At 70.2% G+C, this 110,226-nt stretch carries 114 protein-coding genes and 1 riboswitch (2 of these 115 running past the window's edge); of the genes, 58 read left to right on the top strand and 56 right to left on the bottom strand.

Translation table 11 applies throughout. The features are described 5' to 3' along the window. Positions 1 to 100, top strand: partial view of a hypothetical protein gene (locus ACQPWU_RS41510; RefSeq protein ID WP_433431155.1) — the 3' portion only. It extends 923 nt beyond the left edge of the window; 100 of the gene's 1,023 nt are visible here — the last part of the coding sequence; its start codon lies off the left edge, out of view; the stop codon is at positions 98 to 100. A gap of 93 nt (positions 101 to 193) precedes the next feature. On the opposite strand, the gene ACQPWU_RS41505 is transcribed toward ACQPWU_RS41510, so the two are convergent. Next, positions 194 to 1,069, bottom strand: coding sequence for a tetratricopeptide repeat protein (locus ACQPWU_RS41505; protein WP_433431154.1), 876 nt, complete (start codon positions 1,067 to 1,069; stop codon positions 194 to 196). 19 nt (positions 1,070 to 1,088) lie between these two features. Continuing rightward, positions 1,089 to 2,528, bottom strand: coding sequence for an aldehyde dehydrogenase family protein (locus ACQPWU_RS41500; RefSeq protein ID WP_433431153.1), 1,440 nt, complete (start codon positions 2,526 to 2,528; stop codon positions 1,089 to 1,091). Positions 2,529 to 2,631: 103 nt separating this feature from the next. Between ACQPWU_RS41500 and ACQPWU_RS41495 the strand changes: the two genes are divergently transcribed. Beyond that, positions 2,632 to 3,702, top strand: a complete 1,071-nt coding sequence (locus ACQPWU_RS41495; protein WP_433431152.1) for a class I SAM-dependent methyltransferase — start codon at positions 2,632 to 2,634, stop codon at positions 3,700 to 3,702. On the opposite strand, the gene ACQPWU_RS41490 is transcribed toward ACQPWU_RS41495, so the two are convergent. The 4 genes from ACQPWU_RS41490 to ACQPWU_RS41475 are packed head-to-tail and all read right to left on the bottom strand — an operon-like array spanning position 3,699 to position 6,155. Next, the gene (locus ACQPWU_RS41490; protein WP_433431151.1) at positions 3,699 to 4,631 is read right to left on the bottom strand and encodes a hypothetical protein; all 933 of its coding nucleotides are present in this window, start codon (positions 4,629 to 4,631) and stop codon (positions 3,699 to 3,701) included. The two genes, ACQPWU_RS41495 and ACQPWU_RS41490, sit on opposite strands and share 4 nt — an antisense overlap. Then, positions 4,628 to 5,032 carry a MaoC/PaaZ C-terminal domain-containing protein gene (locus ACQPWU_RS41485; RefSeq protein ID WP_433431150.1) on the bottom strand — a complete coding sequence of 135 codons (405 nt, stop codon included), beginning with the start codon at positions 5,030 to 5,032 and terminating at the stop codon, positions 4,628 to 4,630. The genes ACQPWU_RS41490 and ACQPWU_RS41485 overlap by 4 nt, the downstream gene beginning before the upstream one ends. Further along, positions 5,029 to 5,418: an FAS1-like dehydratase domain-containing protein gene (locus ACQPWU_RS41480; RefSeq protein WP_433431149.1), complete on the bottom strand. Its 390-nt coding sequence runs from the start codon at positions 5,416 to 5,418 to the stop codon at positions 5,029 to 5,031. Before ACQPWU_RS41480 ends, ACQPWU_RS41485 begins: the two co-directional genes overlap by 4 nt. After that, positions 5,415 to 6,155, bottom strand: a complete 741-nt coding sequence (locus ACQPWU_RS41475) for a GntR family transcriptional regulator (protein WP_433431148.1) — start codon at positions 6,153 to 6,155, stop codon at positions 5,415 to 5,417. The genes ACQPWU_RS41480 and ACQPWU_RS41475 overlap by 4 nt, the downstream gene beginning before the upstream one ends. A 107-nt stretch (positions 6,156 to 6,262) precedes the next feature. Here ACQPWU_RS41475 and ACQPWU_RS41470 point away from each other — a divergent pair, with 107 nt between their 5' ends. The 6 genes from ACQPWU_RS41470 to ACQPWU_RS41445 are packed head-to-tail and all read left to right on the top strand — an operon-like array spanning position 6,263 to position 11,531. Further along, entirely contained in the window at positions 6,263 to 7,477 is a 1,215-nt protein-coding gene (locus ACQPWU_RS41470) for a CaiB/BaiF CoA transferase family protein (RefSeq protein WP_433431147.1), read from the top strand. Further along, entirely contained in the window at positions 7,474 to 7,860 is a 387-nt protein-coding gene (locus ACQPWU_RS41465; protein ID WP_433431146.1) for a thioesterase family protein, read from the top strand. The genes ACQPWU_RS41470 and ACQPWU_RS41465 overlap by 4 nt, the downstream gene beginning before the upstream one ends. After that, the gene (locus ACQPWU_RS41460; RefSeq protein WP_433431145.1) at positions 7,857 to 8,807 is read left to right on the top strand and encodes a tripartite tricarboxylate transporter substrate binding protein; all 951 of its coding nucleotides are present in this window, start codon (positions 7,857 to 7,859) and stop codon (positions 8,805 to 8,807) included. The genes ACQPWU_RS41465 and ACQPWU_RS41460 overlap by 4 nt, the downstream gene beginning before the upstream one ends. Continuing rightward, positions 8,804 to 9,277 carry a tripartite tricarboxylate transporter TctB family protein gene (locus ACQPWU_RS41455; RefSeq protein ID WP_433431144.1) on the top strand — a complete coding sequence of 158 codons (474 nt, stop codon included), beginning with the start codon at positions 8,804 to 8,806 and terminating at the stop codon, positions 9,275 to 9,277. The genes ACQPWU_RS41460 and ACQPWU_RS41455 overlap by 4 nt, the downstream gene beginning before the upstream one ends. Beyond that, entirely contained in the window at positions 9,277 to 10,764 is a 1,488-nt protein-coding gene (locus tag ACQPWU_RS41450; RefSeq protein WP_433431143.1) for a tripartite tricarboxylate transporter permease, read from the top strand. The genes ACQPWU_RS41455 and ACQPWU_RS41450 overlap by 1 nt, the downstream gene beginning before the upstream one ends. Then, positions 10,761 to 11,531, top strand: a complete 771-nt coding sequence (locus tag ACQPWU_RS41445) for an enoyl-CoA hydratase/isomerase family protein (RefSeq protein ID WP_433431142.1) — start codon at positions 10,761 to 10,763, stop codon at positions 11,529 to 11,531. Before ACQPWU_RS41450 ends, ACQPWU_RS41445 begins: the two co-directional genes overlap by 4 nt. 75 nt (positions 11,532 to 11,606) lie before the next feature. Here the strand turns inward: ACQPWU_RS41445 and ACQPWU_RS41440 are convergent, their stop codons facing one another. The 7 genes from ACQPWU_RS41440 to ACQPWU_RS41410 form a co-directional block, all read right to left on the bottom strand. Next, a complete protein-coding gene (locus ACQPWU_RS41440; RefSeq protein WP_433431141.1) occupies positions 11,607 to 12,215 on the bottom strand; it encodes a response regulator in 609 nt (202 codons plus the stop codon). Continuing rightward, a complete protein-coding gene (locus ACQPWU_RS41435) occupies positions 12,208 to 13,359 on the bottom strand; it encodes a sensor histidine kinase (RefSeq protein ID WP_433431140.1) in 1,152 nt (383 codons plus the stop codon). The genes ACQPWU_RS41440 and ACQPWU_RS41435 overlap by 8 nt, the downstream gene beginning before the upstream one ends. 158 nt (positions 13,360 to 13,517) lie before the next feature. Next, positions 13,518 to 13,841: a hypothetical protein gene (locus tag ACQPWU_RS41430; protein ID WP_433431139.1), complete on the bottom strand. Its 324-nt coding sequence runs from the start codon at positions 13,839 to 13,841 to the stop codon at positions 13,518 to 13,520. A 101-nt stretch (positions 13,842 to 13,942) separates the two neighbouring features. Continuing rightward, positions 13,943 to 15,331 carry a SagB/ThcOx family dehydrogenase gene (locus ACQPWU_RS41425; protein WP_433431138.1) on the bottom strand — a complete coding sequence of 463 codons (1,389 nt, stop codon included), beginning with the start codon at positions 15,329 to 15,331 and terminating at the stop codon, positions 13,943 to 13,945. After that, entirely contained in the window at positions 15,328 to 17,622 is a 2,295-nt protein-coding gene (locus ACQPWU_RS41420) for a TOMM precursor leader peptide-binding protein (RefSeq protein ID WP_433431137.1), read from the bottom strand. The genes ACQPWU_RS41425 and ACQPWU_RS41420 overlap by 4 nt, the downstream gene beginning before the upstream one ends. Before the next feature lie 127 nt (positions 17,623 to 17,749). After that, positions 17,750 to 18,088, bottom strand: coding sequence for a hypothetical protein (locus ACQPWU_RS41415; protein ID WP_433431136.1), 339 nt, complete (start codon positions 18,086 to 18,088; stop codon positions 17,750 to 17,752). Between the two features lie 356 nt (positions 18,089 to 18,444). After that, a complete protein-coding gene (locus ACQPWU_RS41410; RefSeq protein ID WP_433431135.1) occupies positions 18,445 to 19,236 on the bottom strand; it encodes a hypothetical protein in 792 nt (263 codons plus the stop codon). Between the two features lie 139 nt (positions 19,237 to 19,375). On the opposite strand from ACQPWU_RS41410, the gene ACQPWU_RS41405 reads away from it, so the two are divergent. The 13 genes from ACQPWU_RS41405 (at position 19,376) to ACQPWU_RS41345 (ending at position 33,312) form a co-directional block, all read left to right on the top strand. Then, positions 19,376 to 20,332, top strand: a complete 957-nt coding sequence (locus ACQPWU_RS41405; RefSeq protein ID WP_433431134.1) for a hypothetical protein — start codon at positions 19,376 to 19,378, stop codon at positions 20,330 to 20,332. After that, entirely contained in the window at positions 20,329 to 21,045 is a 717-nt protein-coding gene (locus tag ACQPWU_RS41400; protein WP_433431133.1) for an iron-containing redox enzyme family protein, read from the top strand. The genes ACQPWU_RS41405 and ACQPWU_RS41400 overlap by 4 nt, the downstream gene beginning before the upstream one ends. A 22-nt stretch (positions 21,046 to 21,067) precedes the next feature. Continuing rightward, a complete protein-coding gene (locus ACQPWU_RS41395; RefSeq protein WP_433431132.1) occupies positions 21,068 to 21,340 on the top strand; it encodes a response regulator transcription factor in 273 nt (90 codons plus the stop codon). Between the two features lie 21 nt (positions 21,341 to 21,361). Next, complete coding sequence (locus ACQPWU_RS41390; protein ID WP_433431131.1) at positions 21,362 to 22,870, top strand: MFS transporter; 1,509 nt, start codon at positions 21,362 to 21,364, stop codon at positions 22,868 to 22,870. Positions 22,871 to 22,961: 91 nt separating this feature from the next. Beyond that, positions 22,962 to 23,216, top strand: a complete 255-nt coding sequence (locus ACQPWU_RS41385) for an aroma-sacti cluster domain-containing protein (protein ID WP_433431130.1) — start codon at positions 22,962 to 22,964, stop codon at positions 23,214 to 23,216. A 136-nt stretch (positions 23,217 to 23,352) separates the two neighbouring features. Then, positions 23,353 to 24,546 carry a radical SAM protein gene (locus ACQPWU_RS41380; protein ID WP_433431129.1) on the top strand — a complete coding sequence of 398 codons (1,194 nt, stop codon included), beginning with the start codon at positions 23,353 to 23,355 and terminating at the stop codon, positions 24,544 to 24,546. A gap of 3 nt (positions 24,547 to 24,549) precedes the next feature. Next, entirely contained in the window at positions 24,550 to 26,673 is a 2,124-nt protein-coding gene (locus ACQPWU_RS41375) for a prolyl oligopeptidase family serine peptidase (protein WP_433431128.1), read from the top strand. Beyond that, positions 26,649 to 27,827 carry a glycosyltransferase gene (locus ACQPWU_RS41370; protein ID WP_433431127.1) on the top strand — a complete coding sequence of 393 codons (1,179 nt, stop codon included), beginning with the start codon at positions 26,649 to 26,651 and terminating at the stop codon, positions 27,825 to 27,827. The genes ACQPWU_RS41375 and ACQPWU_RS41370 overlap by 25 nt, the downstream gene beginning before the upstream one ends. A 15-nt stretch (positions 27,828 to 27,842) precedes the next feature. After that, positions 27,843 to 28,847: a radical SAM/SPASM domain-containing protein gene (locus tag ACQPWU_RS41365; protein ID WP_433431126.1), complete on the top strand. Its 1,005-nt coding sequence runs from the start codon at positions 27,843 to 27,845 to the stop codon at positions 28,845 to 28,847. Between the two features lie 4 nt (positions 28,848 to 28,851). Further along, entirely contained in the window at positions 28,852 to 29,040 is a 189-nt protein-coding gene (locus tag ACQPWU_RS41360; RefSeq protein ID WP_433431125.1) for an aroma-sacti cluster domain-containing protein, read from the top strand. An 83-nt stretch (positions 29,041 to 29,123) separates the two neighbouring features. Then, positions 29,124 to 31,937, top strand: coding sequence for an adenylate/guanylate cyclase domain-containing protein (locus ACQPWU_RS41355; protein WP_433431124.1), 2,814 nt, complete (start codon positions 29,124 to 29,126; stop codon positions 31,935 to 31,937). Beyond that, complete coding sequence (locus ACQPWU_RS41350; RefSeq protein ID WP_433431123.1) at positions 31,937 to 32,746, top strand: S8 family peptidase; 810 nt, start codon at positions 31,937 to 31,939, stop codon at positions 32,744 to 32,746. The genes ACQPWU_RS41355 and ACQPWU_RS41350 overlap by 1 nt, the downstream gene beginning before the upstream one ends. After that, a complete protein-coding gene (locus tag ACQPWU_RS41345; RefSeq protein WP_433431122.1) occupies positions 32,743 to 33,312 on the top strand; it encodes a GAF domain-containing protein in 570 nt (189 codons plus the stop codon). The genes ACQPWU_RS41350 and ACQPWU_RS41345 overlap by 4 nt, the downstream gene beginning before the upstream one ends. Here the strand turns inward: ACQPWU_RS41345 and ACQPWU_RS41340 are convergent. Then, on the bottom strand, positions 33,289 to 35,049 hold the full coding sequence (locus tag ACQPWU_RS41340; protein WP_433431121.1) for a BTAD domain-containing putative transcriptional regulator: 1,761 nt from the start codon (positions 35,047 to 35,049) through the stop codon (positions 33,289 to 33,291). The two genes, ACQPWU_RS41345 and ACQPWU_RS41340, sit on opposite strands and share 24 nt — an antisense overlap. 223 nt (positions 35,050 to 35,272) lie before the next feature. Here ACQPWU_RS41340 and pgeF point away from each other — a divergent pair, with 223 nt between their 5' ends. Next, the gene (gene pgeF / locus ACQPWU_RS41335) at positions 35,273 to 35,980 is read left to right on the top strand and encodes a peptidoglycan editing factor PgeF (RefSeq protein ID WP_433431120.1); all 708 of its coding nucleotides are present in this window, start codon (positions 35,273 to 35,275) and stop codon (positions 35,978 to 35,980) included. Here the strand turns inward: pgeF and ACQPWU_RS41330 are convergent. From ACQPWU_RS41330 to ACQPWU_RS41320, 3 genes are read right to left on the bottom strand one after another with little or no spacing between them, the layout of a single operon-like run. Further along, a complete protein-coding gene (locus tag ACQPWU_RS41330; RefSeq protein ID WP_360700592.1) occupies positions 35,977 to 36,324 on the bottom strand; it encodes a hypothetical protein in 348 nt (115 codons plus the stop codon). The genes pgeF and ACQPWU_RS41330 overlap by 4 nt on opposite strands. 26 nt (positions 36,325 to 36,350) lie before the next feature. Further along, entirely contained in the window at positions 36,351 to 37,514 is a 1,164-nt protein-coding gene (locus tag ACQPWU_RS41325) for an ATP-dependent DNA ligase (RefSeq protein ID WP_433431119.1), read from the bottom strand. Beyond that, on the bottom strand, positions 37,498 to 38,232 hold the full coding sequence (locus ACQPWU_RS41320; protein WP_433431118.1) for a pyrimidine reductase family protein: 735 nt from the start codon (positions 38,230 to 38,232) through the stop codon (positions 37,498 to 37,500). Before ACQPWU_RS41320 ends, ACQPWU_RS41325 begins: the two co-directional genes overlap by 17 nt. Positions 38,233 to 38,673: 441 nt before the next feature. Here ACQPWU_RS41320 and ACQPWU_RS41315 point away from each other — a divergent pair, with 441 nt between their 5' ends. Next, positions 38,674 to 39,069, top strand: a complete 396-nt coding sequence (locus ACQPWU_RS41315) for a hypothetical protein (RefSeq protein WP_433431117.1) — start codon at positions 38,674 to 38,676, stop codon at positions 39,067 to 39,069. Positions 39,070 to 39,196: 127 nt separating this feature from the next. Here the strand turns inward: ACQPWU_RS41315 and glgX are convergent, their stop codons facing one another. Then, the gene (gene glgX, locus ACQPWU_RS41310; RefSeq protein ID WP_433431116.1) at positions 39,197 to 41,332 is read right to left on the bottom strand and encodes a glycogen debranching protein GlgX; all 2,136 of its coding nucleotides are present in this window, start codon (positions 41,330 to 41,332) and stop codon (positions 39,197 to 39,199) included. A 157-nt stretch (positions 41,333 to 41,489) separates the two neighbouring features. Further along, the gene (locus ACQPWU_RS41305) at positions 41,490 to 41,915 is read right to left on the bottom strand and encodes an OsmC family protein (RefSeq protein WP_360700576.1); all 426 of its coding nucleotides are present in this window, start codon (positions 41,913 to 41,915) and stop codon (positions 41,490 to 41,492) included. Positions 41,916 to 42,066: 151 nt separating this feature from the next. On the opposite strand from ACQPWU_RS41305, the gene ACQPWU_RS41300 reads away from it, so the two are divergent. From ACQPWU_RS41300 to ACQPWU_RS41285, 4 genes are all read left to right on the top strand, one after another. Next, positions 42,067 to 42,624 (top strand): sigma-70 family RNA polymerase sigma factor, encoded by a 558-nt coding sequence (locus ACQPWU_RS41300; RefSeq protein WP_360700573.1) that lies wholly within the window; start codon positions 42,067 to 42,069, stop codon positions 42,622 to 42,624. Next, positions 42,624 to 43,514: a maleylpyruvate isomerase family mycothiol-dependent enzyme gene (locus ACQPWU_RS41295; protein WP_433431115.1), complete on the top strand. Its 891-nt coding sequence runs from the start codon at positions 42,624 to 42,626 to the stop codon at positions 43,512 to 43,514. Before ACQPWU_RS41300 ends, ACQPWU_RS41295 begins: the two co-directional genes overlap by 1 nt. 58 nt (positions 43,515 to 43,572) lie before the next feature. Beyond that, entirely contained in the window at positions 43,573 to 43,758 is a 186-nt protein-coding gene (locus ACQPWU_RS41290) for a hypothetical protein (protein WP_433431114.1), read from the top strand. Between the two features lie 521 nt (positions 43,759 to 44,279). Further along, a complete protein-coding gene (locus ACQPWU_RS41285; protein ID WP_433431113.1) occupies positions 44,280 to 44,876 on the top strand; it encodes an HD domain-containing protein in 597 nt (198 codons plus the stop codon). A gap of 76 nt (positions 44,877 to 44,952) precedes the next feature. Here the strand turns inward: ACQPWU_RS41285 and ACQPWU_RS41280 are convergent, their stop codons facing one another. After that, entirely contained in the window at positions 44,953 to 46,290 is a 1,338-nt protein-coding gene (locus tag ACQPWU_RS41280) for an ankyrin repeat domain-containing protein (RefSeq protein WP_433431112.1), read from the bottom strand. 169 nt (positions 46,291 to 46,459) lie between these two features. On the opposite strand from ACQPWU_RS41280, the gene ACQPWU_RS41275 reads away from it, so the two are divergent. Continuing rightward, positions 46,460 to 47,185, top strand: coding sequence for a DUF1707 SHOCT-like domain-containing protein (locus ACQPWU_RS41275; RefSeq protein WP_433431111.1), 726 nt, complete (start codon positions 46,460 to 46,462; stop codon positions 47,183 to 47,185). A gap of 6 nt (positions 47,186 to 47,191) precedes the next feature. Here ACQPWU_RS41275 and ACQPWU_RS41270 read toward each other — a convergent pair whose 3' ends face one another. From ACQPWU_RS41270 to ACQPWU_RS41250, 5 genes are all read right to left on the bottom strand, one after another. Then, entirely contained in the window at positions 47,192 to 47,983 is a 792-nt protein-coding gene (locus tag ACQPWU_RS41270) for a sirohydrochlorin chelatase (RefSeq protein WP_433431110.1), read from the bottom strand. Beyond that, positions 47,965 to 48,693, bottom strand: a complete 729-nt coding sequence (locus tag ACQPWU_RS41265; protein WP_360708060.1) for a phosphoadenylyl-sulfate reductase — start codon at positions 48,691 to 48,693, stop codon at positions 47,965 to 47,967. The genes ACQPWU_RS41270 and ACQPWU_RS41265 overlap by 19 nt, the downstream gene beginning before the upstream one ends. Further along, on the bottom strand, positions 48,690 to 48,833 hold the full coding sequence (locus tag ACQPWU_RS41260; RefSeq protein ID WP_360708058.1) for an Insertion element protein: 144 nt from the start codon (positions 48,831 to 48,833) through the stop codon (positions 48,690 to 48,692). The genes ACQPWU_RS41265 and ACQPWU_RS41260 overlap by 4 nt, the downstream gene beginning before the upstream one ends. After that, complete coding sequence (locus ACQPWU_RS41255; RefSeq protein ID WP_433431109.1) at positions 48,830 to 50,518, bottom strand: nitrite/sulfite reductase; 1,689 nt, start codon at positions 50,516 to 50,518, stop codon at positions 48,830 to 48,832. The genes ACQPWU_RS41260 and ACQPWU_RS41255 overlap by 4 nt, the downstream gene beginning before the upstream one ends. A gap of 110 nt (positions 50,519 to 50,628) precedes the next feature. Further along, on the bottom strand, positions 50,629 to 50,715 hold the full coding sequence (locus ACQPWU_RS41250) for a putative leader peptide (RefSeq protein WP_357600959.1): 87 nt from the start codon (positions 50,713 to 50,715) through the stop codon (positions 50,629 to 50,631). Positions 50,716 to 50,830: 115 nt separating this feature from the next. On the opposite strand from ACQPWU_RS41250, the gene ACQPWU_RS41245 reads away from it, so the two are divergent. Next, the gene (locus tag ACQPWU_RS41245) at positions 50,831 to 51,472 is read left to right on the top strand and encodes a hypothetical protein (RefSeq protein WP_433431108.1); all 642 of its coding nucleotides are present in this window, start codon (positions 50,831 to 50,833) and stop codon (positions 51,470 to 51,472) included. A 31-nt stretch (positions 51,473 to 51,503) separates the two neighbouring features. Here ACQPWU_RS41245 and ACQPWU_RS41240 read toward each other — a convergent pair whose 3' ends face one another. Beyond that, complete coding sequence (locus ACQPWU_RS41240; protein WP_127935054.1) at positions 51,504 to 51,737, bottom strand: DUF397 domain-containing protein; 234 nt, start codon at positions 51,735 to 51,737, stop codon at positions 51,504 to 51,506. Between the two features lie 135 nt (positions 51,738 to 51,872). Then, the gene (locus ACQPWU_RS41235; protein ID WP_433431107.1) at positions 51,873 to 52,754 is read right to left on the bottom strand and encodes a helix-turn-helix domain-containing protein; all 882 of its coding nucleotides are present in this window, start codon (positions 52,752 to 52,754) and stop codon (positions 51,873 to 51,875) included. A 129-nt stretch (positions 52,755 to 52,883) separates the two neighbouring features. Here ACQPWU_RS41235 and ACQPWU_RS41230 point away from each other — a divergent pair, with 129 nt between their 5' ends. After that, positions 52,884 to 53,357 carry an ATP-binding protein gene (locus tag ACQPWU_RS41230; RefSeq protein ID WP_433431106.1) on the top strand — a complete coding sequence of 158 codons (474 nt, stop codon included), beginning with the start codon at positions 52,884 to 52,886 and terminating at the stop codon, positions 53,355 to 53,357. Between the two features lie 14 nt (positions 53,358 to 53,371). On the opposite strand, the gene ACQPWU_RS41225 is transcribed toward ACQPWU_RS41230, so the two are convergent. Further along, complete coding sequence (locus ACQPWU_RS41225) at positions 53,372 to 54,004, bottom strand: phosphoribosyltransferase (protein WP_433431105.1); 633 nt, start codon at positions 54,002 to 54,004, stop codon at positions 53,372 to 53,374. A 155-nt stretch (positions 54,005 to 54,159) separates the two neighbouring features. Then, positions 54,160 to 55,257 carry a ribosome small subunit-dependent GTPase A gene (gene rsgA, locus ACQPWU_RS41220; protein ID WP_433431104.1) on the bottom strand — a complete coding sequence of 366 codons (1,098 nt, stop codon included), beginning with the start codon at positions 55,255 to 55,257 and terminating at the stop codon, positions 54,160 to 54,162. A 284-nt stretch (positions 55,258 to 55,541) separates the two neighbouring features. Between rsgA and ACQPWU_RS41215 the strand changes: the two genes are divergently transcribed. From ACQPWU_RS41215 to ACQPWU_RS41205, 3 genes are all read left to right on the top strand, one after another. Continuing rightward, on the top strand, positions 55,542 to 56,105 hold the full coding sequence (locus tag ACQPWU_RS41215) for a sigma-70 family RNA polymerase sigma factor (RefSeq protein ID WP_433431103.1): 564 nt from the start codon (positions 55,542 to 55,544) through the stop codon (positions 56,103 to 56,105). Further along, complete coding sequence (locus tag ACQPWU_RS41210; protein ID WP_433431102.1) at positions 56,102 to 56,812, top strand: anti-sigma factor family protein; 711 nt, start codon at positions 56,102 to 56,104, stop codon at positions 56,810 to 56,812. The genes ACQPWU_RS41215 and ACQPWU_RS41210 overlap by 4 nt, the downstream gene beginning before the upstream one ends. 162 nt (positions 56,813 to 56,974) lie before the next feature. Next, positions 56,975 to 58,258 carry a CHRD domain-containing protein gene (locus ACQPWU_RS41205; RefSeq protein ID WP_433431101.1) on the top strand — a complete coding sequence of 428 codons (1,284 nt, stop codon included), beginning with the start codon at positions 56,975 to 56,977 and terminating at the stop codon, positions 58,256 to 58,258. Between the two features lie 517 nt (positions 58,259 to 58,775). On the opposite strand, the gene glyA is transcribed toward ACQPWU_RS41205, so the two are convergent. From glyA to ACQPWU_RS41185, 4 genes are all read right to left on the bottom strand, one after another. Then, positions 58,776 to 60,050: a serine hydroxymethyltransferase gene (gene glyA / locus ACQPWU_RS41200; RefSeq protein ID WP_433445414.1), complete on the bottom strand. Its 1,275-nt coding sequence runs from the start codon at positions 60,048 to 60,050 to the stop codon at positions 58,776 to 58,778. A gap of 1 nt (position 60,051) precedes the next feature. After that, positions 60,052 to 60,134, bottom strand: a riboswitch (ZMP/ZTP riboswitch). 90 nt (positions 60,135 to 60,224) lie between these two features. Then, entirely contained in the window at positions 60,225 to 61,157 is a 933-nt protein-coding gene (locus ACQPWU_RS41195) for a YihY/virulence factor BrkB family protein (protein WP_433431100.1), read from the bottom strand. 79 nt (positions 61,158 to 61,236) lie between these two features. Then, positions 61,237 to 61,611 carry a YccF domain-containing protein gene (locus ACQPWU_RS41190; protein ID WP_433431099.1) on the bottom strand — a complete coding sequence of 125 codons (375 nt, stop codon included), beginning with the start codon at positions 61,609 to 61,611 and terminating at the stop codon, positions 61,237 to 61,239. 54 nt (positions 61,612 to 61,665) lie between these two features. Continuing rightward, positions 61,666 to 62,430, bottom strand: a complete 765-nt coding sequence (locus ACQPWU_RS41185) for a TIGR03084 family metal-binding protein (RefSeq protein WP_433445412.1) — start codon at positions 62,428 to 62,430, stop codon at positions 61,666 to 61,668. Between the two features lie 55 nt (positions 62,431 to 62,485). On the opposite strand from ACQPWU_RS41185, the gene ACQPWU_RS41180 reads away from it, so the two are divergent. Continuing rightward, a complete protein-coding gene (locus ACQPWU_RS41180; protein ID WP_433431098.1) occupies positions 62,486 to 62,638 on the top strand; it encodes a hypothetical protein in 153 nt (50 codons plus the stop codon). Positions 62,639 to 62,644: 6 nt separating this feature from the next. Here ACQPWU_RS41180 and ACQPWU_RS41175 read toward each other — a convergent pair whose 3' ends face one another. From ACQPWU_RS41175 to ACQPWU_RS41165, 3 genes are read right to left on the bottom strand one after another with little or no spacing between them, the layout of a single operon-like run. After that, positions 62,645 to 63,109 (bottom strand): hypothetical protein, encoded by a 465-nt coding sequence (locus ACQPWU_RS41175; protein WP_433431097.1) that lies wholly within the window; start codon positions 63,107 to 63,109, stop codon positions 62,645 to 62,647. Between the two features lie 51 nt (positions 63,110 to 63,160). Continuing rightward, a complete protein-coding gene (locus ACQPWU_RS41170) occupies positions 63,161 to 64,018 on the bottom strand; it encodes a hypothetical protein (protein ID WP_433431096.1) in 858 nt (285 codons plus the stop codon). A gap of 11 nt (positions 64,019 to 64,029) precedes the next feature. After that, positions 64,030 to 64,359, bottom strand: a complete 330-nt coding sequence (locus ACQPWU_RS41165; protein ID WP_433431095.1) for a hypothetical protein — start codon at positions 64,357 to 64,359, stop codon at positions 64,030 to 64,032. Positions 64,360 to 64,488: 129 nt separating this feature from the next. Between ACQPWU_RS41165 and ACQPWU_RS41160 the strand changes: the two genes are divergently transcribed. Together ACQPWU_RS41160 and ACQPWU_RS41155 are read left to right on the top strand one after the other, a co-directional pair. After that, positions 64,489 to 64,884, top strand: a complete 396-nt coding sequence (locus ACQPWU_RS41160; protein WP_433431094.1) for a YbaB/EbfC family nucleoid-associated protein — start codon at positions 64,489 to 64,491, stop codon at positions 64,882 to 64,884. Positions 64,885 to 64,896: 12 nt separating this feature from the next. Beyond that, positions 64,897 to 65,277: a YbaB/EbfC family nucleoid-associated protein gene (locus ACQPWU_RS41155; RefSeq protein WP_433431093.1), complete on the top strand. Its 381-nt coding sequence runs from the start codon at positions 64,897 to 64,899 to the stop codon at positions 65,275 to 65,277. Positions 65,278 to 65,442: 165 nt separating this feature from the next. Here ACQPWU_RS41155 and ACQPWU_RS41150 read toward each other — a convergent pair whose 3' ends face one another. The 4 genes from ACQPWU_RS41150 to ACQPWU_RS41135 form a co-directional block, all read right to left on the bottom strand. Beyond that, positions 65,443 to 65,754: a WhiB family transcriptional regulator gene (locus ACQPWU_RS41150; RefSeq protein ID WP_080036407.1), complete on the bottom strand. Its 312-nt coding sequence runs from the start codon at positions 65,752 to 65,754 to the stop codon at positions 65,443 to 65,445. 101 nt (positions 65,755 to 65,855) lie between these two features. Beyond that, positions 65,856 to 66,716, bottom strand: a complete 861-nt coding sequence (locus ACQPWU_RS41145) for a sucrase ferredoxin (protein WP_433431092.1) — start codon at positions 66,714 to 66,716, stop codon at positions 65,856 to 65,858. Between the two features lie 111 nt (positions 66,717 to 66,827). Further along, the gene (locus ACQPWU_RS41140; RefSeq protein WP_433431091.1) at positions 66,828 to 68,324 is read right to left on the bottom strand and encodes a glycerol-3-phosphate dehydrogenase/oxidase; all 1,497 of its coding nucleotides are present in this window, start codon (positions 68,322 to 68,324) and stop codon (positions 66,828 to 66,830) included. A gap of 16 nt (positions 68,325 to 68,340) precedes the next feature. Then, a complete protein-coding gene (locus ACQPWU_RS41135) occupies positions 68,341 to 68,850 on the bottom strand; it encodes a TetR/AcrR family transcriptional regulator (protein ID WP_433431090.1) in 510 nt (169 codons plus the stop codon). 31 nt (positions 68,851 to 68,881) lie between these two features. Here ACQPWU_RS41135 and ACQPWU_RS41130 point away from each other — a divergent pair, with 31 nt between their 5' ends. After that, positions 68,882 to 70,462 (top strand): FAD-binding oxidoreductase, encoded by a 1,581-nt coding sequence (locus tag ACQPWU_RS41130; RefSeq protein WP_433445411.1) that lies wholly within the window; start codon positions 68,882 to 68,884, stop codon positions 70,460 to 70,462. 65 nt (positions 70,463 to 70,527) lie between these two features. Here ACQPWU_RS41130 and ACQPWU_RS41125 read toward each other — a convergent pair whose 3' ends face one another. Then, a complete protein-coding gene (locus ACQPWU_RS41125; protein WP_433431089.1) occupies positions 70,528 to 70,941 on the bottom strand; it encodes a hypothetical protein in 414 nt (137 codons plus the stop codon). 346 nt (positions 70,942 to 71,287) lie between these two features. Between ACQPWU_RS41125 and ACQPWU_RS41120 the strand changes: the two genes are divergently transcribed. Together ACQPWU_RS41120 and ACQPWU_RS41115 are read left to right on the top strand one after the other, a co-directional pair. Beyond that, entirely contained in the window at positions 71,288 to 72,559 is a 1,272-nt protein-coding gene (locus ACQPWU_RS41120; RefSeq protein ID WP_433445410.1) for a metallophosphoesterase family protein, read from the top strand. A gap of 21 nt (positions 72,560 to 72,580) precedes the next feature. Beyond that, a complete protein-coding gene (locus ACQPWU_RS41115; protein WP_433431088.1) occupies positions 72,581 to 74,170 on the top strand; it encodes a bifunctional 3'-5' exonuclease/DNA polymerase in 1,590 nt (529 codons plus the stop codon). 169 nt (positions 74,171 to 74,339) lie between these two features. Here the strand turns inward: ACQPWU_RS41115 and ACQPWU_RS41110 are convergent, their stop codons facing one another. The 9 genes from ACQPWU_RS41110 to ACQPWU_RS41070 form a co-directional block, all read right to left on the bottom strand. Beyond that, the gene (locus ACQPWU_RS41110) at positions 74,340 to 74,486 is read right to left on the bottom strand and encodes a hypothetical protein (RefSeq protein ID WP_433431087.1); all 147 of its coding nucleotides are present in this window, start codon (positions 74,484 to 74,486) and stop codon (positions 74,340 to 74,342) included. A 107-nt stretch (positions 74,487 to 74,593) separates the two neighbouring features. Beyond that, positions 74,594 to 75,862, bottom strand: coding sequence for an MFS transporter (locus ACQPWU_RS41105; protein WP_433431086.1), 1,269 nt, complete (start codon positions 75,860 to 75,862; stop codon positions 74,594 to 74,596). A gap of 46 nt (positions 75,863 to 75,908) precedes the next feature. After that, entirely contained in the window at positions 75,909 to 76,724 is an 816-nt protein-coding gene (locus ACQPWU_RS41100) for an MOSC domain-containing protein (RefSeq protein ID WP_433431085.1), read from the bottom strand. After that, complete coding sequence (locus tag ACQPWU_RS41095; RefSeq protein WP_433431084.1) at positions 76,721 to 77,902, bottom strand: Cmx/CmrA family chloramphenicol efflux MFS transporter; 1,182 nt, start codon at positions 77,900 to 77,902, stop codon at positions 76,721 to 76,723. Before ACQPWU_RS41095 ends, ACQPWU_RS41100 begins: the two co-directional genes overlap by 4 nt. A gap of 49 nt (positions 77,903 to 77,951) precedes the next feature. After that, positions 77,952 to 78,524: a TetR/AcrR family transcriptional regulator gene (locus tag ACQPWU_RS41090; protein ID WP_433431083.1), complete on the bottom strand. Its 573-nt coding sequence runs from the start codon at positions 78,522 to 78,524 to the stop codon at positions 77,952 to 77,954. A 42-nt stretch (positions 78,525 to 78,566) separates the two neighbouring features. Beyond that, complete coding sequence (locus ACQPWU_RS41085) at positions 78,567 to 80,588, bottom strand: protein kinase domain-containing protein (RefSeq protein ID WP_433431082.1); 2,022 nt, start codon at positions 80,586 to 80,588, stop codon at positions 78,567 to 78,569. A 121-nt stretch (positions 80,589 to 80,709) separates the two neighbouring features. Next, a complete protein-coding gene (locus ACQPWU_RS41080) occupies positions 80,710 to 82,110 on the bottom strand; it encodes a DUF1116 domain-containing protein (RefSeq protein WP_433431081.1) in 1,401 nt (466 codons plus the stop codon). After that, positions 82,107 to 83,462, bottom strand: a complete 1,356-nt coding sequence (locus ACQPWU_RS41075; RefSeq protein ID WP_433431080.1) for an FdrA family protein — start codon at positions 83,460 to 83,462, stop codon at positions 82,107 to 82,109. The genes ACQPWU_RS41080 and ACQPWU_RS41075 overlap by 4 nt, the downstream gene beginning before the upstream one ends. Continuing rightward, the gene (locus tag ACQPWU_RS41070) at positions 83,459 to 84,322 is read right to left on the bottom strand and encodes a DUF2877 domain-containing protein (RefSeq protein ID WP_433431079.1); all 864 of its coding nucleotides are present in this window, start codon (positions 84,320 to 84,322) and stop codon (positions 83,459 to 83,461) included. Before ACQPWU_RS41070 ends, ACQPWU_RS41075 begins: the two co-directional genes overlap by 4 nt. A gap of 131 nt (positions 84,323 to 84,453) precedes the next feature. Here ACQPWU_RS41070 and ACQPWU_RS41065 point away from each other — a divergent pair, with 131 nt between their 5' ends. From ACQPWU_RS41065 to ACQPWU_RS41005, 13 genes are all read left to right on the top strand, one after another. After that, entirely contained in the window at positions 84,454 to 86,082 is a 1,629-nt protein-coding gene (locus ACQPWU_RS41065) for a PucR family transcriptional regulator ligand-binding domain-containing protein (protein WP_433431078.1), read from the top strand. A 10-nt stretch (positions 86,083 to 86,092) separates the two neighbouring features. Further along, entirely contained in the window at positions 86,093 to 86,296 is a 204-nt protein-coding gene (locus tag ACQPWU_RS41060; protein ID WP_433431077.1) for an RNA-binding S4 domain-containing protein, read from the top strand. 163 nt (positions 86,297 to 86,459) lie between these two features. After that, positions 86,460 to 87,872: a uracil-xanthine permease family protein gene (locus tag ACQPWU_RS41055; RefSeq protein ID WP_433431076.1), complete on the top strand. Its 1,413-nt coding sequence runs from the start codon at positions 86,460 to 86,462 to the stop codon at positions 87,870 to 87,872. Then, positions 87,869 to 88,711: an FAD binding domain-containing protein gene (locus ACQPWU_RS41050; RefSeq protein ID WP_433431075.1), complete on the top strand. Its 843-nt coding sequence runs from the start codon at positions 87,869 to 87,871 to the stop codon at positions 88,709 to 88,711. The genes ACQPWU_RS41055 and ACQPWU_RS41050 overlap by 4 nt, the downstream gene beginning before the upstream one ends. Then, the gene (locus ACQPWU_RS41045) at positions 88,701 to 89,177 is read left to right on the top strand and encodes a (2Fe-2S)-binding protein (protein ID WP_433431074.1); all 477 of its coding nucleotides are present in this window, start codon (positions 88,701 to 88,703) and stop codon (positions 89,175 to 89,177) included. The genes ACQPWU_RS41050 and ACQPWU_RS41045 overlap by 11 nt, the downstream gene beginning before the upstream one ends. Continuing rightward, on the top strand, positions 89,174 to 91,531 hold the full coding sequence (cutA, locus tag ACQPWU_RS41040) for an aerobic carbon-monoxide dehydrogenase large subunit (RefSeq protein ID WP_433431073.1): 2,358 nt from the start codon (positions 89,174 to 89,176) through the stop codon (positions 91,529 to 91,531). The genes ACQPWU_RS41045 and cutA overlap by 4 nt, the downstream gene beginning before the upstream one ends. A gap of 8 nt (positions 91,532 to 91,539) precedes the next feature. Then, complete coding sequence (locus ACQPWU_RS41035; RefSeq protein ID WP_433431072.1) at positions 91,540 to 92,547, top strand: leucine-rich repeat domain-containing protein; 1,008 nt, start codon at positions 91,540 to 91,542, stop codon at positions 92,545 to 92,547. Between the two features lie 32 nt (positions 92,548 to 92,579). Continuing rightward, positions 92,580 to 92,999 (top strand): hypothetical protein, encoded by a 420-nt coding sequence (locus tag ACQPWU_RS41030; RefSeq protein WP_433431071.1) that lies wholly within the window; start codon positions 92,580 to 92,582, stop codon positions 92,997 to 92,999. 50 nt (positions 93,000 to 93,049) lie between these two features. Then, the gene (locus ACQPWU_RS41025; RefSeq protein ID WP_433431070.1) at positions 93,050 to 93,469 is read left to right on the top strand and encodes a hypothetical protein; all 420 of its coding nucleotides are present in this window, start codon (positions 93,050 to 93,052) and stop codon (positions 93,467 to 93,469) included. Positions 93,470 to 93,636: 167 nt separating this feature from the next. Continuing rightward, on the top strand, positions 93,637 to 94,551 hold the full coding sequence (locus ACQPWU_RS41020) for an ABC transporter ATP-binding protein (protein ID WP_433431069.1): 915 nt from the start codon (positions 93,637 to 93,639) through the stop codon (positions 94,549 to 94,551). Further along, the gene (locus tag ACQPWU_RS41015; RefSeq protein ID WP_433431068.1) at positions 94,548 to 95,237 is read left to right on the top strand and encodes an ABC transporter permease; all 690 of its coding nucleotides are present in this window, start codon (positions 94,548 to 94,550) and stop codon (positions 95,235 to 95,237) included. Before ACQPWU_RS41020 ends, ACQPWU_RS41015 begins: the two co-directional genes overlap by 4 nt. A 9-nt stretch (positions 95,238 to 95,246) precedes the next feature. Next, positions 95,247 to 96,320, top strand: a complete 1,074-nt coding sequence (locus ACQPWU_RS41010) for a sensor histidine kinase (protein ID WP_433431067.1) — start codon at positions 95,247 to 95,249, stop codon at positions 96,318 to 96,320. Then, a complete protein-coding gene (locus ACQPWU_RS41005; protein WP_433431066.1) occupies positions 96,317 to 96,922 on the top strand; it encodes a response regulator transcription factor in 606 nt (201 codons plus the stop codon). The genes ACQPWU_RS41010 and ACQPWU_RS41005 overlap by 4 nt, the downstream gene beginning before the upstream one ends. Before the next feature lie 127 nt (positions 96,923 to 97,049). Here ACQPWU_RS41005 and ACQPWU_RS41000 read toward each other — a convergent pair whose 3' ends face one another. The 3 genes from ACQPWU_RS41000 to ACQPWU_RS40990 form a co-directional block, all read right to left on the bottom strand. Further along, the gene (locus tag ACQPWU_RS41000) at positions 97,050 to 99,359 is read right to left on the bottom strand and encodes a PQQ-dependent sugar dehydrogenase (protein WP_433431065.1); all 2,310 of its coding nucleotides are present in this window, start codon (positions 99,357 to 99,359) and stop codon (positions 97,050 to 97,052) included. Positions 99,360 to 99,400: 41 nt separating this feature from the next. Beyond that, complete coding sequence (locus tag ACQPWU_RS40995) at positions 99,401 to 100,111, bottom strand: hypothetical protein (protein WP_433431064.1); 711 nt, start codon at positions 100,109 to 100,111, stop codon at positions 99,401 to 99,403. A gap of 128 nt (positions 100,112 to 100,239) precedes the next feature. Further along, positions 100,240 to 101,271 carry a LacI family DNA-binding transcriptional regulator gene (locus ACQPWU_RS40990; protein WP_433431063.1) on the bottom strand — a complete coding sequence of 344 codons (1,032 nt, stop codon included), beginning with the start codon at positions 101,269 to 101,271 and terminating at the stop codon, positions 100,240 to 100,242. 103 nt (positions 101,272 to 101,374) lie between these two features. Here ACQPWU_RS40990 and ACQPWU_RS40985 point away from each other — a divergent pair, with 103 nt between their 5' ends. The 5 genes from ACQPWU_RS40985 to ACQPWU_RS40965 are packed head-to-tail and all read left to right on the top strand — an operon-like array spanning position 101,375 to position 105,916. Next, positions 101,375 to 102,604 (top strand): amino acid ABC transporter substrate-binding protein, encoded by a 1,230-nt coding sequence (locus tag ACQPWU_RS40985; RefSeq protein WP_433431062.1) that lies wholly within the window; start codon positions 101,375 to 101,377, stop codon positions 102,602 to 102,604. Beyond that, a complete protein-coding gene (locus ACQPWU_RS40980) occupies positions 102,598 to 103,479 on the top strand; it encodes a branched-chain amino acid ABC transporter permease (protein ID WP_433431061.1) in 882 nt (293 codons plus the stop codon). Before ACQPWU_RS40985 ends, ACQPWU_RS40980 begins: the two co-directional genes overlap by 7 nt. Next, positions 103,463 to 104,452, top strand: a complete 990-nt coding sequence (locus tag ACQPWU_RS40975; protein ID WP_433431060.1) for a branched-chain amino acid ABC transporter permease — start codon at positions 103,463 to 103,465, stop codon at positions 104,450 to 104,452. The genes ACQPWU_RS40980 and ACQPWU_RS40975 overlap by 17 nt, the downstream gene beginning before the upstream one ends. Next, complete coding sequence (locus tag ACQPWU_RS40970) at positions 104,449 to 105,192, top strand: ABC transporter ATP-binding protein (RefSeq protein ID WP_433431059.1); 744 nt, start codon at positions 104,449 to 104,451, stop codon at positions 105,190 to 105,192. Before ACQPWU_RS40975 ends, ACQPWU_RS40970 begins: the two co-directional genes overlap by 4 nt. After that, a complete protein-coding gene (locus ACQPWU_RS40965) occupies positions 105,182 to 105,916 on the top strand; it encodes an ABC transporter ATP-binding protein (protein WP_433431058.1) in 735 nt (244 codons plus the stop codon). Before ACQPWU_RS40970 ends, ACQPWU_RS40965 begins: the two co-directional genes overlap by 11 nt. Before the next feature lie 161 nt (positions 105,917 to 106,077). Here ACQPWU_RS40965 and ACQPWU_RS40960 read toward each other — a convergent pair whose 3' ends face one another. The 3 genes from ACQPWU_RS40960 to ACQPWU_RS40950 form a co-directional block, all read right to left on the bottom strand. Beyond that, entirely contained in the window at positions 106,078 to 107,484 is a 1,407-nt protein-coding gene (locus tag ACQPWU_RS40960; RefSeq protein WP_433431057.1) for a 5'-nucleotidase C-terminal domain-containing protein, read from the bottom strand. Between the two features lie 99 nt (positions 107,485 to 107,583). Beyond that, positions 107,584 to 108,498 (bottom strand): cytochrome d ubiquinol oxidase subunit II, encoded by a 915-nt coding sequence (gene cydB, locus ACQPWU_RS40955; RefSeq protein ID WP_433431056.1) that lies wholly within the window; start codon positions 108,496 to 108,498, stop codon positions 107,584 to 107,586. Between the two features lie 11 nt (positions 108,499 to 108,509). Beyond that, positions 108,510 to 109,853, bottom strand: a complete 1,344-nt coding sequence (locus tag ACQPWU_RS40950) for a cytochrome ubiquinol oxidase subunit I (RefSeq protein WP_433445409.1) — start codon at positions 109,851 to 109,853, stop codon at positions 108,510 to 108,512. 364 nt (positions 109,854 to 110,217) lie between these two features. On the opposite strand from ACQPWU_RS40950, the gene ACQPWU_RS40945 reads away from it, so the two are divergent. Continuing rightward, positions 110,218 to 110,226: the 5' end (the start) of an SRPBCC family protein gene (locus ACQPWU_RS40945; RefSeq protein ID WP_433431055.1), read on the top strand. The gene runs 705 nt beyond the window's last position; only the first 9 of its 714 coding nucleotides appear in the window; the start codon lies at positions 110,218 to 110,220; its stop codon lies off the right edge, out of view.

Here is a 110,226-nt window from a genome sequence, read left to right as displayed (position 1 = left end):
AGCCTTCCGTGGCTGGGTCGGCGCGGAAGCCTCCTTCTCGACCGGCGGCTCCCGGGCGCAGGACATGATGGCGGTGCTCCGCATCACCGACTTCCACTGAGGATCGGCGCACTTTCGAGATCAGTTCAGACCGGTGAGGTCGTAGGCGCCCGTTCCGGGGCAGTTCGCCCGGGGCGAGCTGCCAAGAACGCGGTCAGTCGCCGAATTCCAGGTGGAGGGCCCGGGTGAAGTCGGAGACCGCCTCCTCGTGGCGGTCCAGCTCCTGAAGGATCTCCCCGCGCACCCGGAACGCCCAGATGTATTCGGGGTCCAGCTCGATCGCCCGGTTGAGGTCGTCCAGTGCCGCCTCGTTCTCGCCCAGCTCGCTCAGCACCGCGCCGCGGCTGCCGTAGGCGCGGTCGTTCTCCGGGTCCAGCTCGACAGCGCGGCTGAGGTCGGCCAGCGCCTCCTCGTAGCGGTCCGTCATGCGCAGGGCCTCGCCTCTGCGGCTCAGCGCGCGCACGTAATCGGGATTGACCTCCAGGGCCTTCGTGTAGTCGTCGATGGCCTCGGCGTAGAGGTGTCTGCGCTGGTAGAGGTCGCCGCGAGCCACCCAGGAGTAGGGCAGGTCCTCGTTCAGTGCGATGATCTTGCCGTGCACCTCCAGGGCCTCGTCCAGGCGGTCGAGGTCCACCAGGGCGTCGGCCTTGGCCTCCAGGATCCACAGCGAGTCGGGGGCGAGGGTGAGGGCGTGCTCGAAGTCGGCCATGGCCTCGTCCAGGCGGTCCATCGCGGCGTACGTCTGGCCGCGCGAGCCCAGCGCGTACGCGCTGTCCGGCTCCAGCCGGAGCGCCTCGTCGAAGTCCTCCAGCGCGGCCTCGTAACGTTCGATGACGCGGTGGCTCTCGCCGCGCAGCCGCCAGGCGCGGGCGCTGTCAGGCACCAGCGCGATCGACTCCGTCAGGTCCGCGATCGCGGCGTCGTGTCTCGACAGGGCGATGTACGACTCGGCGCGGCTGCGCAGCACCGACGCACGGGACTGGGCGGCTACCTCCGAAAGGCCCGGCTGGTCCTTGATCCCCTCGCTCATGAGGGGTAAATCTATCCGACTAAATCTGGATTATGGCTGCCTTTTCGCGGGTGTACTCGAGGACCGAATCGTGCCCGTACCCGCTGTCCTTGACGCCGCCGAACGGCAGCCCGGGCGGCATCTGGCGGAACGTGTTCACCCACACCGTACCGCTCTGGAGATCGCGCACGAAGCGGTGCGCACGGCCCAGGTCACGCGTCCAGACGCCCGCCGCCAGGCCGTAGCGGGAGTCGTTCGAGATCTCCAGGGCCTCCTCGTCGGAGGAGAACGGCACGGCCACGGCCACCGGGCCGAAGATCTCCTCCTGGCAGATCCGGAGCGAGTTGTCCGTGGTCGTGTAGAGGGTGGGGGAGACCCAGTAGCCACCAGGGAGGCCGGGCACGACGTCGGCCCCCGCCCGGCCGCCGAAGACCAGGCTCGCTCCTTCCTTCTCCGCCAGCTCGAGGTACGACTTGACGTGCTCGTACTGCGCCGACGACACGATCGGGCCCATGGTCGTCCGCAGGTCCAGGGGGTCGTCCAGGACCAGATCCGCGCAGATCCGCTCGATGCGGCCCAGCATCTCGTCCCAGATCGAGCGGTGGATGAGGATGCGGGAGCCCGCCACGCACACCTGCCCGGCGTTGCCGGTGTAGACGGAGTTCACGGTGACGCCCTGGGCGGCCGCGTCCAGGTCGGCGTCCGGGAAGACGATATTGGGGGACTTGCCACCGAGCTCGAACGTCAGCGGCTTGAGCGCGTCCGCGGACGCCCGGGTGATCGCCTGGCCGGTGGCCGTCGAGCCGGTGAGGCTGATCTTGGCTACGTCGCGGTGCCGTACGAGCGCGTCCCCGACCTCCTCGCCCAGGCCGCTGACGATGTTGAGCACCCCGGGCGGGAACACCTCCGCCAGCAGCTCGCCCAGCCGCAGCACCGACGCGCTCGCCTGCTCGGCCGGTTTGACGATCACCGTGTTCCCGGCCGCCAGCGCGTACGCCGCCTTGGCCGAGAAGGTCGAGATGGGGGAGTTCCACGGGATGATGCAGACCGCCACCCCGTACGGCTCCCGCCGCGTCAGCCCGAGCGTGTCGGGGCCTAGGATGACCGTGTCGCCCTTGACCGCGTCCAGGCACTGCCCGGCGGCCAGCTGCCACAGGTACGCCATCCCCGGCAGGTCCTTCTTCAGCGTGTCGCGCAGGATCCTGCCGTTGTCGCGCGTCTCCAGCCTGGCCAGCTCCTCGGCGTTCCTGGCGAACACCTCCGACACCTTGCGCAGGTAGCCCGCCCTGGCCAGCGCGGGCAGCGCCGACCAGGCGGGGAACGCGCGGTGGGCCGCCTCCACGGCTTCCTCGGCATCGCGGGGCCCGCCGGCCGGGATCCGCGCCCACACCTCCCCGGTGGCCGGATTGACCGAATCGAGGGTTCTGCCGTCGCTTGCGGGGACCGTCTCGCCGCCGATGAGATTGAGATAGTCAGGCACGTGCCCAAGCATACGCTTGCTTGACGACTTGAACACCTAAGGTCGCGTAAAGTAGGCGAACCTGTACGCATGGCTATGAAGGTGGCCGGGCAGGACGCTTCGCATGGCACATCGTCTGCTGGGCCGGTTGGCCTATGGCTCCAGATATGACCGCATTCCGTGGGGTCAGCGCGTCTACGTCCGTCCAGGGGAGCGGCTCGTACGCGAGGCTCAGTGGCGGCGGCTGACCAGGCGCGCCCCGGTCATGGAGCTGGCCGACTACCGGCAGCTCAGGCCGCTGAAGGAGAACGAGGAGTTCCTGAGCTGCATGATGTGCGGGGACCCCCGCCAGCAGCCGCTCTTCTCACCCGGCGGCAACGGATGGCGCTATCACGTCGTCCGCTGTCCGGGCTGCGGCTTTCTCTACCGCAACCCCAACATCCGTCCAGAACGCCTCGGCGACCTGTACGCCACCGGCTACCACACCTTCCTGACCGGTAACTATGCCGCCAACCGGCAGCGCCGCTACGAGCTGACCATGAAGGCGTTCTCGCCGGTGTTCGACGAGGGCAAGGAGCGGCGGCTGCTCGACTTCGGCTCGGGGGCCGGGCTGTTTCTCGAGCTGGCCGAGCGGCGGGGGTTCGACGCCTGCGGGGTGGACCTGTCGCCCGAGTCCGTGGCTCAGGCCAACGAGCGGCTGAGCACGGCGCGGACGTACTGCGGCGCGCCCGATGAGGTGCCGGAGATCGCGGGCGGCGGGTTCGACGTGATCACCCTCTGGTCGGTGCTGGCGCACCTGCCCCGGCCGCTGGACGACTTCAGGAGGTTCAGGCGCCTGCTGGCGCCCGGCGGGGTGCTGCTCATCCTTACCGTGAACGCGCGGTCGACGCTGCTCAAGGCGTACGGGCCGGCGTGGAACGGCTTCACCAAGAACCACCTGATGTTCTACTCGCCGGAGACCGTTCGCACGCTGCTGGGCCTTACCGGCTTCGCGGGCGTCGCCTTCGCCCACCACTACGGCGACACGATCGAGGCCGGCACGGCCCGCCTGTCCGTCCCGTTGGTGCGCAGGCTGCGCCGTAACGTGGAGCTCAGCGACGGCGGGAACATGATGCGGGTCCTGGCCTTCGCCGACGAGGAGGCCATCGGCCGCTGGGGCGGTGGCCCGCTGACCGTTCACCGCCTGAACGCCTAGACCTCCGGGACGCCGAGGTCGGAAGCGGGTCCGGCGCCGGCCTGCTTGCCGAGCGCGGGGTCGAGCTGCTCGATCAGCCGCTGCACCAGCGCCGCCCGCCGCACCCGCTCACGCCCCAGTTCCCGCGGCACCGCCCCGAGGTGCGAGCCGGAGGGGTAGATGTTGGGCGCGTTCCGCAGCCCCATCTTCAGGTAGACGGGCGCGGCGGCCCGTACGATCTCCACCGCCTCGTAGAACCGCACGAATCCGCCCTGGTCGTCGGGCACCTCCAGGTAGAGGTCGATCGGCAGCCGGGTCGCGGCCCGGATCTCGGCCAGGTGCGGCACGGTCAGGTCGGTGCCCACGTTCACGGTGGTGGCCCCAAGGCGCTCCAGGATCGCCGCGGTCGGCCCGTTGGTGAGCGGCATCAGCACGGACGTCTTCAGGACCAGATTGGCGGGCAGCGTGCCGTCCTCCTTCAGCGCGCGCAGCACCTCCAGCGTGCCGAGGTCGCCCACGAGGAGGCTGCGGATGCCCAGCGAGCAGGCCCGCAGCGCGTCCGCCACGCACGCCGCCACCATCGCGTTCCCCCGCGCGGCCGCGCCGACGGCCTGCGTCAGCTTGGCCTGGCCGCCGGTGTCCCAGGCGGCCCGCGGCCCGAGGAACAGGTTGATCTCGATGCCCCGCTCCGCCCCGATCCCCGCCATGTCGGAGATCTCGGCGTCCGTCAACATCATCACGCCGCTGCCCTGGGACGTCCTGGCGATCGGCACGCCGAGCCGGTCGGACTCGGCGACCACGGCCTCCAGCACGGCCGGCCCCTCGACGCTGGGGATCTCGAACCGGTACGGCGCCCCGTCCGCGAACCGCGACTCCGCGGCGGAGGCGGCCTCGACCACGGGATGCCCGAGCCGGGCCATCAGAGCGTGCAGGTCGGCAAGGTTCGTCATCGCGAAGGCTCCCCGTCATCAATCACTTCGTCATAAATCACTTCTGCACGCCCGAGCGTAGTGCGGCGGCCCGTGTCGTCCTCGCCCCAAAGCTCCAGCTCTGCCCGGTTTCCCGCGGAGGACACCACCCGGCCGCGGCACGTGTGGGCGCGGTCGCGGAAGTCCATGCCGCGGTAGCTGACCTCCAGCACGGCCAGGCGGCCCCGCCCGCCCAGCCAATCCGTGACGAGCCTGCCCAGGTAGGCGGCCTTGAGCAGCCCGTGCACGGCCAGCTCGGGATGGCCGAGCGAGCGGGCGAAGCCGAGGTCGTAGTGCATCTCGTAGAAGTCGCCCGAGGCCCCGGCGTACTCGACGAGCCTGCGCGACGTGGTCGTCTCCGTCAGTGGGGGAATGTCGGTCATCGCCTGATCCTGCTCCCGATGTGCCTGACCACCAGCTCGCCGTCCGGCCGGCGGAACTCCGTCTCGAACGTCAGCAGCGCGAACGGCCCCGCCGACCCGCTCTTCTCGACGACCCCGGTGAACCGCGGCCGCGACACGATGACGTCTCCCACCCGTAGCGGCGCGTGGTACTCGAACCGGTCGCCGCCGTTCAGCCACCCCGACCCGTACGACGTGGCGGCGGGCAGCGAGGGCGGCTCGTCGAGGAAGCACGCCGTGAACGTTGGCGGGACGTCTTCCCCGGTGGCTCCGATGGCGTGCAGGTAGAAAGCCAGGTGGCGGCGCTCGACCACGTCCTCGCGCAGTGGCCCGGTCCAGCCCACCGCCTCCTGGAGAGCCTCGATCATGTGTCTCCTTCCCTGACCCTCTTCAGCCAGGCCAGCGACTCGGGGGTGTGGCCGCCGACCCGTTCCTCGATGCCGTCGAGGAACGTCATGTCCCCATGCCCGGCCAGCTCCCGGTGGACGGCCTCGGGCGAGCCCGCCTCGATCACCTCCAGCAGCCGCCGATGCCGGTCCCAGTCGTCGACGAGCGACTCGCCGGACGCCCTGGCCTGCCGGTTCATGCCCATGCAGAGCAGCATCTGGAGCTGGATCGACCGGTACGCCTCCTCCAGCCGCCGGTGACCCGACAGCCCGATCACCGAGCTGTGAAACTCGACCGCCTGCTCCAGCACCCCCAGCCAGTCGCCGGATCGCGCGGCGGCCTCGTGCCGGTCGAGCGCGGCGTGGCAGCGTTGGAGCCGGGCGGGCTCGCGTACCGGAACGCCCAGGTCCACGGCCATGCGCTCCAGTTCGCGCCGCAACGTGACGATCTCGTAGATGTCGTGCAGCGTGAGCCGCGTGACGAACGCGCCCCGCCGCGGCTGCTGAGTGATCAGTCCCTGCTGCTCCAGCACGCGCATGGCCTCGCGAAGCGGGGGCCTGCTGACGCCCAGCTCCTGGGTGAGCTGGTTCTCCACGACCCGGTCGCCCGGCTGCAGCTTGCCGCTGAGCAGCATGCGCATCAGCGCCTCGGTGGCGAGCTGAACCATGCTGGGGGGTGCCTCGATGCGCATCGTGGTCCTCTTGTCGTAGGCGATCACCGTCTGCCGCCATAGTGCCGAAGAACTTCCGGCAGGACCCTTGTCTATCTGACTTGTCTTCTGTAGACAATAGACCAATCCGGCCTGAAGTGAGGTTTTCGAAACATATGACCACTCCGCTGTCCGGCATCCGGGTCGTCGAGGTCGGCGCGTTCATGGCGGCGCCCTTCGCGACCATGCAGCTCGCCGACCTGGGCGCCACCGTCATCAAGGTCGAGAACCCCGACGGAGGCGACGGGGTCCGCGCCATCGGCCCGTTCACGGCCGGGCACAGCTCCCCGTTCGCCAGGCTCAACAGGAACAAGCGGTCGGTCGCGCTGGACCTGAAGTCCGAGCTCGGCGCGGCGGCCTTCCGCCGCCTCGTCGCGGACGCCGACGTGCTGGTGGAGAACCTCCGCCCCGGCGCGATGCGCCGGCTCGGCCTGGGCTTCGACGACCTCCACGAGCTCAACCCCGGGCTCGTGTACGTCTCGGCCTCCGGCTGGGGCCAGGACGGGCCGCTCGCGGACAAACCGGGCCTCGACATCATGGCCCAGGCCCGAGGCGGACTGATGAGCGTCACCGGCATGCCGGACGGCGACCCGGTCAAGGTCGGTGTGCCCATCGCCGACCTGGTGTGCGGGCTCTACGGCGCGCTCGGGGCGGTCTCCGCGCTGCAGGCCCGCACGCTGACCGGCCAGGGCCAGCACGTGGACGTGTCGCTGCTGGAGTCGGCCGTGTCGTTCGCCATCTGGGAGGCCGGCAAGTATTTCGCGACCGGCGAGGCAGGCAGGCCGCTGGGCTCCGCGCATCAGAGCACGGCGCCGTACCAGGCGGTCCGCACCTCGGACGGCTGGTGCACGGTCGGCGCCGTCACCCCCAAGACCTGGCAGGGCTTCTGCGCCGCGCTCGGCCTGACGGCCCTGCTCGAGGAGGAGCGGTACGCCGACGCGCACGACCGGCACGGCCTGCGCCACGAGCTGATCCCGGCCATCGAGGCGGCCACTACCCTGCGCACCACGGCCGAGGTCGTGGCCGCGCTCGACGAGCACGGCGTGCCGTGCGCCCCCATTTCCGACTACTCCCAGGTGTTCAACGACGAGCACCTGAACCAGCGGCGGTTCTTCTGGGATGCCGAACATCCCGAGATGGGCCCCGTACGCCAGCTCGGCTCGGCCATGCGCTTCTCGGAGACGCCGACGAGACGCGGGCCGGCCGGGCCGCTGCTCGGCGCGGACACCGTCGAGGTGCTGCGCGAGTGCGGCCTGACCGAGCAGGAGATCGACCGGCTGCTCGCCGAAGGCGCGGCGGCTCAATCCCCCACCCCCTTGGAGAGTTCATGAGCGACCAGCTGACCCCGGGCGTGAGCGCCGGCCTCACCTGGGTCGTGGCAGAGCGGCACTGCACCCGCCGCGGCGACCACGACATCTTCTCCACCCCCAACCTGGTCCACCTGATCGAGGACGCCGCGATCGAGGCGCTGGCCCCGTACCTGGCCGACGGCGAGGGCAGCGTCGGCAGCAAGGTCGAGATCGCGCACGTGGCGCCCACGCTCAAGGGCGGGAAGGTGACCGCGACCGCCACGGTGACCGAGGTGGACCGGCGGCGCGTCGCGTTCGCCGTGGTCGCCGAGGACGCCAACGGGAAGGTCGGCGAGGGCACTCACGAACGCTTCATCATCAACCTGGACAAGTTCGCCGCCAAGCTGAAGGAGCTGGAGTCATGAGGGCCATCGCGGCGCTCGCCCTGCTCCTGGCGACCGCTTGCGGCACCGCGGACGCCGGCGGCGGCGCCTGGAAGCCGCGCGGCGACGTACGCATGATCGTGCCGTTCTCCGCGGGCGGCGGCAGCGACCTGGCGGGCCGCGCCATCGCCGCCGCGCTGGAGAAGGCCCAGCCCGGGCTGAAGGTCACCGTGGAGAACCGCGAGGGCGGCTCCGGCGCGGTCGGCTACTCCTCCTTGCTCGGCAAGAAGGGCAACGGCAACTACCTGCTCGCCACCGAGAACGCCATCCTGTCGCTGCCGCTCAGCGGCCAGGTCTCCTTCTCCCGCAAGGACTTCACGCCGGTCGCCAAGCTGGCCGAGGACGGCGGCATCCTCGTGGTCAAGAAGGACTCGCCGTTCAAGACCTGCTCCGACGTGGTCACCGCGGCCAAGAGCGGACGCGTCAGCGTGGGCATGTCGGGCGCGTACGGCGTGGACAACGTGATCTTCACGATGATCGAGCAGAAGACCGGCGTGAAGTTCCAGCGGGTGCCGTTCGAGTCGGGCGGCGAGCTGGTGCCTGCCGTGCTCGGCGGCCAGATCCAGGTCGCCCTGCTGAACCCGGGCGAGGTGATCGGCCAGTTCAAATCCGGCGATCTGCGGGGCCTCTGCGTCACCACGGACAAGCGCTACACCTACCCCGAGTTCGCCTCTCTGGGCACGGCCAAGGAGCAGGGCATCGACGTGTCGTATGTCCAGTTCAGGGGATTCCTGGCGCCCGGGGGGCTGGACGCGCGCGAGCAGGCGTACTGGGAGCAGGCGGCCAGGGGCGTGACCAAGACCGCCGAGTTCCAGAAGTGGCTCAAGGACAACTACCTGCAGCAGGCCGAGCTGTACGGCGACGACTTCGGCAAATACCTCGAACAGCTCGACACGGCGCTCGCGCCGGTGCTGAAGAAGCCGTCATGAGGCAGCTGCTCCGCGGCGAGGCCGTCGTCTGGGCAGTGCTGGTCTGCCTGTCGGTGGCCATGGCCGCCGCCTCGTTCGGCTACGGCATCACCAAGGATGGCGGGCAGGTGGGGCCCGGGTTCCTGCCGCTGGTGAGCGGCGTGGCGCTGGCCGTGCTCTCGGCCGCCTGCCTCCTGCAGTCCGTACGCCGTGCCGCGCCCGCTCCGGAGGAGGACGACCCTCAGCGCGTCAGGACGTTGTGGACCGTGTTCGCCATGCTGCTGGTCGCGCTGCTGCTGGTGCCGCTGACCGGGTTCCTGGTGGCGTTCGGGCTGCTGGTGTTCGCCGTGTCGGCGTTCGTGGAGAAGCAGCGGTTGGTGCCGGCCGCCGGCGTGGCCGTCGCCGCCACGCTCGTGATCTACGCGGTGTTCGTGCTGTTCCTGGGCGTGCCGCTGCCCGGCGGGCTGCTGGGCGTCGGAGGTGACGGCTGATGCTGGACAACCTGATCATGGGCTTCGGCGCGGCGCTCACGCCCGCGAACCTGCTCTGGTGCTTCGTCGGCGTGCTCGCCGGGACCGTCATCGGCCTGCTGCCAGGTCTGGGCTCGACGACCGGCGTGGCGGTGCTGCTGCCGCTGACGCTGTCGTTCGAGCCGCTGACCGCGCTCATCATGCTCGCCGGTATCTACTACGGCGCCCAGTACGGCGGCACGATCACTTCCGTGCTGATCTCCACGCCCGGCGAGGCGGCCAGCGTGGTGACCGCGATCGACGGCTACCAGATGGCCCGCAAGGGCCGGGCCGGCGCGGCGCTGTCGATCGCGGCCATCGGGTCGTTCGTGGCCGCCATCGTCTCGCTGGTGCTGCTGGTGGCGATGGCGCCGCCGTTCGCCAAACTGGCGCTCGACTTCGGGCCGCCCGAGAACCTCGCTGTCATGATCCTCGGTCTCACCACCATCGTGAGCTTCTCCAGCGGGGCTCGTGTGCGCGGCCTGGCCATGGCCGTGCTGGGCATCCTGCTCGCGACCGTCGGCGTGGACGCGGCCACCGGGCTGCCGCGTTACACGTTCGGGGACGTGGACCTGCTGTCGGGGCTGCCGTTCGTCCAGGTGATGATCGGGCTGTTCGCGGTGGGGGAGGTGCTCTACCAGATCAGGCAGGGCGCGGCCGAGCCCATCCGGGCCCGCTTCAGGGACCTGGTGATCACCCGGGAGGAGCTGTCCCGCTCCAAGGGCGCCATCGCCCGCGGGAGCCTCATCGGCTACCTGCTCGGCTGCCTGCCCGGCGCCGGGTCCACGCTGGCGTCCTTCCTCGCGTACGGGGTGGAGAAGCGGGTCTCACGGCACAAGGACGAGTTCGGGCAGGGCGCGATCGAGGGCGTAGCCGCGCCGGAGAGCGCCAACAACGCCGCCGCGAACGCCAACTTCGTGCCCACCCTCGCGCTGGGCATCCCGGGCGGCGCGACCACGGCCGTGCTGCTGGGGGCCTTCACGATGTACGGGATCCAGCCGGGGCCGCTGCTCTTCGACGAGCAGCCGGAGCTGGTGTGGGGGCTGCTGGCCTCGTTCTTCATCGGGAACGTGCTGCTGCTGGTGCTGAACCTGCCGCTGGCGCCGCTGTTCGCGCAGATGTTGCGGATCCCGTACGGGTACATGTATCCGCTGATCCTGGTCACCAGCTTTGTCGGGGCCTATTCGATCGACAACAACATGTTCAGCGTATGGATCGTGTTCGCATCCGGCGTGGTCGGATATTTCATGAAAAAGTTTGATCTGCCGATGGCGCCTCTCGTGCTCGGGCTGGTGATCGGGTCGCTGTTCGAGAAGGCGCTCGCGCAGACGTCCGCGATGGGGGACGGCGATCTGACGATCGTCCTCACCCGGCCGATCGCGCTGGTGGTGCTCGTGCTGGCCGCCCTGCTGCTGGCCGGGCCCTCGCTGCTGAGGCTCATCCCACGGAAAGTGAAGGAGACGGTGTGAGCGAGCTACTCGTCGCCGCCGACGGGCCCGTGCTGCGGGTGACGTTCAACCGGCCGGACCAGCACAACGCGCTGACCTGGGCGATGTGGGACGGCCTGTACGACGCCTGCGAGCGCGCCGACGCCGACCCCGCCGTCAAACTCCTCGTCCTGTCGGGGGCCGGAGGGCGGGCGTTCGTGGCCGGCACCGACATCTCGCAGTTCTCCGGCTTCGCCGACGGCGACGACGGCATCGCCTACGAGCACAAGGTCCAGCGGATCATCGACCGGCTCGAACGCGTCAAGGTGCCCACCGTGGCCGTCGTCCAGGGGTACTGCGTGGGCGGAGGCCTGGTCGTGGCCGCCGCCTGCGACCTGCGGCTGGCCGTACCGGGTGCCCGGTTCGGGGCTCCCATCGCCAGGACGCTGGGCAACTGCCTGTCCATGAACACGTACTCGCTGCTCGTGCACCATCTCGGCCCGGCCCGCACCCTGGACATGCTGCTGCGGGCCCGCATGTACACGGCCGAGGAGGCGCACGCCGCCGGGTTCGTGGCCGAGCTGTGCCCGCTCGACGACCTGCCCGCGCGGCAGGCGGAGGTGGAGGAGCGGCTGCTCTCCCACGCGCCGCTGTCGATGTGGGCGGCCAAGGAGGCGGTCAGGCGGCTGCGCGTGGCCGGCCTGCCGGACGGGGACGACATCGTCGCCACGGTCTTCGGCAGCGCCGACTTCCACGCCGCCGTCCCGGCCTTCCTCGCCAAGGAAAAGGTCACCTGGCAGGGCCGCTGAGCCGCGACCCACCGGGCTGGTCGACGACCTTCGTCCAGGCCGGGGGATCGGCGGGAGAAGAGCGCACGCTGCCGCTCACCTGGTGCGTGCCACCTCGATCCACCCGGCCTCCACGGCGATGCGCACGGCGTCCGTCCTGTTCCGGGCGCCGGTCTTGGTGATGACGCTGGAGATGTAGTTGCGGACCGTCGCGGCTGACAGGTGCAACGCGGCGGCGATCTCCCCCGTGCTCGCCCCCGTGCCGATCAGGCGCAGCACAGCCGACTCCCGCTCGGTGAGCGGTGTGGCCGTTCTGTTCATCGCCGCCAGGGCGAGGGACGCGTCGATCACCCGTTCCCCTTGGGCGATCCTGCGGATGCTCTCAGCCAGCCGCTCGGTAGGGGAGTCTTTCAGCAGGAATCCCTCCGCACCCGCGTCCATCGCCCGTTTGAGCAACCGGGTATGGGCAAGTGCCGTGAGGATCAGCACGTGGCAGGCCGGCATGATCTCTCGAAGACGTCGGGTCGCCTCGATGCCGTCCATGCCCGGCATCTCGATATCGATGACGGCGACGTCGGGCGCGGTGGCGAGGGCCTGGTCGACGACCTCGGCGCCGCTGCCGGTCTCGGCCACCACCTCGATGTCGCCCGTGAGGTTGAGCAGGGCGACCAGGGCGCCCCGGACGATGCCGTGGTCCTCAGCCACCAGGACACGAATCAACGGTGACCACTCTCTCCTGATCGTGTACGGCGGGCAGCCACACCCGCACCTCGAACCCGTCGTCGCCGGCAGGCCCGGCATGCAGGGATCCGCCGAGCCTGTCCACTCTCCGCCGGAGCCCGGCGAGCCCTGAGCCGCGGCGCCTGCCCGCTTCGCGCCTGGCTCCGTCGTTGCGTACCAGCAGATGGATCCGTCCTTCCCCGGTGTCCAGCTCGATGAGACAGTGACGGGCGTCGCTGTGCCTGACGATGTTCGTCGCCGCCTCGCGCACGATCCAGCCGAGCGTGTCGCCGGTCTCCTCGTCGATCTCACTGATGCCCACGCGCAGGTCGCAGCGGGCTCCGGTCAGTTCGATCAGCGCGATGGCCGCGGACAGCTCCGCACCCACATCGAGCGAGCGTCTTGCCGCCACGACGTCGCCGATCTGCTCGCGCGCCTCGCCGGCGATGGCGACCGCCGACTCGACCTCGCCGACGGCCCGCCTTCTGTCCAGGTCCATCAGCGCGAGGGCCAGTTCCGTCTTGAGCGTGATCGAGGCCAGCGTCTGGCCGAGCAGGTCGTGCAGCTCGGCCGCCATGCGTGTCCGGTCCTGGTCCACGGCCGCCTCCGCCAGCGCCGCCCGGACATCGCGCAGTTCCCGTACCGACGTGGCATAGCGGACGAGCCAGAAGGCGACCAGCGCGGCGACGAACACACCGGCGCTGTTCTGCAGCGCGGCCTCGGGCGAGGGGTCCTGCAGCGCCCGGCTCAGCGGGAACTCGGCGACGGCGACCGCGAGGAGCACGCCTGCGGCGGGCCGGAACCGCAGCAGGAGCAGCCCTGCCGTGGCGACGATGAACGGCGTGTAGATCCAGACCGAGCCCAGGAAGGGGAGCGCCCCGTAGACGATCAGCACGAAACAGGCGAAGATCCGCATCCGGTTGTGCCCTGGGCCGGCTCCCTTGATCCGCCTGACGACAATGCGCGCGTAGACCACCAGCAGCCCGCCGAGCAGGATCCCCGACACCAGAGCCCTGCCGACGTCACCGGCGACGAGGAAGGCGAGGGGCGTGAGCGCCCAGAGCGTCCCGGTGACCGCGACGACGCCCCTGGACAGCCACCTGACCTGTCCTTCACCCTCGTGAGCCACGGGCGGCCTCTCCGTGTGTCCCGGTGCATCATGGCTTCACACTGATCGTGCCGCCTTCCCGGGCCTCGATCAACCACCGGCGGAGATCGGCTTGTCCTCCCTCCAGCCACCCGTCAGCCAGGCGAGTCCGGGCCGCTCCTGCCTTCGTCCGTGCGTCCTCACCGCGGGCCCTGTAGCGGCCTTCCAGGATCTCGATCGTGCTCGGTCGGCGCCAAGTGCGACATGGAGCCCGTCCCGTAGGCCGTGCCGCCTTCACCGCCGGCGATGGACTCCAGGCCGGTGATCTCGAACTCGCCATCGGGTCTGGAAGGCAGCGGGGGGGTCGGCACGTTATCGGGATAGGCGATGCCGAACTGGCTCAGCACCGCCCTGGGCTCGGTCTCGTAGCGGCCGCGGAGATCGCCGTCGCTCCACGCCGCCGCGATCAGTCTGGCGAACTTCCTGCGGTCCTCCTCTCCGAGGACGTAGATGCTCTCGGCCATCAGGCACTCCTCTCCCGGCTACGAGCCTGTCGGCTCTCACGATCTCGGATTCGTCCGGGGTACGGGCAGATGCAGACGACATCCTCGGCCCATGACGGACGTCACGAACCGGCCGTGCCGGGCGCGGCCCCGCCGATGAGGAACTCGCCGACCGACGACTCTCTCGCCCAGTCGAGACCGAAGGTACGGGCGGCCAGATCCGCGTCGCCGCCGCCGAGGCCGCAGGGAGCCATGCCCATCGCGGTGGCCACCAGGTAGAGGGTCTGGTAGAGCACTCCGACGTTCTTCAGCATGGCGGCGTAGGCCATGCCGGAGTACTTCCACGACATCCGCTGGAAGCGCGCTGTGATCGTGATGAGCACGTCGGGCTGGAGGAGACCGCCCGTCGCGGCACTCGCGAGGGCCAGCATCGCGTGCGCGTCCTCGGTCCTGGCCGGCAGCGTGATGAGCCTGTGGCCGGACGGGTCGTAGTAGTAGACGCCGCGCTCCAGGCCCGCGCACCTGTTGACGACGAGGTACAGCTCCAGCTCGTGGACCGCGCCGCCCCCCGGGTACGGCCGGCTGCTGACCTCGTACGGCACGCTGGGTGTCGGCCCGGAGACCTCCCTCACCCTGGCGGCCCGATAGAGCAGTTCGCCGAGCCGGCGGGCCGTCGGCGGCGCGCCGGCGTGCTCGCGCACCGACCTGCGCGACTCCAGCACCGTGGTGAAGGGCGGGTCAGCCGCGGCGGCCTCCTCCAGTGAGGGCCGGAACAGCTCCACCGCCGGGCCGGCGGGCAGGGGTTTGAGAGCCGGCTCCGGCGGCAGCTCCTCCAGGAAGCGGAAGGTCGCGCCGAACGGCTCGTCGTGCCTGCCCGACCTGCTCCTGCTGTGGAAGAGCAGGTCGTGAAAGTCCCACGTACGCAGCGCGGGCTCCTCTTCGTCGGCGTCGCCGGCATACGCCAGCCCTGCCGCGACGAGGTGGCTCAGCGCTTCCGGCGCCTCCTTGACCATGACGTCGCGGCTGAGCGCCCCGAGCAGCGGCATCGCCTCCTCGTTCAGCGTGACCCGGTGCCTCGACAGCGGCGACTCCAGGACGAGCCCCTCTCCCGATCTGCGGACGAGCGCGAACCTCGACAGACGTACGGTGTCGCCCGGGTCCAGGACGGCCGGCCGGAGCACCGCGTCGCGGGCGATGGGGACGATCCGCAGCAGTGGATCGACCGTGTGGACGAGGATCGGGTTGAGCCGGTCGAGGGTCAGGAGCAGCAGAGCGACCTCCTGGCTCGTTCCGCCCGAGGCCACGAGCCTGCCGATCAGCTCGTCCTGCCCGGCGATCGTGCCCGGCAGCTCGCGCAGGAGCGATGCGACGCGGGCAGGCAGGCCGCGCACCGTGACCGCGCCGAAGGGGTTCGTGATGATCAGCGCGCCGTCTCCCGGTGCCACGACGGCGTCCTCGCGCAGGCCGACCCGCACGCTGGGGCTCGTCGGGGCGTGCCGGGGAACGTTCACAGGAACATCGTGATGGGGTTCATCTGCTCCTCCGGGGTGGGTCCGGCCTGCCAGCCGAGTTGCACGGGCACGTCGTAGAGCCGGCCGGGCGCGAGCCGCCGCCAGAAGTGGCGCAGGCCCGGCACTATGACCTTGACGACCGGCAGGCCGATGTCGGGCCGGGTCTGGTCGAGCACGAGCATCTCCATTCCGCGCCCCTCGACCAGCGCGCGGGCCGCGGCGATGTCGTCGAGGAGATCGGCGGTGGAAGGCCGGCCGTACGCCGGCGCGGGCACCGGCGGCCCGGTGGGCACGAGGTAGGGGTGTTCCGCCAGACGCGCGTGCCTCCACCAGGTGAGCTGCTCGCCGTCGGGGTAGCGGTAGCGGGTGGCGCCGTTCTCCCCGACGTCGATGACCGCGGGTATGAACTGGTTCATCTCGGCCAGGGCCCGCTGCACGGCGATGCGGGCGTCGAAGTGGGCGCCGAAGGCCATGAGGATGTCCTCGGCCGGACCGCCGACACGGCGGCTGATCGCGGCGGCCACGGGTATGCCCAGGTCATTGGTGAGGTCGAGCACGTGCAGCTCGCGGTCCAGCCCGGCGTAGACCTCCTGGAACTCGGTCATCCACTGGTCGGCGAAGCCGGCCAGGTCGAAGGCGGGACGGCGGACGCGGTTGTACCACCACAGGGCCACCGCGTCTCTCTCGACGAGTTCCAGGAACCCCTGCACGATGGCGTCCTCCAGCGAGGCGCCCGCCGCGTTGCCGTTGGAGTCGGCCGAGGCGTAGACCGGCCCTTTGGGGCGGGGATCGTAGGAGTAGTACAGGTAGCCGGTGGGCAGGTATTTGTGCCGCTGCTCGCTCAGCGACCAGACGGGCGTCCAGTCGATCACGGCGTCCTCGTCGAGGGGATCACTGACGTAGTCGTGGCCGCCGGTCACATGCCTGTCCTGCCTGGTCCGATACTGCGCCTCGCTGTAGAGGGTGCACGCGTTCGGGTGGACGGCGTCCTCGCCCAGCTCTCTGAAGCTCGCCGCGCGCCGGGCCTCATCGCCTTGGAAGACACCCGAGTAGCGCTCTATCGCCTCGCACATGGCGCTGACCTTCGCCTGCAGGTCGGTCGTGCCCTTGCCGGCGCTCTGGCTGCGCAGTCCCCTGCGGAGGGCGCCGAGGTCGCGCACCTGCCGGGCGACGTTGTGCCCGGCCACGTACGTCTTGACGAAGGGCGTTCCGGTCTCCACTTTGACGAGATCCCTGATGACTCCGGTGATGGGGCTGACCAGGTGGCCGTACTGCTCGGCGATGTCCTCAGGATGCCGTGAGCGGTGCCCCCCGTCGGCGGTGAAGGCCTTGGGCCGCGAGCGCGGCTCGACCGGGCGCCCGGCGGCCTGGGCCATCAGCCCCGCGTCGCCGCAGTCAGGGCACTGGGGTCTGCGGCGCAGTTCGTGGTGGGTGGCGCCGAGCCACTGGGTGTCGAGGGTGCTCACGTGGCGCTGCTGCTGATTGCGCACCCCCGCCAGCCACTTGACCGCCTCGGCCGCGACCAGACGCACGCCTGCCTCGCGGGTCAGCGGCAGGTCGGCGATGGGCATGGCGAGCGGACCCGTGCTGCGCAGCCGGGCTTCCAAGTACGTGAGCGACTGCCTGTGCCCCTCCAGCCGCTGCGCGAGACAGCGCCAGCAGCCACCTTGCTCTCCCGGCCGGAAGACGGGCCCCAGCCACAGGACGGGGCCGACCGGGCGGGCGAGCAGCCACGGACGTCCCTCCGCCAGGTGCCGGCGGTTGATCTCGGCGAGCTCTCCGCGGAGGTAGTCGTCGGTCAGGACCACGGTGAGCGTGTCCACCTCCGGTGCCGCGACCTCTGGGCCCGCGATCAGCGGCCCGGTGGGCTCCGGACCGGTGACCTCGACCCCTTCGGCGGCGAGCAGCCGGCACAGCTCCATGCCGGGTACTCGGCCGATGGTGAGCACGTGGGCCCGCCCGCTGCGCACTCCCACGACCGCCGCCTCCGCCTGCCGTCCCGCCATCTCCCAGTAGGCGGCCGTCCCCCGCTCCAGATCCTCGGTGACGTCCACCAGCAGACCGCGCTCCCTGAGCTGGTGGATGACGTAATAGACGTGCTCGGGCGGGATATCGGGCTCCACCGCGGCGACGATGTCGGAAACGGTGTGCTTGCCGTCGAGCAGGCCTGCCACCGCCTCGATCGACCGGCCGGTGAGGATGTGCAGGTCGCGCTCAGAGATCAGGAAAACCCCCTCTCCCTCAACGGCCTCCACCCGGAAGTGGCGGCGAAATCCTGGCCGGACGTCCATGGCGTTCCTTTCTGGCGTGGCGATGCGTGAGCCGGACGCGCCGGCCGTCGGCGCGCCGCCGATGACGTCCTCGAGGAGCGGGTCCCGCGGCGGCGAAGGAGGCTACGTGCCACCACCGCGGACAAGGTCAGCTGGGGTCTGCCCCGGAGGCGTGCTCCGCGAGACAGAAGCAGAAGCTGATCAAGCACGGGGGTGGAGGCGGAAGCACCGCCGGATTCCGACCCTCGAAGCTCTCGATCACCAACTCGGTACGGGGCTTCGGCGGCAGTGCGGGAGCGCTCACTCCGTCGGCGAGCAGGATGCCGAACTCCGTCAGGACCGAGACGGGCTCGCGCTCGTAGCGGAGCCTGAGGCCGTCGTCGAACCATGCCCGGGCGGTCAGCTCGCCGAACCGTCTGCGCTGGGCGAGGTCCCAGCCGATCGTGTCCTCGTCAAGCGTGTTCTCGGTGAACGCTTCCACCGTCATCGCAGTCCTCCAGCCAAGATGGTGTTCCGGGCGAAGTGGCGGGCATCTGTGCCCGCCGGGGTGTGGAACGGAACGTCTCGAGCGACCGGGTCGGCCGCCGGAGAGGCAACTGGTCGGGTGTCTCGCGGCGGGGTTCCGGCGAGGCCGCCGCCTGTCGAGGGCTCGGGGGCCCTCCGGGTTGACGGCAGGGGAGGTGGCTCGGAGGAGAGCACCGGATGTCGGACATGGTGTCACCTCGATGGCAGGACTGCGAGGTAACGGACCTGCTGGTCCGCTCTCCTTGGAGATCACGGCTGAACCGCCTGTGTGATCCAGATTCACCATCTTCGGTAAGGCCTGCCAGAAACAACTATCACCTACATTCCATGACGTTTATCATTTAGTGCGATTTGTCGCTTTTGGTCGCTCTGCTGCTCCCGATGCGCGAACCCTCGCATCTCTCTCTGCGCCTCCCGCGCCATGTCGAGCATGCGGCGCAGTTCTTCCTTGACGCTCTCGTCGTCCGCATCGGTGAAGACCCGGTGGCCCTGCGTGGCGATGGCGTCGAGGCGGCTTCCGAGGATGCCTTCCAACTCCCGCATTGCCCTGGCCCGCTCCGCCGCGACCGTCACCGAGACCAGTTCGGCGCGGGTCGCGTAGAGAACCCTGGCCGTCTCCGTGAAATGCGTCAGGCCTGCCAGCAGGACCGCCGCCGCCGCGACGGTCAGCGTCCACGACATGACTTCCGTGAGATCGTCCCCGAGGAGCATCGACTTGAGCGCCTCCGCGAGAACCACCGAAACGAACGCCGGCAGGGCGTGCGGTCTGGAAAGGAGCCCCAGCGCCGCCGCGGCGAGAAAGACCCCCGAGGCCGCCCACCACTCTCCCAAGAGCGGCAGAGGCGCGTAGACCAGGAGCACTATCGCCCCGATCAGCCAGCGCCGCCGACGCCGATCCGGCGTCGCGCACGCTGCCAGCACGTAGATCGCGACGACCGCCGTGGCCAGGATGAGGGCGGGGAGCCGGTGGGAGACGCCGTCCTGGAGGTAGTGCGCGAACGTGCGGCCCATCAGGAAGACGGCGAAAGCCGCGATCGCCGCGCGGCTGAGCCGCACCTCCAGCGGCGCGCGAGCGACCGCCCGCGGTCTTGCAACCCGGTTCTGGGGCACACAGGGAGCATCGCAACCGCTTGTGATCAACGCAACGACTTGACAGGAACCACCGTGTGACGGTGACCGTCAATGATCCGCAAACCGATCCCATACCGAGAGCGAACTCCTACTCAAGCGGCGCAGCACAGGATGCCGCATGCTCACTTACGAGTACATCGAGGCCACCAGACGGCGACGATGGGCTTCGGCGCTGCTCTACCTCACGGATCGGTGCCCGGTCGGCTGTGCCCATTGCTCGGTGGACGCGCGCCCGGACGGACCACGGATCTCGGACTGGCCGCTGTTCGAGCAGATCGTCTCCGTGCTGTGCGGTGTGGAGAGCTTCGAGATCGTCGGCATCTCGGGTGGCGAGCCGTTCACCGAGCGCCGCGGGCTCACCTTCGCCACCGAAAAGCTCGTCGAAGCGGGAAAGTCCGTGGTGCTGTACACCAGCGGCTACTGGGGAGACCCCGCGCCATGGATCCGCCGCGTGCTCGGCCGCTCGAGCTGTGTCGTGCTCGGGACCGACGCCTTTCACGCCGCACGGCTGGCCGACGACCGGGTTCTGTCCGCGATCAAGGCGATCAGGGACGCGGGCTGCTGGCTGGTGCTGCAGACAATAGGGACAGACCGCGAGGCGGCGGAGCTGCTCACCCGTGCCTTGGGAGCCTCCTGGCGGGACCACGCCGAGATCCACGTAACCGGCCTCCTCCCCGTGGGCCGGGCACGGGCCCTGCGCACCGCCACGCCCCCACGTGCCGGCCGGGCATTCGGACCCTGCACAGTGGCCGACGCGCCCGTGGTCCGCTACGACGGGCGAGTGTCCGCGTGCTGCAACGAGACCGTCATCACCGGAGGCGGACCAGCCTCGCTGCGACGGCACGCCCGGGACGCGGCCGAACTCCGGGCAACCCTTGACTCCTTCAAGGTGGACCCGCTCCTCAGGTTCATCAGCACACATGGCCCAGGTCCCCTCGCCCATCTCGCGAACCTCGAGGACCGGGAATTCCGGCATATCTGCCAGCTCTGCTGGCGCTTGACGGGAATGCTGGGGGCGGACCGCGCAGGATCGATCGCCGCGCTGACCGTGCTCACCGGGGAGAGCACGCGATGACGCCGAGCCGGATGATGCGGGCGACGATTTCCCTCGCCGCGCCCGCGCTGCTGGCCGAGAGCGCCCGCCTCTGGCGCGCGGACGATCTGCGGCGGCGTTATCCGGAATACCTGAAGGTCATGCACGCCGTCATCCGGGCCACCGTCCCGCTGCTCACCACCGCTCGCGATCGCTGCCACGACGTCGGCCATGCCCGGCTCGCCGACTATTTCGACGAACACGCGCGCGAAGAGGAGGGCCACGACGAGTGGCTGAGGGAGGACCTCGCCGCCATCGGGCAATCGACCATGGTCACACCACCGCCCCTCGTCGCCGAGCTGGTCGGGCCTCAGTACTACTGGGTGCTTCATCACCACCCGGTGAGCCTTCTCGGCTACATCGCGGTCATGGAAGGTCATCCGCCGAACGCGACGCTCATCGCCCATCTCGAACGGCTGACCGGCTACCCCCGGGCCGCCTTCCGCACCATGCGCTGCCATGCCGAGGCCGACATCGAGCACCGACAAGCCGTGGACCATCTGCTGGATGAGCTCACTCTGGACTCCGCGGCCGGCCTGGCTCTGCGCATCAGCGCATTTCACAGCATGCGGATGTGCGCCGAAATCTTCGCCCGCCTCGCCGGAGAAGCCGAAACCATACCAGTGCGATACCGCTTCGCTGGCCGGCCACTTCAGAATCAGCGGCACAACGAAGAGAAAACAAGTAATCGTTAGCTTCTCCAGGTGGACGGGGCGGATGACTTCCAGCATTTCTCTTTCGGACCGGGACCTCAACATACTCACCCTGCTGGCCACCGGATTCTCCACCGAGCGGATCGCGCAGCGCCTCTACGTCAGCAAACCGACCGCGGCAGAGCACTGCTGCAGGCTGTTCGCCCGATTCGGCTGCAAGAACAGGACCGAGCTGGTCGCCTATGCCTATGCGCACGGACTTCTGGAAACAGGCGTCTGGCCGCCGCGCGCGGCCCTGCAAGCCCACCAGAAATCATGGGCGGAAACGCATCCCTAGACAAATCTGGCGGAGGTGATCATGAATCAGGTGAGCGGTGGCGACCGGCCTTTGCGGCGGAACCGGAGATTTCAGTTTCTCTGGGCCGGCGCCGGGGTCTCGTCTCTGGGAGATTCGGCGGTCGGCCTGGCCTTGCCGCTTTTGATCCTCGCTTCCACCGGATCGCCCGTGCTGACCGGCACCGCCACCACGGTCGGCATGGTGTCGGGACTTCTCATCAGCGCTCCGGCCGGCGTATGGGTGGACCGGATGGATCGGCGAAGGATCCTCATCGGGGCCGAGGCCGTGCTGGCACTGGTGTGGGGCTCATTCGCGGCACTCGTGCAGTTGGACGCCGTCTCCGCGTGGAATGTGATCCTGCTGTCGGCGATCAGCGGCTGTGCGGGCACGTTCAAGGCCCCGGCGCACGCGGCGGCGCTGCAGGCTCTGGTGCCGAAAACACAACTGGCGGCGGCCTACGCGCAGAACCAGGCGCGGGCATATGGCATTCAACTCGGCGGGCCGCCGTTGGGTGGCCTGCTCTACTCGCTCAGTCGTGCGGCGCCGTTCGTCTTTCAGATGCTCACCTCGGTGGTCTCCATGTTCTGCTACGTCGTGGCGAAGGTGCCGCGCCGGCCGGCCGAGTCCGGGCGAAAACAGGCCGCCGGATCCACGAGCATGAAGGACGCGTTCATCGAGGCGTTCAGCTGGCTCTTCGCCCAGCGCGGTCTGCGGGCCGTCATCGGTGTGGCGCTCTTCATGAATCCGCTCGTCAACGCCATCTGGATCCCGGTCATGGTGCTCGTCGGCGAACGCGGAGGAGCGTCGCTCGACACGGGGATCATCATGGCCGGCGCCGGGGTGGGTGGACTCGTGGGCTCCCTCCTGTCCACCCGGCTGAGCAAAGTGTTGCCTCCGGGAAAACTCCTCCTGCTGGTCTGCTTCCTGATGGGCGGCTCGTACTGCCTCATTCCGCTCCCGCTCGGCACGCAGTGGCCGATTGTTCCCATCATCGCCTCGTGTCTTGCCTCCCCGGCCTTGAACGTGGCGCTCATGGCCCTCATGGGGCAGCTCGTCCCGAGCACCATGATGGGGCGGATGATGTCGATGGTGGCCCTGACCTTCCAAGGGTTCTCTCCGCTCGGGCCTGTTATCGGCGGCTTCCTGGCGGGCACCTTGGGAGGCGGTGGCGCCTTAATAGTGTGCGGCGTATCGCTCCTGGCGATTACCGCTGTCGCGTCGACGAGTACGGCCCTGCGGAATCTACGCGGCCCGGAAGACCAAGCCGACGAATCCCCGCCGGGCGACGAGAAGGATCGAAAACGTCTGGACCTCGACGCCATACATCGCCTACACGAACTCGGGATCATCGTGACGGATACCACCCCGGAGGCGGTCTCCGCGTTCCGCACGCTGAGCGCGGAGGAAATAGGTTTCCTCACGTCGCTGAACTCCCGGATCAAAACCGCACTGGCTTCTGACGTGATGGCCCACAATGCGTCCCAAGTGCGTGCGGAAGGCGAAAGAAAAGCGCGCGAGAAGGGCGACTGAATTAGGCATACGATCGTAGGGTTGTCCGCCTGGCCGGCCCCCCGCATTATGAAATCACCTAGCCCCCCAGGATCGAAAGGAAAGGCGCATCATGACTTTCAACGCACTCGAGGCGCTCCGCGCGGCCGGCGTCGTCACCGCGAAAACCTCCCCGGCGGCGATCGGTGTTCTGAGCGAGCTGAGTGAGAGCGAGGTACAGTTCCTCGGCTCGCTCGACGCGCGAATCAAGGCGGCCATGAGGCCGGAAGTCCTGGCCCACTCGGAAGAGGGCAACGAGGACACTCCGTGCCTGGCCGGCTTCAGCTGCGGCCATTTCGGCTCGACGGACGGCCCGATCGAGGCCTAGCCGCCGCGTTTTCGTGGTGGGGTCCGCGCAGGAGACCGGACCCCGAGGCGGTCACTCCCGTTCCACGGCGGCTTCCGCGGTCCATGCGGCCGCGGAAGCCGCCCCTTGCTCATCGAAAGGCCCAGGAGGTGCTCAGATGTTCGAAGGACGCCACCGTGACGAGGAAACGCGACCTCGTGTGCTTCGCGGCGAGCGCAACTGGTGGTTCCTCGGCCCCGGCAACGGGGTCGCCAAACTGTATCCCTGGCACGTCGACCACGATGGCGCGCCGACGGCGGAGACGATCCAATGGCTCGGCTCGCAGGGACTGCTCAAGCCGCCCACCCGGAAGAACTACAGCCTGACGGTGTTGACCACCACTCACTGCAACCTGGGTTGTTCCTATTGTTTTCAGAATCTGGGACAGGATGAGTCGGGCGGCACCGCCCCGCCGCGCATCGCCTACACCCGGCTGAGCTCGGCCACCATCAAGAAGATCATCGGGTTCACGCGCGACCGGATGGCCGAGGCAGGGCTGAGCGGCCTCTGTGTCACGCTGTTCGGCGGAGAGCCCTTGCTGAATCCCCGCGGGTGCGCGGAGCTCCTGGAAGCGGCCGCGCCTCTCGGACTGCGCTATGCCGACATGATCTCGAACGGAACGCTGCTGAACAGCGTTCCGCTGAAGCGGCTGTCCGAGCTCGGGCTGCGCGGCATCCAGATCACCCTCGACGGCGACCAGCCGGACCATGACGCGACCCGGGTGAAGCGGACCGGAGGAGGCACCTTCGACGACATCGTGCGGAACATCCGCGAGGTCCAGGACGAGACGGAGATTGTTTTCTCGCTCCGGGTCAACGTGACCGCGGAGAATCTCCCCGGAATCGACCGGCTGATAGAACGCCTGGCAGAGCGCCTCACCACCGCTCGGTGTGGAATATATTTCAAGATCGTGGGAGACGTCGGAATCGGATATCACAACGACGTTTCCGCCTCAGAACGGCTGCTGCGGCAGTTCATCGACTGGAACCGCAGCGCGCTGGCCCGCGGTTTCCGGGTGGGCCGCCCGCGCGAAGTCGTGCCATGCCCGGCCTGCTCCTTCACGGGCGGCAGGTACGGCGCCGTGGTCAGTGCCGACGGCAGCCTGTCCAGTTGCTGGGAGACCGCGGGCAAGCCAGAGTGGCAGGTCGGCACGGTCTTCGACGGTTACCAGCCGGATGACATCGCGGCACCGCGCTGGACGACCTGCGAGGAAGATTTCCTCAACTTCGCCGACACGGATTCATGGAATCGCTTTCACGACGCCGTCGACGCCGCTCTTCTGGACGATCTGGCCGCCCTGGGACGCCTCTAGGAGATGCCGGTGCGGTATCCAAGCGCCCCCCGGTCCAACCAGCGGGACCTATTACATGGAATGGCCGTGGCCGACCCCTATCGATGGCTCGAGGACGCGCTCGACAATCGCACCCGGAATTGGCAGACCGGACAGCGAGAACTCTATCTCCGGTGCCGTGAACAGTGGTCCCACCGTACGGAGTGGTCCAGCCTGCTGGCCGAGCTGGCAGGCAACGACTCCACCTCCGCGCCGGCACTTCGCGGGCCCCGGACCTTCTCCACCCGAATGACGAAGAATTCCGAACACGCCACTCTTTACGTCTCCGAGGGCGGGGCCGACCGAGTGCTCGTCGATCCGCTGGAGATCGACCCGACCGGTGACACCGTCCTGGAGGCCTGGAATCCCTCCCTGGAAGGAGAGTTGATGGCGTATCAACTCTCCTCCCAAGGTACCGAGAACTGTGTCCTGCTCGTACGGGACGTGGCCACGGGAACCGTCGTGGACGGGCCGATCGACCGGGTACGCCGCACGTCCGTCGCCTGGTTGCCCGGGGGCGCGTCCTTCTACTACGTGCGGCGGATGCCTCCCGAGCTGCATCCGGGCGAGGAGTTGTACCACCGACGGATCTACCTGCACAGGCTCGGCACCGACGCGACGGAGGATGTCCTGATCTTCGGTGCCGGCCGGGCGGCCGCGCAGTTCTACACCGCGGCCGTTACCCCGGACGGCCGATGGCTCACCGTCTCGGCCGCCGCGGGCACGTCGCCACACAATGACCTATGGCTGGCCGACCTGTGGCTGAGCGACCCCGCCCGCCCGGCGCTGAGGCCCGTTCAGGTCGGCGACGCCGCGCGGACCCACACCAGGATCGTCCCCGGAACGTCGGGCGGCGACACGATGTGGTTGCGCACGACACTGGCGGCGCCCCGGGGAAGGGTGGTCTCGACCACCCCGGGCGATCCTGGGCAGGCAACGTGGAGAACGATCATTCCAGAACGCCGCGACGCGGTGCTGCAGGATTTCGTCCCGCTCACGGATGACAGGCTTCCCCATCCTGTCGCGCTCGTCTCGTGGTCCCGTCACGCCGTCTCCGAGATCACGCTCCATGACCTACGCGACGGTCGTGAGCTGGGGCAGGTGAAGTTACCGGGAAACGGCAGCGCCGGACCCTTTCACACGCCTCCCGCTCCCGGTCATGAGGCCTGGTTCTCGTACTCCGACCACACCACCCCCCGGACGGTTCTGCATTTCGACGCCCTGGACGAGCGGCTGCGGACCTGGTTCCCCGGCACCTCTCCCCGGGATGATGACCACGGCGAGGTCCGGGTCACCGTGGAGACCGCCACTTCACATGACGGCACGCCGATCCGCGTCTTCATCATCTCGCCGACGGGGACACCGGATCGGCCACGTCCGGCCATCCTCACCGGGTACGGCGGGTTCGGCGCGTCGATGAGCCCGGTCTACAGCCCCGACGTCCTCGCCTGGGTCCGCGCGGGGGGCGTCTTCGCGATCTCCTGCCTGCGTGGCGGTGGCGAGGAGGGCGCCTGGTGGCATCGCGCCGGCATGGGGCGGAACAAGCAGCGAGTCTTCGACGATTTCGACGCGGTCACCGATCATTTGATCCGGCAGGGGTGGACCACCCATCGCCGGCTGGGCATCGTCGGCAACTCCAACGGCGGACTCCTGGTCGCCGCCGCCGTGACGCAACATCCGGAGAAATACGCGGCAGCCGTATGCCTGGCCCCGCTCACCGACATGGTGCGATACGAACGAAGCGGCATGGGGCCCAGCTGGCGCTCGGAGTTCGGCACGGCGGACGACCCTGACGACTTCTCCGCCCTGCTCGCCTATTCCCCCTACCACAACGTGCGGGAGAGAGCTGCCTATCCGCCGGTCCTGGTGGGTGCGTTCGAGGGCGACAGCCGGGTCGACCCGGCCCATGCCCGCAAATTCACCGCGGCACTGCAGTACGCCTCCACAGGCACGGGCCCCGTGGTGCTGCGCGTCGAGCACCACGTCGGGCACGGCGGCCGGGCGACCTCCCGGCTCGTCGGGCTGCACACCGACGTTCTCGCGTTCTGTGGCCACTATCTCGGCCTGTGCCCGGAGGGGGATCGATGCGCGTGCTCCTCTGCCCCTTGAGCAACCCCGGCTACCTGTACTCCACGTTGGCGATCGGACGAGAACTGCGTGCACGAGGTCACCTGGTCGCGGTCCTCTGCAGCCCCGGAGCGGTGGCCACGGTCACGCTCGCCGGCCTGCTCGCGCTGAACGTCGAGGAGTACGGCCCCCCCTTGGTCCTCTCGGTCGGCTCCTGGCACTGGGTCGCCGAAGGCCCGGCCCAGTACACCGCTGTCATGGACGCGGCTCGTGATCTCGGCGCGGACGTGCTGCTCACGTCCATCCTGTGCCATGGTGCCCTGCTCGCGGCCGAAAGGCTGGACATCCCCGCCGTCGTGCTGGGCCTCAGCGCATGGCTGTGGCCGTATCGCGGCGGCGGACCAGGCGAGGGCGACACCGCCGAACGCGACTGGCGAATCCGTGAAGTGCGCGCGCTCTACGACGAGATCCGCTCCCGGACGGGCCTGGCTCCGCGCCGAGATCGACATCCCGAGCAGCCCTTACTGGGGTCGGCATTCCTGCTTCGGGGACATCCCGCGCTGGAACCGCCCGGCGCGGAACTGCCCAAGGAGGCCGTCCACGTGGGGCCGTGCGCGTGGGAGCCCCCGCCCGATCCCGGCAGCGTGGCACTGATCGAACAAGAGACGAGGCGCATCGGAAAGCCGGTCGTCTATGTGCACCTCGGCCGGACGTTCGGGGGGGACAGCATGTGGCCGCGGCTGAACGCCGCTTTCACCCGCAGCCCTTTCCAGGCCGTCGTCGAGCGGGGCAGATCGGGCGATCCCGATCCGGCGCCCGCCGGTGACCTGCTCGTCGTGCGCAAGCCCTGGATGGATCCCCTGATCGCGCTGGCGAGTCTGGTGCTCACCAACGCCACCTCTGCCCCGGTTCTGGCCGCACTCCGGCACGGCCGCCCACTTGTGGTCGCGCCGAACGGGTCCGAACAACCCGTTCTCGCCGCGGCGTGCCGCCGGGCCGGCGTGGCGGTCCGATTCCCTGATCATCCTGGTCAGGCCGTCGAGGTGCTGTCGGACGCTCTCGCCGACCCGGAGCTCGCCCGTCACGCACGCGGGCTCGGCTCACGACTGCGGGCGTTGGCCGGCGCACGAGCGGCCGCGCAGATCGTGCTCGCGCAGTGCTCATCTCCTTCACCCGTCCCGGCCGACCAGCGGTAGTCATGGAGGATTGGCATGCATCTGGCGGACATTCTCGCGCTACGACCGGTGCCGGCCGCCGCTCTGCTGATGGCGATCACCCGCAGGTGCCCCCTGACCTGTGCTCATTGCTCGACGAGTTCGCTGTTGTCCAGTGAAGAGCACCCTGCGGAGTGGTTCTCCGGCTTCGTCGAGACGATCGAGCCCGAAGATCGCCCCGAACTGATCATGCTCACCGGTGGCGAACCCATGCTGCGCCCCCGGCTGGTCAGTTCCATCGCCTCGGCCGCACGCAGCCTGGGCACGCGGACGATGGTGCTCACGGGCGGGTTCTTCGCGCCGCGCGTTCCTCCCGCTCTCGATGACGTCGCCCACGTCTCGGTGAGCCTGGACGTCTTCCATCAGCGGGAGGTTCCCCGGGAGAACGTGTTCCGGCTCGTCCACGTGCTCGCTGAGCGGGGGGTGGCGGTCAGCTTCCACGTCGTGGGCTCCGGCCCCGACGATCCGTACCTCACGGAGGTCATCGAGACGATCAGGAGGGAGTTCCGCGACGGGGTCCCCATCCTGGTGGGACGCGTCCGCGCGGCCGGCCGCGCACGTGCGTGGGCGACCGCGGACGAACGGGTCTCCTCTGACCGGCCCCGCCCCTGCACGATGGCCGCGTGGCCGACGGTATCCGCGGACGGGACCATCGCCGCCTGCTGCAACCAGGATGTCCTCGATCATCGACCGATTCCCGGTCACCTGCGTCTCGGCCACGTCTCCAGCGACAGCTGGCGGTCGATCCGTACGCGCTGCCGGACGTCACCCCTGCTCCGCGCCATCCGCACCGGGGGACCTCAGTGGGCTTCCGGCCGCTCCGACGGCGGGTACTGCGGGACCTGCCGCCTGCTCGGCACCGAGCAGGAAGCACCCGCTTCGCCCGCGATCGCCTACCTGGAACAGCAGGTCATCCACGCGCAGCTGAGCGCGGGCCCCGCGGGCTTCATGCGCCGGTACGGCGAAGCCCGTTTCGCAGATCTTGTCATGCTCGGGAGGTAGACCCATGGCGTTTGATCCAGTGCGTGAGCTGGCCGAGGCGGGTCTGGACCTGCAGGCCATCAGCGAGGAGCAGCGAGCGATCGTCGCCGGGCTGAGCCCGGCGGAGGTGGCGATGCTGATCTCGATCAACGAGCGGCTCCTCGACACCGAGCCGGAAGTCGAGGCCCACATCATCGGCGGGTTGCTCTTCTGATGCGCTGTCCGGGTTGCGCGGCGACGGCGCCGGAGAGAGCACGGTTCTGTCCCGAGTGCGGATACCGCCTGGAGAAGCGGGGCGTGTCCGGCGCGCGCAAGCAGGTCACGATGGTGTTCTGTGATCTTACCGAGTCCACCGCGCTCAGCGAGCGGCTGGATCCGGAGTCCCTTCGCGCGGTCATGCTCAGCTACTACGAGGCCATGCGGGCGTGCCTCGAATCTCACGGCGGAGTGGTGGAGAAGTTCATCGGCGACGCCGTGATGGGCGTCTTCGGGCTGCCCACCGTGCACGAAGACGACGCGCTGCGCGCCGCCCGGGCCGCGCTGGCCATGCGCGCCGCCCTCGACCGGCTCAACGACGACCTGGCCGAGCGGCTGGACGTACGGCTGAACGTACGCATGGGGATCGAGTCGGGAGAGGTGGCCACGGCGGACGACGCCGCAGCCGGCCAGGCGCTGGTGACGGGCGAAGTGGTGAACGTCGCCGCACGGTTACAGCAGCAGGCGCCCCCCGGAGGAATCCTGATCGGAGAGGGCGCCCACGCGCTCACCGGGCTCGCACTGGCGACGACCCCCCTCGGCGAGGTCTCCGTGCGGGGCAAGGCGGAGCCGGTACGCGTGTGGAGATTGCGAGGGGTGCGCGAGGACGACCCGGCGCTCAACCGCAGATTCGACGCACCCTTCGTCGACAGGGAGCAGGCGCTGCGCGAGCTGGATTCCGTCTTCGCCAAGGTGATCGAGCTGAACGCCTGCCACAGGGTCACGCTGGTCGGGGAGGCGGGCCTCGGTAAGACACGGCTGGTGCGATTCTGGGCCGAAAAGGCCACACGTCGCGGTGCGCTCTTCGGCGCGGGACGTTGCGCGCCGTACGGGGAAGGTGGGGCACTGCGCGCTCTCGCCGACGCGTTGCGCCAGGCCCTTGGAGAGCGGGAAGGGCCCGCTCATGATGTGCTCCACCGGGGCCTGTTCAGGAACGGCACGCTCGGGCCCGTTCCGGAAGAGACGCTGTGGGCGATCACCACATGTCTCAAGGCCGCGGGCGTACCGGTGCTGCTGGCGATCGACGATCTGCACTGGGCGAGTCCCGAGTTGCTCGGCCCGCTGCGGCAGCTTGAAGAACGCCTCGATGACGTTCCGGTGATGCTCCTTTGCGCGGCCCGCCCTGATGCTCCGGCCCGGCCGCCGTCCCTCGTCCTCCGGCCGCTGCCGGCCACGGACTGCCAGCGACTTTCCTCGGCGCTTCTGGACACCACCGCGCACGACGCTGACGTGCTCGAACGTGTGGTGCGCCGATGCGAAGGCAACCCGTTCTATCTCGAACAGCTGGTCGCACTGATCTGCGACGGGGTGGATCCCGAACGGGTGCCCCCCGCGCTGCGTGCGCTCCTTTCCGCGCGGATCGACGCTCTCCGCTCCGCGGAGCGGCATGTCCTCACCTGCGCGAGCGTCATCGGGCGCGAGTTCGGCCAGGGCGAACTGGAGGCTCTGTACGAGAGCGATGCGAACGAACTCCTGATCAGGCTCACGCACAAGCAACTCGTCGAGGCCGCCGGCGAGCGCTACAGGTTCACCAGCACACTCATCCAGCAGGTGGTCTATGCGGAGACCGCCAAAAGCACTCGTGCCGATCTTCATCGGCGCCTGGCGGACCATCTCGACCGTTCCGGCGAGCAGCCGGCCGCCGTCGGTACCCACCTGGCCACGGCCTACCGGCTGCGATGCGAGCTCGCACGTCCGGACACCGACACGCTGGGGCTGCGCGACAGGGCGGCCACGCGCCTGGCGAGCGGAGGCGAACAGGCACTGCGCCATGGCGATCTCTCCAGAGCGGTCCACCTCCTGGAGGATGCGTATTCACTCATGGGTGACGAGAACGCCCTGGTGGTCGAGCGGCTGGGAGAGGCCAGGATCGCCCTCGGCGATGCCGCTCAAGGCGTGCCGCTGCTCCATCGTGCGCTGCGGCTGGGAGACGAACGGGTGGCCTGCCACGCCAGGATCTACATGAGCTATCTCGGCGGGGGCTTGCCCGAGGTGAGCGCGCTGGAGGCGGCAGCCGTCTTCGAGGCGGCGGGCGATGATCTCGGACTCGCCCGGGCCATGGTCCGGCTCGGCCAGCTGGCTCAATCCGACGGCCGGTTCGCACAGGCGAGGACCGCGCTGGAACGCGGGCTCGCCCATGCGATCGAGGCCGATGCGGAGCTGGAAAGGGCGACGGCGCTCGGCGCGCTCGCGGTCTCGCTGTGGCTGGGGCCCGAACCCGCTTCGATCGGGGTGGCGCGATGCGAGGAACTACTGTCTCGGCATGGGCGCGGCCGGAGAACCGTTCAGGCCGTCGTAGGGTGCCCACTGGCGGTCCTGCTCGCCCTGAACGGCGACTTCGGCCAGGCGGAGAGAGCGCTCGCCCGCGCCGAGGCGATCTTGTCCGAACTCGGGCACGCCTACGCGGCCGCCTTTGTGCCGATGTTCTCTGCGTCGGTCGCCCACTTGGCCGGACGCGCCGCGGATGCCGAAGAGCTGCTGCGCCGGGCTCTCGACGCCGCGACCGCGCTCGCCGACGCCCAGCTGCGCGTCACCGCCGTACGGGATCTCGCCCGGGTGCTGTACGAACAAGGTCAGGTGGATCAGGCGTACGCCTTGGCGCGAGAGGGGCTGGCGGATCCCGAGGGCGCTCAGCCCATGCTCCGGGCGGAGTTCATGAGCCTCACGGCTCGGATCCTTGTCGAGCGCCCGCTCGCGGACGAGGCCTGGAACCTGGCGGTCACCACCGACTCACCGCTCATGCAAGCGCGTGTCCTGGCGGATCGGGCACACGTGCGTGCCGCTCAAGGCGATGCCCACGGCGCACGCGAGGACCTGGCCATCGTCGACGGCCTGCGCGCGAGCAAGGAGCGGTGATGCCGGCACTCGACCCAGCCCTGACGTGGAGCCTGACGGACCGGCCGGACGCCCTCGACGTCACCACGAGCTGGTGGCCCCGCGCGCCGGACCTCGCCGAAGCGACAGGCCGCGGGGTTCGGGTCTGCGTGCTCGACAGCGGGATCGAGCCTGACCATCCGGAGGTCGGCCCGATTCAGGGGTCGTACGCGGTGCTGGCCGAGGATGACGGGGTGGTCGTGCGGGAGACGGAGGCCGGAGACGTCTGCGGGCACGGTACGGCATGCGCGGGCATCATCAGGAAGATCGCGCCGGAATGCGAGCTGTACAGCGTCCGTGTGCTCGGGCCGGGCTTCGCCGGCCGCGGCAACGTGTTCGTCGCGGGTCTGCGCTGGGCCGTGGAGCAGGGATTCGACGTCATCAACCTGAGCCTGTCCACCACGCGCAGGCAGCTGGCCGAAGACCTCAGGGAGGTGAGCGACGACGCCTACTTCCGCCGGACTGTGATCGTGGCGTCGGCGCACAACCTCCCGGTCGAGAGCTATCCGTGGCGGTTCTCCTCGGTGATCTCGGTGGGAAGCCATGCCGAGGATGATCCCGATCTGATCATCTACAATCCGCGCCCTCCCGTGGAGTTCTTCGCACATGGTTCGAACGTGGAGGTGGCCTGGCCGGGGGGCAGGCGCAGGCGGTGCACCGGCAACAGTTTCGCCACACCGCACGTCACCGGGCTGTGCGCACTCGTGCTGAGCGGGTGTCCGCGCCTGACCCCCTTCCAGGTGAAGAACGCTCTGTACATGAACGCGAGAAATGTGAGGCGAGAACCATGAACATCGAGTTCGATGCGGACCACGATGCTCTGCTTCAGTCGATCGTCGACGTAGCCCTCGCGATCTACTGTGCGGCGGCCAGTTCGATCTTCCTCTACGACACCGAACGTGACGAACTGATCTTCCGGGCGGTTTCCGGTCAAGGCCAGGGGCTCCTCATCGGACGTGGCTTCCCCTCGACGCAAGGGATCGCGGGCTGGGTGCTCTCCTCGAGACAGGCGATGATCGTCGATGACCTGACCGGGAACGACATCTTCGCCAGGGACATCGCGGAGTCGACCGCCTACATGCCCAGGTCTCTCATGGCCGTCCCGCTGGTCCACGACGACGAGGCCCTCGGCGTGCTCGAAGTGCTGGACCCGCATCCCCAGGCTCGGGCGGCGATCGCCGAGCTGGAGCTCCTGGTGATGTTCGCGCACCAGGCATCGGTCGCCCTGCGGGTGATCGGGAACTATTCGCGGGCCATCCGAGAGGACACGAACGTGCAGCGGAAACAGGAGGCACGTCGCCTGCTCTCCGCCCTGACCGATCTGGTGGGGGAGTCAGGCACCCTCCCTCATCGCTGACTCCCTGGCGAACAACCTGACCCAGCGTGGGATGCGATAGACCGCGTCCGCACGCGACTCGATCTCGATCACCTGGGCCTCTTCCAGGGTGTCCAGCACCGCTTGCGCCACGTCCGGCCCCAGCAGCGGTGCGGCGTCGCCGAGCGTGAACTGCTCGTCCGGCAACGCCCCCAGTCTTCTCAGCGCCTGATGGGTGGACGGATCCAGGTCTCGTTCGAGACTCGCCGCGCACGCGCGTAACGAACGATCACCCACTGTCAGCTCGTCGAGCAGAAGCCGGTCGTCGGCCAATCGGGCGGTGAAGTCCGAGAGGCTGAGATCGGGCCGTGCGGCCAGGCGCGCGCCCGCCAGCCGGATCGTCATCGGCGAGCATCCGGCGGCGGCCAGCAGCCGGCGCGCCGCGACCGGATCGGCCGTGATTCTCCGATCCCCGATCAGCTTGCGGAGCAGCTCAAGCGCTTCGGACTGATCGAACGCGCCTACCGGCACGTGGTGTACCGACTCCACCGCGTCCAGACGTCTCCTGCTCGTGACGATGACGCCGCTGTCGCCCGTCCCAGGGATCAGGCAGCGAACCTGTGCGGGTGCGGCCGCATCGTCCAGGACGAGGAGGAACCGTCGCTCCGCCAGCCACGCGCGATATGTTGCCAGCCGTTCCTCGGGCGACTCCGGAAGATCCACGCCGAAGCCCGTCAGCCGCAGGACCTCGGCGACGATCTCGGCAGTGCCGCGTTCCGCGCCCGAGGCATCCCTGAGCCCGACGAACAACTGGCCGTCCGGGAACCTGGCGCGCAGGCGGTGTGCGACATGGACGGCCAGCGACGTCTTGCCGCTGCCCGCGGGCCCGAACAGTACGACGGGGGGATTCAGCTTCTCCTCCTCGAAGGCGTCGAGGATGTCCAGGATCTGCTGGTCGCGTCCGGCGAAATCGGCCAGGTCCCTCGGCAGCATGCTCATGTGAGCGACCGTGTCGTTCTCCAGGTGCGGAGGGTAGAGATCCTCGTCGCCCCGGAGGATCGCCTGATAGAGGCGTTCCAGCACAGGGCTCGGCCGCAGGCCCAACTCCCTGGTGAGTGCCTGCCGGAGACTTTCGAACTCGGCTAATGCCTCGGTCTGCCGGCCGCAGCGATACAGGGCGAGCATCTGGCAACGCCGGAGACGTTCCCTGAAGGGGTTCTCCCTCACCCATTCGGTCAGGACATCCACGACCCGCGCATGGTGGCCGAGATCGAGTTCGGCCTCGACCCAGTCCTCGAAGGCCGTCAGCCTCAGGTCGGTCAGCCGGGCCACCTCCGCGGCGATCAGCGGGACTTGCGCCAGATCGGGCAACGGATCGCCACGCCACAGGTTCAGCGCGTCGCCCAGCAGCCGCCGAGCCGTGCGCGTGTCGCCACCGCGCAGTGCTCGCTTGCCCGACTTGACCAACTCCGTGAAGCTGACCATGTCGAGCTGACGAGCGGGCAACCGCAGCCGATATCCGGGCGGGACGTAGAGCAGGTCGTCGCGAAGGCCAAGATCCTTGCGCAATGCCGCGACATACACCTGAAGATTCTTCTGTGCGGTCCTCGGCGGCGCATCACCCCAGGCCGCCTCGATGAGCGAGGGAACCGAAACTACATTGTTGATCCGGACGAGCAGTGCCGCCAGGAGCGCGCGCCGCTTGAACGGGCCGAGATCCAGCTGCACCGCGCCCCGGCGGGCCTCAAGGGGCCCGAGGATGGCGAACTCCACGTCCACGACGGTCTCCCCGCAGGTTGCATCACATTGCGCCGTTCCTTCCATAGAGTTGCCATATGCGGGATTAGTGCCGGTAGGAGCATCTGACACCTGTTAGTGGTGATATTCATCATGGCTCTGATCCGCCGGGCCGGCCTCGCGGCGCGCGCGTACGCGGATACCCCGTGCACCTCAACGTGGCCCGGCGCATCCTTGCCGCCCGGTAGCGTCCTAAGATCGAGCCATGCAGCTGGCCCCTGGAGTGCGTGTCGCCATCACCGATCGCCACGGAGGGGTCAGCGCCCCGCCGTACGGGTCGCGCAACCTCGGGGGGATGGTCGGCGACGATCCGGAAACCGTGCGGGCCAACCGGGCGGGCGTGGCGGCCGAGCTGGGGGTGCGCGGCATCGTGTTCATGCGCCAGGTCCACGGCGCCGAGGTCGCCTACGTGAGCGAGCCGTTCGGGGACGACCCGCCGGCGCTCGACGGGGTGTTCACCACCGAGCCAGGGCTTGCGCTGGCCTCGCTCGGGGCCGACTGCCCGGCGGTGCTCGTGGCCGATCCGGCGGCGCGCATGGTGGGCGCCGCACACTCCGGCCGCCCGGGCACCGAGGCCGGCATCGCGAGCGCCCTGGTGGCGGCCATGGCGGCCAAGGGCGCGGAGCCCGAGCGCATGGTAGCGCTGGTCGGGCCCGGCGCGTGCGGCCGCTGCTACGAGGTGCCCGCCGAGCTACGCGAGCAGGTGGCCTCGCGCGTCCCCGAGACGTGGTCCACGACGTCGTGGGAGACACCCGCGCTCGACCTGCGGGCCGGGATCGAGGCCCAGCTCCGGGCGGCGGGGCTGCGGGACGTACGCCATGACGCGCGGTGCACGATCGAGTCGGCGGAGCTCTACTCCCACCGCCGCGAGCAGCCGGGCGGCCGGTTCGCAGGCCTCATCTGGCTGATCTAACCCTTGTTCCGAGGGCCGTTGAACACGCCGTTCACGATGATGATCCCGATCCAGATCGGGATCGCCGCCAATGACCTGCCATCCCCGGCCATGACGAGGAGGACGGTGGCGATCGTACCGAGGGCCAGCGAGACGATCGCCAGGGCGAGCCGATGCGAGTCCGGCGGGCCCTGGCCGGCTACCTGACCGGCCTTCGGGCCCGCCTGCGTCAGGCGCTCGTCCACCCGCCGATCGATCTCCTGGCCCATCTTGTCGAGGAACGACTCCACGACGGCGTCCTCGAATTCGGGACCGAGGTCGCGGCGTGCGGACACGGCCGCCTTTAATTCATCCCCTGTGCTCATAAGTCGAGATGTAACGGGATTTTCGGCTAGCGGGCAAGGATGTCGTCAAGGTTGTAACTGACGGGCCGTTCGAGCTGCTCGTACGTGCATGACTCAGGGGTGCGGTCGGGCCGCCACCGCCGCCACTGCGCGGTGTGCCGGAACCGGTCGCCTTCCATCTGGTCGTAGGCCACCTCGATCACCAGCTCCGGCCTGAGCGGGATGAACGACAGGTCCTTCTTGGCGTTCCACCGCGACACCGCGCCCGGCACCCGCTGCCCGCCCCTCGAGGGCCCGGCGGCGGGCTGGCCGATGTTGGCCGCCGCCTGCTCGGCCCAGTGGCCCCAGGGGTGCTCGCTCAGCTCCGCGATGTACGGCCTGATCTCCTCCACCAGCTCGGCCCTGCGCGCCATCGGGAACGAGGCGGCCACCCCCACATGGTGGAGCCTGCCGTCGTCGCCGTAGAGGCCGAGCAGCAGCGACCCCACGACCGGGCCCGACTTGTGCTCGCGGTAGCCGCAGATCACCACGTCGGCCGTGCGCTCATGCTTGACCTTGAACATGGTGCGCTTGTCGGGGACGTACGGCTGGTCGCCCGGCTTGACGATGATGCCGTCGAGCCCCGCGCCCTCGAACGTCTCGAACCACTCGGCGGCCTGCTCGTCGCTGGTGGTGACCGGGGTCAGCCGGATGGACTCGCCCTTTTCCGGAAATATCCCCTCAAGACGCGCCCGGCGCTCCGAGAACGGCGCCTCCATCAGCGACTCATCGCCCAGCGCCAGCAGGTCGAACGCGATGAACTGGGCCGGAGTCTGCTCCGACAACATCTTCACCCGCGAGGCGGCCGGATGGATGCGCTGCTGCAGCGCGTCGAAGTCGAGCTGCGACCCCCTGGGCAGCACGATCTCGCCGTCCACCACGCACCTGTCCGGCAACTCGGCCCTGACCGCCTCGACCACCTCAGGGAAGTAGCGCGTGAACGGCCGCTCGTTACGGCTGCCCAGGTAGACCTCGTCGCCGTCGCGGAACACGATGCAGCGGAAGCCGTCCCACTTCGGCTCGTAGAACAGCGTGCCGTTCTGCTTGGGCATGGCCTTGACCGGCTTGGCCAGCATGGGCGGCACGGGCGGGCGCACCGGCAGGTTGGGCACCGGCTCCGGCTCTTCGGCGGGCCCAGCGGCGGTCGCGGTCAGGTCAGTCGGCTCGGTCATGGCTCGTCTCCCTCGTGTATTTGCAGAAGAGGACCCCCTCCTCCTCCAGCACCTGGCTGAGGCCCAGTGTGACCTGCGCGGGCTCGCCGTTGACGATGCGCGCCGCGCCGCCGCCCACCAGCATCGGGCTGATCGACAGGCACAGCTCGTCGACCAGGTCGTGCGCCGAGAGCTGGGCGTTGACCCTGGGGCCGCCCTCGCACAGGATCCTGGTCAGGCCGCGCTCGTGCAGCGCGGCCACGGCCTGTCGCATGTCGACGCCCTCCTCTCCGGCCACGACGACGTCGGAGCCCTTGGCCGCCGCCTTGCGCCGCTCGTGCGGGGCGGCCTCGCAGGTGATCACGATCGTCCTGCTGGGGGCGTCGGAGAACAGCTCGCCGTCGAGGTCGAAGTCCAGGCTGCGGCTGATGACCGCGATGGGCGGCACCTCGGGCCTGCCCGCGCGGATCCCGGCCCACGCATCACGCGGCTCGACCGGGCCGTACCCCTCCTTGCGCACGGTCGAGGCGCCCGCGACGATGACGTCGGCCAGGCCGCGCAGGGTCTGGAAGATCCGCTTGTCGCCCCTGCTCGACAGCCCGCCCGATCGGCCCTTCAGCCACGCCGCGCCGTCGGCGCTGGCGACCATGTTGAGCCGCAGCCACGGCCGGTCCTCGGGGTAGGCGTACGCCTCCGTGATGTCCGGATTGTCCTGTATGTCGGGATAGATGCGCCGCACTCCTCTACCTTGGCACACCTCACCGACAACCCACGCCCACGCCCGCGACCCTCTCCGCCACTGAGGTTGTGAACGATGGAATCGGTACATAGCGCCGCTTGAGGTGCGAGATCGCGCAGAAGTGCGAGCACCTTGTTGACGGCTGTGGTTCGCCGAGTGAGTGAGTTCGGCCTGGTGCCGGCTGCTCCTCCGGCGCCCGCATCGCCACCACTCCGGTCGACTCGCTGTGCCCGGCGGATCCGCGCCACACGGGGCGACCCGCGCCGACTGTCGACGGGCCTCAGACTGAGGTGCCCAAGAGGTTCCGGACAGTGCGTCGGATGTGACGGTTTCATCGCAGTGGGAGGGGTGGTTTCAGGACATATAGCGCTTTTGTGTATTCCAAGGACGTACGGGCGTTCATGTGCTTACCGTGACGGCAGGGATGGGGAGGGAGGCCCAGTGGGTCTGGTCACCGCTGCCGCGTGGACGATCGCCGCACTCGCTGGGGTGTACCTGCTCTACTTCTGGCTGTCCGGAGGCGGCCTGCGCCGGGCCAAGGTCACCCGGTTCCCGGCCGCGCTGGTGTTCTCCCACCCGATGCTGGCCGTGTCGGCGCTGGTGTGCTGGGTGGCCGGGATGGTCACGGGGAGCCGGGTATTGGTGTGGGTGGCATTCGGCGGGTTGGCGGCGGCGGCGCTGCTGGGGTTCGCGATGTTCACGCGGTGGCTCGGGGGCGGCCGGCATGAAGTGGCCGGGCGGGGGTTTCCCGTACTGGCGGTGACGTTGCACGGGCTGGCGGGGGTGGCGACGTTCGCGCTGGTGCTGCTCTCCGCCAGCGCGGCTCGCGTCTTCTGAGTCCCAACGACTGCCGCTCGCGTCTTCCCGGCCGCGACGACTGTGGCTCGCGCCTTCCGCGCTGCGACGACTGCGGCTCACGACTTCCATGCCGCGACTGCGGCCTGTGCCTTCCGACCCCCGACCGCTATCGGGCGTTTCCCGGCGTTCGGCGGGGCTGGCGGAGGACCTGGAGGGAGCGGGCCGTGACGGCCACCACGTCGCCCGCCTGCCAGCCCTCGTCCACGAACGCGTCCTCCATCGTGTCGTGGCTGGTGTCGAGCACGGGCAGCCACCCCGTGCCGCACTCCTCGCTCGGCAGCGTGAACGGCATGTTCTCGTGGTGGGCGTTGATGAGCAGCAGGAACGAGTCGTCCACGATGCGCTCGCCCCTCGGCCCCGGCTCGGTGATGGCCTCGCCGTTCAGGTAGACCATGAGCGACTTGGCGTAGCCGATGTGCCAGTCGCTCGCCGTCATCTCCTTGCCGCCCGGGGTGAGCCAGACCAGGTCGCGCTTGCCGTCCTCGGGATGGCGGCCGTGGAAGAAGCGGCGGCGCTGGAAGACCGGGTGCTCGCTGCGCAGCTTCGACAGCGCCTTGACGAACTCGAGCAGCTCCGTCTCCGTGTGCACCATCGACCAGTCGACCCAGGCCAGCTCGTTGTCCTGGCAGTAGGCGTTGTTGTTGCCGCGCTGGGTGCGCCCGAGCTCGTCGCCGTGGGAGAGCATGGGCACGCCCTGCGACAGGAACAGGGTGGCCAGGAAGTTGCGCCGCTGCCGGCGGCGGAGCTGGACGATGCCGGGGTCCTCGACGGGGCCCTCCGCGCCGCAGTTCCAGGAGCGGTTGTCGTTGGTGCCGTCCCGGTTGTCCTCGCCGTTGTCCTCGTTGTGCTTGTGGTCGTACGAGACCAGGTCGCTGAGGGTGAACCCGTCGTGGCAGGTCACGAAGTTGATCGAGGCGACCGGGCGGCGGCCGGAGGACTCGTACAGGTCGGCGGAGCCGGTCAGGCGGGAGGCGAACTCGGGGAGGGCGGAATGCGTACCCCTCCAGAAATCTCGCACGATATCCCGGTATTTCCCGTTCCACTCCGTCCACAATGGCGGGAAATTTCCGACCTGGTAGCCGCCGGGACCCACATCCCACGGCTCGGCGATCAGCTTGACCTGTGAGATCACCGGGTCCTGCTGGATCAGGTCGAAGAACGCGCTCAGCCGGTCGACATCGTGCAACTCCCTGGCCAGCGCCGAGGCCAGATCGAACCGGAACCCGTCGACGTGCATGTCGAGCACCCAGTAACGCAGCGAGTCCATGATCAGCTGCAGCGCGTGCGGCGAGCGTACGTTGAGGGAGTTGCCGCACCCGGTGTAGTCGAGGTAGTAGCGCCGGTCACCGTCGTGTAGCCGGTAGTAGGCGGCGTTGTCGATCCCCCTGAACCCCAGCGTGGGCCCCATGTGGTCGCCCTCGGCCGTGTGGTTGTAGACCACGTCGAGGATGACCTCGATGCCCGCCTCGTGCAGCGCCCGCACCATCGCCTTGAACTCCAGCACCTGCTGCCCACGCGTCCCCGCGCTGGAGTAGCCGCCGTGGGGCGCCAGGTAGGCCATGGTGTTGTAGCCCCAGTAGTTGGTCAGGCCACGGGCCACCAGGAAGTGCTCGGGGATGTAGTGGTGCACCGGCATCAGCTCGACCGCCGTCACCCCGAGCGACAGCAGGTGTTCGATGATCGCCGGGTGCCCCATGGCCGCGTACGTGCCGCGCAGGTCGGGCGGCACGTCGGGGTGGCGCATGGTGAGCCCGCGCACGTGGGCCTCGTAGATCACGGTCTGGTGGTACGGGGTGCGCGGCGGCCGGTCGTTGCCCCACTCGAAGAACGGGTTGATGACCACGTTCTTCGGCATGTAAGGGCCGCTGTCCTCGGTGTTCCGCCTGGAGGGGTCGGTGAAGTAGTAGGGGAACAGCGCCTGGTTCCAGGTCAGCTCGCCGTCGATGGCCTTGGCGTAGGGATCGAGGAGCAGTTTGGCGGGGTTGCACCGGTCGCCGTGGGGCGGCTCGTACCGGCCGTGCACGCGGTAGCCGTACCGCTGCCCCGGCTGGATGCCCGGCAGATAGCCATGCCAGACGAACCCGTCGACCTCGGGCAGATCGATCCGCTCTTCGGTGCCGTCATCGTCAAACAGGCACAGCTCGATCCGCTCGGCGACCTCCGAGAACACCGAAAAACTGGTGCCCACGCCATCCCAGGTAGCGCCGAGAGGATAGGGCTCGCCCGGCCAGACCTCACGCATGTGACCGTATTGTCGCATGCGAACGTGCTCTTGGTCTCTCAATAACCCGATCGCCCTTCGTACAGGGGCTTGCGGGATCCGGGCGCCCCGTCACGCCCGGTCGGCCCCCAACGTGCGGTGGAAGGCGCCGCCGGGCGCGTCGGCAAGCGTCGAGCAGTCAGAGCAGCTCGGCCTTGAGCGTGATCGTGGTGCCCGCCAGGGCCTTGCTGACCGGGCAGTTGGCCTTGGCCGTCTCGGCGGCCTCCTGGAACTGCTCGGCCGAGATGCCGGGCACGTGCCCCTTCACCGTGAGCACGATGCCGGTGATGCCCTCACCCGGCTGGAAGGTCACGTCGGCGCTGGTCTGCAGCGACTCCGGCGGAGTGCCGGCACCGGCCAGCCCGTGCGAGAGAGCCATGGAGAAGCAGGACGAATGGGCGGCCGCGATGAGCTCCTCAGGGGAGGTCTTGCCGTTGGCCGCCTCGGCCCTGGACGGCCAGGAGACCTCGAACGTGCCGACGCCCGAGGTGTCGAGCGAGACGGTGCCCGAGCCGTCGAGCAGGGCGCCCTTCCACTGCGTGGTGGCGGTGCGGGTGGTGGCCATGGCCTTTGCTCCCTCCGTGGTGGTCCTCCGACCTTATCGCGGGCGCACAAAGTGCGGTTCGCCGGTCATCCGGCTCAACATTTCCAGCGAATAGTGACATGCTCGGGTCGCGGCGCACCCGCCGCCTTGGTCCGGATTACACGGGAGTGTGGTGCCAGTGGAGGCACCGTACGACGACCGCCTGGCGCACCAGCGGGTGGTCGGCGGCGACGAGTCCGCGCTGGGCGAGGTCTACGATCGGCTCTCCCCGCTGATCTTCGGTCTCGCCCTGCGGGTCACCAGGGACCGGGTGATCGCCGAGGACATCACTCAGGAGGTGTTTCTGGTCTTCTGGGAGCGCCCGCTGGCCTACGACCCCGAGCGCGGCACCTTACGCGCGTGGCTGGCGACGATCGCGCACCGGCGCGCGGTCGACCACGTGCGCGCCGAGGAGCGCCGGCGGGTGTCGGCGCTGGGGCCCCGGCTGTTCGAGCGCGAGCCTGTGAGACTTGAGGACACCGTGCTCGCCGCCGACGAGGCCGAGCGGGTGCGGCAGGCGGTGACGTCGCTGCCCGACGGCCTCCGGGAGGCGGTGGAGCTGGCCTACTTCGGCGGCAGGACCTACCGGCAGGTGGGAGAGGAACTGGGCGTGCCCGAGGGCACGGCCAAATCGCGCATCCGGCTGGCGCTGAGACGCCTGGCGGACGCGCTTGCGGAGGAAGAGGTGTAATGGACCCCGTCGAGCGCCTCTACCTGGACGCGATGATGGAGGACCCGGAGGTGCCGGTCCGCTCGTCGCGGCCGCAGCTCCTGGCCGGGGCCAGGGCGCGGCGCAGGCCCGCGGCTCCCACCGCGCCCTGGGCGGAGCCGTACGCGGGCCGGGTGGCCGCCATGGACGCGTTGCTCACCTCGGCCGAGGACGACGACTGGTCGCGCGTGATCGTCGAGGGCTGGACCCTCCAGGAGCTCGTCGCCCACCTGGCCGCCAAGGACGGCCTGCTGGCCGCCGCCGTGGGGGCTCCCGTGCTGGGCCCGCCCATCGGCGCGACAGACTCGCTGGGACGTACGAGCGACGTGCAGGCGTACGAGCGCACCCGCAGCCCCGAGCAGACGAGAAGAGACTGGCGGGCTCAGGCGGACGCCCTCTGCCGCCACCTGGCGGACCTGCCGCCCACGACCCCCGCGGCGCTGGACGGCATGGAGGTGCCGGTGAGAGACCAGATCCTGGCGAGGTGCCTGGAGACCTGGATCCACACCGCCGACGCCGCCCAGACCGCCCGGATCCGCCTGCCCGACCCCGTCGCCGGCCACATCCGCCCGACCGCCGACCTGTGCGCCCGCCTGCTGCCCTGGACGATGCTCATCTCGGGCCTGGACGGCTCCGGCCGCACCCTCCACCTCACCCTGACCGGCGCCGGCGGGGGCGAGTGGCAGGTCCCGCTGGGCGTGGAGGACGCCGGGCCCGGCACGCCGGACGCGCACATAACGGCGGACGTGGTCACGTTCTGCTTCCTGCTGGGCGGCAGGGGAGACCCGGCCGAGTTCCCCGCCCACGTGGAGGGCGACCTGTCGCTGGCCAGGGACGTCCTGACCACGGCGCCTTCCCTTTCCGGCCCCTGACACCGATGAGTCCCTGGCGTCTGTCCTTGTGAGAGCCGGATCGACACAAGAAGCCGCAATGAGCGGCGGACTGTCCCAGGTCGGACTCGGGCGCATGCGGAAGGTGCTCCTCATCGCGTCGATGGGAAAGCCGATCACCGCCGTGGCCGCGACGATCCTCATCGAGGAGTGCCGGCTGCGGCTGGACGACCCGGTGGCCACGCCACGAGTGCTGCGGCGGATCGACGTGCCGCTCGACGATTGAGGGCCGTGTGTAATTTGACCGGAAATGCCGGAAGGCAGGGGATCCCGGTTTAAGGCACGCCCCACAGGACTTGACGCGTTGTTTGGGTTCAGGAAGGTAAGTGGGAATAGGCGCGCGGGTACGCCTGATTATGTCTGAGCGCCTGCCCGGACAGCGGGCGCTCAGATTTCTGGCCGATCTACCGACTGGACAGAAACGAATGCGCGTGAATCCCGAAAGTCGGCAACCGCCAGCACCACCGCATGGACCGAGGGGTGGCCGGTACGAGCGAAGTCTGCCCCGCCGGCCCGGGCGGCGCCGGTTACGTCTCGCACGCGAAGCCGGTCCAGCGCTGCCGCCGGGCGATGATGACAGGTGGGCCGCCGGTTAATTCCGCGGCCTGGCGGGAAATCGCTTGAGCATTTTCGACGGCGGTACATGGCAAATGCCGTGACCAGTTCATTGGTCACGGCATTTGCCGCTGGTCCGATACCTTGGGCCGGCGCCGCGAATTTCGCCCGGCCTTCGTCTAGGCTCGGCACATGGAGGAAAGGGGGGTCCCCGTGGAGGACGAGGTGACGGGGCTGGCGGGGCTGTTGTACGAGTTCGGGCTGCTCAAGCGCTACAAGCGGACCGGGTGGCTGGTCGCGGGCGTGCGCGATCCGGAGAGCATCGCCGATCACTCCTTCCGCGCGGCCGTCATCGCCGGCATGATCGCCAGGCTCGAGGGCGGCAATCCGGAGCGGGCCGCGTTCATGAGCCTCTTCCACGACACGCAGGAGACCCGCATCACCGACATCCCGTACATCGGCAAGCGTTACCTCAAAGCGGCCTCCAACGAGGACGTCACCGCCGACCAGGTGCGGGGCGTGCCCGCCGAGGTGGCGGACATGGTGGCCGACGCGGTGGGGGAGTACGAGGAGAAGGCCAGCCTCGAAGCCGTCTGCGCCCGGGACGCCGACAAGCTGGAATGCCTCATCCAGGCGGTCGAGTACCGGGAGCAGGGGCATCAGAACGTCCAGGGGTGGATCGACAGCTCGCTGGCCGCGATCACGACCCCGACGGGGAAGCGCCTCGCCGAGGAGGCTCTGCGCACCGGGACCCTGGAGTGGGTGACACGCGTGCTCAACGGCGACTGAGCCCGCCCGCCACTCCGCCCGCCGGGCCGTTCGGGGGAGCGGCCGCCGGGCGGCGCGAGCGGGGGCGTCGAGGTGGTCAGTCGGTGGGCGCTTGGGTGACGAGATCTCTGGCGTACTCGTCGTCGCTCTCCGCCAGCACCCGCTCCACCCCCCGCGACGCCCTGTCGTCTCCCCGGACCAGGAGTCCGCGCGTGGCCTCGGCCACCGTGCGGAGGTCGGAGTCGGCCAGACGGGCGGCCAGGGCCTCCCGGATCCGGGGCGTGTCGGCCGAGAGCCCGGCGAGACCGGCGGTGGCCCAGTCGCGGACCTCGGCGTCCTCCTCCTCCGTCATCGCGATCAGCAGCGCCAGCCCCTCCTCGTGGTCCGGCGGCAGCACGTCGGCCAGCGCGATCGCGTCCGTCATCGTGCGCTTGTGCCCGGGACGCTCGATGATGTCCAGCACCTGCGGCAGCGCCCTCGGGTCGCCCTGGTGACCGAGCGCGGCCAGCACCGACCGGAGCACCTGCGGATTGCCTTCCGTGGTGACCATCTTCTGCAGCAGCGGCAGAGTCCTCTCGAGGTACGGCTTCTCGCCCTCCGCGAACCCGAACTGGGCGATCGCGTCCACCCCGAACTCCCGCTCCCTGGCGTCCTCGCTCGCGCACAGCCGGCTCAGCGCCTCGTACGTCTCCTCGTCCGCCCGCTTGCCCAGCGAGTCGGCCACGATCCACCAGGTCTCGGCGTCCTCGTCGACGTCGCGGTGCGCCACGGCCCGCGCCACCAGCTGGTCCACCGGCGTGTACGCGCCCTCGGCGTCCTCCAGCAGGGTCGCGATGGCGGCGTGGCCACGCTGGGCCTGCACCTGCTCGGTCTCGGAGCCGTCGGCCGAGCGCCCGGCCACAGTGACCAGCTCGGTGCCGTCCTTGGCGTACTGGCGGGCCACGACGTACTCCCAGCCCTCCTGCTCGATCTGGTCGAGCAGCGCGCTCTCCAGGTGCACGCCCACCCAGGAGGTGGCGATGTCGAGCGGGCTGTCGCCGTCGCCGTCGTACTTCCCGGCATCGGCGCCGGCCTCCAGCAGGACCTGGACCACGCCCAGCGCGCCGCGCCTGGCGGCCAGCGAGAGCGGGGTGTCGCCGTCGTCGTTGGCCCCGTCGACCTCGGCACCCGCCTCGATCAGCGCACCGGCGGTGGCGGCGTGGCCGTTGGCGGAGGCCCAGAGCAGCGCCGTCCAGCCGCCGGACTCCCGGCCGTTCACGTCCGCGCCGGCCGTCAGCAGCGCCCCGGCCACCTCGACGCGGTCCCACGCGGCGGCCGCGCACAGCGGCAGCCCTTCTTCGCTCGCACTATTGGGATCGGCGCCGCCGGCGAGCAGCTTGCCCACTGTCTCCAACTCGCCGTTCAACGCCGCGCGGTAGAGCTGTTCCTCATGCATGACAGGGACCCTAACCTGGTCCGGCCGCGCCCCGGGCCATGTCAGGGCCCCGTGTCATCGCTTGGTACGCGCCAAAGCCCCGTCCAGGTTCAAACACCTACAAGGGATGACACGTTTTTCCTACCGGGGGAGGAGCTTCAATCCCGGCCAAACGCGATATGTTGCGAGTATGACTGATCCAGGTGAGCTCCGCGCGTCGGACGCCGAGCGCGAGGCCGTCGTCGAGCAGCTCCGTGTCGCCTCGGTGGAAGGCAGGCTCACGCTCGCCGAGCTGACCGACCGCACGGAGGCCGCCTATTCCGCGACCACGCACGCGGAGCTGTCCCTGCTCACCCAGGACCTGCCCTCCGGAGCCATGCCCGCCCCCGTTCCCGTTCCCGCACAGCACGAGGGCAGGAAGCGGCGGTGGTTCGTGGGGGTCATGGGCGACACCAAGCGGCGCGGCACCTGGCGGATCGACCAGGAGCTGGGCGCGGTCGCCGTGATGGGCGACGTGCTGCTCGACCTGCGCGAGGCCGAGGTGCGCACCGACACGGTGGACATCACAGCCGTCTCCGTGATGGGCGACGTGAAGATCATCGTGCCCGACGGCGTGAACGTGGACCTCGACGGCATGGCCGTCATGGGCGACAAGAAGGTGGACGTCCTGGAGGCGGCCCCCGGCATGAACGTCCCCGTGGTGCGCGTGCACGCGTACGCGGTGATGGGCGACGTCAAGGTGATCGGTGACTCGCGGGCGCAGCCGCTGCAGCGCGGGTTCGCGGCCTGGCGCGAGCACTGGCGGCGCCTGCACGGCGAGGACTGGCGGGCCCTGGGCAGGCAGATGCGCCGGGAGGGCCGCGAGCTCGGCAGGCAGCTCCGCGACGAGCGTCGCGACCTGAGAAGGGGCTACTGAGAAGGCTCAGCCGACCAGGGTCACAGGCTGCCGATGGGCGGACTCGTAACGTTCCAGGAGCACGTCCACCAGCTCGGGCGCCGGGCCGAGCACGTCCGACACCACCGTGGCGCCCGCTTCCAGGGTGCTCCGCCGTACCTTGTCCGCGAAATGGCCGGGCGCCAGCAGATACGGCGCGACGGCCACCCTCGGGGCGCCCGCCCGCCTGAGCGCGGCGACCGCCTCGGCGGGGGAGGGGGCGGCGGCCGAGGCGTAGGCGGCGGACACCGTCCACCAGCCGGAACGCCGCCACGCGCGTGCCAGCTCCGCGATCACCGCGTTGGCCCTGGCGTCGCTCGAACCCGCCGACACCAGCACCACGGCCGTGTCCGGATCGCCGGCCCGCACGCCCGCCTCGGCCAGCCGCCGCTCCAGCGCCGTCAGCAGCAGCGGGTGGGGCCCCAGCGTGGCGCCGTAGTGCACGCGCAGGCGCGGCTCGCGCGCCCTGACCTCGTTCAGCGCCGCCGGCAGGTCCACCCGGCTGTGGTAGGCCTCCGTGAGCAGCAGAGGCAGCACGACCGCCTCCTGCAGGCCGTTCAGGGCCTGCCCCAGTGCCGGGGTGCAGTGGTCGAGGTACGCCACCCGTACGGGCACCTCAGGGCGTGCCTGGCGCACCCGGTCGAGCAGCGCGGCCACGGTGGCGGCGGCACGCGGATCTCGCGACCCGTGCGCCACCGCCACCAGTGGCACGCGGCCGGGGGCCGTCCCGCCTGCCAACGGGACAGGTCCCCTGCTGGGGATCACAGGTGAATGCCGCATTCGACCTTCCCCAGGCCCGCCCAGCGTCCGCTGCGCGGATCCTCACCCTCCGCGACCTGCCGCGTGCACGGCGCGCAGCCGATCGAGGGGTAGTTGTCGTAGTGCAACGGGTTGATCAGCACCCCGTTGTCGGCGATGTAGTTGTCGACGTCCTCCTGGGTCCAGGCCGCGATCGGGTTGACCTTGACCATCTGCCGCTTGGCGTCCCACTCGACGACCTTGGAGTCCGCGCGGCTGGGCGACTCGTCGCGGCGGATGCCGGAGATCCACGCCAGGTACGGCTCCAGCGCCCGGTTGAGCGGCTCCACCTTGCGCAGGTAGCAGCACAGATCGGGATTGCGGCCGAACAGGCGCGGTCCGAGGTCGCGATCCTGCTCCTCGACCGTCCGCGACGGCTTGATGTCGATCACGTTGACGTCATAGACCTGGCGCACCGCGTCACGCGTGCCGATCGTCTCGGCGAAGTGGTAGCCGGTGTCGATGAACAGCACGTCCACGCCGGGCTTGACCCTGCTCACCAGGTCGATCAGAAGGGCGTCGCTCATCGAGGATGTCAGGCACAGCCGGTCGCCGAACGTCGCCGCCGCCCAGCGGATGATCTCGCGGGCGGGGGCGCCCTCCAGGAAGGTCGCGGCGGACTCGACGATGTCCTGCAGGTCGAGCGTGCCGCGCTGTTGTTTGAGACCGACCTCGATGTCCACCAGCGTCATATCTTCACTCCGATTCCAAGAAACTTGAGCTTGAAGGCACGAGCGCAGGCGCGGCAGTACCAGCTGCCGTCCCCCTCATAGGGCTCGAGGTCCTCGTCGCCGCAGTAGGGGCAGTGGAACGGGACCGCTCGCTCGCTCATTTGAGGTCCGCCTCGTCGGCTCGCTGCACCCAGTCGGCGAAGGACTCGCCTTCCTTCTTCTGGGTGTCGTAGTGGCGCACGACGCGCTCCACGTAGTCGGGCAGCGCCTTGGCGGTGGTCTTGAGGCCGCGGACCTTGCGTCCGAAGCCGGGGTTGACGCCGAGGGAGCCGCCCAGGTGAACCTGGAAGCCCTCGACCTGGTCGCCGTTCTCGTCCACCACGAGCTGGCCCTTCAGGCCGATGTCGGCGACCTGGATGCGGGCGCAGGAGTTGGGGCAGCCGTTGACGTTGATGGTCAGCGGCTCGTCGAACGCCGGGAGCCGCCGCTCCAGCTCGTCGATCAGGTCGGCGGCCGTGGCCTTGGTCTCGACGATGGCCAGCTTGCAGTACTCGATGCCGGTGCAGGCCATCGTCTGGCGGCGGAACGTGGACGGCTTGACCTGCAGGTCGTTGGCCTCCAGCTCGGCCACGATCGAGTCGACCTGGCCGGGCGCGACGTCGAGGACGACCATCTTCTGCTCGACCGTCGTGCGGACCCGGCCGGAGCCGTGCCGCTCGGCGATGTCGGCGATCACGTGCAGCTTGTCGCCGTCGAGCCGGCCCACCTTGGGCGCGAAGCCGACGTAGAAGTTGCCGTCCTTCTGCGGGAAGACGCCGACGTGGTCGCGGCGGCTGCCGCGCGGCTGCTCGGGCGCGGGCCCGTCGGGCAGCGGCTCCTTGAGGTACTCCTGTTCGAGAACTTCGCGGAACTTTTCGACTCCCCAGTCGTTGACCAGGAACTTGATGCGGGCCCGGTGCCGCAGCCGCCGGTAGCCGTAGTCACGGAAGATCCCGACGACGCCCTCGTAGACGTCGGTCGCCTGGTCGGGCCGGACGAACACGCCGAGCCGCTTGCCCAGCATCGGGTTGGTCGACAGGCCGCCGCCGACCCACAGGTCGTAGCCGGCCTCGCCCTGCTCGTTCACCACGCCGACGAACGCCACGTCGTTGATCTCGTGCACCGTGCAGTGCGCCGGGCAACCGCTCAGCGCCGACTTGAACTTCCTCGGCAGGTTGGAGTACGCCGGGTTGCCCACGATCCGGTCCATGACCTCGCGGATCTGCGGGGTCGCGTCGAGCACCTCGTCGGCGTCGATCCCGGCCAGCGGGCAGCCCAGGATGACGCGCGGGGTGTCGCCGCACGCCTCGGTCGTGGACAGGCCTACGGCCTCCAGACGCTCCCAGATGTCCGGCACCGACTCGATCTCGATCCAGTGCAGCTGGATGTTCTGGCGGTCGGTCAGGTCGGCGGTGCCGCGGCCGTACTCGTTGGAGATGTCCGCGATCGCGCGCAGCTGGGCGAGGTCGAGCTGGCCGCCGTCGATGCGCACGCGCAGCATGAAGTAGCGGTCGTCGAGCTCCTCCGGCTCGAGGATGGCGGTCTTGCCGCCGTCGATGCCGGGCTTGCGCTGGGTGTAGAGGCCGTACCAGCGCATGCGGCCACGCAGGTCGGCCGGGTCGATCGAGTCGAAGCCCCGCTTGGAGTAGATGTCGATGATCCGCTGGCGGACGTTGAGGCCGTCGTCGTTCTTCTTGTTCTCTTCGTTCTTGTTGAGCGGCTCACGGTAACCGAGAGCCCACTGGCCTTCGCCGCGCGGGCGCTTGTGGTGCCGGCTGGCAGGAGTGCGGCTGGCAGGCGTGCTCATTGCGCGTCCTTCGGTTCATGGGCGCGCGCATGTTTTCCTCCTGCCTCATCATCGAGGGCAGGGGTGGAGAGGAGGATTGCGACGCGCTCAGCGGTAGAAAAAAGCTGGGGTTACATGCGGGCGTCGCAACAGATGGCACTGCGGACACGCTGGAGGTCGACGTGGCGTCGACCGACGAGCATGGGGTCCGCTGGCATACCTAGAAGATACTCGGGCCGTCCCGTATGTCCAAGACGGGGTCCAGAGTGTGGGACTGTCCAGTACCGTGGCGCGGGTGTTTCATGGCACTCGGCCGCCGGTAGAGTGCCGGGCATGCCCGAAGCCGCGCCGTCGCCCGTGACCGCCGACGACCTCGACGAGGCCGTACGGCTGGCCGTCGCCACCCTGCGGGAGGCCCCCGAGGGCGCCTGGGACGGCAAGGCGGGTTCGCTGGAGTGGACCTGCTGGGAGACGGTCGAGCACCTCGCGGATGACCTGTTCGCCTACGCCGCCCAGCTCGGTCTCAGGACGCCACCGCTGGACACCTACGTCCCGTTCATCCTGGAGCGCCGCAGGCCGGAAGGCCCCGCCAACACCATCCACGCCGACCGCGAGGCCGGGCCGGCCGGGCTGCTGCAGGTGCTGGAGGCGTGCGGCGCGCTGCTGGTCGCGATGGTCCGCACGGCGCCGCCGCAGGTCCGCGCGCACCACGGCTTCGGCGCGGCCGACGCGGAGGGCTCGGCCGCGATGGGCATCGTGGAGACGCTCGTGCACACCCATGACCTGGCCGAGGGGCTCGGTCTCGCCTGGGCTCCGCCGGCGGACATGTGCGCGCGGGTGCTGACCCGGCTGTTCCCCGACGCGCCGCGCGACACGGATCCGTGGACGGCCCTGCTGTGGGCCACCGGGCGCGCCGAGCTTCCCGGTCGCCCCCGCCTCACTCGCTGGCGCTGGTACAGCGCGCCGCGGCCGTAGCGGTCAGGGCCGCGCGCGCCCGAGGCGGGCCTCAGACGATGAGGTCGTCGAACTCGCCGTCCTTGGCCCCGAGGACGAACGCGGTGATCTCCGCCTGCGTGTAGACCAGCGCGGGCCCTTCGGGAAAGCGTGAGTTACGCATGGCTATCTCCCCCGTGGGCAGGTTCGCGACTTCGACGCAGTTGCCGTTGGGGTTGCTCCGCTTGCTCTTGCGCCAGACGACGGGAAGGCGGCCGGCGGGCGTTCCGTTCCGGAACTCGTGCATGGGGGCAGCTCCTCGCGATCTTACGGATGCACGTGCATCCGCGTTTGCGAGGAGACAATACGGTAACGCGTGGGTCTCCATATAGCGGACGACCAAAATTCCCTATATGGAGTGGCTCACAGGGAAATCAGCAGCTCATCGGGAAATCAGGCGTTCCAGGAGGCGCCTGGTCTCCTTCGGCTCCTCGGCCTGGATGCTGAGCCGGTCCATGACCTCCATGTAGTGGTCGGAGTCGGCGGGCTTGTCCAGGTAGAGGGCGCTGGTGAGCTGCTCCATGTAGACGACGTCGGGCAGCTCGGGCTCGGGGAAGCGCAGGATGCTGAACGGCCCGCCCGCCGCCGCGTGACCGCCGCGGTCGAACGGCATGATCTGGACGGTGACGTTGCGCTCCGCCGTGAGGTCGAGGAGATGGGCGATCTGCGCGCGCATGATCTCGGGGCTGCCGAGCGTGCGGCGCACGACGGCCTCGTCGATCACGGCCCAGACCGTGAGCCCGTCCTCCAGCCGCTTCTGCCGCGTGGTGCGCACCGCCACGCGCCGGTCGAGCTCGGCCTTCGGGGCCTTCTCGTGGGCCAGCTCGATCACGGCCCTCGCGTAGCCGGGCGTCTGGAGCAGGCCGGGCATGAACTGGTTCTCGTACGTGCGCATGCTGGAGGCCGCGCCCTCGAGGCCGATGTAGACCTCGAACCAGGACGGCAGCACGTCGCTGTACTTGTGCCACCAGCCTGGGGCGTTGGCCTGCTTGGCCAGGGCGAGCAGCTGCTCCCGCTCGGCGGGGTCGGTGACGCCGTACAGGGTCAGCAGGTCGGCCACGTCCCGCTGCTTGAAGCTGACCTGGCCGAGCTCCAGGCGGCTGATCTTCGCGTGAGATGCGCGAATCGAGTATCCCGCGTCCTCGCGCGAGATACCCTTCTCCGTGCGGAGCCTGCGGAGCTGGGTTCCGAGCAGGATTCGCAGCACCGTCGGGCTTCCCGGCGAATAGCTGAGAAGTTCGCCCTCCGCGCGCTCTGCGCTCACCGCACCGCTCCTAGATCATCTGCACGTGCAGATGCGATTCGCATCCGTAAACGACGAAAAGTCTTGCATCGGTAAGCGCTCCCCGTAAAGATGGGCATTGGATCACCAGACCGCGCTTCGGGGGCCAGAATGACGACTTTCGACGCTCGGCCGCAAGCCGTCATCGGTTCCCGGCCACCAGTATGGCTCTCCTCCATCCTGGTGGAGGGACGCGCATGGGAGTGCGACGCGGTGTTCCCTTTTCATCAGCGTGTCGCGCTGGAGCCGGCGTGCGTGGCGACGGCCCGGCGGTTCGTCGACCAGACGCTGGCCGCGTGGGGAGTGCTGGGGCCGGCCTATGACGCGCAGCTCGTGGTGTCGGAGCTGGTGACCAACGCGATGCGGCACGGCGGCGGGGCCGCGCAGCTCCGGCTCCTGTCGCATGAGGCCGAGCTGGCGTGCGTGGTGACCGACCACAGCCGTACGGCGCCGGTGGCGGCGGCGCCTGACGTGTTCTCGGAGTTCGGGCGGGGGCTGCGGCTGGTGGACGCCCTCTGCACCGCCTGGGGCTGGCTGTCTCCCGGCGGCGCCCGCAAGCTGGTCTGGGCCATACTCGCCGGCTGACGTCGCCGCCTCTCTCATCCCCTCGCCTTGCTCATGAGTTCGAGCACGTCGGCGTCGCTGAGCTGGTCGAAGTGTTCGTACCACTGGCCGACCGCCCTGAAGTCGACCGGCGTGAGCAGCACGACCACCTCGTCCGCCTCCTGACGCAGGGAGCTCACGGTCTCGGCGGCCCCGACCGGCACGGCCAGCGTCACCTTGGCGGGCCTGGCCGCGCGTACCGCCCTGAGCGCGGCCCGCGCGGTGCCGCCGGTGGCCAGGCCGTCGTCGACCACGATCACCTCCCGCCCCTCGAGCGGGGGCAGCGGGCGGTCGCCACGGTAGGCGTGTACCCTGCGGGCCAGCTCATGCCGCTCCCTCTCGACCACGTCGGCGACGGACTCGGGCGTCATGCCCAGGCGGCGCAGCAGCGTGTGGTCGAACACCGGTTCACCGCCCTCGGCTATCGCTCCCACGCCCAGCTCCGGGGTGGGCGGATAGCCGATCTTCCTGGTTACGAGGACCTCGAGCGGGGTGTCGAGCCTGCGGGCGATGGGCTCGGCCACCGCCACGCCACCGCGGGGCAGGGCGAGCACGACGGGGTCGTGCGCGTCCTTCAGCCGCTCGGCGAGCAACTCCCCTGCCTCGGTCCGGTCTCGGAAGCGCTCCATGACCTGTGCCTACCCGCTGACACGCGCTCCTCGCCTCTTCACCCGCCACCCACCGCCGGACGACCTTCGACCCGGCGACGGATGCGGCCGGCCGCGTAGCACGTGCACCACCGGCCACACCCGCCGCCGAAACAGCCGTCCTCACGCGGAGGGCGTCAGGGGCGGTTGCGGCCCGAGCGGCGCATTTCCTTGGTGATGAACTTCCACCGGCTCTGCTGCTCCTTGCGCAGCCGCGCGTCCGAGCGGGAGGCCATCCACGCCGCCTCCCGCTGCAGCTTGCGCCAGCTCTCCAGCCGCCGCTCCGGCAGCTCCCCGCTCTCCAGGACGGCCAGCACCGCGCACCCGGGCTCGCTGGAATGCCCGCAGTCGCCGAAGCGGCACTGCGAGGCCAGCGCCTCGATGTCGGAGAAGACCAGGTCGACCCCGTCACCGATGTCGTAGAGGCCGATGCGCCGGATCCCGGGCGTGTCGATGATCAGCCCGCCCGCGGGCAGTGTGATGAGCTCCCGGTGCACCGTGGTGTGCCGGCCGCGCCCGTCGGCGGCGCGTACCTGCTGGGTCTCCATGACGTGGTCGCCGGCGAGCGCGTTGACCAGGGTGGACTTGCCGGCGCCGGACGGGCCGAGGATGACGGCCGTACGGGAGCCGCCGAGGTAGTCGGCCACCAGCGACACCCCGCCCCCGTGGAGGGACGAGACCGCGTGCACGTCGACGCCGGGCGCGGCCACCCGGACGTCGTCGAGGAGCTGGTCGAGGCCGTTTTCGAACAGGTCGGACTTGGTGACGAGCACGACGGGCGTGCCGCCGGACTCCCATGCCAGCGCGACGAGGCGCTCGATGCGGCCGAGGTCGGCGAAGTCCGTGGAGTGCATGGACGGCTCGGCCACGAAGACGAGGTCGACGTTCGCGGCGAGCACCTGGCCCTGGCCGTCGCCGGACAGGCCGCCCACCGAGTCGCGGCTCACGCCGCCCCTGACGAACGCGGTCGTCCGCGGCAGGACCTCGTCGAGCTCGTACCGCCCCTCGGGCAGCCATCGGAGCGCGACCCAGTCGCCGACGCAGGGCAGCGCGATGGGGTCGGCGGCCGACGCCCTGCGGATGCGGGCGCCGTACTTGACGTGATGCTGGCCGTCCGCCGCGATCACCTCGGCGGCGCCGCGGTCGACGCGGGCCACGCGGGCGGGGACGGTGTCAGCGGGCAACTCGGCGGCGCGCAGGGCGGTCCAGCCGAGCAGAGAAAGATCGTTGGACAACGGAGTGAAACCCCTTGGTCGAGAAGGAGCCGGGCGGCTCAGGGGAGCCCCCGGAGGTGAGTGGACGGCACGGTGAACGGGACGACCCGCATAGCCCTCACCTCCTCGATCGGTTGCGGCAGCGACTCTACGCACCCTGTCCGCGAGGACGCAATCGGATTAAGTATCGCGATCTGTTGAACCGTGCCAGGGCGACCGGCCGTACCACCTGCCGACGGACACGAGAAAGGGGAATGATGCACACCAGCACTTATCCCCCGCCCTCGGCCGAGGGAGCCGCCCCCATGGGCAAACCGCGCTTCCGACACTGGATCCGCCGTGTGCGGCCGGATGACGGGGTGCCAGATGACGAGGCGGCGGTGTCCGCGCTCTACCGGGAATATCACAGGCCGCTCCTGGCCTTCGTGATCAGGTTGACGGCGGGCGATCGGCAGTGGGCGGAAGACGTGGTGCAGGAGACCATGATTCGGGCCTGGCGCAGTGCGGAGCAACTCGATCCCGAGTCGGTCTCGCTGATGCCCTGGCTAGCCACGGTCGCCAGACGTATCGTGATCGATGACCGGCGGCGCCGGGACGCCCGCCCTCAGGAGTCGGGCGACGGGCCGCTGGAGAGCGTGCCCGTGCCTGACGAGATGGAGGGTCTGCTGCACCAGGTGGTCGTGTCAGAGGCGCTGAAGGCGTTGTCACCGGCACATCGCGAGATCCTCAACGAGACGATCTTGCGGGACCGGTCCGTCAACGACGCGGCCGAGGCGCTCGGCATCCCGGTCGGCACCGTGAAGTCCCGGGTCTACTACGCCGTTCGCGCGCTGCGGATCGCACTCGAGGAGAGGGGGGTGACGGCGTGACTTCGAGAGTCGAGCACACGGATGTGGGCGCGTACGCGCTCGGCCTGCTGGAGGAGGACGACAGGCTGGCCTTCGAGGCCCACCTCCTCGGCTGCTCGCCCTGCCGCTTCGAGCTGTCCGACTTGTCCGGCATGGCGAGCGTGCTGAGCGGGATCGGCCCGGTGGAGGAGTACGACGTACCGTCCCCCGAGCCGGTGATCGACCTGCTCCAGCGCAAGAAGGCGGCCGACCGGCGGACGCGCAGGGGGACGTTCGTGATCGGGCTGGCGGCGGCGGTCACGCTGGTGGCCGGCGGGCTGACGATCGGCACACAGCTCGGCGCGGACTCCGCGCCGCCGATCGCGCAGGGCCACGCCGGCCATCTGGGGCCCGCCGAGCAGTTCTACGCCGACGGCGTCCCCATCGAGGGGAAGGGCGTCGACGGGGTGACCGGCGGGCTGGTGGTCGAGTCCAAGGCCTGGGGCACGCACGCGGCGCTCAGGCTGGCCGGGGTGAAGGGGCCGCTCGAGTGCGAGCTGGTCTCGGTCGGCAAGTCGGGCGAGCGGCGGGTCATGACCGGGTGGTCCGTACCTCCAGCCGGGTACGGAGTGCCGGGTTCGCCTGATCCGCTCTACATGCACGGCGGCAGCGCGACGCCGCTGAAGGACATCGACCACTTCGAGGTCGTCACCTCGACCGGTAAGAAGTTGCTCACCATCAACGCCTGACCGCCAGGCGTCCCGAGCCCTCCCGCCGCTGGTGGGAGGGCTTTTTCGTGCTTTCTCCCTTGTGTGTAAATTTACGGATTCCTGGGTTGAACCTCCACCGGTGCCGGCCGCGTACTGCCTGCCGTACCAACCGGAATATCAAACCGTTTAAGAGGTTTCGCCATGTTCATCCGAAAGTTCGCGATTCCCGGCACACTGCTCGCCGCCGCCCTGCTCGCCTCGCCCGCGCCTGCCCACGCCTCCGGTGACGACGTCTATCTCGCCGCCGGACTGCGTGGCGCGAACGAGGTGGGGGTCAAGGGTGACGCCGACGGCCGCTCGACGGTGGTGCTCAAGATAAGCGGGAACGAGGTGACGTTCGCGGTCCGCTGGAACAAGATCGACGCGCCCACCGCCGGCCACGTCCACCTGGGTGCCAAGGGCGCCAACGGCGACGTCAAGCTCGAGTTCTTCACCAAGTCGCTGCCCGCGACCGTGCTCGGCGTCACCGGCACCGTCAAGGCCGGCAACGAGCTCGTCAAGTCGCTCATCGACAACCCCGGCGGCTTCTACGCCAACCTGCACGACGCCACGCACCCCAAGGGCGCCGTACGCGGCCAGTTCCACCGGCTGAACAGGCCGATCGACCTCAACGGCGTGCTGCAGGGCAGCAACCAGGCCACGCTCTCCGCGCGCGCCGACGGGGCGCAGGAGGTGCAGGAGAACGACGGCAGGAAGCGCGCCGACCAGGACGGCCAGGCCGTCTGGTGGCTGCGCCCGAACGGCTCGTCCATCGCCTACACCGCCTTCTGGTCGGGCCTCGGCCAGGTGACCAACGGCCACCTGCACAAGGGCGCGACCGGCAGGAACGGCCCGGTGGTCGCGGACCTGTTCGCGGGCTCCCTGCCCGAGAACCTCACCGGCGTCGCCGGTGAGACGCCGGTCGCCGCCGCGGTGGTCAAGCGCATCGCGGCGAACCCCGGCCGCTACTACTCCAACCTGCACACGCTCGACTTCGGCGGCGGTGCCGTACGCGGCCAGCTGTCCGGCCGGCCGTTCACCCACCCGCGCGCGCTCACGGCCGACGTGCTGCGCGGCCGGCAGATCTACTCCTGCACGGCGCAACCGTCGGGCGGGTACGCCTTCACCCAGCTCGGCGTGTCGGCCAAGCTGCGGCGCGGCATCGACCACTCCTTCGTGACGCCCGCCGCCGGCCCGCCGCAGTGGATCGCTCCAGACGGCAGCGCGGTGCGCGGCTCGGTCGTCACCAAGACGCCCAACGGCGACGGCAACATCCCGGAGCTGGTGCTCGACGCCACCCAGGCAGGCAAGGAGGGCGGGCTGCTGGCCCACGCCACCCAGATCCTGCGCCTCAACACCACGGGCGGCGTCGCCCCGTCCGGCGCCTGCTCTCCCGGCTCGGAGGCCAAGGTCCCGTACGGGGCCGACTACCTCTTCCTCGGCTGAGGCCTCCGGATTCCGGATTCCGGATTCCGGCTTCCCGGGGGGACGCTTCGGTCCCGTCCCCTCGGCAGGCCTTCCCCGGTCGGCCCCCGGTCCACGTCCCCGGGCCGCCGGCCGACCACACCGCGAGCGAGGCACTCCGGCCCGCCCCGCTCGCGTCGAACGCCCCGCCGCACCCGGAGCCCGTGCGGCGGGGCGTTCCCGTGCGCCGGAACCCGTCCTGCACGGCGGAGCCAAGCAGGCGCCACCCCTGCCCTCTTAGGTTCCGAAAACGCCCATCCTGTACGGCGGAGCCAAGCAGGCGCCACCCGCCGCACGGGGCTCATGGCCTCCAGGGTGACGCCCGCTGACCCGCACGGGGCCGGCCGCCGTTACGGCGCACCCTGGGCCGTGATCGTGGTGAGCCGGCCGTCCTTGATCGTCTCCACCGGGACTACATGGCGCGCCATTGATCGCGCGTCGCCATGCGCGTTGCGGCTGTCCCTGCGCCACCTGGGGCGTGGAGAGGCGACGAGAACCTTTAGAGGCCGGGAGCCGGGAACTGGGCGGTGAGCTCGCTGACCTCGCGGTGGACACGCGAAATGACGTCCTCGGCGTCGCCCTTGGCGAGGGCGGTGACGACCTCGTCCATCCAGGCGCCGATCTGCCGCATCTCCGTCTCGCCCATCCCGCGGGAGGTGACGGAGGGCGTGCCGATGCGGATGCCGGACGGGTCGAAGGGCTTGCGCGGGTCGAAGGGGACCGTGTTGTAGTTGGTCTCCAGCCCGGCCCGGTCGAGCGCCTTGGCGGCGGGCTTGCCCGCGACGCCCTTGGAGGTCAGGTCGATGAGGATCAGGTGGTTGTCGGTGCCGCCGGAGACCAGGTCGAAGCCGCGGCTCGCAAGCTCCTCGGCCAGCGCCTTGGCGTTGGCCACCACCTGGTGGGCGTAGGCCTTGAACTCCGGCTGAGCGGCCTCGTGCAGCGCGACCGCGATGGCGGCGGTGGTGTGGTTGTGCGGGCCGCCCTGCAGGCCGGGGAAGACGGCCTTGTTGAGCGCGGTGGCCTTGTCGTCGTCGTCGGCCATCAGCATCGCGCCGCGCGGGCCGCGCAGCGTCTTGTGCGTGGTGGTGGAGATGACGTCGGCGTGGCCGGCAGGCGAGGGGTGGGCGCCGCCCGCCACCAGGCCGGCGATGTGGGCGATGTCGGCGGCCAGGACCGCGCCGACCTCGCGGGCGATCTCGGCGAAGGCCGGGAAGTCGATGGTGCGCGGGATGGCGGTGCCGCCACAGAAGATCACCTTGGGCCGGTGCTCCAGGGCGAGCTCGCGGACCTGGTCCATGTCGACGCGGCCGGTCTCCTTGCGCACGTTGTAGGAGACGGGCTTGAACCACTTGCCGGTGATCGACACCGGCGAGCCGTGGGTGAGGTGGCCGCCGGAGGGCAGGTTCATGCCCATGAAGGTGTCGCCCGGCTGCATGAAGGCCAGGTAGATGGCCAGGTTGGCGGGCGAGCCGGAGTAGGGCTGGACGTTGGCGTGGTTGACGCCGAACAGCGACTTGGCCCGCTCGATGGCCACGGTCTCGATCTGGTCGATGACCTGCTGGCCCTCGTAGTAACGCTTGCCCGCGTAGCCTTCCGAGTACTTGTTCGTCAGGACGGTGCCGGTGGCCTCCAGCACGGCCTTGGACACGTAGTTCTCTGACGGGATGAGCTTGACGGTGTCGGCCTGGCGCCGCTCCTCCGCTTTGACGAGCTCGGCGATCTGCGGGTCGACGCTAGCGAGAGAACTCATGACTCTCCTGTCATCGTTGACAATCTGCGAAGACCCAGGCGCACGGCCTCCGCTCCTTTCGCTCCCCGGTGGTCGATCCCACCCAATGCGCCAGTCGCGTCACTTCCTAGACGATAGCGGATGTGCCAGCGGCTTATTCCTCCGCTGATCAGCCGTGTCACGACGATGTGGGAACGGAGGAGTCACATCGCGAGGACTCTATTTGGTACGGCTCACACCCGGCCAGAGCCGATCGACTTCGGCGTTCAGGATCGCGCCGATGAGCACGGCCAGCGCGGTGATGTAGAGCCAGAGCAGCAGGGCGATGGGCGCCGCCAGCGAGCCGTAGACGGAGACGGGGGAGAACCACGCGGCCAGCACGGCCCGCAGCACCGCCGCGCACACGATCCACAGGATCAGCGCCAGGATCGCGCCGGGCAGCTCCCGGTACCACTTGGTCCGCACCGGCACGCTGACGTGGTAGAGCACGGTCAGGAACAGCACCGAGCCGATGATCACGACCGGCCAGTAGAGGATGTCGATGAGGATGCCGTACTGGCCCGGCAGGGCGTCCTTGAGCAGGGTCGGGCCGATGACCAGTATCGGCATGACGATGATGCCGATGATCAGGCCGACGATGTAGAGGCCGAAGGACATCAGCCTGGTGCGGATGATGCCGCGCTCCTCGCCCAGCCCGTAGGCCACGGAGATGAGGTCCACGTACACGTAGAGCGCTCTGGAGCCGGACCACAGCGACAGCAGGAAGCCCAGCGAGATGATCGACACTTTGCCCGCGTCGTCGCTGAGCACGTCGGTGATGAGCGGGTTGATCACCTTGTTGACGGCCTCTTTGGTGAACAGCAGCCCCGCCTGATCGATCACCCACGCCTTGACCTGCGCGACCACGGTGGAGCCCAGCCACGTGCTGAGCTTGGCCAGCACGCCGATCAGGCCCAGCACGAAAGGCGGCAGCGACAGCAGCGCGAAGAAGGCCGCCTCACCGGCAAGGCCGGTCACCCGGTAGGTGACCCCGGCGTTGGTGGACGCGCGGACGATCGCCCACGACTTCGTGTCGAGCACCCAGCTCAGCCTGGCCCGGGCGTTGGAGACGAGTCCCCTCTTCGTCCGGGAAGGCGCATCGGTGGACGTCATGGCACCCAACGGTATTCGCAGTGACTCTTCCGAACAGCTTACGTCCGGGAACGGCCCTAGTCGTTACCGAGGAACTGCCCTAGTCGTTATCGACTATGCGCGCACCCAGGGGGAGCAAGGAGACGGGGACGAGCTTGAGGTTCGCGATGCCCATCGGTATGCCGATGATGGACAGGAACAGCGGGATCGACGTCACGACGTGGCCGATGGCGAGCCAGACGCCGGCCACCACGCACCAGATGATGTTGCCGATCAGGGAGAACGCGCCCGCCTGCGGGTCGCGCACCACGGTCCTGCCGAAGGGCCACAGCGCGTACGCGGCGATCCTGAACGAGGCTATGCCGAACGGGATGGTGACGATCAGGATGCAGCAGATGATCCCGGCCAACGCGTATCCGATGGCCAGCCAGAGGCCCGCGAAGATCAGCCAGATGACGTTCAAGATTGTGCGCATGTTCACAGCATGTCATCGGACGCACCGTACGCGTCATCCGGCAAGTCCCTGACTTCACCCTGACCTGGGCGCCCGTCCCTTCCCCGGGGGTCCGGCGAACGCCTGGGCGATCTCCATCCAGGTCCGCGCGGGCTCGCCCGTAAGCTCCAGCGCGGTGTCGGACAGGTGGATGCGCTGGGTGACGACCAGGCAGAAGTCGAGTATCGGGCCGCGTACGGCGCCGGCAGCGTCGCCGGGGCCCGCCGTCCACAGGGTCCCGTCGGGCATGGTCAGCTCGGCGCGTACGGGGTCGGCGGGCACGGGCAGGCCGCGCACGGCGAAGCTGTAGGGGCGGGCGCGGAACCCCATCGTGGCCACGTGCCGAAGCCGGGCCGTGGGCTCCCTGGTGACGCCGAGCGCGTCGGCCACGTCCTGGCCGTGCGCCCACGTCTCCATCAGCCGCGCGGTCACGAACGAGGCGGCCGACATCGCGGGCCCGAACCACGGCACCCGTTCACGCGCGTCGAGCGTGGCGAACGCCTCCAGGCTGCGGGCGCGTGCCGCCCGGAACCATTCGCGCAGCTCGCCAGGCGACTTCCCGCGGGACTCCAGGGCGAGGTCGTCCACGGACCGGAAGTCCTTCAGCGACGCCCTGTAGGCGTCGGCGTCGGTGGCCGCCAGGCCGGCGGCTCCGTCGAACCAGGCCAGATGGCTCACCTGGTCGCGGATCGCCCACCCCTCGGCGGGCGTGGGCCGCTCCCAGTCCTCGTCCCGCAGGGGGTGGAGCAGCGCTTCGAAGGACGCCGTCTCGGCACGCAGGTCGTCGAGTAACTCCGCCATGAGGTCCACGCGCGCCAGCGTAACCCGAACAACGTTCTAGGAGAATAATGCAGGCGTGATCTGCGAGAGCTGCAAGGAGAAACGTCACGAGGACTGCCGTGGCGGCTCCTGGTGCGACTGCCAGCATCAGACGGACACGCGCAGGGAGCCCGACGACACCGGCGGGCAGAAGCCCGAGCCGCCGATGAACTGGCTCAGGCAGGGCTAGGGCCGCTCAGGATTCCTTCTCCGCCGGGCCGCACGACCACGACTGGCTCACCACCGTGACCAGGTCGTCGCCGTACGCGTCAGGGTCCCATCCGTCTCTCACGAACAGCTGCGTCACCAGATCGGCGGCCGTCGCCCCCTCGACGTCCTCCTGTGCCTGCTCGCCGAGGAGGCGGGCCACGGCGTCGGGGTCGTTGACGCGGACGCGGTAGTGCGCCTCCACGTCCACGGACGCGGTGTCCGGCTCGCCCTCCTGGGCCTCCTCCTCGAGGTCCTCCTCCAGGGCGCTGAGCGGGTTGCCCCAGCCGGTCCGGTCGAGGCACAGCGCCCCGTACTCGAGCGCGGCCGTGCGCAGGGCGTTCACCGCCTGGATCACGCGGGGGGCGTCGTCAGGGGACGCCTCCAGGACCCGGGCGTGCTCCGCGATCGCCGCGCCCAGCTCGGCGGCCTTCTCCGATAGTTCGTTCGCCACGGTCGTCGCGTCTTCCTCGCCTCGGTAGTGTGCGCTGCCAGTCTTCCAGCTCTATGGCTTCTTGTTCTTTTTCGCGCCCTTCCACGAATAGTGCCGCGTGTGGCTGACCTCCCCGTTCTTGTTGTAGTAGTCGACGTGCACATGGTCGCCGCTCGAGCACTCCCCGCGAAACCTGGCGCGCCCGCCGTCTTTCGCGTCCTGCTTGGCCTCGTCGACCGCCTGGTCCTTGTCGTCCCACCGCCTGGTCCCCGAGTTCGTCTTGCTGGAGGCGTTCCGTTTCCGGGGAAAGCCCATCTCGGCGATGAGCCCGCCCTTGGGGCCGTCGGGGCCGCCCAGATTCGGGCCGCGGGGGGTGTTGAGCCGGGGGAGGTCGTCGAGGACGCCGCGGAATTTGCCGGTGGAGCCGTGGGCGAGGGCGGGCCGCAGGACGCGTCCGACGCCTTCGGCCGCCTGGTGCTGGGCCTTGGTGACGAGGATGCGGCCGCGGATGAGTTCCCACAGGGCGGCGGGGCCGGCGGTGGGCCCGCCCATGAGCATGGCGCGGGCGATGCGGGCGGAGGTGTAGACGGCGCCGGTGGCGACGGCGACCTTGAGGCCGGTGGTGAGCCACGCGGCGTTGTCGAGCACTTGGGGGACGTATTGGACGGCCGCGGTGGCGCGTCCCATGACTTCGCCGACGCCGGCGGGGGCGTTCCAGAGCCCTTGGAGTTCGGTGGCGGACTCGCCTTTGTAGACCTCGCCGGTGGCCTGGACGGAGGTCTGCGCGGCCTGCCCCGCCGCGTGGGAGCCGGCCAGGACGGTGATCCAGGCGTCGCGGTCGGCCACGATCTCATCCACCCGGACATTGGGCCAGTGGACGCCCATCATCTCCAGGACGGCGTCGACTTCGGGGGGAATTGTCACATCCATGAGGCGAAGGCTCAGACCGGGTAGGCGCCGTACAGCTTCGCCGACTCTTCGATGTTCACGGCCTCGGCATCGGCTATGTGGCGGTTGGCGGCGTCGAGGCCGTCGCCGGTGTCGTTGATGGCCTGGGAGACGCCGGCCAGCGCTTCCAGCCCGTAGACGCCGCACTGGCCGTATTCGGCGTGAAACGCGGCGAACAGGCCGGTGTCGTCGCCCCACGAGAAGCAGCCGTAGCCACGCTCTCTGAGCCGCTGGAGGGCGGCGGTGTAGTCCTCGCTGTGGGTGCGCATCATCGCCGCGTGCTGGGCGACCTGCGCCTTGGAGATCTCAATCCCCGGACTCATGGCGCGTCACCTTAGCGTAACGATCAGCGAAATTCACTAGGAACGGCGTATTAGTGATCTACATCCGGCAGTGAATCGTTCGTGACTAAACTGACGCACTCATCAGCCCCCAACAGGTGGAGTCCGGACATGCCGATGAGACCTTCGCCACAAGACGATGTCGAGCAGGGGGAGCGGATCCTGAGGCAGGGCCGCGAGACGATGCGGCGCCTCCACGAGGCCCGCACCGCGATCGGCGCGGTCACCGGCGTGGCACAGAGCCCTGACGGCCTGGTCGGGGCCTCGGCGGACGGGCGGGGCGGAATCACGGCGCTGCGCCTCGACCCCCGCGTGATGCGGCTGGATCACGAGGCGCTCAGCAAGCAGGTGACGGTGGTGCTACGGGCGGCCCAGCTGGACGCCGAGTCGCAGGCCAAGGAGATCGTGGACTGCGCGCTCGCCGACACCGAGCACACCATGCCGGCGCCGCTGGACGAGAACTTCATCAGCGAGCGGGTCGAGCAGATCGCCCGCAACCTTCTCTAGCCGGAGGTGAGTGTGTTCGGCCCTCGCAGGGACCCTGCAGACATCAGTCACGAGGATCTCGCCCGAGACGAGCGGCAGGCGGACGGGATTCTGGCGTGGATCGAGCGGGCGCGGGCCGGCGTGGAAGCCGTCACCGGGACGGGGGAGGCCGCGTCCGGACAGGTCATCGCGATCGTGGCGGCGGATGGGAAGGTGCTCGACGTCACCATCCGGCAACGCGCGATGAGGCTGGACAGCCGGACGCTCGCCGAGGAGGTGCTGGCGGCGCTCCAGCAGGCGGGGCTGGACGCGGCGCGGAAGACGGAGGAGTTGATTCGTGAGGCCCTGCCGGGCTTCGACCCGGCCGCGGCCACCGCCCAGCTCGAACGGCTGGCGGGCACTCCGTGGGACTGACCTGACGGGTCCGTACGGAACTTTCGGGTGCCGGGACAGGGAGGTGACGCCTGATCAGGCAGTTGTCCCGACCGGGTTCGCCAGAGCCTGGACATGGAGGGCCAGGCTCCGGTTCATCGGGACAACTGCGTGATCACGCGATGGATGGTGATGCTGCCGGGTTTGTCAGGCGGCGGAGATGCCGGCGCTGGCCGCGCGGCGCATGCGACGACGACGCTCGGAGGCGCGCTCGTCTTCGTTGAGACCGCCCCACGTGCCGTACTTCTCGGGCCGGGACAGCGCGTAGTCAAGGCACTCGTTGCGAACGGGGCACTGGGCGCAGATCGCCTTGGCCTTCCGCTCGCGTACGTCACGCTCGGGCTGCCGCTCCCCGTCGGGGCCGAAGAAGAGCACGAGGTCCTCACCCCGGCACGCGGCATCATCCTGCCAACCCCAGCTGGGGCGCGGGCGGGCGAGCTGCCGACGTACCTGAGACATGAGAAAACCACCTTCGTGAGAGGTATTTCGGTAATTGAGCCGCATTGGACGCTTTTGGCGTCACTGTTCCAACGCAACGTTGGGCCGCGATGTTCCCCTGCTCAGGTAAGAGCGGGCGTGGCGTACCGCACAGGCATAAGCCTGTCCAGCGAAACCAGCCGGTAGGTGGTGATCTTCTCGGCGCAAGCCGTGCCACACGGCGCTGTGAACGCCGATGGCTCAACCACAACCTGGAACCGGACGTCGCCGCAGCGCACAATGGCTTCGGTGACGTCACCGTCCGACCTGGAGGATTCCACGGCCACCGCGCCGACGGCGCACTCTCCCGTATGGGCTCGGGCGAAGTGCTCCACGGCTTGCAATGGCTCAGGGATGCCTGCGCGTCCCCGGTAGCGGTCGAGAATGACCTCGCCCGACCGGTACGCGTTAGCCGCTGCCAGTGCAGCAGCCTGAGACATGCTGCCGTAGAAAATTCCGTGTGGCAAGCACACCAGGTTGGCGGCGTAACGATCGCCGCCAACGTGTGACGTTTCCCATACTCTGTCCGGCAGCGAATCGGCCAGCGACCGAGCGAGGGGTAGTCCAATGCGGGCGCAGCACGCATTGCGCTTGGCGTGCGTGCAGACCAGAAATACCGGCTCGTCTTCAAGTATGCAGGACTCCGGGACCACTCCCGCCACGAGCGCGTCCAGGTCAAGATCGTCAGGACCTGCGACGACACCGCTCGCCAGCCACGGCCGCTCTCCTACCGCGTACGCCAATAGCACACGGATGCCCTGCTCCCGTGGGCGGGTTCGTTTTCCCGGCCGGCGGATCAACTGGGGCCTGATACCGCGTTCGAGCGCCCGGCGGACGAGTTCGGAGATTTTTTCAGGAAGTTCGAAGTTTTCCAGGTGTGACGGCCAGGCGCCGGTGTATTCGATGAGCAGCCAGAGCCTGGCTCCCACGGTGGCGCTGGCCAAGGTGGGAACCCTTCCGGTGTGGCACCCGGTCGGATGCTCGCAGCCCCTCGCCAACGCCTGGTCTCCCTCCCGATCCGAATTAGGTAAGACTAACCTAACGGAATGGAGGGGTCAGATGCGGCCCGTTCGGTCCAGAACATCCCGTGTCGCGGCCAGTGCCCGGTCCCTGTCCTGCTTGATCAGGCCGATCCTGGTCCTCCTGTCCAGCAGGTCGCCCTCGTCGAGCGCGCCCTCGTGCCTGATCGACCAGATCAGCTCGCCCTCGGTGACGCCGAGCCCGACCTCCTCCGGGTGCGCCTTGACGAGCTCGTGCACGGCCTCCGCCTCGCTGCCGTACCGCTCGGCCAGCCGGTGCGGCACCCCTGAGGGCCGTGGTCCCGCCCCGGCGAGCGGGATCCTCCTGGTACGGCACCGCCCCGCCAGCAGTTTCGCGGACGAGACCGCTCGATCCACCGCGTCCTCGGCCATGCGCCGATATGTCGTCAGCTTGCCCCCGACGACCGTGACGAGCCCGTCATGCCACAGGACGGCGTGCCTGCGGGAGATGTCCGCCGTGCGGCCGTCTCCCGCCAGAAGGGGCCTGAGGCCCGCGTACACGCCCGCGACCGCCTCTCGGGTCACCTGGGTCTCAAGAACCCCGTTCAGCACCTCCAGGAGCGTTCTGACGTCCTCCTCGGGCACTTCAGGAACGTCGGGCACCGGCTCGTCCACGGGTTCGTCCGTGAGGCCGACGTGGACGCGGCCGTCGCGCTGGGGGAGTACGAGCGCGAATCGGTTGCTCTCTCCGGGAATGGGCACGTGCATGCCGGCGGTCAGCCCGGGCAGCGTGCCCGGCGCCAGCACGAGGTGGGTGCCGCGGGACGGCCGCAGCTCCACCTCGGGGTCCAGCGTTCCCGCCCACACCCCGGTTGCGTTGATCACCACCTTGGCGCGGACGTCGAACTCCTCGCCGGTCAGCTCGTCGCGCACCAGCGCGCCCCGGTCCGTCAGCCGCAGTGCGCGGCAGCGGGTCAGCACGCGGGCCCCGTGCGCGGCGGCCGTGCGCGCGACGGCCACCACCAGGCGGGCGTCGTCGAGCAGCCGGCCGTCCCACGACAGCAGCGCGCCGCGCAGGCCGTCGCCGTCCAGCACGGGCGCCAGCGTGCGGGTGCGGGCCGCGTTCAGCCGGGTGGGCCCGGGCAGCAGCCTGCGCGGCGTGCGCGCGGCGGCCCGCAGGCTGTCGCCGAGCCGGTAGCCGCTCATCACCAGGGCCGCCTGCCGCCGCGAGACCTCCTTGGTGAGCGGCAGCAGGTACGGGTGCGCCGCGACCAGGTGCGGAGCGGTCGTGCGGAGCAGGATGCCGCGCTCGACCGCGCTCTCGTAGGCCACGTCCACCTGCCCCTTGGCCAGGTAGCGCAGGCCGCCGTGAATCATCTTGGAGCTCCACCTGGACGTCCCGAACGCCAGGTCGTGCGCGTCGATCGCCGCTACGCTCAACCCTCGGGACGCGGCGTCGAGCGCGGCGCCCGCGCCCGTCGCGCCGAGCCCCACCACGAGCACGTCCAGCCGTTCCTCCGCGACCTGGCGGAGCTCACGGGACCGTCTGCGGGCGTTCAGCGAGCTGTCCAAGGTGCCTCCACGCGAGCTATCCAAGGTAGGCCTCCAGCATGGCGGCGAGCTCGTCGTCGAGCTCGTCCAGGGTCACGGGGCCGAGCATCGTGGGCGCCGACACCAGGAACGACTGCGCCACCAGCAGCACCGCGCGCGCCTTTCGCGGGTCGCCGACCGCGCGCTCGAGGACGCCGAGCACGGCCTCCTGGCTCGCGCCCCTCCGGTCGAGCAGGTACGGCATGAGCAGCTCGGGATCGGCCTCCACGATCTTCCGCCACAACGGGTGCGCGCGCAGCTCCCGTACCCCCGCGACGACCGCGCGCACCGGGTCGGACAGGTCGAGCCCCTCGACCACCCGCACCCACTCCCTGGTCATCAGGTCCGCGACCAGCGTGCGTACGTCGGGCCAGCGGCGGTAGATCGTCATCCGCGACACCCCGGCCCTGCGTGCCACGTCCGTGAGCGTCGTCCTGCGCACCCCGTACGCGAGCACGCAGTCGCGGGCCGCGTCCAGCACGCCGCCATTGTGACGATTCAACGTCATGTGTCACAGTGTAAGCGTGCCTAGAGAACCGATGTTGTGGTCCGGGTGGGGCGATCCCGCCAAGGCCCGCGAGCTGCCCGAGCAGGTTCGCCGGCTGCTGCACGACTTCCTCGGCGTGCGCGCGCCCGGCACCGCGGCCGTCGCCCTGGAGTCGGTGCGCCTGCCGCCGGTCGCCCTGCCCGGGCCGCTGCTCGAGGCGCTGGCGAAGATCGTCGGCTCCGCCCACGTGCTGACCTCGCACGAGGCGCGCGTACGCCACACCCGCGGCAAGTCCACTCCTGACCTGCTGCGGATGCGCACGGGGGACGGCTCCGACGCTCCCGACGCGGTGGTGCTGCCCGGCTCGCACGAGGAGGTGGCCGAGCTGCTGCGGGTGTGCTCCGCGGAGCGCGTCGCCGTGGTGCCCTTCGGCGGCGGCACCTCCGTGGTGGGCGGGCTCGCGGCCGCCCGCTCCGGCTTCGCCGGGGTGATCGCGCTCGATCTGGGGCGGCTCGACCGGCTGCTCTCAGTGGACCTGGAGTCTCTCGTGGCCTCGTTCGAGCCGGGGGTGCGCGCTCCCGAGGCCGAACGGCTGCTCGCCGGGCGCGGGCTGACGCTGGGGCACTTCCCCCAGTCCTTCGAGTACGCCACGCTCGGCGGCTTCGCGGCGGCCCGCTCCAGCGGGCAGGCCTCAGCCGGGTACGGGCGTTTCGACGACATGGTCATGGGCCTCACGGTGGCCACGCCGTCGGGCACCCTGGACCTCGGACGAGCCCCCAAGTCGGCGGCCGGGCCCGATCTGCGCCAGCTCGTGCTCGGCTCCGAGGGCGCTTTCGGCGTGATCACGTCGCTCAGGCTGCGCGTGCGGCGGGCTCCCGCCGAGCGCCGGTACGAAGGCTGGCGGTTCGGGACGTTCGCGGAGGGATCGGCGGCCGTGCGCGCGCTCGCCCAGGAAGGGCCGCTGCCCACCGTGCTGCGGCTGTCGGACGAGACCGAGACCATGATCGGCCTGGCCAAGCCGGACGCGATCGGCTCCGGCGGCTCCGGCGGCTCCGGCTGCCTCCTGATCGCGGGCTACGAAGGCGCGTTCGCGGCGGAGCGGCAGGCGGCGGCCTCGGCCGTGCTGGAGCGGACGGGCGGCGAGCCCCTGGGCGCGGAGCCGGGCGAGGCGTGGGAGCACGGCCGCTTCTCCGCCCCGTACCTGCGTGACTCACTCCTCGCCGCCGGGGCCACGGTCGAGACGCTGGAGACCGCCGGGTTCTGGGCGAACCTGCCGCGGCTCTACGACGCGGTCCGCCTGGCGCTGGCGGGAGCGCTCGGCTCCCCGCTGGTCATGTGTCACATCTCCCACGTGTACGAGACCGGCGCCTCGCTCTACTTCACCGTCGTCACCGCGCAGGAGGGCGACCCCGTGGAGCAGTGGGAGCGGGCCAAGGCGGCGGCGAGCGCGGCCATCGTCGAGGCGGGGGGCACGATCACGCACCATCACGGGGTCGGGCGCGAGCACCGGGACGCCTACGCGGCCGAGCTGGGACCCGTGGGAGTGAGTGTCCTGCAGGCAGTCAAGGCCCGGCTCGACCCGGCCGGGATACTCAATCCCGGTGTCCTCGTCCCGCCGGCCGGCCCGGCCTGAGGCGGACCGTGGCCGCCCCGTGAAAGGCCGCATCCCCTGACGGCGGTATGGAGACTCCTGCGCGGTCAGGCGTTGTCCGGCGGGGGGATCTGGTCGGCCTCCGCCATCGTGGCGGCGGCCTCGCTGTAGCGGTGCAGGGCCTCGAACACCGCGGCCAGGCGCATCAGCGAGGCCACCAGCGGGCCGCCGCCCATCTCACGGGTGAGCGCCACCGCCTCCTGCGCCAGAGGCAGCGCCTCCGCGGCCCGGCCCCGCTTCAGCAGCAGCTTCGCCGTGGTGCTCAGACTGCGCGCCAGCAACGCCGTGTGCTTGGGCTGCTCCCTGGCCAGCGCCCTGCTGCGCGCGACCGCCTCACTGGCCCTCCTGAGCGCCCCGCCGCCCCATCGGGAACTGGTCTGCGCATATGCGAGCAGACCTTCAATGGCCTCCACATCGGAAGTGCCTCTTCTGGTCGCGTCGTCCGGGCTGTTACGCGTCATGGGAGCCTCCCCTCGGCGGTCCCAACCGCTTGCTTGGGGGGTGAGGCTACACCATTGCGAACCTTCTGTGTTCCTCGCAGTACGGAGCGTTCAGGGTGCGCGAAGTGAAGATCGCGGTAAAGATGTGGACATGGTGGAAGTCGCGGCTGAGCGTGGAAAGCAGCTTTCGTCACGGGTATCGGAGGAGGGAGCGGGATGGGCTTGTACGCAGTTGGGGACGTTCGCGCAGCTCAGACCCGATAACCACGGGTTTACCTGGCTGAATTTGGCGACGCTGTGGCGCTCGCGCAACGACGTCCTCGCCGGGCTGTTCGGGGATCCGTCAGGTCAGGTCCGGGCGCGGTGGGTGGCGTCTCAGGAAGCACGCGGGATTGATCCGGAATTTCGCATCAAGCTATCCGTCGGGGGAAATTTCACTTTCCTTCTGCTTGGTGATACTGGCGAGGGAGACGCGTCGCAGTACGCCGTTGTTCCCGGGATGCTGAAACTGGGAGAGGACACGGCGTTCGCCGTCATAGCCAGCGATGTGATCTATCCGACCGGATCGGGCAACGAGTACTGCGACAAGTTCTTCCGTCCGTACAAGGACTATGACGCTCCGATCTACGCCATTCCCGGCAACCACGACTGGTACGACGGGCTCGGCGGGTTCATGCGGGTCCTCTGTGACGCGCCGCCGCTCAAGCCCAAGCCGGACCGCGGGCTGCGCGGGCTCCTGTGGCGCAAGCCGGAGACGATCGACGAGGAGCGGCTGGCGAAGGCGCGCGAGCTCAGGGGCAGGCCGTCCCAGCAGGCGACGCAGCCGGGGCCGTACTGGGCGATCGAGAGCGACAGCCTGCTGATCGTGGGCGTCGACACCGGCATCAGGAACGTCATCGACAAGGGACAGACCGCGTGGCTGCGGCGGGTCTCGCTCGATCCGCGGCCGAAGATCCTCGTGACGGGCAAGCCCATCTACACCGGGAACGTCTACAAGCCGTCGCCGCTGGAGGAAGGCGGCACGATTGACGACATCGTGCGCGACCCGGCCCACCGGTACGTCGCGGCCATCGGCGGAGACGTGCACAACTACCAGCGCTACCCGGTCAAAGTGGGCGACCGGGTGATCCAGTACATCGTGTCCGGCGGCGGCGGCGCGTTCATGCACGCCACGCACACCATCGGCAGGGTCGACGTCAAGGGCGTGGACGAGGACGAGTTCAAGTGCTACCCGCTGCGCGGCGACTCGCTGTCCTTCTACAGCCAGCTGTACGCGCGCCGCCTGCGGATGAAGTGGATGTACCTCACGCCCTCCGAAGCCGTGTGCGTCATGTCGGACCAGATCAAGAACCAGCCTGTCAGGACCCCCGAAGGGCCGGTGACGATCACCCGCAGGATGCGGTGGGCGGCGCGGCTGCTCGGGGCCTGGCCGTGGCCGTTCAGGCTGCCGGTGGACAAGGTCTTCCACCGCTACCTGTCGGAGCTGTCCGACTGGGACACCCCGCCGTTCTTCAAACAGTTCCTGCACGTGTCGGTCACCCCGGAGGAGCTGACCCTGCGCTGCTTCGCCGCCACCGGGTGCCTGGCGCAGGAGCTCGATCCACCGCTCGAGGACGAGGTGCGCATCGCTTTGTCGTAGCCATTTGGCACTCTTGACCACGTGTATGTCGTGGTCGCCGGAGAGACGGTGCTTCCGGTCGGCGGCTCGGCACGCCGTACCGCCGACCTGGCGGGGGCCGTGCGCGAGCTGGAGGCGGCCGTGCGCGAGCTGGAGGCGGCCGAGCGTCCGCGGTGGGTGTGGGCCGATGCCCGGGAGGTCTATCCCGGCCTGCTGAGCGCGGGCGTGCGGGTCTCGCGCTGCCACGACATCGCGCTCACCGAAGGGCTGCTGCTCGCGTACGAGAGCCGCTACGGCGAGCCCCGCTCGGCCAGGGCCGCCCACGCCAGGCTGCACGGGCTGCCGGTGCCCGAGGAGCAGCCGAGCGCGCCTGACACGCTGTTCGCACCCGAGCCGCTCGGGGCCGAGGCGGTGGCCGAGGTGCTGGCCGGCCAGCTGCGGCGGATCGAGGCGCTGCCGGAGCCCGGCAGGTTCAGGCTGCTGGTGGCGGCCGAGTCGGCCGGGGCCCTCATAGCGGCCGAGATGTCGCACGACGGCATGCCGTGGCGGCGCGACGTGCACGACGCGCTCCTGACCGACCTGCTGGGGCCGCGGCCCGTGCACGGCATGCGCCCGGCCAAGCTGCAGGCGCTGGCCGACGAGGTCGCCGCGGCCTTCGGCCATCCGGTCAACCCCGACTCGGTGCAGCAGCTCGTCAAAGCGTTCAAGGGGGCCGGGACGGCGGTGAAGACCACCCGGTCGTGGGAGCTCAAGCAGATCGACCACCCCGCCGTGGCGCCGCTGCTGGCCTACAAGGAGCTGGCCCGGCTGTTCAGCTTCCACGGGTGGACGTGGGCCGACCAGTGGGTGCGGGGTGGGCGGTTCCGGCCCGAATACGTGGTGGGCGGCGTGGTGTCCGGGCGATGGGCGACCAGTGGCGGCGGGGCGCTGCAGATTCCGAAGGTGATGCGGCGGGTGGTGGTGGCCGACGAGGGGTGGGTGCTGGTCGTCGCCGACGCCGCCCAGCTCGAGCCGCGGGTGCTCGCCGCGATGGCCGGTGACGTGGGCCTGGCCCGGGCCGCCGGGGAGATCGACCTGTATTCGGCGCTGGCGCAGTCGTTCGGAGGCGAGCGGGCCAACGCCAAGATCGCCATGCTGTCCGCCATGTACGGCGGCACCAGCGGCGACGCGCCCAAGCTGCTGGCGGTGATGCGGCAGCGCTTCCCCAAGGCCTACCAGTTCGTGGAGGACGCGGCCAAGGCGGGGGAGGAGGGGCGGCTCGTGCGCTCGTGGCTCGGGCGCACCAGCCCGCCTCCCTCGCCCCGGTGGAAGGAGCTGGTGTCGGGGCCCGAGGGCGGCCGGGCGGCTCGCGACCGGGGGCGGTTCACGCGCAACTTCGTGGTGCAGGGCACCGCGGCCGAGTGGGCCCTGGCGCTGATGGCGGTGCTGCGCGGGCTGCTGCCCGAGCCGGCCCGGCTGGTGTTCTTCCAGCATGACGAGGTGATGGTGCACTGCCCGATCTCGCAGGCGGAGGAGGTGATCGCCGCCGTCTCGTCGGCCGCGTCGGAGGCCACCCGGCTCCTGTTCGGGGCGACGCCGGTGCGCTTCCCGATGGAGGCCGTGGCGGTCTCGTCCTACGCCGACGCCAAATGACGAGTTCCCCGGCCGTGCCCGCGGCACTCGCCGCCACGGGGCGCTCACGCCATGCGGGCCGTCGCGCCATGCCCACCGGCACCGCTGCGCCGGTGTGTGATGCGTTGACAGCGTTGTTGCCAAACCCTCCAAACGCCGGAACCCGGCCGGGTCTCCCCTCGGGCCCGCCTCAACGGCCGCCCGTACGCTCCGTCGCTTTCCCGGCGTCGGTGGCGGGACGGGCGAGGCGGACCATGGCGCGATACGGGGCGGCGGGTGCGGGGGCCTGCTCCAGCGGGGGCAGGCCGGTGCCGGGGGTGGCCCAGGCGCGGAGCATCTGGCCGACCAGGCGGCGCCAGGTGCCGGGGCGCTGCCGCCGGGACGCGTGCGGCGGTCGCGGCAGGCCGCCCGCCGTCCGACGGGTGGCCGATACGTGGGCCGGGGTCAGGGGGCGCTGGCGCGCCAGGTGGCGGTGAGCCAGACGCCCGCGAGGGTGACCATGACGCCCACGACCAGGCCGAGCACCCCGTAGCCGAGCACGCCCACGATGGCGCCGGCGACGATCGTGCCCGTGGCGCCGCAGACGTTCATCAGCACGTCCGACAGCCCCTGGACGGCCGGGCGGCGGTCGAGCGGGACGGACTCCGTGACCAGGGCGGAGCCCGCCACCAGGCCGCAGGACCAGCCGAGCCCCAGCAGCACCAGCGCCGCCGTCACCTGCCACACCCGGTGCCCCGACGTGCCGGCGAGGGTGGCGGCGGTCAGCAGGAGGGCCATGCCGAGCACCAGGACAGGCACCTTGCCCGCCTTGTCGGCCAGCCAGCCCACCACCGGCGACAGCACGTACATGCCCGCGATGTGCAGGCTGATCACGAGGCCGATGACGTCCAGGTTCGAGCCGTCGTGATGCAGCTTGACCGGGGTCATGGACATCACCGACACCATCGCCGTGTGGCTGACCGCGATCATGACCAGGGCACGGCGGGCGATCGGGGTGGTGCGGAGTGTCTGCCAGGCGGTGCGGATCGTCCCTCTGGGGGCGCGGTCGGTGCCCGGGGCGTCGATCAGGGAGCGGGCCAGCTTGAGCGGATCCGGGCGCAGGAAGACGAAGATGACGACCATGGCCAGCGCGAAAGCCAGCGCCGCGAACGCGAACGGCCCCGCCTTCTCCACCAGCCCCAGCCGCCTGCCGATCTCGTCGGCCGGTCGGGCCAGGTTCGGACCGGCGACGGAGCCGACCGTGGAGGCCCAGACGACCAGCGACAGGTGCCTGGCCGAGCGGCCCTGCGGCGCCAGGTCCGTCGCCGAGTAACGCGCCGCCAGGCTGCCCGCGCTCCCGCCGCCCACCAGCACCAGTCCCGCCAGCAGGAGCGGCCACGTACGCAGGCTGATCGCCAGAACCGAGATCACGCAGCCCGCCAGCGCCGCCGCGTACGCCACCGACAAGCCCGCCCGGCGGCCCCCGGTGCCCGCCGCCTTGGCCGTCGGCAGGGCCAGCAGCGCCGCGCCGAGTACGGTGGCCGTGCCCGCGAAGCCGCTGATCACCGTGGACCCCGACAACTCGTCCACGACCACCGAGCTGAGCGCGAGCCCGACCGCTACTCCCACGCCGCCCACGATCTGCGTCGCCGACAGGACGGCCAGGGTACGGCGCTGGACGATGTGTATTCGGTCAGAGGAGGAGACAGTGGGTTTCGTAGGGGCACTGGTCACCTGTGAAGTCTCGCATAGCCCCCACATCACCCCAAAGGACGATATTTCAGAGAATGGTGACTGAATCACCCTGAGCGATGAGGCCGGGCGCGTCCGGGATCAGGTTGATGCCGAACCACACCTTCCCGTCCCACTTGCGATGCCGGGAGAGCGTCCTGATGGGCTCCTTGCCCTTCGTGTACGTGGCCGTGTCGATCGTGGTCAGCACGCACCGGTCGCATCCCTTGCTGACCCGGAAGTCGACCGCGCCGATGCGTACCCGCTCCCACGTGTCCTCGGCGAACGCCGTGCCGACCCCGTCGATCACCACGTTCGGCCGGAACCGGTGCATGGGCAGCGGCTCGGGCCTCTCCTCGCCACGCTCCAGCGCGGTCTCCGCGATCCAGTCGTTGAGCTGTGCGAGCGAGGCGCCGGACGTGAGCAGCAGCGGGTAGCCGTCGGCCAGGCTCACGCGGTCGTCCGGCCGCCCGTACTCGGGATTGACCGGGCGGCGGGTCGGGTCGTCGAGCCACTTGAGCCTGACCTGCCGCCCTGCCAGCCCGGAAAGCCATCGCGCCGCGTCGTCGCCGCAGTCGGTGAGCTCCACGGGAGTGCGCCCCACGGTGACCGTGGACATCGCCTCGGTCGGCGTGACCAGCAGCGGGGCGGCGTGCGGGCCGGTCAGCGTGAGCCGGTCGCCGTCGAGCCGGGCGACGCAGGCCAGCAGCCGGGGCTCCTCGCGGGCGGTGAGGACGCCGCCGCGCTCGTCGGTGACGAGGTAGCGGCGGTCACCGGCCAGCCCCCACGGCTGCACCTCGGCCTCTCGGACCTCATGTCCGGCGGTGGACTTGACGGGGTAAAAGTGGATGCTCGCCAGCTTCATGAGCGAGAAAGTACCTCACTGGTCGCCGTGGCCGTGGAGCGGTGCAGGGCCGCGGAAAGGGCCACGGTGGCGAGGGAGAGCACGCCGATGGCGGCGCCGATCCAGGCGACGGACGGGTAGCCGAGGCCGGCGTCGATGGCAAGCCCGCCGAGCCAGGGGCCGACGGTGATGCCGACGTTGAAGGAGGAGACGTTCACCGCGGCGGCCAGCGTGGGGGCGTCCTTGGCCAGCGCGAAGACGCGGGTGTTCAGCGCGGGGTTGGTGCCGAAGCCGAACGCGCCGAGCAGGAAGATCAGCGCGATGGCCGGCACGGCGACGGACGCGCCCAGGGCCAGCGCGACCGAGGTGACGACGAGGCCGGTCACGCCGACGTACAAGGTCTGGAACGGCCGGGCGTCGGCGATCCTGCCGCCGATGGTGATCCCGATCAGCGAGCCGACGCCGTAGAGCGCAAGGACGGCGGGCACCCAGTTCGCTTCCAGGCCCGTGGTGTCGACCAGCATCACGCTCAGGTAGCTGAAGGAGGCGAGCAGGGCTCCCGTGGTCAGCGCGGTCGTGCCGTACGAGAGCCAGAGCCGGGCGCCGGCCATGGAGCGCAACTCGGCGGAGACGCGCGGCACGCCACCGGAGGGGCGGCCGCCGGGGATGGTGGCGAGCACGCCCAGGCCGGCCAGCACCGTCAGCGCCGCGACCGCCCAGAACGCCGCCCGCCAGCCGAGGTGCTGGCCGATGACCGTGCCCAGGGACAGTCCGATGATGGTGGCGACCGTCAGCCCGCCGGCGAGCACGCTCATCGCCTTGCCGCGGGAGTTGGCGGGCACCAGGCCGACCGCGGTGCTCGCCGCCACGGCCCAGAATCCGGCGTACACGAAGGCGCCGACGACGCGGGTGGCGAACAGCATGCCGTAGCTCGATGTCAGGGCGCCCACGACGTGCGACAGGACGAAGACCGCCATGAACGTCAGCAGCGCCGTACGCCTGGGCCAGCGCAACGTGGCGACGGCCAGCACCGGAGCCCCCACCAGCATCCCCATGGCGAACGCCGAGATCAGCAGCCCCGCGTCGGGGACGGACACGTGCAGGTCGGCCGCCATCTCGGGCACCAGCCCGGCCAGCATGAGCTCGGAGGTGCCCTGGGCGAAGATCGCGAGCCCCAGTATGTAGACCGCCAACGGCATGACGTCACTCCTTTTAGATTGATCAGTTCAAAATGAGGGCGCGAAAAAGTCAGAAGACGCCCAGCGCGGTTTTCGCGATCGACTCGAGCCCGTCCCGGTCCGTCCCTCCCCTGGCGGCCACGCGCAGGCCGCTGACGGTGGCGAAGACGAAGTGCGCCAGGGCGAGCGGGTCCTTGCCCGGGTCGATCTCGCCCCGGGCGCGGCCGGTCTCGATGGCGGCCCGCAGCAATTCCCGCCGCCTCTCGTTGTCGCGCCGCAGCAACTCGGCGATCTCCTGGTCGTGCGGGGCGAGCTCCGTCATCGAGTTGACCACCAGGCAGCCGGGCGGCTCGCCGGGGTCGGGGTCGACGGCCCACCACAGCACGGTCCTGATCTTCTCCTTGAGCAGGAGGTCGGTCTCCAGCAGCTCGGCGAGCGCGGCGTTGCGCTGCTCCATGTAGTGGCGCAGCGCCTTCTCGAACAGGTCGTGCTTGCTCGCGAAGGTGTTGTAGATGCTGCTGCGGCCGAGGCCGGTGGCCGCGCACAGTTCCTGCGTCGAGGTGGCCTCGTAGCCCGCGCTCCAGAACGCGCGCATGGCCGCCTCGATGGCGCGCTCCTCCTCGAACTTCCTCGGTCGCCCCATGCTCCGCACGTTAGCACGTTTTGGAACGAGCAGTGCAATATGTCAGCCGGCCGGCTGGAACGTGTCCAGGAACACCGTGCGGGTCTCCGCCTGGTCGTCCCACTTGAGCTCGGGCATGTCGAACGTGATCTTGAAAGCGTCGTTGTCGTCGACGGTGACGTACCTGGTCAGCGCGTGCATGGGGACGCCGTTGGACGTGGTGTAGGTGTACTCCCAGTCGGCGGCCCGCCAGCCGCGGTATTCGGCGGCCTGGAGCTGCACCTGGATGTAGCCCTCCACGCCGCCCTTGGCCTCCTGCTTGCCCAGTGCGGCCAGGCCTCCGTCGGCCTGCGGAGCGGCCTTCTGCACCGTGATCCGGATGCCGGAGTCCTTCGGCCCGCTGAACGTGGTCACACCGCCCGACGTCGCCGGCTTCCAGCCCTCGGGCACGGCGGCGGTGAACCCGTCCGTGCCGTGCTCCGTGTAGCCCGCGGGTATCACGGAGGGCTCGCCGTGCTGAGTCGTGGCGGGCGAGGAGGTCGCTGCCTGGGTGACGGGCGCCACCGGGGGTGCCGACCCGCCCGACAGGATGACCATCACCGCGCCGACGATCACGGCGATACCCACAAGTGTGCTGACGATCGTGAGCGGCGTCGGGCGCCCGCCGCGCGTCCACAGGCCGTCGTCCTCGTCGGGCCTGCGCCTGCTCTTGCCCGTGCGCGGCGCCGCGCTGGGCAACGTGAGAAGGCGGTTGCTGCTGATGTCGCGGGACAGGTCGCGTGACTGCTCGCGCAGGTCGTCGGCCGAGGCCAGCGGCCACGGCGTGGCGGCGGAGGATGTGCGGCTGTCCGTGGTGAGCGGCAGGATCGGCGCGGGCTGCGGGCCGGAGTCGTCGTCGAGATCCCTGGCGATCCGGTGCGGCCCCGATGGCCCGCCGAAAGGCTGGCCGCCCGAGGAACTGCCGAACGCGTCGAACCCCCCGGGGGGCGGCGTCAGCCGGTCGGTCCTGTGGCTGCCCGACGGGCTCGTCAGCCCCTCGTACGGCATCGAATGGCCGCCCGACGGGCTGGTCAGCGGGTCGTACGGCACGCGTACCGGACCCGTGGGCGTCTCCACGATCCGCGAGGGCATCGGCCCCGGCTGGGGGTCCAGCCGCGGCAGGTCCCCCTGGGCGGGCAGTGTCTCCGCCGGGCGCGGCCGGACGGAGCCGTGCGCGCGCAGCACCGCCTCCAGCATCTCGATGACCTGGTCGGAGGTCAGCCGCTCCGCCGGGTTCTTACGCAGCAGCCCCTCGATCACCGGCCCCAGCGAGCCGGCCCGCTGCGGGCTGATCGGGTCCTGCGTGAGCACCGCGCCGAGCACCGCCACGGGATCGGGCCCCTCGTACGGCGGCCGCCCCTCGACGGCGGCGTACAGCGTCGCGCCGAACGACCACAGGTCGGCCGCCTGCGTGATCGGCTGCCCGGACAGGCGCTCCGGCGGGATGTACGCGGGCGAGCCCATGAGCAGCCCGGTCTGCGTGATCGTCACGTCGCCCTCGATGGCCGCGATGCCGAAGTCGGTCAGCACCACCCGGTCCGAGGTCAGCAGCACGTTGCCGGGCTTGATGTCGCGGTGCAGGATCCCGGCGGCGTGCGCGTGCCTGAGCGCGTCGAGCACCCGGATGCCGATCTCGGCCGCCTGGATCACCGGCAGCGGCCCGCTCTGGCGTACGGCCTGCTCCAGGGACCACGCGCGGACCAGCTCCATCACGATCCACGGGCGGCCGTCCTCCTCGACCACGTCGTGCACGGTCACGATGCCGGGATGCGTCAGCCGCGCGGCCGACCTGGCCTCGCGGAGCATGCGCCGGTGCGCCACCTGCTTGCCCGCGTTGTCGAGCCCGTACGGGAGGATCAGCTCCTTGACCGCCACATCCCGGTCGAGCAGGACGTCGTGAGCGTGCCACACCATGCCCATGCCGCCCCTGCCGACCGGCGACATCAGACGGTACCGCCGGCCGATCAGGCGGCCCTGGCTCTGCGGGGCGCCGCTAGGGGCACCTCCCTCCGGGCCGGGTCCGCTGAGCAAGCGGTCGGCTGCCATCTTCCCGCCCCCATCCCGCACTGCAACCAATTGAAAGTGGTTCGTTACGATATAGGCGGGCAATGCGCAAGGGAAGCTGAAGCAGCCTGACAAAGGTCCTGACCTGCTGATATGTCAGCGTTCAAATGGCTTGCTCGGCGAGCGCCAGCAAGGCGGCCGTGAACGCCTCCACCGGCGGTTTGACCAGGCCGGCGCCCACCTGCCCCGTCCCCGCGACGCGGCCCGCGATGCCGGTGTTGACCACGGGCAGCAGGCCGGTCCTGGCGACGAGCGTGATGTCTATTCCGACGGGCGTGCCGCGGAAGCCGAGCCCCGGGATCTGGTAGGCGGGATGCTCGGCGAGCGTGATCTCGTACATGGAGCGGGTGGCCCGCACCGCGTCGGCCACCTCGCCGCCCACGAACCGCACGATGGCCGGCGAGGCCGCCATCGCGAACCCGCCCAGCCCCGACGTCTCGGTGATCGTGGAGTCGCCGATGTCCGGGTTGGCGTCGTCCGGCCCGTACGTGCCCAGATAGAGCCCGTCGGGCACGCCGGCGGGCCCGGTGAACCAGCGACCGCCCAGCCCGGAGACCTGGACGCCGAAGTCGGTGCCGTTCCTGGCCATGGCGACGACCAGGGAGGAGCCGGGCACGTCGCGGGCCGCGTCGGTGCTGACCTTGGCGGCGGCCATGGCGGGGTTGAGGAAGAAGTGGTCGTTGCCGTTGATGAAGCGCAGGACCTCGGAGGCGTCGCCGGGGACGGCCTCGACCACAGTGGGGGCCAGCTCGCGCAGCAGGAGCGAGGTGGCGGCGCGGTTGCGGTTGTGCAGCTCGTCGCCCATCTGCAGGGCCTGCGCGATCAGCGAGCGCAGGTCGATGGGCCCCGTGCGCTCCAGCGTCGCCTTCAGCGCGGGGCCGAGCACCGCTTCCATCCAGCGCAGCCGCTCCAGCACCTCAGGTCCGTAGGCGCCGTACCTGAGGACCTTGCCCAGGCCCTCGTTCAGCGAGCAGTACGCGGTGCCGCCGTGCTCGTCGTCGCGCACCTCGAACAACCACATGGACGGGCTCACCACGCCCGCCATCGGGCCCACGGTGGCGTGCTCGTGGCACGGCCGCAGCGTGATCTCGCCGGCCGCCAGCCTGCGCCCGGCGTCGTGCTCGTCGTCCGCCAGGCCCTCGAGCAGCATCGCGCCGATCAGCGCGCCGCGCATCGGGCCCGAGGCGCGCTCCCAGGTGATGGGCGGGCCCGCGTGCAGGAACGTCCCCTCCTCGAGGACCTCCGACGCCCGCCGAACCCCCACCAGGTGCGGCCGGGCGGAGGTCAGCCTGCTCACGGCCAGCTCGTTGGCGGCCTGCCTGCGCGGGTCGGCGAGCACCGTGGCCAGGGCCTCGGCGGTGCCGGGCAGGGGCGGTCGCCAGCTGACGGGGGTGGTCTGGACGGCCTGCGCCCTGAGCGCCTCGTCCAGCAGGCCCGCGCCGACCGTGATGACTCGGGGCCCAGCGGATGATTCGGCCGATGATTGGGCAGTGAGCAGGCTCAAAGGAGGCTCCTGGCGTGCCTGGCGGCCTGGGCGTTGGACGTGAACACGGCCGCGCCCGCCTCCCGGAAGGCGGCGGCCTGCCGGTGCAGGTCCTGAGGGTCGCCCTCGGTGCCGATGAGGGCGATCACGACGGTGGCGGGGGTACGGGCGACGGCGTGGGCCAGTGAGGCGGCGGGGTCGGGGTCGGCGCCGTGGCCGAGCACGACGTCCATGAGCACCAGATCGGTCTCATGAGCGCGGGCGAGCGCCTCGACGCGGAGGGTCGGGTCGATCATGGGGTGCGCCCGCCCCCTGGTGTAGGCGTCGTCGCCGTAGTCGACGAAGTCGCCCCCTGCCGAGCCGGCACGGCCGGCGACCAGCGCGGCCTCCGCGCTGAGCGTCCCGCCGGAGTAGACGCCCTTGATGGTCTTGGCCCGGCTCTGCTTCCCCGACCACGCGGGCCAGGACGGCCACTCGGGCACGGGCCTGCCGAGCGCGCGCAGGGCCCGCTCGGTCGCCTCCGTCAGGTCGACTTCAGGGAGCAGCGCGAACAGCACCGGCGTGCGCAGCCGCTCCACCGATTCCCGCACGGTCCGCGCCACCTCGGGGGAAGGCGGCTTGGAGATGAGCACGATCAGCTCAGTGGCCGGGTCCTCGTCCAGCATGCGCAGGGCACGCAGCGTGGACAGGCCGCCCACCTCGGCCGACAGATCCCTGCCGCCCACGCCCAGCACGTGGCTGACGCCGGTGCCCGCCCAGTCGAGCAGGCACGTCACCTGCTGGGCGCCGGTGCCGGACGCGGCCACGACGCCGACGGGGCCGGGGCTGAGGACGTTCGCGAAGCCCAGGCCGACGCCGCCGATCACGGCGGTGCCGCAGTCGGGGCCCATCACGAGGACGTCCCTGGTCTCCGCGAGCTCCTTCAGGCGGCGTTCCTGGGCCACGGGGACGCCGTCGCTGAAGATCATGACGGGGAGCCCGGCGTGGATGGCGTCCTGGGCCTCGGCGAAGGCGTACTCGCCGGGGGTCGACACGAGCACCAGGTCGGCCCCGGTCCTGGTGGCCGAGCGGGTGGTGAGCGGCGGCTGTTCCGTCGGGTCGCTCTCGGGGCGGTCCACGGCGGTCAGCCGGCGCTCGGCCTCCTCGACGGCGGCCTTGGTGTCGTGGGCGCGTACGGCTACGAGGAGGTCGCCCGGGCCGGCGTCTGGAACGGTGAAGCCCAGGTCGCGGAGGATGCCGAGGTTCAGTTCGGTGGCCATGGCGACCATGGCCGCCTCCACGCCCGACATTTCGGTCAACGCGCGACTTATGCGCATGAGGGAGACGGAATCGTGGTACGCGCCTTTCCGTACCAGCACCGTGTCCGTGCTCATCGGGGCCCGCTCAGAGCCAGGACCGCGGCCACGCCGATGGCGATGCCCTGGGCGAGGTCGGCGCCCGAGGTGTGGCCGAGGCGGCGGAGATGGCGCAGGGCCGGCTCGAGCGACTGCCCGCCGGCGATGCCACGCAGCACCGCGGTCACCTCGGGACTGGCCTCCCCCCTGGCGGCGCAGTGCAGGAGCGTGGCCGAGATGGGAGTGGTACGTGTGCGTGCGTCGAACGTCACGGTCGCCGCCAGCCAGTCGGCCAGCCAGACCGCCCGTTCGGCCCCGGCGGCCGCGCCCAGGTGGCGCAGCGTCACCAGCAGGCCCGCCAGGACGTCGTCACCGCTCGGCGTGAGCCCGGGCCCGAGACCCACGAGCTGCTCGGCCGCCGTCACCGCTCCCAGCAGCCATCCCTTCGCGCAGCTGTCGGCCAGCAACTCGACGGCGCCGTTGCCCACCAGGCCTGGTTGCGGAGGGTCCGGCGGGTGGCTCAGGCGGGCGGTGGCCCGCTCGAGGCATACCCGATCGATCTGGCCCAGCGGCGGGGCGGGGTCCCACCAGCGGCGGACGCTCAGGCTCAGCGGGCCCAGCTCGATGGTGCGCTCGCCCACCGAGGCCTCCTCGCCCACCGTGACATGCGGCAGCTGGGTGGCCAGCAGCACGGAGTTGGGCAGCCGCGTGGCCGCGCCCGTGATGACGGCGATCACCGAAGGCTCCAGGTCGGTCCTGACCTCGAGATACACGCCCGCGGGGAACGCGGCGAGCACGCGGGCGGGGCGGCGCGGCGACTCCAGGACGGGGCGCACCGCCGTGCTGGCCGCCCCCGTGACGTGGATGCGGGCACGCCTCGTGTGAGTACTGACGGTCACCTGGCCTCCCATCCGACCTTGGACCTGACCGTAGAACGGGTCGGGAACCCTCCGTACGGGTAAATTTGCCAACAGTCAGCGGGAAGGTTGGCTCTTCCTGACAGACGGTTTCTGGAGTCACAATCGTCCATATGGAACCCCCCGTCCGTCTCGCCAGCACCGGGACGATCATTCACGGTGTTTCCGTAGGAGAGGTGCTCGGCGTCTCCACTCTCGCCGAGGCCAGGCTGATAGCGGGGGATAGCGGGCTGAGCCGCATTGTCCAGCGGTTGAACGTCATGGAAGTGCCCGACATCCTGGCCTGGGTCAAGCCGCACGAGCTGCTGCTCACCACGGGCTACCCGCTGCGCAACACGCCGCAGTCGCTCGGCCGGCTGGTTGCCGACCTGGACGAGCGCGGGCTGGCGGCGCTGGCGATCAAGCTCGGGCGATACGTGGACGAGCTGCCCGACGAGATGGTCGAGCAGGCCGACCGGCTCGGCTTCCCGCTCATCCTGCTGCCGAACAACGTCGGGTTCGACGACATCCTCAACCAGGTGCTGACGGACATCCTGAACCGCCAGGCCGCCGTGCTCGCCCGCGCCGAGGAGGCCCACCGGGCGCTCGTCCACGTGGTGCTGGCGGGTGGCGGGCTCAACGAGGTGACCGCCGAGGTGGCGCAGCTGCTCGACGTGTCGGTGGCGGCCGTGGACGGCTCCGGCCGCGTCCTGGCCGTCGCGGGCCCCGCCGAACACGTGGCGGTCCTGCGCGAGTCGATCTCCCGCGAAGGCCCGCCCCGTACGCCCGCCGCAGACGGCCCGTCCCGCCCGTCGTCGTCGGGGCGGGCTCGATCCTTCGCCTCGGTGCCTGTGCTCGCCGGAGGCCATCACCACGGGAGGATCGTCGCCTACAGCCCGTCCGGGGCGATCAGGGACAGCGACGTCGGCATTCTCGAACGCGCCGCCACCGTCGCCGCGCTCGTCGTGACGCGGCAGGAGGCGGTCAACGCCGTCGAGAGCAAGTACCGCGCCGACTTCCTGCGCGACGTGCTCACCGGCCGGGCGGGCACGGCGGAGCGGGTCACGGCCAGGGCGCGGGCGTTCGGATGGGATCTGTCGCGCCCGGTGACCGTGCTGGTGGCCGAGCTGGACCCGGACGGCGACGAGCGCAGCGCGCAGGACCGGCTGGTGGCGTGCTGGACGGCGGCGATGCGGCGGCACGACCCGCGCGGGGCGGTCGCGGGCTTCTCGCACGAGGTGGTGGCCGTGCTGGACGCCTCGATCGACGCCACCCGGGTGGCCAAGGACGCGGCCTCGGCCTTCGCCGACGTGCCGCCCGCGACGTTCTCCACCGGCACCTCCCGGCCGAGCCCGGGGGCGGAGACGCTGCCGGAGGCGTACTCGCAGGCTCTGAAGGCGGCCCGGGTGGGCCGCCAGCTCCACGGCCCCGGCGCGGTCGCCCACTTCGACCAGCTCGGGGTATACCGCCTGCTGTCCCTGGTGAACGACACGGAGGAGCTGCACGCGTTCGTTCGCGAGACGCTCGGGCCGCTGGCCTCCGACGACGACGCCGAGAACGCCGACCTCCGGCGCACCCTGCAGGTGCTCCTGGAGACCAACCTCAACGTGGCGGAGACGGCCCGGCGGCTGCACTTCCACTACAACACGCTGCGCTACCGGATCGGCAAGCTGGAGCGCCTGCTCGGCAACTTCACCGACGACCCCCACCTGCGCCTCAACCTCACGCTGGCCCTGCACGTGCTGCGGATGCGGGGGATCTAGGGTTGGGCCTGTGGAATTCGAACTGCGCTCCGAGTACATCCCGCTGTGTGACCTGCTGAAGTACTGCGGGATCACGGAGACGGGCGGGATGGCCAAGCACCTGATCGCCGAGGGTCTTGTGCTGGTGGACGGCGAGGTGGAGCTGCGCAAGCGGGCCAAGATCCGGTCGGGACAGGTGGTGAGCGGGGAGGGCTTCTCGATCCGGGTCGAGTAGCGCGGCTCACACCCGAGCCGATCTCGTATGCGCGAGGATTTCACTGGCCCCCGGCGCAGATTTGGCAGATCATGCCCGTGTAGCACCGTCGCGGCGGGCCTAATGTGCCCGCAACGGAACGTGCCGCCGGCCCAGCGCAACGCCCAGTACAAGAGGGGCTCTCATGGTTTTGGGATGGACCAGACACGGTGACGGCAAGCACCTGGCGCCCGGAGAGGTGGTCAGGCCCGACGAGCGGCTGAGCTGGCCCAGGATGGTGGGGTTCGGGGCGCAGCACGTGATCGCGATGTTCGGCGCGACGTTCGTCTTCCCCCTGGTGATGGGGCTGGATCCGAACGTCGCCGTGATGATGTCAGGCGTCGCGACGATCCTGTTCCTGCTGATCGTGAAGGGCAGGGTGCCCAGCTATCTCGGCACCAGCGCGTCCTTCGTCGGCGGGGTGTTCGCCATCAGGGCGGCGGCGGGCGGCGACACCGCGGGCGCGGACGCGATCGTGACCGGCGCCATCCTGGTCGCCGGGTTCGTGCTCGCGCTGGCCGGGCTGGCCATCCACTTCCTCGGCGTGCAGATCATCCACCGCGTCTTCCCTCCCGTCGTCACCGGCGCGGTCGTGATGCTGATCGGGTTCGGGCTGGCGTACGTGGTGGCGGACGTCTACTGGCCGCAGGACCACTGGGTCGCCCTGGTCACGATGCTGATCACGTTCCTGGTGATCGTGCTCTTCAAGGGGTTCATCGGGCGCATCGGGATCCTGATCGGGCTGATCGCCGGGTTCGTGCTCTCGTGGGTGCTCGACAAAGCGGCCGGGCCCATCACCTCCGTGCTGCCGGGCACCAATCTGCGCGACGCCGCCGGGGCCAGTTGCCCGGTCGAGGGCACGTACTGCGTGGCCACGGCCTTCCCGCACGATCGGGTGAGCTTCGATTCCGTGGCGAAGGCGGAGTGGATCGGGGTGCCGGACTTCCACGCTCCCGACTTCAAGACCTCGGCCGTGCTGCTGGTGCTGCCCGCCGTCATCGCGCTCATCGCGGAGAACATCGGGCACGTCAAGGCCGTCGGCGAGATGACCGGGGCCGACGTCGACCCGTACGTGGGCCGCGCCGTGGTGGCCGACGGCGTGGGCACCATGGTCGCCAGCGCGGTCGGCGGGTCGCCCACCACCACCTACGCCGAGAACATCGGCGTCATGGCCGCCACCAAGGTCTATTCGACCGCCGCCTACTACATCGCCGCCGTCATCGCCATCCTCTTCGGCCTCTGTCCCAAGTTCGGCGCGCTCGTCGCGGCCACGCCGGGCGGCGTGCTCGGCGGCGTCACCGTCATCCTGTACGGGATGATCGGGCTGCTCGGCGCCAAGATCTGGATCGAGAACAGGGTGGACTTCGCCGATCCCGTGAACATGGTTCCCATCGGTGCGGGCATCATTCTGGCCATCGGACCTGTGAGCCACTTCGTCGGCGGCGACTTCACCCTGGAGGGCATCGCGCTCGGCACCATCGTGGTGCTGGGTGGATACCACCTGCTCCGGGCCATCGCCGGCCGCCGCGCCGAGCCGGTCAGGAGCGAGGCCGGGTGAAGCCGGCGCCGTTCGAGTACCACGCTCCCCGCGATCTCGGCGAGGCGCTCCGGACGCTCGCGGAGGTGGGCGGGAAGGTGCTGGCCGGGGGGCAGAGTCTCATTCCCATGATGAACATGCGGCTGGCGGCTCCCGCGCATCTCGTCGACATCAATCGCCTCCAGGAGCTGCAGGTCATGGAGGCGACGGAGGACGGTGTCCGGGTGGGGGCCGCCGTCAGGCACGCGCAGGTGGAGCGGGCCGAGGCGCATCCGCTGCTCACCAGGGCGCTCAAGCTGGTCGCGCATCCCGTGATCAGGAACCGGGGGACCGTGGTGGGCAGCCTCGTGCACGCCGACCCGGCCGCCGAGTTGCCCGCGGTGCTGGCCGTGCTGGGCGGCTCCGTACGGGTGGCCCGCTGGGACGGGCCGGCACGCGATGTGGGCGCGGAGGAGTTCTTCGTCGGCCCCATGGAGTCGGCGGTCCAGCCGGGCGAGCTGGCCGTGTCGGCATATTTCCCGGCATTGGGCGCGCGTACCGGGGCAGCATTCGAAGAGGTGGCCAGGCGGCACGGCGACTACGCGCTGGCGGGGGTCTGCGCCGTCGTCACGCTCGACGAGGACGGCCACGTCGAAGCCGCCAAGGTCGCCTGCATCGGCGTCGGCCCCGTGCCGGTCGTCGTGGACGTGACCGGCAGCCCCGCCGACGTGGCGCGAGTCGTACGGGAACGGGTCGAACCGGAGGGCGACATCCATGCGTCGGCCGCCTACCGCCGCCAGCTCGTGGGCGTGCTGGCCGAGCGGGCGCTGCGGAACGCGACCAGAGAGGCCCCCAGAGAGGCAGGGTCCCGTGGAGCATGAGATCACGCTCGTCGTGAACGGCACCGCGAGGCGGGTCCGCGTGCCCGCCCGCCGCCTGCTGTCCGACTGCCTGCGCCACGACCTCGGCCTGACCGGCACCCACGTCGGCTGCGAGCACGGCGTCTGCGGCTGCTGCACCGTGCTGCTCGACGGAGAGCCGGTACGGTCGTGCCTGACGTTCGCGGTCACCGTGGACGGTTCCGAGATCACCACCGTGGAAGGGCTGGCCACGAGCGCCTCGATGTCGGCGGTGCAGCGGGCGTTCGCCGAGTGCCACGGGCTGCAGTGCGGGTTCTGCACACCGGGGTTCCTGTGCACGGTGACCGCCATGCTGCGGGACAACCCGGCGCCCACGGACGAGGAGGTGCTCGAGGGCATCTCCGGCAACCTGTGCCGGTGCACCGGCTACCAGAACATCGTCAAGGCCGTCCACCGGGCCGCCGAGCTGCTGGCGGAGGAAGCATGACGACGAGGCTGTTCGGGGAGTCCGTGCAGCGGCGGGAGGATCCCCGGCTGCTCACCGGGCAGGGCCGCTACCTCGACGACCTCGGGCCCGGCGCGCTGGCCGCCGCGTTCGTGCGCTCGCCGCACGCGCACGCCCGCATCCGCGACATCGACGTGGCCCCCGCGCTCGACGTGGAGGGGCTGGTCGCCATCTACACCTGGGAGGACGTGCCCGAACGGGTCGGCAGGGCGCTGCCGCTGCTGATCCCGCACCCGGCGCTCACGCACGGGCGCACGGCGTACCCGCTGGCCAGGGACGTCGTCAGGCACGTCGGCGAGCCGGTGGTCATGGTCGTGGCCACCGACAGGTACGCGGCAGAGGACGCCTGCGCGCTCATCGAGGTCGACTACGAGCTGCTCAAGCCGGTCGTCGGCCTGGAGGAGGCGGTGCAGGGCGCCCAGCTCGTACACGAGGACGTGCCGGGCAACGTCGGCGCGCATCTCGTCCAGGAGGTCGCCGGGGCCGACGGGCGCGGCGCGCGGGAGGCGATCGAGACGGCGCCGCACACGCTGGCCTTCCGGCTCGACATAGAGCGCAGCGCCAGCATGCCCCTGGAGGGACGCGGCGTGTACGCCCGCTGGGACGGCAGGGACCTGCGCGTCTACTCCAGCACCCAGACCTCCACCAGCGTCCGCATGGCCGTGGCCGCCGCGCTCGAGCTGCCGCTGCCGCAGGTCGAGGTGATCGCGCCCGACGTGGGCGGCGGCTTCGGAGTGAAGATCGTGCACCCGTGGCCCGAGGAGGTGCTGGTGCCGTGGGCGGCCATGACGCTCGGGCGCGAGATCAAGTGGACCGAGGACCGCAGGGAGCACTTCGTCTCATCCGCCCATGAGCGCGGCCAGGTGCAGTACGTCCGGGCCGGCTTCGACGACGACGGCCGGGTCCTCGGCCTGGACGTGACGATCCTGCACGACCACGGCGCCTACACGCCCTACGGCATCATCGTGCCGATCGTCACCTCGACGCAGCTCCTGGGCCCGTACAAGATCGGGGCCTACCGGGTCGAGTTCACCGCCGTCTACACCAACACCGTGCAGGTCACGCCCTACCGGGGAGCCGGCAGGCCGCAGGGCGTGTTCTGCATGGAGCGGACCATGGACAAGATCGCCGGGTACCTCGGAAAGGACCGGACCGAGGTGCGCGAGGTCAACTTCATCGGGCCCGACGAGTTCCCGTACGACCAGGGGATGACGTTCCAGGACGGGCGGCCGCTGATCTACGACAGCGGCAACTACCCGGAGATGCTCCGCATGGTCAAGGAGCTGATCGGCTGGGACTCCTTCGACAGGCGGCCGGGCAGGGGCATCGGCATCGGGTGCTACGTCGAGGGCACCGGCGTGGGGCCGTACGAGGGCGGGCACGTGCAGGTGACCTCCGACGGGCGGGTGCACGTGTCCACCGGGCTCACCTCGCAGGGGCAGGGGCACGAGACCGTGTTCGCGCAGATCGCCGCCACCGAGCTGGGCGTGCCGATCGAGCGGGTGAGCGTGGTGACCGGCGACACCCGCAGGTTCGGTTACGCGGTGGGCACGTTCGCCTCGCGCGCGGCCGTCGTCAGCGGCAACGCCATCGCGCTGGCCTGCAGGAAAGTACGCGAGAAGGCGCTGCGGATCGCCGCCGACGCGCTGGAGGCCGACCCGGCCGACCTGGAGATCACCGACGGGATGGTGCACGTCATGGGCGCGCCGACCGCCTCCATCCCGCTGTCCACGGTGGCGGTGCTGGCCAATCCGCTGCGCTACGCCTTCGACGACGAGACCGCGAAGGCGACCCAGTTCTCCGGCACCGCCTCTCCCGACCGGCCGCCGGTAGCCGAGGGTGAGGAACCGGGGCTGGAGGGGCGCGACTACTACTCGCCGATCAGGTCCACGTTCGCGTCGGGCATGCACGCGGCGATCGTCGAGACCGACCCGGAGACCGCCGAGATCAAGGTGGTGCGGTACGTGGTCGTGCACGACTGCGGCCGGCTGATCAACCCCATGATCGTGGAGGGCCAGATCCACGGGGGAGTGGCGCAGGGCATCGGCGGGGCCCTCTACGAGCGTATGGTGTACGACCCGCACGGCCAGCTCGTGAACGCCTCCTTCATGGACTTCCTCATGCCGTACGCCACCGAGATCCCGCGCATCGAGACCGCCCACCTGGAGACACCCTCGCCGCTCAACCCGCTCGGCATCAAGGGCGCGGGCGAGGCCGGCGTGATCCCCGTCTCCGCGGTCATCGCCTCGGCCATCGAGGACGCCGAGGGCATCGCGATCGACCGCATGCCCATCTCCCCGTCCGAGCTCTTCGACCTGCGCTCCCGCATGGGATGATCGTCCGCATGCGTGCGCCTGCTACCGGTCTGACCTCCTTCCCCGCCGTCCCCGACGACGTCCGGCTGATCGACCTGGCCTGGAACGACATCTCCGAGGTCCCTGACCGGGTGGCCGGGCTCGTCGCGCTCGAGGAGCTCAGGCTCGACGGCAACCGGCTGCGCTCGCTGCCCGACCTCTCGGGGCTGACCGCGCTGCGGGCGCTGCACCTGGACGGGAACGAGCTGACGTCGTTCCCGCGCTGCCCGCCGTACCTGGAGGTCCTCTTCCTGTACGGCAACCGCGTCGGCGCGATCCCCGACCGGCTGAGCCCCCGCCTGCGGCACCTCGCGGCCGGCGGGAACGGGCTGACCGGCGTGCCGGCCTCCCTGTGGAAGCTGACCGGGCTGGAGTCGCTCAACCTGGCCGAGAACGCGCTCACCGAGGTCCCGGCCGCGATCGGCGGGCTGACCCGGCTGCGCATGCTCGACCTCGGGCACAACCGGCTCGCCTCCGTCCCGCCCGAGCTCGGCGACCTGGATCTCACCGACTACCTGTACCTGAGCGACAACCTGCTCGCCGAGGTGCCGGATTCGATCGGGCGGCTGGGGCGGCTCGCGTACCTCAACCTCACCGACAACCAGCTGACCCGGCTGCCCGAGTCCATCGGGCGGATGGCCTCGCTGGTGGAGCTGCGGCTGTACAACAACCGGCTGGAGTCGCTGCCGGAGTCCATCGGCGGGCTGCGGCGGCTGCGGGAGCTGCACGCGCAGGGCAACCGGCTGGCCCGGCTGCCCGCGTCGATCGCCGAGCTGGGCGAGCTGCGCGTGCTCGACCTGCGCAACAACCGGCTGCGCGAGCTGCCGGACACGCTGCCGCCCGGGCTCAGGCACCTCGACCTGCGCAACAACCGGCTGCGGGAGCTGCCTTCGGTGCTGCCCCCGCTGGAGAAGCTCGATCTGCGCTGGAACAAGCTCGACGGCGAGCCCGAGGTGCTGCGACGTCTCCGCGATCAGGGTTGCGTCATCCTCCGCTGAACCGAGGCGATTTTCGGTGCGTACCTCCGCACATGACGACATTTCCACGTCTGGCCGCTTTCGCGCTGCTGGCCGGGCTGGTCGCCGGCTGCTCCTCAGGGGGCTGGGGCGACTACGCCGCAGCGGGCGACACCCAGAAGACCGCCGCGCCCCTGACCGTGGAGCAGCTGTCCGCCAAGGTCGGCTGCAAGCCGAAGATGCAGGTCGACGCCGCCGACCTGCGTACCGGCTACTGCAAGACGAAGGTCGGCCGGTTCTTCGTCAACACGTTCGCCAGCGAGAAGCTCAAGGACGAGTGGATGGACCGCGCGCCTGAGTACAACCCGCACCTCGTCGGCCCCCGCTGGACCGTGCTGGGGCCGCTCGAGGTGCTGGAGCAGCTGAAGGAGCCGCTCAGCGGCGACCTGCACCTGATGGACCACAGGGTCTCCCAGACGCCGGCGCCGAAGTAACCAAACGGTATGGGCTGAACCGGGGCTGGGGGGCCTGCGTACCTCCGCACATGACGACACTTCCACGTCTGGCCGCTTTCGCGCTGCTGGCCGGACTGGTCGCCGGCTGTTCCTCAGGGAGCGGCGGCGGCTATGTCGCAGCAGCCGGAAAGCAGGGCAACGCCGCCCCCCTCACCGTCGAGCAGCTGTCCGCCAAGGTCGGCTGCAAGCCGAAGATGCAGGTCAACGCCTCGGAGATCCGTACCGGCTACTGCAAGACCGCCGATGGCGAGTTCTTCGTCACGACGTTCAAGACCCAGGCCGGCAAGGACGCCTGGATGGACGCCGCCCCCGAGTACAACCCGCACCTGGTCGGAAAGCTCTGGACGGTGCTGTCCAGCCGCAAGGTGCTCGACCTGCTCAAGGAGCGGCTCGGCGGCGACCTCCACCTCACCGACCACCGGACGAGGCAGATGAGGACGATCGGTTGACCCCCGTTCCAGCGGCCTCGATCTCCGGGCCAACGGCTGTTCCCGTGTTCCTCGACCCCGGAGCCACCCCGGCCATCGACCCGGCGAGCGATGCGTGACAGGTGTCATGGCCGCCCGGTGACATCTGTTATGGGAAGCCGGAGGGCCGGCCCGCGACGCTGAATCCCGTGAGAACAACGATGGATCCGCCGGTGGCCGTGGACGCCATCCGGCTGTGTGCGCTGCGTAAGTCGTACGGACAGGTCCGGGCCGTGGACGGCGTGAACCTGACGCTGGCGGCAGGCGAGGTCGTGGCACTGCTCGGACCGAACGGCGCGGGCAAGTCGACAACCGTGGAGATGATGCTGGGGCTGACCGCCCCCGACGAGGGCAAGGTCGAGATCTTCGGCGACCCGCCCGAGACCGCGATCCGCAAGGGCGCGGTCGGGGCGATGCTGCAGGAGGGGACGCTGCTGGAGGACGCGACCGTGGCCGAGATGCTGGCCATGGCGGCCTCGCTGCACCGCCGTGCGCTGCCGGTGCGCGAGGCGCTGCGCCGGGCCGGGATCGAGGACCTCGCGGGGCGGCGCTCGGCCAGGCTGTCGGGCGGGCAGAAGCAGCGGGTGCGGTTCGCTTTGGCGCTGGTGTCAGAGCCGGACCTGCTGGTCCTGGACGAGCCGACCGCAGCGATGGACGTCGGGGCGCGGCAGGAGTTCTGGACGGCGATGCGGGAGTTCGCCGGCGCCGGCAGGACGGTGCTGTTCGCCACGCACTACCTGCGCGAGGCCGAGGAGTTCGCCGACCGGGTGGTGCTCATGCGTTCGGGGAAGGTGGCCGCCGACGGCTCGGTGGCGCAGGTCGCGGCGTCGGCGGCCGGGCGGGTGCTGCGGGCGGCCGTGCCCTTCGCCCAGGCCGGGGAGCTCGGAGCGCTGCCCGGGGTGAGCCGGGCGGAGCTGCGGGGCGAGCGTGCCGAACTGGTCTGCTCCGATTCCGATGCGGCGCTGCGGGCGCTGCTGACGGCGTTCCCGCAGGCCTACGACGTCGAGGTGGCGGCGGCGGGGCTGGAGCAGGCGTTCCTGGCGTTGACGGGAGAGCAGCGATGACCTTCCTGGCGCTGGAGATCAGGCGGACCCTGCGGGCGCCGGCGTTCCTCATCGTCACGCTGGGGATGCCGGTGGCGCTGCTCCTCATCGAGGGCAGCCTGTATGGCTCGACCGGCTCGACGTACCTGATGTCGGGGATGGCCGCATACGGCGCGTTGATGGCGGCGATCTCCACCGGCGCCCGCGTGGCGACCGAGCGCACGGCCGGGTGGCAGCGGCAGCTGCGGCTGACCCCACTGTCGCCGCCGACCTATCTGGCGGCCAAGGCCGTGGTCTCCATGATGGTGGCGCTGCCGCCGATCGTCGCGGTCGCGCTGGCGGGCGCGGTCGTTCAGGGGGTGCGGCTGCCGGTGGGCGGCTGGCTCCAGGCGGTGGCGGGCGTGTGGCTGGCCACCTTGCCGTTCGCCGTGCTGGGGCTGCTGATCGGGCAGGTCGCCACCGGTCAGAACGTCCAGGCGTACTCGATGGGGTCGATGCTGACGCTGAGCCTGGCCGGTGGGCTGTGGATTCCGGTCACTCAGTTCCCCGGCTGGCTGGCCGACCTGGCCCGCGTGCTGCCGAGCTACTGGCTGGCCGCCGTCGGCCACGGCGGGGAACTGGGGACGGCGGTGCTGGTGCTGGGCGGGTACACGGTGGCGCTGGCCGCCGCCGTCATGGCACGGTACCGGCGCGGCGGCGACCGTTAGGGTGGCCACGTGCACGTTGTTGACCTCAAAGCGTGGCCTGTCTGGGAACGTCCCAGCGGTGCGGTCAAGAGGGTCACCGGCGCGCTGCTGCCGGCGGCGTTCCTGGTGTGGCTGGCCGAGCCGGTCCTCGGGCACCCCACGGCTGTGGTGGTCACAGCCGTGGTGGTCTACGCGGGCGCTTATGTGACGGCTTTCGTCGCCGGCATCCACGCCGGCCCGCGGGCCCGGTGGCTGCTGGTGGCCTGCCTGTACGGCACCGGCCCGGTGATCGCGTTGACCGCCGGTGACCTCTCACAGCTGGCCCAGCTCGCCTACGCGGTGCTGGTGGGGATCGTGCTGCTGCCGCTGCGATGGGGCGTGCCGTTGGGCCTGGTCACCACGGCCTCCACGGCGCTGATCACCTGGCCCGGCCACTCGGTGCCGGTGACGCTGGGCCTGGTGACGCTGACCACCGGGATGTTGTTCCTGCTGGTGCGGACCGTCATCATGCTGCGCGAGGCCAACGCACGGATCGCGGCGCTGTCGGCGGCAGAGGAACGGAACCGGGTCGCCAGAGACCTGCACGACGTGCTCGGTCACGGTCTCACTGCGATCACGGCGAAGCTGGGCCTGGCGCGGCGGCTCTTTGAGGTGGGAGACGATCCCGCCCGGGGGCTCGCCGAGGTCCGCGACGCCGAGCGGCTGTCCAGGCAGGCGTTGGGCGAGATCCGCGCCACGCTGTCCGGTTACCGGCGGGTGTCGCTTGCTGCCGAGCTGGCGGGGGCCCGGGCCGCGCTTCAGGCGGCGGGCATCTCGGCGGTGCTGCCGCAGGCTGTGGAAAAGGTGCCGGAGGGGCTGCGGGAGCCGTTCGCGTACGTGCTGCGCGAGGGCGTGACCAACGTCATCCGCCACAGCCGGGCCACCCGGTGCGAGGTGCGGCTGGGTCCGTCCTGGCTGGAGGTGCGCGACGACGGGCGTGCCGAGCCCGCGCCGCCGGGCAACGGCCTGACGGGGCTGAGGGAGCGGCTGGCCGAGGTCGGCGCCCGGCTGGAGGCCGGGCCGCTGCCCGGTGGTGGGTTCCGGCTGATGGCGGCGCTGCCGTGATCCGGGTGCTGGTCGCCGACGACCAGGCGCTGGTACGTGGCGCGCTGGCGGCCATGCTCGCCCTCGAACGCGACATCGAGGTCGTCGCCCAGGCCGGATCCGGCGCGGAGGCGCTGCGCGAGGCCCTGCGCACGACTCCGGACGTGGCCCTGATCGACGTGCAGATGCCGGACGGGGACGGCCTGGCCGTGACCGCCGAGCTGCGGGCCGCGCTGCCGGCCTGCCGCGTGGTCATCTGCACGACCTATGGTCGCCCCGGCTACTTCACTCGCGCGATGGGGGCGGGCGCGGCCGGTTTCGTGGTCAAGGACGCACTGCCCGAGCAGCTCATTGACGCCGTACGCCGGGTGCACGCCGGCCTGCGCGTGGTGGACCCGGCGTTGGCCGCCGAATCGCTGGCCAGCGGCGCGAGCCCGTTCACCGAGCGGGAACGAGAGGCGCTGCGCGCGGCGGCCGGCGGGGCGTCGGCGGTGCAGATCGCCAGGACACTGCACTTGTCGCACGGGACCGTGCGCAACCACCTGTCGTCGGCCATCGGCAAGACCGGCGCCGGCACCCGGGCCGAGGCGCTGCGGATCGCCGAGGCCAACGGCTGGCTCTGAGCGTCCATCACGTGCGCGCCCTGGCCACCACCGCGTCCGCGTCGGCACCCGTCATCGGCGCCACCAAGGCGCACCCCATCGAGACCTTGTACGCGGAGACCACATCGGGCGAAGCCTGCCCGGATGGCTAGCGCGTCCGTGCCAGCTCGTACTGGGCCCGGATCTCGCCCGGGGCCGCGACCCTGTCCAGGAACATCAGGCCGTCCATCCGGCAGTCGCAGGGATTCTGCTCCCTGGTGTTCTGCGGGTAACTGCCGCCGATCTTGATGCCTCTCGGGTCGGTCGCCGAGGTGACGTCGGGCTCGGGATCGCCTTCGACGCCCCAAGGGTCGCCGGCGACCGTGGAGAACCCGTCGAGCGGGCGGCCGTTCCTGAACAGCTTCATCGTCGCGGTGTCGAAGTCGAACGTCGCGGCGAGGAAGACCCACTGGTCGCGCGGCAGGATCTCCTGCCAGGGCTGACTCGCGGCGAAGGTCTGGGAGCTGCCGCCGTCCACGCGCCTGGCGAGCGCCACCACCCGCAGCTCGCCGTTCACCGTGATGAGCTCGAGCAGGGCCCTGACGTCGTGTCCCTGGGAGTTGCCGCTGAGCAGCCCGGCCAGGCCGATCGCGTTGAAGCGGTCGGCCGGGTCGTCGGTGTTGGAGTTGAGTGCCGGCCCGTCGCCCTGCATCTTGAACCAGCCCATGACGGTGACGCCCCGGACGCCGTTGAACGCGTGCAGCGCCGGCACGCCGTCCGCGCCGTAGACCCCGGCCTTCCAGTCGTCGTTGCCGGCCGTGGCCGGGCTGACCTGGCGGGTCTGCAGCGCGTACGTGCTGCCCCGGTACGCCGGGTCGGCCACGCGCATGGCGGCGCCGCCGTTGACCAGCGTGATGTTCGCGCCCGACCGGCCCTGGTCCTGCTCCTGGGCCGGGTCGCCGGGCAGCGGGTGCTCGAAGTCGTACGCGGCCACCACGTGGTCGCGCAGGCTCGGCAGCACGTCAGGCGGCGTCCAGCCGGCCTTGGTGACCTTCCAGATCTTGCCGTTCGCCTTGGACAGAACGTAGAGCTCGCCCGCGCCGTCGCTGCCGAAGCGCAGGTCCACGCGGGTGCTCCCGGCCAGGTCCTGCATGGTCACCTGCTTGCCGGTCGCGTCGACCAGTCGCGGCTTGTAGATCGTGGCCCGGCGGCCGGTCCGCTCGTCCATCTGGGCGGCGACGGTGAAGAAGACCTGGCCGTCCACGAGGTCGCCGAACAGGTACTTGCCGTACAGCAGCGGCAGCTTCTGCCCGCGGTAGACGAACCCGCCGGCGATGGCGTGGCCGCTGTCGGCGGTGCAGGAGTGGCCGGGCGGCGGGTCGTGGTCGTAGGCGGCGACCGGGTACGTGTAGCCGTACTGCGCGTCGTCGTCCGGCAGCGTGTAGAGGTGACAGCGGTCGGCCTTGTTGAACACGAACGCGCCCTCGCGCTCGCTCCAGCCCAGGTTGTCACCGGCGCCCACGTCGTAGACGGCCTCGATGGCGTGCTCGCCGATGTGGCCGAGGAACAGCCGGTTGCCGTCCTTCGGGTCCCAGCTGAAGCGGTGGGGGTCGCGCATGCCGTACGCGTAGATCTCGCCCAGCTTGCCGGGCTGGCCGGTGAAGGGGTTCGAGGCGGGGATGCCGTACTTGCCGTTCGCGCCGTTCGTGCCCGCGGGGTCGATCCTGAGGATCTTGCCGTACGGGTTCGCCAGGTTCTGCGGGTCGTCGCTGGACACGCCGCGGCCGCCGTCACCCGAGGCGACGTAGAGCAGGCCGAAGTCCTTGTCGCCGCGGCGGGCGTTCGGGTTGAAGTCGATCTGCTGGATGCCGTGGATCTGGCCGTTGAAGCCGAGCCGCAGCACCTCCCTGTGGATGCCGGAGAAGACGTTCGCCTTCGGGTCCGTGGCCGTCCACTCGGTGATCACGCCGTGGAACCTGGTGCCGGGCTGGGGCGTCATGTCGGGCGTCTTCGTGGTCAGCGCGTCGCCCCACTCGGTGTGGACCGTGTAGAACTTGCCGTTCCTGGCGAAGCCGGGGTGGAAGGCGGCGAAGCCGAACCCGCTGCCCATGCCGCGGCCCGAGACGAAGTCGGGGGCGAAGGCCGCGCCGACGTCGAGGTATTCGCGCGGCCGGCCCTTGTCGAGGAAGTAGAGCTTGCCGTTGAGGTCGTTGACGAACAGCCGGCGCGAGCCGTCCGGCAGTTCACCCAGGTAGTTGATCCTGGCCCAGCGGACCAGCCGCGGGTCGGTCGGGTCAGGAGTCGTCTCGGTCTTCGGGAACGAGGCGAACTCCTCGAGGGTCAGCGTCAACCCCGAGGCGGTGGGCTTCTCGGGGATGGGGTCGTCGATGGGGGCCGGTTCGGCCTGCGCGGCTGCCGGCGGCGCGCATAACGCGGTCACCAGCACCGCGGCGATGAGGCACCGGAGGGTTTTCGGCATACCTGCTCACCACCAGGAGGTCGGGGTGTTGCTCGGGGAGATCACTGCTCGGCGGGCTCGTCGCAGGCCGGGGTGCCCTTGACGGTCATGTCGCGCATCCTGCCGATGTTGTCGAACGAGCCGAAACCGACCCGGCCCGACGTGTACGTGCGGCCGGTGGCCGTGATCAGCGGGGTCGTGGCGCCGTCCATGTAGACCGCGATGCGGCCGGTGTCCACGCAGTGGGTGACGCGGACGTGGTGCCACTCCGTGTCGGTGACCGCGGGCGGCGCGCCCACCTGGCCGTTCCACTGGTCGTCGATGCGCAGGCGGTCGGCGTTGTCGACGACGAAGATCCCGTTGTGCGGGTAGATGGTGTTGTCCTGAGAAAGGTGGACGTAGGAGAACTCGGTGTCCGACCGGTAGCCGAACACGATGATCACGTCTCGGTTGCTGACGCTGGTCGGCGTGTCCAGGCGGATGTCGGCGTCGATCCGCACCGAGCCGAACTCGGGGCCGGTCTTGAGTACGGCGTACTCGAAGGGGCGGCGCGGGCCCGGCCGGGCGACGCCGGCCTCGGCCAGGATCACCTGGTCGCCGGGGAACTGCCACTTGGACGGGGTCACGGGCGCCCAGTTGCGCCCGTCGTTCACGTGCTTCACCTTGGCGTGTCCCGGGCCGCACTCGTGTGCTTCCGTGGCGGCGGCCTGGGCGGGGATCGGTACGGCCAGCGCGAGCATGGCCGCGAGGACGAAGGTGCGAAAGGCTGACATCCGGGGTCCTCTCGCCGGGTGCGCTCTCGTAAGCGCTTCCGAAAGCGCTTTCGTTGACCTTTGAAGCGGATCGTAACCCGGAGGATCAGCCTGTCAAGGGGGCAGTGGAATCGCCGGCGCCCCGCCTGTCAGGCCGACGGTGGGGCCGTGGAGGCGCGTACGACTAGCTCGTGCGCGGTGCGGCGGCGGCGCGGGCGGGAGGCGGGCGGCTTGAGTACGAGCTCCAGCGCCTGCTTTCCCATGCCGACCATGGGAAGCCTGATCGTGGTCAGCGCCGGAAAGACGTCCCGCGCCACCGGCGCGTCGTCGAACCCGGCCACCGAGATCTCCCCGGGCACCCTGCGCCCGCTGCCGAGCAGCCACGACAGCGCGCCCACCGCCATCGGGTCGTTCAGCGCCACGACCGCCGTCAGATCGGGGTGCGCGCGCATCAGCCTGGCGGTCGCCGCCGCGCCGCCCTCCCTGGTGAAGTCGCCGTGCACGACCGGGATCGAGCGCCAGTCGAGCCCCGCCGCGCCGAGCGCCGCCCGCAGCCCGGACAGCCGGTCCTCGACCGTGGTCAGGTTGGCGGGGCCGCCCAGCACGCCGAGGCGACGGTGGCCGAGGTCGAGCAGATGCCGCATGAGCGTGGCCCCGCCGCCCGCGTTGTCGGGCAGCACCGCGTCCACGGGCAGGTGGTGGCGGCCGATCACGGCCACCCGGCCGCCCGCCGCCGTGAACGAGCGCACCTCGGTGGCGATGTCGGCCTCGGTGCCCGCGTCGACGTAGCCCGAGCCCGCCAGCACGATCGAGGTGACCCGGTGCGCGCGTAACGCCCGGATCCTGGCCAGCTCCGCGCGCGGGTCGCGCTCGGTCTGGCTGATCAGCGCCAGGTAGCCGCGGCTCTCGGTCTCGCGCAGCACGCCCCTGGCGATCTCGCCGAAGTAGGGGTCGCCGACGTCGTGCACGATCAGCCCGACCATGGACGCCTGCCCGCCGGCCAGCGCCCGCGCGTGGCTGTTGGGCACGTAACCGACCTGGGAGGCGACCGCCTGGACATGGGCGGCGACCTGGGCACTCACCCCCGTGCTGCCCGTCAGGGCCCGGGAGGCGGTCGCCAGCGAGACCCCCGCGGCCTTGGCCACATCGACGAGGCGGGGCGGATGAGGACGGTCTGCCATGCGATGCGAACCCCCCTTGTCCGGGGCTGAATCCCGTGCAATCGTAACCGAAAGCGCTTACGAAAGCGCTTTCGCGGCGCCTCTTCTGACGGGGGTCTCCTCGATGGCAAGAGTTCTCAAGGGCCTGGCGATCATCTCGATCTGCGGTTTAGCGGTGACCGCCTGCGCCAAGACCGACGAGCCCGGCGCGGCGCAGTCGCCGGGGCAGCAGCAGGGGCCGGTGAAGATCGGCATCTCGCTCCCGCTCACGGGCGACTTCTCCGAGCCCGGCACGGGCATCCAGGAGGGCTACCAGGTCTGGGCCGACCAGGTGAACGCCAAGGGCGGCCTGCTGGGCAGGAAGGTCGAGCTGATCTTCCGCGACGACGCCTCCGACCCCAACCGGGTCAGCTCCGACTACGAGTCCCTCATCACGCAGAACAAGGTCAACCTGGTCTTCGGGCCGTTCTCCTCGCGGCTGGTGATCCCGGCGGCCAAGGTCGCGGAGTCGTACAACATGCTCTTCGTGGAGCCGGCCGGGGCCGCCAAGGAGGTCTTCGAGCAGGGCTTCAAGCGGCTGTTCTACGCGGCGCCGGCGATCGCGAGCGACCACTACAACTACCTGGCCGACTACATACTCAAGCTGCCGGCCGACAAGCGGCCGAAGACGGCCGCGTACGCCAGCCTGGACGACCCGTTCGCGCAGGGCACCGCGTACGGGCTGAGAGACAAGCTGGCCGCGGCCGGGATCAAGACGGTCGTGGACGAGGTGTATCCGCCCGAGACCACCGACTTCTCGCCCATCGCCGCCAAGATCGCCGCGGCCAAGCCGGACATCGTCGTGGGCGGCACGCAGTTCGAGGACTCCGTGGGCCTGGTGCGCGCGCTGCAGGAGCTGAAGGTGCAGCCCAAGCTGGCGGCCTTCTCGACCGGGCCGACGGAGCCGGAGTTCCCCGCCGCGGTGAAGGGGGCGGCCGAGAACATCATCTCGCCCGTCGGCTGGTCGGCCACGGCCACCTTCACCGGCAACCAGGAGATGATCAAACGCCACAAGGAGATGTTCAAGGGCGAGGCGAACGAGGACACCGCCAACGGGTTCACCGTCGGCCAGGTCGTCGAGGCCGCCGTGAACGCGGTCAAGTGCGTCGACCCCACCAAGGAGTGCCAGGACAAGCTGGCCGACCACATCAGGCAGGGCACGTTCGACACGGTCGTGGGCAAGCTCTCCTTCGACGACCAGGGCAGGCCCGAGCAGGCGCACATGATCCAGCAGTACGTCAACGGAAAGGTCGAGATCGTGCTCCCCGAGCAGGCCAAGACCGCCGGCATCGTCTACCCGAAGAAGGAATGGTGAGCCTGCTCCTGCAGGGGCTGGCCCTGGGCGTGCTGACCGGCGGCCTCTACGCGCTGCTGGCCTCGGGCCTGTCGCTGTACTTCGGGGTGATGCGGGTGGTCATGGTGGCGCATCCGGCGTTCCTGTTCCTGGCCGCGTACCTGACCTACACCGCGCACACCACGCTCGGGGTGGACCCGTTCCTGGCGCTGCCCGTGACCGTGCCGCTGTTCTTCGGGCTGGGCGTGGTTATCCAGCGGCTGCTGGTGGCGCGGCTGGCGCCGGACAACCTGGCGATGATGTCGGTGCTGCTGACGTTCGGGATCGCGCTGACGATCGAAGGGCTGCTCGGGACGTTCTACACCGGGTCCTACAAGTCGGTCAGCATGGAGTACGCGACCCGCTCGCTGACGATCGGCGGCGTGCACCTCCCGTACGACAGGATCATCGCCTTCTGGGTCGCCGCGATCACCCTCGCCGTCCTGTTCGCGGTGCTGGTCAAGAGCCGCTTCGGGCAGGCGCTGCGGGCCACGATCCAGCACAGGGAGGCGGCCAGGCTGGTCGGCATCCAGACGGAGCGGGTCGCCGGTTACGGCTTCGGCGTCGGCCTCGCCACGGCGGCCGTCGGCGGGACCGTGCTGGCGCTGATCACGCCGTTCTTCCCCGCCTCGCACTGGGCGTGGATCGGCAAGCTGATGGCCATCATCGTGGTCGGCGGGCTGGGCAGCGTGATCGGCGCGGCGCTCGCGGCCGTCATGCTCGGCCTGGTCGAGGGCCTCGTGCTGGTGACCGTGGACGCCACCTGGGCCACGATGATGTTCTACGTCTTCCTCTTCCTGACCCTGCTCGTGCGCCCCCAGGGGTTCTTCGGAGGCCGGCTTGCGCATCGCTTCTAAAGGGCTCCTGCTGGTGGTCGCCTGCCTGGCGATCGCCTACCCGTGGATCGTCCCGAACTATTACCTGGTGTACGCGGGCGCGCTGACCGTCATGTACGCGGCCATGTCGACCTCCTGGAACCTTCTGGGCGGTTTCACCGGCTACGTCTCCCTCGGCCACTCGACGTTCTTCGGTCTCGGCGCGTACGGGACCGGGCTCCTCGTGATCCGCCTCGGCGTGCCGTGGGTCGTGGCCCTGCTGGTCTCGGCCCTGGCGGTCACGTTGTTCGCCGTCGGCGTCGGCATCGCGGCCGTCCGGGTGCGCGGCGCGTCGTTCGTGATCGTCTCGATCGCGCTCGTGTCGATGATGAACCTCATCGTGCAGGGCTGGCGCTCGCTCACCGGCGGCTCCACCGGGCTGCAGGTGCCCTCGCCCTTCCCCGGTCTGCACAGGGGGCAGACGCACATCGTGTTCTTCTACCTGTTCCTGGCGCTGCTCGGGCTCGCGCTGCTGTCTTGGTGGTACGTCTCCCGCTCCCGATTCGGCGCCGGCCTTCGGGCGATCAGGGAGGACGAGGACAAGGCCGAGTCACTGGGGGTGCCGACCGGGGCGTACAAGGTGACGGCCTTCGCCCTCTCGGCCCTGTTCGTCTCGCTCGCCGGCGGGCTGTACGCGGTCTGGTTCGGCAGCCTCGACCCCATCTTCGTCTTCTCCATCCTGATCGGGTCGTACATGGTGCTGATGAGCCTGCTCGGCGGGGTCAGGCACCTGTTCGGGCCGCTGCTCGGGGCGCTCATCGTGGCCCCGGCGGGCGAGTACTTCCTTATTGCGCTGGGCGAGACGCAGATCCACCTGGCCGCGACGGGCCTGGTGCTCGTGCTGGTGGTGCTGTTCATGCCGGACGGCATCCTCGCCCGGCTGACCAGGAGACGTACGGGGCCTTCCATCCCGGACGAGACGGCCGAACAGCGGCTCCAGGGGGTGGCCCGATGAGTGACACAGTGACGTCGCTGCGCACGGAAGGGCTCACCAAGGCGTTCGGCGGCGTGCTGGCCGTGGACGGCGCGACCGTCGAGCTGGCCGACGGCAAGATCAACGGCCTCATCGGGCCGAACGGCTCCGGCAAGACCACGTTCTTCAACCTCATCACCGGCATGATCAAGCCGGACTCCGGCCACGTCCTCTACCGCGACCGCGACATCACCCGCCACTCGCCGCACCGCATCGCGCACGCCGGGATCGGCCGCACCTTCCAGCTCTGCCGCGTCTTCCCGCGCCTGACCGTGCTGGAGAACATGCTGGTCGCCGTCCGCCGCACCCGGCTGCGCGAGCTGCTGGCCGGGCTGCGCGACCAGGGCGAGGTCGAGCGGGCCCGCCACTGGCTGCGGCGCATGGGCATCGAGCACCTGGAGGACGCCGAGGCCCGCGACCTGTCCTACGGCCAGCAGAAGCTGCTCGAACTGGCCGCCGTCCTCATGGCCGAGCCCGACCTCGTGCTGCTGGACGAGCCGGCGGGCGGGGTCAACCCGGCGCTGATCGACCGCATCGTCTCCCTCGTACGCGACCTCAACGCGGAGGGCCGCACGTTCCTCGTCGTCGAGCACAACATGGACATGGTGATGGGCATGTGCGACCACGTGATCGTCTTCGACCGCGGCGCGCCCATCGCGTCCGGCCCGCCCGCCGAGGTGCGGGACGACCCGCGGGTGCTGGAGGCGTACCTTGGCGTCTGAGACCATCCTGTCGCTGGAAGACGTCGAGGCCGGGTACGGCAGGGCAGCGCCGGTGCTGCGCGGCCTGACCGTCACCGTCCGCGCCGGGGAGGTCGTCTGCCTGGTCGGACCGAACGGCGCGGGCAAGTCCACCGCGCTCAAGGTCGCCAGCGGCCTGCTCACGCCCCGGTCGGGGCGGGTCCTGCTGGCCGGGCAGGACGTGACGGGCCTGTCGCCGCAGCGGCTGCTCGGGCTCGGGCTGGCCCACGTGCTGCAGGGACACAGCGTGTTCCGCGAGATGACCGTGGCCGAGAACGTGCGGCTCGGCGGCTTCACCGTCCGCGACTCCGCGAAGCTCCAGGCCCGGATCGAGGTGGTCAAGGAGCTGTTCCCGGTGGTGGCCGAGCGGTGGGGGACCATGGCGGGGCTGCTGTCGGGCGGGCAGCAGAAGCAGGTGGAGTTCGCGCGGGCGCTCATGCTGGAGCCCTCCGTGGTGCTGCTGGACGAGCCGTCGATGGGGCTCGACCCGCGTAACACGCAGGTGGTCTTCGACCGGATCGACCTCATGCGGCGTACCGGGGTGGCGGTCCTGCTGGTGGAGCAGAACGCGCGCCGGGCCCTGGAGATGGCCGATGTCGGCTGCGTGCTGGACCTCGGCCGCGTCCACATCACCGGCCCCGCCCCCGCCCTCGCCGCCGACCCCCGCCTCGGCCGCCTCTACCTCGGCGGCGCCCCTGCCACCTGACTCGGAACGGCCGACCGCAAGTCCCCACCGGATCGCTGCCCGACCGCTCTGCGCGACCCCGGCGCCTGGATCGCCGGCGGAACGTCTCCGTCCGCCCGGCGATCGCGCCATGGGCCTGGCGCTATGGCGTCATACCTGGTCGACCCCGGGCGTCGGATGCCTTATTGAACGGTGACGCGGTCACCCTTCGGAGCCCGAACCGGCGAGTGGTTGGCGATGTACGACGCCAGCGCCCCGGTTTCGTCCGGCCCGCCGTAGTACACGCCGCTGGTCCCTTGCCATTGCGGGAAGCCCTGCCAGCCGCCGGCCAGCTGATAGTTGAGCGCGATCTTGAGTACCTGAGTGTCGGACACCGGGGTGCCGTTCAGCGTGAGCTCGGTGACCACGCCGTCCTTCAGCGTGTAGCGAAGCGCGGCCGAGGGGGTCACGACCCCGGCGTTCGCCCTCGTCGGCACCAGGAACTTCTTGAGCTGGGCACCGGTCACCGTACGCACGTCGACGGCGAACCCCGCGGCCTGGATGTCCCACAGAGCCCCGAACTCGATCGGCCCCGCCTTCAGGCCCCTGTGCATCCCGTACTTGCTGACGAGCGCGGCCTGAGCCCCGGAGACCGACTGGACCGCCTCAAGCGCGGCGTCGGCGGCCAGCTCGGCCACAGGGCCGCCATCGCTGGTCAGCGCGATGTCCTCGGCGGCGACACCGACCTTCTCGCCGCCACTCGGCGGGCGGCACTTGAAGTAGTAAATGACGTTGGACCTGAGGCCGTTCGGCTGATTGATCTCGATCCGGACAGAGTTCTCCTCGGTCTCCCAACCCCACTCGAACGTCTCCAGCACGGTGGTGAAGACGGCGCCGTGGTTGGCCGGCACGTTGACGGTCTTCCACGCCTGGGTATCGACGAAGCGGTACTGAACGGTCTGCGCGCCGGAGGGAAGCCCCTCGAAGTAGCCGTGGATCTTGAAGGTCACCGGGCACTTCGACGCAGTGGTCCGCTCGAAGGCGATGGTGGCCTTCCGCACCAGGTTCTGTGCGGGCTCATCCGTGCCCGGCTTGGTAGGAGACGGCGTTGCCGAGTCGTCCGGCTTACCGGCATCCGCGGCAGAGGCGGCGACGGCGGAGACGGTCACGCTGTCCCACAGGTCCCCCGTGCCCTGCCCGTCACTGGTGCAGGTGACGGCGAACGAGGCCTTGTTGGAGGTCTTCGTCACCGGGCTGACGAGGCGAACCGCGCCCCACCCACGAGCGTCACCAGTGACCTTGATCGACGTGGACAGCCGAACGGTCTTGAGCCCCTTGCCGCCTACCTTGTAGGTCTTCGCGTTGCTCTTGTCTCCGTCGCTGAAGATCCACGCGTACTTCAGCGTCACCGGCGCCTTGACCTTGACCGTGGTGGACAGCGTGACGGCCGTCGGGCAGGCACCGGTGTGGGCCTTTGGTGAAGCGGAAGCCGTCCCGAATGCGACCGGAGCAGGGGCGGCCTGAGCTCCCGAGGCGAAGGCACCGGACGCCAGGGCGACAACCGCCACCAGCCCCCCGATTCGGCGCCCTGCCAGAGTGAATAAGCCCACTGGATTCCTTTCTCGTGATCTTCGACGAGGGGATCCTGGCAGATCTTGATCAACGAGAAATAACGCTCGGTCTGATTCCCCGGCAAGGCGAAGACATTATCAACGAGAGCCAGCCACCTGGACGGATTCGGGCGGCGTCATTTCCACACGGACGCGCTTCCTGAACACCCAGTACGTCCACCCCTGGTAGACCAGCACGAACGGCAGCGCGATCAGTCCGATCCAGCTCAGCATCGTCAGCGTGTACGGGCCGGAGGCCGCCTCGGCCAGCGTCAGGCCGGGGAGTGGCTGGAGGCGGAGCTCCATGAAGACGGCCAGGGTGGTCAGGACGATGGCGCCCGCCGTGGCCGCGAAGGCCCAGCCCTCCCGGCGGCGCCAGATGAGGGCCGTGGCCGCGGCCAGCGCCGCCATGGCGGCCAGCGCCGGGAGCGAGCCCAGGCTCGACAGCGCCACCACGGCCACCGGGATCGTCACCCCGCCGGCGGCCAGGGCGACGACGCGGGCGCGGCGGCGTACCGGGCCCGTGGTCTTGAGCGCCAGGAAGACGGCGCCGTGCAGGAGGCACACCGCCAGCGTGAACGCGCCCCCGGCCAGGGCGGCGGGCAGGCTGTCATACAGCAGGTCGGCGAAGACCGCACCCCACAGGAACGCCGGGAGTGCGCTGCCCACCACGATGCCCAGGTCGCACCAGCGCGGGTCGGCCACCTTGCCCCGCCACTCCAGGCCGACGCCGCGCACGATCAACCCCACCAGGACGAGCGTCACCGGCAGGTAGAACGCGCTGAACACGCCCGCGTACCAGGCGGGGAAGGCGGCGAACATGGCGCCGACGGCGGTGATCAGCCACACCTCGTTGCCGTCCCACACCGGGCCGATGGTCTGCAGGCTCTGTCGCTGCTCCTCGGCGTTCCTGCTCACGATGGGCGCCAGCATGCCGACGCCGAAGTCGAAGCCCTCCAGCACGAAGTAGCCCGTCCAGAGGAAGGCGATGATGACGAACCACAAATCGATCATTGTCTTACCCCTCAGTACATCAGCGACGGCTCGAGCCGCTCGGCCGCGGGTGCGGGCGCCTGCTCCTCGACGCCCTTGCGGACATGCCTGGTCAGCAGTACGGCCTCGGCCACCGCGAGCGCGCCGTACAGGAGCGTGAAGATCGTCAGTGAGGTGGCCACTTCAGCCAGGCTCACGCCGGGCGACACGCTGGAGGCGGTGAGCAGCTCGCCCGCGACCGTCCACGGCTGGCGGCCGATCTCGCTCAGCAGCCACCCGGCGATCATCGCGACCAGCGGCAGCGGCAGGGCCAGCAGCATCGCCCGCGACAGCCACCTCGGGAAGTCCCGCCTGCGCCGGGTGAGCCAGAGGCCGAGCACCGACAGGCCCACCGTGGCCATCCCGAACACGATCATCACCCGGAACGACCAGAACACGACCGGCTGGTCCGGCCGGTAGTCGCCGGGGCCGAACTGCTGCTCGAAGCGGTGCTGCAGGTCCTCGATGCCCTCGACGGTGGCGTCGGGGTCGTGGGCGGCCAGGAAGCTCAGGACGTGGGGGATCTCGATGCCGGGTGCCAAGGAGAACGCCGCGCCCGCCGTGTCGCGCTCGAGGCCCTCGGCCGAGGCCAGCTTCATGGGCTGCTGCTCGTACAGCAGCCTGGCGGACGTGTCGCCGGTGCCCGCGACGACGGCCCCCGCGATCGCCGTCATCACCAGCGCTGCCCTTGCGGCGCTGCGCCACATGGGGGCGCGCGTCTTGAGCAGCCAGTAGCCGCTCACGGCCAGCACGAAACCGCCCGCCACGATGAACGCCGCCCCGATCACGTGGGGCACCTGGGCGAGCGCCGTGGAGTTGGTGAGCACGGCCCACAGGTCGGTCATCCTGGCCTTGCCGTCCACGACCTCGTAACCGACGGGGTGCTTCATCCAGGCGTTGGCCGCGAGGATGAAATACGCCGACAAGTTGGACCCGATGGTGGCCGCCCAGATGCACGCCAGATGCACCTTCTTCGGCAACCGCTCCCAGCCGAAGATCCACAACCCCAGGAATGTGGACTCCATGAAGAAGGCCAGCAACGCCTCCATGGCCAGCGGTGCGCCGAAGACGTCGCCGACGAACGTGGAGTATTCGCTCCAGTTCATCCCGAACTGGAACTCCTGCACGATGCCGGTGACCACTCCCATGGCGAAGTTGATCAGGAACAGCTTCCCGAAGAACTTCGTGAGCTTGAGGTAGTGGTCCTTCCCCGTGCGGTGCCAGGCCGTCTGGAGGCCCGCCACGAAGATCCCCAGACCGATGGTCAGGGGCACGAACAGAAAGTGGTAAACGGTGGTCACCCCGAACTGCCACCGCGCCAGATCAAGTGCGTCCATCATCCCCGTCGACTCCCTGAGCTCTACAGGCTGTAGTTCATCTACTTGAAGTAGTACTACAAGTCGTAGAGCAGCGCGATGCGAGCTTGGTCACATCGCTGTTGGCTGGTTGCTGCTGCGTACTGAGGATCCCGTGCCGGGCCGGTCCGGCGCGTCAGCCGCCGGGTTGATTCATCCGTACGTCCGGGGGCGGACCCTCAAGGGGCGGGCGGCTGTCGGGGCACCTGGTAGGCGATCTTGCCGCCTGGCTGGACGGTGGCGGTCCAGAGCGGTGTGGGCCCGGCGCCCGGCTCCTTCAAGACGCGCCGTTCCTCTGTCAGGTGTTGCCCTTATCCGCGACGTCCCGGCTGCCTAAGGTGGCGATATGAAAGTG

This window comes from Nonomuraea sp. CA-141351, from assembly GCF_050944675.1.
Lineage (GTDB): Bacteria > Actinomycetota > Actinomycetes > Streptosporangiales > Streptosporangiaceae > Nonomuraea.
The sequence above is the reverse complement of the archived record's forward strand: the minus strand, read 5'-3'. Positions and strand labels throughout refer to the sequence as shown.

Excerpts from the sequence above, each read along its gene's own strand:
- ACQPWU_RS41270 (WP_433431110.1), bottom strand. The coding sequence starts at position 47,983 with ATGCGGCATTCACCTGTGATCCCCAGCAGGGGACCTGTCCCGTTGGCA.
- ACQPWU_RS41345 (WP_433431122.1), top strand. The coding sequence starts at position 32,743 with ATGAACATCGAGTTCGATGCGGACCACGATGCTCTGCTTCAGTCGATC.
- ACQPWU_RS41030 (WP_433431071.1), top strand. The coding sequence starts at position 92,580 with ATGACGACATTTCCACGTCTGGCCGCTTTCGCGCTGCTGGCCGGGCTG.
- cutA (WP_433431073.1), top strand. The coding sequence starts at position 89,174 with ATGACGACGAGGCTGTTCGGGGAGTCCGTGCAGCGGCGGGAGGATCCC.
- ACQPWU_RS41110 (WP_433431087.1), bottom strand. The coding sequence starts at position 74,486 with ATGCTCCGCGCCTGGGCCACCCCCGGCACCGGCCTGCCCCCGCTGGAG.
- ACQPWU_RS40950 (WP_433445409.1), bottom strand. The coding sequence starts at position 109,853 with ATGGACGCACTTGATCTGGCGCGGTGGCAGTTCGGGGTGACCACCGTT.
- ACQPWU_RS41160 (WP_433431094.1), top strand. The coding sequence starts at position 64,489 with ATGCCGATGAGACCTTCGCCACAAGACGATGTCGAGCAGGGGGAGCGG.
- ACQPWU_RS41240 (WP_127935054.1), bottom strand. The coding sequence starts at position 51,737 with ATGCACGAGTTCCGGAACGGAACGCCCGCCGGCCGCCTTCCCGTCGTC.
- ACQPWU_RS41085 (WP_433431082.1), bottom strand. The coding sequence starts at position 80,588 with ATGGCAGCCGACCGCTTGCTCAGCGGACCCGGCCCGGAGGGAGGTGCC.
- ACQPWU_RS41260 (WP_360708058.1), bottom strand. The coding sequence starts at position 48,833 with ATGAGCGAGCGAGCGGTCCCGTTCCACTGCCCCTACTGCGGCGACGAG.
- ACQPWU_RS41275 (WP_433431111.1), top strand. The coding sequence starts at position 46,460 with ATGACTGATCCAGGTGAGCTCCGCGCGTCGGACGCCGAGCGCGAGGCC.
- ACQPWU_RS41490 (WP_433431151.1), bottom strand. The coding sequence starts at position 4,631 with ATGACGAACCTTGCCGACCTGCACGCTCTGATGGCCCGGCTCGGGCAT.
- ACQPWU_RS41000 (WP_433431065.1), bottom strand. The coding sequence starts at position 99,359 with ATGCCGAAAACCCTCCGGTGCCTCATCGCCGCGGTGCTGGTGACCGCG.
- ACQPWU_RS41215 (WP_433431103.1), top strand. The coding sequence starts at position 55,542 with ATGGGCAAACCGCGCTTCCGACACTGGATCCGCCGTGTGCGGCCGGAT.
- ACQPWU_RS41065 (WP_433431078.1), top strand. The coding sequence starts at position 84,454 with ATGGAACCCCCCGTCCGTCTCGCCAGCACCGGGACGATCATTCACGGT.
- ACQPWU_RS41190 (WP_433431099.1), bottom strand. The coding sequence starts at position 61,611 with ATGCGCACAATCTTGAACGTCATCTGGCTGATCTTCGCGGGCCTCTGG.
- ACQPWU_RS41430 (WP_433431139.1), bottom strand. The coding sequence starts at position 13,841 with ATGGCCGAGAGCATCTACGTCCTCGGAGAGGAGGACCGCAGGAAGTTC.
- ACQPWU_RS41025 (WP_433431070.1), top strand. The coding sequence starts at position 93,050 with ATGACGACACTTCCACGTCTGGCCGCTTTCGCGCTGCTGGCCGGACTG.
- pgeF (WP_433431120.1), top strand. The coding sequence starts at position 35,273 with ATGCAGCTGGCCCCTGGAGTGCGTGTCGCCATCACCGATCGCCACGGA.
- ACQPWU_RS40990 (WP_433431063.1), bottom strand. The coding sequence starts at position 101,271 with ATGGCAGACCGTCCTCATCCGCCCCGCCTCGTCGATGTGGCCAAGGCC.
- ACQPWU_RS41170 (WP_433431096.1), bottom strand. The coding sequence starts at position 64,018 with ATGGATGTGACAATTCCCCCCGAAGTCGACGCCGTCCTGGAGATGATG.
- ACQPWU_RS41385 (WP_433431130.1), top strand. The coding sequence starts at position 22,962 with ATGACTTTCAACGCACTCGAGGCGCTCCGCGCGGCCGGCGTCGTCACC.
- ACQPWU_RS41295 (WP_433431115.1), top strand. The coding sequence starts at position 42,624 with ATGGACCCCGTCGAGCGCCTCTACCTGGACGCGATGATGGAGGACCCG.
- ACQPWU_RS41280 (WP_433431112.1), bottom strand. The coding sequence starts at position 46,290 with ATGCATGAGGAACAGCTCTACCGCGCGGCGTTGAACGGCGAGTTGGAG.
- glgX (WP_433431116.1), bottom strand. The coding sequence starts at position 41,332 with ATGCGTGAGGTCTGGCCGGGCGAGCCCTATCCTCTCGGCGCTACCTGG.
- ACQPWU_RS41305 (WP_360700576.1), bottom strand. The coding sequence starts at position 41,915 with ATGGCCACCACCCGCACCGCCACCACGCAGTGGAAGGGCGCCCTGCTC.
- ACQPWU_RS40970 (WP_433431059.1), top strand. The coding sequence starts at position 104,449 with ATGAGTGACACAGTGACGTCGCTGCGCACGGAAGGGCTCACCAAGGCG.
- ACQPWU_RS41230 (WP_433431106.1), top strand. The coding sequence starts at position 52,884 with ATGACGACTTTCGACGCTCGGCCGCAAGCCGTCATCGGTTCCCGGCCA.
- ACQPWU_RS41350 (WP_433431123.1), top strand. The coding sequence starts at position 31,937 with ATGCCGGCACTCGACCCAGCCCTGACGTGGAGCCTGACGGACCGGCCG.
- ACQPWU_RS41360 (WP_433431125.1), top strand. The coding sequence starts at position 28,852 with ATGGCGTTTGATCCAGTGCGTGAGCTGGCCGAGGCGGGTCTGGACCTG.
- ACQPWU_RS41375 (WP_433431128.1), top strand. The coding sequence starts at position 24,550 with ATGCCGGTGCGGTATCCAAGCGCCCCCCGGTCCAACCAGCGGGACCTA.
- ACQPWU_RS41205 (WP_433431101.1), top strand. The coding sequence starts at position 56,975 with ATGTTCATCCGAAAGTTCGCGATTCCCGGCACACTGCTCGCCGCCGCC.
- ACQPWU_RS41485 (WP_433431150.1), bottom strand. The coding sequence starts at position 5,032 with ATGACCGACATTCCCCCACTGACGGAGACGACCACGTCGCGCAGGCTC.
- ACQPWU_RS41250 (WP_357600959.1), bottom strand. The coding sequence starts at position 50,715 with ATGCCAGCGGACCCCATGCTCGTCGGTCGACGCCACGTCGACCTCCAG.
- ACQPWU_RS41165 (WP_433431095.1), bottom strand. The coding sequence starts at position 64,359 with ATGAGTCCGGGGATTGAGATCTCCAAGGCGCAGGTCGCCCAGCACGCG.
- ACQPWU_RS41225 (WP_433431105.1), bottom strand. The coding sequence starts at position 54,004 with ATGGAGCGCTTCCGAGACCGGACCGAGGCAGGGGAGTTGCTCGCCGAG.
- ACQPWU_RS41150 (WP_080036407.1), bottom strand. The coding sequence starts at position 65,754 with ATGTCTCAGGTACGTCGGCAGCTCGCCCGCCCGCGCCCCAGCTGGGGT.
- ACQPWU_RS41480 (WP_433431149.1), bottom strand. The coding sequence starts at position 5,418 with ATGATCGAGGCTCTCCAGGAGGCGGTGGGCTGGACCGGGCCACTGCGC.
- ACQPWU_RS41100 (WP_433431085.1), bottom strand. The coding sequence starts at position 76,724 with ATGAAGCTGGCGAGCATCCACTTTTACCCCGTCAAGTCCACCGCCGGA.
- ACQPWU_RS41035 (WP_433431072.1), top strand. The coding sequence starts at position 91,540 with ATGCGTGCGCCTGCTACCGGTCTGACCTCCTTCCCCGCCGTCCCCGAC.
- ACQPWU_RS41450 (WP_433431143.1), top strand. The coding sequence starts at position 9,277 with ATGCTGGACAACCTGATCATGGGCTTCGGCGCGGCGCTCACGCCCGCG.
- ACQPWU_RS41465 (WP_433431146.1), top strand. The coding sequence starts at position 7,474 with ATGAGCGACCAGCTGACCCCGGGCGTGAGCGCCGGCCTCACCTGGGTC.
- ACQPWU_RS41135 (WP_433431090.1), bottom strand. The coding sequence starts at position 68,850 with ATGACGTTGAATCGTCACAATGGCGGCGTGCTGGACGCGGCCCGCGAC.
- ACQPWU_RS41055 (WP_433431076.1), top strand. The coding sequence starts at position 86,460 with ATGGTTTTGGGATGGACCAGACACGGTGACGGCAAGCACCTGGCGCCC.
- ACQPWU_RS41460 (WP_433431145.1), top strand. The coding sequence starts at position 7,857 with ATGAGGGCCATCGCGGCGCTCGCCCTGCTCCTGGCGACCGCTTGCGGC.
- ACQPWU_RS41185 (WP_433445412.1), bottom strand. The coding sequence starts at position 62,430 with ATGGCGGAGTTACTCGACGACCTGCGTGCCGAGACGGCGTCCTTCGAA.
- ACQPWU_RS41075 (WP_433431080.1), bottom strand. The coding sequence starts at position 83,462 with ATGAGCACGGACACGGTGCTGGTACGGAAAGGCGCGTACCACGATTCC.
- ACQPWU_RS41015 (WP_433431068.1), top strand. The coding sequence starts at position 94,548 with ATGACCTTCCTGGCGCTGGAGATCAGGCGGACCCTGCGGGCGCCGGCG.
- ACQPWU_RS41125 (WP_433431089.1), bottom strand. The coding sequence starts at position 70,941 with ATGACGCGTAACAGCCCGGACGACGCGACCAGAAGAGGCACTTCCGAT.
- ACQPWU_RS41420 (WP_433431137.1), bottom strand. The coding sequence starts at position 17,622 with ATGGACGTCCGGCCAGGATTTCGCCGCCACTTCCGGGTGGAGGCCGTT.
- ACQPWU_RS41390 (WP_433431131.1), top strand. The coding sequence starts at position 21,362 with ATGAATCAGGTGAGCGGTGGCGACCGGCCTTTGCGGCGGAACCGGAGA.
- ACQPWU_RS41395 (WP_433431132.1), top strand. The coding sequence starts at position 21,068 with ATGACTTCCAGCATTTCTCTTTCGGACCGGGACCTCAACATACTCACC.
- ACQPWU_RS41405 (WP_433431134.1), top strand. The coding sequence starts at position 19,376 with ATGCTCACTTACGAGTACATCGAGGCCACCAGACGGCGACGATGGGCT.
- ACQPWU_RS41265 (WP_360708060.1), bottom strand. The coding sequence starts at position 48,693 with ATGACGCTGGTGGACATCGAGGTCGGTCTCAAACAACAGCGCGGCACG.
- ACQPWU_RS41370 (WP_433431127.1), top strand. The coding sequence starts at position 26,649 with ATGCGCGTGCTCCTCTGCCCCTTGAGCAACCCCGGCTACCTGTACTCC.
- ACQPWU_RS41255 (WP_433431109.1), bottom strand. The coding sequence starts at position 50,518 with ATGAGCACGCCTGCCAGCCGCACTCCTGCCAGCCGGCACCACAAGCGC.
- ACQPWU_RS41470 (WP_433431147.1), top strand. The coding sequence starts at position 6,263 with ATGACCACTCCGCTGTCCGGCATCCGGGTCGTCGAGGTCGGCGCGTTC.
- cydB (WP_433431056.1), bottom strand. The coding sequence starts at position 108,498 with ATGATCGATTTGTGGTTCGTCATCATCGCCTTCCTCTGGACGGGCTAC.
- ACQPWU_RS41285 (WP_433431113.1), top strand. The coding sequence starts at position 44,280 with ATGGAGGAAAGGGGGGTCCCCGTGGAGGACGAGGTGACGGGGCTGGCG.
- ACQPWU_RS41130 (WP_433445411.1), top strand. The coding sequence starts at position 68,882 with ATGTTGTGGTCCGGGTGGGGCGATCCCGCCAAGGCCCGCGAGCTGCCC.
- ACQPWU_RS41455 (WP_433431144.1), top strand. The coding sequence starts at position 8,804 with ATGAGGCAGCTGCTCCGCGGCGAGGCCGTCGTCTGGGCAGTGCTGGTC.
- ACQPWU_RS41090 (WP_433431083.1), bottom strand. The coding sequence starts at position 78,524 with ATGGGGCGACCGAGGAAGTTCGAGGAGGAGCGCGCCATCGAGGCGGCC.
- ACQPWU_RS41415 (WP_433431136.1), bottom strand. The coding sequence starts at position 18,088 with ATGACGGTGGAAGCGTTCACCGAGAACACGCTTGACGAGGACACGATC.
- ACQPWU_RS41290 (WP_433431114.1), top strand. The coding sequence starts at position 43,573 with ATGAGCGGCGGACTGTCCCAGGTCGGACTCGGGCGCATGCGGAAGGTG.
- ACQPWU_RS41365 (WP_433431126.1), top strand. The coding sequence starts at position 27,843 with ATGCATCTGGCGGACATTCTCGCGCTACGACCGGTGCCGGCCGCCGCT.
- ACQPWU_RS41495 (WP_433431152.1), top strand. The coding sequence starts at position 2,632 with ATGGCACATCGTCTGCTGGGCCGGTTGGCCTATGGCTCCAGATATGAC.
- ACQPWU_RS41505 (WP_433431154.1), bottom strand. The coding sequence starts at position 1,069 with ATGAGCGAGGGGATCAAGGACCAGCCGGGCCTTTCGGAGGTAGCCGCC.
- ACQPWU_RS41400 (WP_433431133.1), top strand. The coding sequence starts at position 20,329 with ATGACGCCGAGCCGGATGATGCGGGCGACGATTTCCCTCGCCGCGCCC.
- ACQPWU_RS41325 (WP_433431119.1), bottom strand. The coding sequence starts at position 37,514 with ATGACCGAGCCGACTGACCTGACCGCGACCGCCGCTGGGCCCGCCGAA.
- ACQPWU_RS40985 (WP_433431062.1), top strand. The coding sequence starts at position 101,375 with ATGGCAAGAGTTCTCAAGGGCCTGGCGATCATCTCGATCTGCGGTTTA.
- ACQPWU_RS40980 (WP_433431061.1), top strand. The coding sequence starts at position 102,598 with ATGGTGAGCCTGCTCCTGCAGGGGCTGGCCCTGGGCGTGCTGACCGGC.
- ACQPWU_RS41380 (WP_433431129.1), top strand. The coding sequence starts at position 23,353 with ATGTTCGAAGGACGCCACCGTGACGAGGAAACGCGACCTCGTGTGCTT.
- ACQPWU_RS41330 (WP_360700592.1), bottom strand. The coding sequence starts at position 36,324 with ATGAGCACAGGGGATGAATTAAAGGCGGCCGTGTCCGCACGCCGCGAC.
- ACQPWU_RS40995 (WP_433431064.1), bottom strand. The coding sequence starts at position 100,111 with ATGTCAGCCTTTCGCACCTTCGTCCTCGCGGCCATGCTCGCGCTGGCC.
- ACQPWU_RS41095 (WP_433431084.1), bottom strand. The coding sequence starts at position 77,902 with ATGCCGTTGGCGGTCTACATACTGGGGCTCGCGATCTTCGCCCAGGGC.
- ACQPWU_RS41195 (WP_433431100.1), bottom strand. The coding sequence starts at position 61,157 with ATGACGTCCACCGATGCGCCTTCCCGGACGAAGAGGGGACTCGTCTCC.
- ACQPWU_RS41245 (WP_433431108.1), top strand. The coding sequence starts at position 50,831 with ATGCCCGAAGCCGCGCCGTCGCCCGTGACCGCCGACGACCTCGACGAG.